Source organism: Brevundimonas sp. GW821-FHT02A10, assembly GCF_059422025.1.
The window spans coordinates 112,141-223,124 of the sequence record NZ_JBWKWC010000005.1 but is presented as its reverse complement, the minus strand read 5'-3'; the positions used below and the strand labels follow the sequence as shown (position 1 = coordinate 223,124).

Annotated in this window: 106 protein-coding genes and 1 pseudogene (1 of these 107 running past the window's edge); 53 read left to right on the top strand and 54 right to left on the bottom strand. The window is 66.6% G+C overall.

Annotated elements, in window-relative coordinates; all coding sequences use genetic code 11:
• Positions 1–297 carry the 5' portion of an SDR family oxidoreductase gene (locus AC07U0_RS14895; protein ID WP_494720773.1) on the bottom strand. 588 nt of this gene lie to the left of the window's left edge, so the window shows 297 of its 885 coding nt (coding positions 1–297); it begins with the start codon at positions 295–297; the stop codon falls past the left edge of the window.
• 129 nt (positions 298–426) lie between these two features.
• On the opposite strand from AC07U0_RS14895, the gene AC07U0_RS14890 reads away from it, so the two are divergent.
• Both AC07U0_RS14890 and AC07U0_RS14885 read left to right on the top strand, forming a co-directional pair.
• Positions 427–1,464 carry an alpha/beta hydrolase gene (locus AC07U0_RS14890; protein ID WP_494720772.1) on the top strand — a complete coding sequence of 346 codons (1,038 nt, stop codon included), beginning with the start codon at positions 427–429 and terminating at the stop codon, positions 1,462–1,464.
• Between the two features lie 77 nt (positions 1,465–1,541).
• Entirely contained in the window at positions 1,542–1,937 is a 396-nt protein-coding gene (locus tag AC07U0_RS14885) for a DUF3597 domain-containing protein (RefSeq protein WP_492947695.1), read from the top strand.
• Positions 1,938–2,008: 71 nt separating this feature from the next.
• On the opposite strand, the gene AC07U0_RS14880 is transcribed toward AC07U0_RS14885, so the two are convergent.
• On the bottom strand, positions 2,009–2,191 hold the full coding sequence (locus AC07U0_RS14880; protein ID WP_494720771.1) for a hypothetical protein: 183 nt from the start codon (positions 2,189–2,191) through the stop codon (positions 2,009–2,011).
• Positions 2,192–2,417: 226 nt separating this feature from the next.
• Between AC07U0_RS14880 and AC07U0_RS14875 the strand changes: the two genes are divergently transcribed.
• From AC07U0_RS14875 to AC07U0_RS14865, 3 genes are read left to right on the top strand one after another with little or no spacing between them, the layout of a single operon-like run.
• Positions 2,418–3,176 (top strand): ImuA family protein, encoded by a 759-nt coding sequence (locus AC07U0_RS14875; RefSeq protein WP_494720770.1) that lies wholly within the window; start codon positions 2,418–2,420, stop codon positions 3,174–3,176.
• Positions 3,091–4,614, top strand: a complete 1,524-nt coding sequence (locus tag AC07U0_RS14870) for a Y-family DNA polymerase (RefSeq protein ID WP_494720769.1) — start codon at positions 3,091–3,093, stop codon at positions 4,612–4,614. The genes AC07U0_RS14875 and AC07U0_RS14870 overlap by 86 nt, the downstream gene beginning before the upstream one ends.
• Positions 4,611–5,186, top strand: a complete 576-nt coding sequence (locus tag AC07U0_RS14865; protein WP_494720768.1) for an alpha-ketoglutarate-dependent dioxygenase AlkB — start codon at positions 4,611–4,613, stop codon at positions 5,184–5,186. The genes AC07U0_RS14870 and AC07U0_RS14865 overlap by 4 nt, the downstream gene beginning before the upstream one ends.
• 16 nt (positions 5,187–5,202) lie before the next feature.
• Here AC07U0_RS14865 and AC07U0_RS14860 read toward each other — a convergent pair whose 3' ends face one another.
• Positions 5,203–5,733 carry a DUF1543 domain-containing protein gene (locus AC07U0_RS14860; RefSeq protein ID WP_494720767.1) on the bottom strand — a complete coding sequence of 177 codons (531 nt, stop codon included), beginning with the start codon at positions 5,731–5,733 and terminating at the stop codon, positions 5,203–5,205.
• The gene (locus AC07U0_RS14855; RefSeq protein ID WP_494720766.1) at positions 5,730–7,379 is read right to left on the bottom strand and encodes an FAD/NAD(P)-binding protein; all 1,650 of its coding nucleotides are present in this window, start codon (positions 7,377–7,379) and stop codon (positions 5,730–5,732) included. Before AC07U0_RS14855 ends, AC07U0_RS14860 begins: the two co-directional genes overlap by 4 nt.
• A gap of 191 nt (positions 7,380–7,570) precedes the next feature.
• Here AC07U0_RS14855 and AC07U0_RS14850 point away from each other — a divergent pair, with 191 nt between their 5' ends.
• On the top strand, positions 7,571–10,945 hold the full coding sequence (locus AC07U0_RS14850) for an error-prone DNA polymerase (protein ID WP_494720765.1): 3,375 nt from the start codon (positions 7,571–7,573) through the stop codon (positions 10,943–10,945).
• A gap of 81 nt (positions 10,946–11,026) precedes the next feature.
• Here AC07U0_RS14850 and AC07U0_RS14845 read toward each other — a convergent pair whose 3' ends face one another.
• From AC07U0_RS14845 to AC07U0_RS14835, 3 genes are all read right to left on the bottom strand, one after another.
• A complete protein-coding gene (locus tag AC07U0_RS14845) occupies positions 11,027–11,533 on the bottom strand; it encodes a pyridoxamine 5'-phosphate oxidase family protein (protein WP_492947687.1) in 507 nt (168 codons plus the stop codon).
• 379 nt (positions 11,534–11,912) lie between these two features.
• Positions 11,913–12,398, bottom strand: a complete 486-nt coding sequence (locus tag AC07U0_RS14840; RefSeq protein ID WP_494720764.1) for a hypothetical protein — start codon at positions 12,396–12,398, stop codon at positions 11,913–11,915.
• A 66-nt stretch (positions 12,399–12,464) separates the two neighbouring features.
• Positions 12,465–15,755 (bottom strand): DEAD/DEAH box helicase, encoded by a 3,291-nt coding sequence (locus AC07U0_RS14835; RefSeq protein WP_494720763.1) that lies wholly within the window; start codon positions 15,753–15,755, stop codon positions 12,465–12,467.
• A 272-nt stretch (positions 15,756–16,027) separates the two neighbouring features.
• Between AC07U0_RS14835 and AC07U0_RS14830 the strand changes: the two genes are divergently transcribed.
• Complete coding sequence (locus AC07U0_RS14830) at positions 16,028–16,459, top strand: pyridoxamine 5'-phosphate oxidase family protein (protein WP_492947684.1); 432 nt, start codon at positions 16,028–16,030, stop codon at positions 16,457–16,459.
• A gap of 143 nt (positions 16,460–16,602) precedes the next feature.
• Here the strand turns inward: AC07U0_RS14830 and AC07U0_RS14825 are convergent, their stop codons facing one another.
• Together AC07U0_RS14825 and AC07U0_RS14820 are read right to left on the bottom strand one after the other, a co-directional pair.
• Positions 16,603–17,508 carry a DUF1206 domain-containing protein gene (locus AC07U0_RS14825; RefSeq protein WP_494720762.1) on the bottom strand — a complete coding sequence of 302 codons (906 nt, stop codon included), beginning with the start codon at positions 17,506–17,508 and terminating at the stop codon, positions 16,603–16,605.
• Between the two features lie 145 nt (positions 17,509–17,653).
• Complete coding sequence (locus AC07U0_RS14820; RefSeq protein WP_494720761.1) at positions 17,654–17,833, bottom strand: CsbD family protein; 180 nt, start codon at positions 17,831–17,833, stop codon at positions 17,654–17,656.
• A gap of 196 nt (positions 17,834–18,029) precedes the next feature.
• Here AC07U0_RS14820 and AC07U0_RS14815 point away from each other — a divergent pair, with 196 nt between their 5' ends.
• Entirely contained in the window at positions 18,030–18,800 is a 771-nt protein-coding gene (locus AC07U0_RS14815) for an exodeoxyribonuclease III (protein WP_494720760.1), read from the top strand.
• 44 nt (positions 18,801–18,844) lie between these two features.
• Here the strand turns inward: AC07U0_RS14815 and AC07U0_RS14810 are convergent, their stop codons facing one another.
• From AC07U0_RS14810 to AC07U0_RS14795, 4 genes are all read right to left on the bottom strand, one after another.
• The gene (locus tag AC07U0_RS14810) at positions 18,845–19,408 is read right to left on the bottom strand and encodes a peptidase S14 (RefSeq protein WP_492947680.1); all 564 of its coding nucleotides are present in this window, start codon (positions 19,406–19,408) and stop codon (positions 18,845–18,847) included.
• 325 nt (positions 19,409–19,733) lie between these two features.
• Positions 19,734–20,180 (bottom strand): NUDIX hydrolase, encoded by a 447-nt coding sequence (locus AC07U0_RS14805; protein ID WP_492947679.1) that lies wholly within the window; start codon positions 20,178–20,180, stop codon positions 19,734–19,736.
• 158 nt (positions 20,181–20,338) lie between these two features.
• Complete coding sequence (locus AC07U0_RS14800) at positions 20,339–20,776, bottom strand: DUF488 domain-containing protein (protein ID WP_492947678.1); 438 nt, start codon at positions 20,774–20,776, stop codon at positions 20,339–20,341.
• Entirely contained in the window at positions 20,773–20,970 is a 198-nt protein-coding gene (locus AC07U0_RS14795) for a hypothetical protein (protein WP_492947677.1), read from the bottom strand. The genes AC07U0_RS14800 and AC07U0_RS14795 overlap by 4 nt, the downstream gene beginning before the upstream one ends.
• Positions 20,971–21,117: 147 nt before the next feature.
• On the opposite strand from AC07U0_RS14795, the gene AC07U0_RS14790 reads away from it, so the two are divergent.
• Positions 21,118–21,351 carry a hypothetical protein gene (locus tag AC07U0_RS14790; protein ID WP_492947676.1) on the top strand — a complete coding sequence of 78 codons (234 nt, stop codon included), beginning with the start codon at positions 21,118–21,120 and terminating at the stop codon, positions 21,349–21,351.
• A gap of 31 nt (positions 21,352–21,382) precedes the next feature.
• Here AC07U0_RS14790 and AC07U0_RS14785 read toward each other — a convergent pair whose 3' ends face one another.
• Together AC07U0_RS14785 and AC07U0_RS14780 are read right to left on the bottom strand one after the other, a co-directional pair.
• Complete coding sequence (locus AC07U0_RS14785; protein ID WP_494720759.1) at positions 21,383–21,976, bottom strand: DNA-3-methyladenine glycosylase; 594 nt, start codon at positions 21,974–21,976, stop codon at positions 21,383–21,385.
• The gene (locus AC07U0_RS14780; protein WP_494720758.1) at positions 21,973–22,290 is read right to left on the bottom strand and encodes a hypothetical protein; all 318 of its coding nucleotides are present in this window, start codon (positions 22,288–22,290) and stop codon (positions 21,973–21,975) included. The genes AC07U0_RS14785 and AC07U0_RS14780 overlap by 4 nt, the downstream gene beginning before the upstream one ends.
• Before the next feature lie 291 nt (positions 22,291–22,581).
• Here AC07U0_RS14780 and AC07U0_RS14775 point away from each other — a divergent pair, with 291 nt between their 5' ends.
• The 5 genes from AC07U0_RS14775 (at position 22,582) to AC07U0_RS14755 (ending at position 27,151) form a co-directional block, all read left to right on the top strand.
• A complete protein-coding gene (locus AC07U0_RS14775; RefSeq protein ID WP_494720757.1) occupies positions 22,582–24,738 on the top strand; it encodes a catalase in 2,157 nt (718 codons plus the stop codon).
• A gap of 107 nt (positions 24,739–24,845) precedes the next feature.
• Positions 24,846–25,688: a TIGR02587 family membrane protein gene (locus AC07U0_RS14770; RefSeq protein ID WP_494720756.1), complete on the top strand. Its 843-nt coding sequence runs from the start codon at positions 24,846–24,848 to the stop codon at positions 25,686–25,688.
• A 6-nt stretch (positions 25,689–25,694) separates the two neighbouring features.
• Positions 25,695–26,108: a hypothetical protein gene (locus tag AC07U0_RS14765; RefSeq protein WP_494720755.1), complete on the top strand. Its 414-nt coding sequence runs from the start codon at positions 25,695–25,697 to the stop codon at positions 26,106–26,108.
• Entirely contained in the window at positions 26,105–26,461 is a 357-nt protein-coding gene (locus tag AC07U0_RS14760; RefSeq protein WP_494720754.1) for a hypothetical protein, read from the top strand. The genes AC07U0_RS14765 and AC07U0_RS14760 overlap by 4 nt, the downstream gene beginning before the upstream one ends.
• A 114-nt stretch (positions 26,462–26,575) precedes the next feature.
• Positions 26,576–27,151: a hemerythrin domain-containing protein gene (locus AC07U0_RS14755; protein WP_492947669.1), complete on the top strand. Its 576-nt coding sequence runs from the start codon at positions 26,576–26,578 to the stop codon at positions 27,149–27,151.
• 110 nt (positions 27,152–27,261) lie between these two features.
• Here AC07U0_RS14755 and trbB read toward each other — a convergent pair whose 3' ends face one another.
• The 3 genes from trbB to AC07U0_RS14740 are packed head-to-tail and all read right to left on the bottom strand — an operon-like array spanning position 27,262 to position 29,322.
• The gene (trbB, locus tag AC07U0_RS14750; protein WP_494720753.1) at positions 27,262–28,218 is read right to left on the bottom strand and encodes a P-type conjugative transfer ATPase TrbB; all 957 of its coding nucleotides are present in this window, start codon (positions 28,216–28,218) and stop codon (positions 27,262–27,264) included.
• Positions 28,218–28,730: a hypothetical protein gene (locus tag AC07U0_RS14745; RefSeq protein WP_494720752.1), complete on the bottom strand. Its 513-nt coding sequence runs from the start codon at positions 28,728–28,730 to the stop codon at positions 28,218–28,220. Before AC07U0_RS14745 ends, trbB begins: the two co-directional genes overlap by 1 nt.
• Positions 28,714–29,322: a type IV secretory system conjugative DNA transfer family protein gene (locus AC07U0_RS14740; RefSeq protein WP_494720751.1), complete on the bottom strand. Its 609-nt coding sequence runs from the start codon at positions 29,320–29,322 to the stop codon at positions 28,714–28,716. Before AC07U0_RS14740 ends, AC07U0_RS14745 begins: the two co-directional genes overlap by 17 nt.
• Positions 29,323–29,388: 66 nt before the next feature.
• Between AC07U0_RS14740 and AC07U0_RS14735 the strand changes: the two genes are divergently transcribed.
• The 3 genes from AC07U0_RS14735 (at position 29,389) to AC07U0_RS14725 (ending at position 32,777) form a co-directional block, all read left to right on the top strand.
• Complete coding sequence (locus AC07U0_RS14735; RefSeq protein WP_494720750.1) at positions 29,389–30,810, top strand: hypothetical protein; 1,422 nt, start codon at positions 29,389–29,391, stop codon at positions 30,808–30,810.
• A gap of 611 nt (positions 30,811–31,421) precedes the next feature.
• On the top strand, positions 31,422–31,964 hold the full coding sequence (locus AC07U0_RS14730) for a hypothetical protein (protein WP_494720749.1): 543 nt from the start codon (positions 31,422–31,424) through the stop codon (positions 31,962–31,964).
• Positions 31,965–32,198: 234 nt separating this feature from the next.
• Positions 32,199–32,777, top strand: a complete 579-nt coding sequence (locus tag AC07U0_RS14725; RefSeq protein WP_494720748.1) for a hypothetical protein — start codon at positions 32,199–32,201, stop codon at positions 32,775–32,777.
• Between the two features lie 227 nt (positions 32,778–33,004).
• On the opposite strand, the gene AC07U0_RS14720 is transcribed toward AC07U0_RS14725, so the two are convergent.
• From AC07U0_RS14720 to AC07U0_RS14710, 3 genes are all read right to left on the bottom strand, one after another.
• Complete coding sequence (locus tag AC07U0_RS14720) at positions 33,005–33,604, bottom strand: hypothetical protein (protein WP_494720747.1); 600 nt, start codon at positions 33,602–33,604, stop codon at positions 33,005–33,007.
• 603 nt (positions 33,605–34,207) lie between these two features.
• On the bottom strand, positions 34,208–34,426 hold the full coding sequence (locus AC07U0_RS14715) for a hypothetical protein (RefSeq protein WP_494720746.1): 219 nt from the start codon (positions 34,424–34,426) through the stop codon (positions 34,208–34,210).
• Between the two features lie 676 nt (positions 34,427–35,102).
• Complete coding sequence (locus AC07U0_RS14710) at positions 35,103–35,729, bottom strand: tyrosine-type recombinase/integrase (protein ID WP_492947642.1); 627 nt, start codon at positions 35,727–35,729, stop codon at positions 35,103–35,105.
• A gap of 305 nt (positions 35,730–36,034) precedes the next feature.
• Here AC07U0_RS14710 and AC07U0_RS14705 point away from each other — a divergent pair, with 305 nt between their 5' ends.
• The 5 genes from AC07U0_RS14705 to AC07U0_RS14685 all read left to right on the top strand — a co-directional run bounded on the left by AC07U0_RS14705 (position 36,035) and on the right by AC07U0_RS14685 (position 40,394).
• Complete coding sequence (locus tag AC07U0_RS14705) at positions 36,035–36,823, top strand: alpha/beta fold hydrolase (protein ID WP_494720745.1); 789 nt, start codon at positions 36,035–36,037, stop codon at positions 36,821–36,823.
• Positions 36,816–37,922, top strand: coding sequence for a PAS domain-containing sensor histidine kinase (locus tag AC07U0_RS14700; RefSeq protein WP_494720744.1), 1,107 nt, complete (start codon positions 36,816–36,818; stop codon positions 37,920–37,922). Before AC07U0_RS14705 ends, AC07U0_RS14700 begins: the two co-directional genes overlap by 8 nt.
• Before the next feature lie 103 nt (positions 37,923–38,025).
• A complete protein-coding gene (locus AC07U0_RS14695) occupies positions 38,026–38,406 on the top strand; it encodes a response regulator (protein WP_494720743.1) in 381 nt (126 codons plus the stop codon).
• A gap of 180 nt (positions 38,407–38,586) precedes the next feature.
• Positions 38,587–38,997 (top strand): ester cyclase, encoded by a 411-nt coding sequence (locus AC07U0_RS14690; RefSeq protein WP_494720742.1) that lies wholly within the window; start codon positions 38,587–38,589, stop codon positions 38,995–38,997.
• An 8-nt stretch (positions 38,998–39,005) separates the two neighbouring features.
• On the top strand, positions 39,006–40,394 hold the full coding sequence (locus AC07U0_RS14685) for a dihydrolipoyl dehydrogenase (protein ID WP_494720741.1): 1,389 nt from the start codon (positions 39,006–39,008) through the stop codon (positions 40,392–40,394).
• Between the two features lie 2 nt (positions 40,395–40,396).
• On the opposite strand, the gene AC07U0_RS14680 is transcribed toward AC07U0_RS14685, so the two are convergent.
• Positions 40,397–41,203 (bottom strand): glucose 1-dehydrogenase, encoded by an 807-nt coding sequence (locus tag AC07U0_RS14680; protein WP_494720740.1) that lies wholly within the window; start codon positions 41,201–41,203, stop codon positions 40,397–40,399.
• Complete coding sequence (locus AC07U0_RS14675; protein WP_494720739.1) at positions 41,200–43,287, bottom strand: amylo-alpha-1,6-glucosidase; 2,088 nt, start codon at positions 43,285–43,287, stop codon at positions 41,200–41,202. The genes AC07U0_RS14680 and AC07U0_RS14675 overlap by 4 nt, the downstream gene beginning before the upstream one ends.
• Before the next feature lie 154 nt (positions 43,288–43,441).
• Between AC07U0_RS14675 and AC07U0_RS14670 the strand changes: the two genes are divergently transcribed.
• Complete coding sequence (locus AC07U0_RS14670; RefSeq protein WP_494720738.1) at positions 43,442–44,335, top strand: SDR family oxidoreductase; 894 nt, start codon at positions 43,442–43,444, stop codon at positions 44,333–44,335.
• Positions 44,336–44,535: 200 nt separating this feature from the next.
• Positions 44,536–44,979: a VOC family protein gene (locus tag AC07U0_RS14665; protein ID WP_492947633.1), complete on the top strand. Its 444-nt coding sequence runs from the start codon at positions 44,536–44,538 to the stop codon at positions 44,977–44,979.
• Between the two features lie 4 nt (positions 44,980–44,983).
• Here the strand turns inward: AC07U0_RS14665 and AC07U0_RS14660 are convergent, their stop codons facing one another.
• Positions 44,984–45,256: a helix-turn-helix domain-containing protein gene (locus AC07U0_RS14660; RefSeq protein WP_492947750.1), complete on the bottom strand. Its 273-nt coding sequence runs from the start codon at positions 45,254–45,256 to the stop codon at positions 44,984–44,986.
• Positions 45,257–45,369: 113 nt separating this feature from the next.
• Here AC07U0_RS14660 and AC07U0_RS14655 point away from each other — a divergent pair, with 113 nt between their 5' ends.
• The 3 genes from AC07U0_RS14655 to AC07U0_RS14645 all read left to right on the top strand — a co-directional run bounded on the left by AC07U0_RS14655 (position 45,370) and on the right by AC07U0_RS14645 (position 50,200).
• Positions 45,370–45,729 (top strand): VOC family protein, encoded by a 360-nt coding sequence (locus AC07U0_RS14655; protein WP_494720737.1) that lies wholly within the window; start codon positions 45,370–45,372, stop codon positions 45,727–45,729.
• Positions 45,730–46,400: 671 nt separating this feature from the next.
• Positions 46,401–48,302, top strand: coding sequence for an ATP-dependent nuclease (locus tag AC07U0_RS14650; RefSeq protein ID WP_494720736.1), 1,902 nt, complete (start codon positions 46,401–46,403; stop codon positions 48,300–48,302).
• Positions 48,299–50,200, top strand: a complete 1,902-nt coding sequence (locus AC07U0_RS14645) for an ATP-dependent helicase (protein ID WP_494720735.1) — start codon at positions 48,299–48,301, stop codon at positions 50,198–50,200. The genes AC07U0_RS14650 and AC07U0_RS14645 overlap by 4 nt, the downstream gene beginning before the upstream one ends.
• Before the next feature lie 16 nt (positions 50,201–50,216).
• Here the strand turns inward: AC07U0_RS14645 and AC07U0_RS14640 are convergent, their stop codons facing one another.
• Complete coding sequence (locus AC07U0_RS14640) at positions 50,217–51,098, bottom strand: 3'-5' exonuclease (protein WP_494720734.1); 882 nt, start codon at positions 51,096–51,098, stop codon at positions 50,217–50,219.
• 232 nt (positions 51,099–51,330) lie between these two features.
• Here AC07U0_RS14640 and AC07U0_RS14635 point away from each other — a divergent pair, with 232 nt between their 5' ends.
• Both AC07U0_RS14635 and AC07U0_RS14630 read left to right on the top strand, forming a co-directional pair.
• Entirely contained in the window at positions 51,331–53,253 is a 1,923-nt protein-coding gene (locus AC07U0_RS14635) for a pentapeptide repeat-containing protein (protein WP_494720733.1), read from the top strand.
• Positions 53,254–53,719: 466 nt separating this feature from the next.
• A complete protein-coding gene (locus AC07U0_RS14630; RefSeq protein ID WP_494720732.1) occupies positions 53,720–54,958 on the top strand; it encodes a hypothetical protein in 1,239 nt (412 codons plus the stop codon).
• A gap of 159 nt (positions 54,959–55,117) precedes the next feature.
• Here AC07U0_RS14630 and AC07U0_RS14625 read toward each other — a convergent pair whose 3' ends face one another.
• From AC07U0_RS14625 to AC07U0_RS14615, 3 genes are read right to left on the bottom strand one after another with little or no spacing between them, the layout of a single operon-like run.
• Positions 55,118–55,303 (bottom strand): hypothetical protein, encoded by a 186-nt coding sequence (locus AC07U0_RS14625; protein WP_494720731.1) that lies wholly within the window; start codon positions 55,301–55,303, stop codon positions 55,118–55,120.
• 5 nt (positions 55,304–55,308) lie between these two features.
• Complete coding sequence (locus AC07U0_RS14620; RefSeq protein WP_494720730.1) at positions 55,309–57,858, bottom strand: S8 family peptidase; 2,550 nt, start codon at positions 57,856–57,858, stop codon at positions 55,309–55,311.
• Positions 57,859–57,918: 60 nt separating this feature from the next.
• Positions 57,919–58,917: an AAA family ATPase gene (locus tag AC07U0_RS14615; protein WP_494720729.1), complete on the bottom strand. Its 999-nt coding sequence runs from the start codon at positions 58,915–58,917 to the stop codon at positions 57,919–57,921.
• 513 nt (positions 58,918–59,430) lie between these two features.
• Between AC07U0_RS14615 and AC07U0_RS14610 the strand changes: the two genes are divergently transcribed.
• Entirely contained in the window at positions 59,431–65,508 is a 6,078-nt protein-coding gene (locus tag AC07U0_RS14610) for a hypothetical protein (protein ID WP_494720728.1), read from the top strand.
• A gap of 46 nt (positions 65,509–65,554) precedes the next feature.
• Here the strand turns inward: AC07U0_RS14610 and AC07U0_RS14605 are convergent, their stop codons facing one another.
• Positions 65,555–67,129, bottom strand: coding sequence for an LA2681 family HEPN domain-containing protein (locus AC07U0_RS14605; RefSeq protein ID WP_494720727.1), 1,575 nt, complete (start codon positions 67,127–67,129; stop codon positions 65,555–65,557).
• 191 nt (positions 67,130–67,320) lie between these two features.
• Between AC07U0_RS14605 and hxsB the strand changes: the two genes are divergently transcribed.
• From hxsB to AC07U0_RS14585, 4 genes are read left to right on the top strand one after another with little or no spacing between them, the layout of a single operon-like run.
• The gene (gene hxsB / locus AC07U0_RS14600) at positions 67,321–68,766 is read left to right on the top strand and encodes a His-Xaa-Ser system radical SAM maturase HxsB (RefSeq protein ID WP_494720726.1); all 1,446 of its coding nucleotides are present in this window, start codon (positions 67,321–67,323) and stop codon (positions 68,764–68,766) included.
• Entirely contained in the window at positions 68,763–69,914 is a 1,152-nt protein-coding gene (hxsC, locus tag AC07U0_RS14595) for a His-Xaa-Ser system radical SAM maturase HxsC (protein ID WP_494720725.1), read from the top strand. The genes hxsB and hxsC overlap by 4 nt, the downstream gene beginning before the upstream one ends.
• Positions 69,911–70,939 (top strand): His-Xaa-Ser repeat protein HxsA, encoded by a 1,029-nt coding sequence (hxsA, locus tag AC07U0_RS14590; protein ID WP_494720724.1) that lies wholly within the window; start codon positions 69,911–69,913, stop codon positions 70,937–70,939. The genes hxsC and hxsA overlap by 4 nt, the downstream gene beginning before the upstream one ends.
• A gap of 24 nt (positions 70,940–70,963) precedes the next feature.
• Positions 70,964–72,220: a lysozyme inhibitor LprI family protein gene (locus AC07U0_RS14585; protein ID WP_494720723.1), complete on the top strand. Its 1,257-nt coding sequence runs from the start codon at positions 70,964–70,966 to the stop codon at positions 72,218–72,220.
• Positions 72,221–72,520: 300 nt separating this feature from the next.
• Here AC07U0_RS14585 and AC07U0_RS14580 read toward each other — a convergent pair whose 3' ends face one another.
• Complete coding sequence (locus AC07U0_RS14580; RefSeq protein WP_494720722.1) at positions 72,521–73,732, bottom strand: hypothetical protein; 1,212 nt, start codon at positions 73,730–73,732, stop codon at positions 72,521–72,523.
• Positions 73,733–73,930: 198 nt separating this feature from the next.
• On the opposite strand from AC07U0_RS14580, the gene AC07U0_RS14575 reads away from it, so the two are divergent.
• Positions 73,931–74,314 (top strand): BlaI/MecI/CopY family transcriptional regulator, encoded by a 384-nt coding sequence (locus AC07U0_RS14575; protein ID WP_492947600.1) that lies wholly within the window; start codon positions 73,931–73,933, stop codon positions 74,312–74,314.
• A complete protein-coding gene (locus tag AC07U0_RS14570; RefSeq protein ID WP_494720721.1) occupies positions 74,311–75,585 on the top strand; it encodes a M56 family metallopeptidase in 1,275 nt (424 codons plus the stop codon). The genes AC07U0_RS14575 and AC07U0_RS14570 overlap by 4 nt, the downstream gene beginning before the upstream one ends.
• 263 nt (positions 75,586–75,848) lie before the next feature.
• Here AC07U0_RS14570 and AC07U0_RS14565 read toward each other — a convergent pair whose 3' ends face one another.
• The gene (locus AC07U0_RS14565; protein ID WP_494720720.1) at positions 75,849–76,571 is read right to left on the bottom strand and encodes an SDR family NAD(P)-dependent oxidoreductase; all 723 of its coding nucleotides are present in this window, start codon (positions 76,569–76,571) and stop codon (positions 75,849–75,851) included.
• Between the two features lie 91 nt (positions 76,572–76,662).
• On the opposite strand from AC07U0_RS14565, the gene AC07U0_RS14560 reads away from it, so the two are divergent.
• Positions 76,663–77,052: a winged helix-turn-helix transcriptional regulator gene (locus AC07U0_RS14560; protein WP_494720719.1), complete on the top strand. Its 390-nt coding sequence runs from the start codon at positions 76,663–76,665 to the stop codon at positions 77,050–77,052.
• Between the two features lie 446 nt (positions 77,053–77,498).
• Here the strand turns inward: AC07U0_RS14560 and AC07U0_RS14555 are convergent, their stop codons facing one another.
• On the bottom strand, positions 77,499–78,233 hold the full coding sequence (locus AC07U0_RS14555) for an SDR family NAD(P)-dependent oxidoreductase (protein ID WP_494720718.1): 735 nt from the start codon (positions 78,231–78,233) through the stop codon (positions 77,499–77,501).
• A 99-nt stretch (positions 78,234–78,332) separates the two neighbouring features.
• Here AC07U0_RS14555 and AC07U0_RS14550 point away from each other — a divergent pair, with 99 nt between their 5' ends.
• Positions 78,333–78,734, top strand: coding sequence for a winged helix-turn-helix transcriptional regulator (locus tag AC07U0_RS14550; protein ID WP_494720717.1), 402 nt, complete (start codon positions 78,333–78,335; stop codon positions 78,732–78,734).
• A 19-nt stretch (positions 78,735–78,753) separates the two neighbouring features.
• Here AC07U0_RS14550 and AC07U0_RS14545 read toward each other — a convergent pair whose 3' ends face one another.
• A complete protein-coding gene (locus AC07U0_RS14545) occupies positions 78,754–79,677 on the bottom strand; it encodes a LysR family transcriptional regulator (protein WP_494720716.1) in 924 nt (307 codons plus the stop codon).
• A gap of 72 nt (positions 79,678–79,749) precedes the next feature.
• On the opposite strand from AC07U0_RS14545, the gene AC07U0_RS14540 reads away from it, so the two are divergent.
• Positions 79,750–80,652, top strand: coding sequence for an SDR family oxidoreductase (locus tag AC07U0_RS14540; RefSeq protein ID WP_494720715.1), 903 nt, complete (start codon positions 79,750–79,752; stop codon positions 80,650–80,652).
• A 24-nt stretch (positions 80,653–80,676) separates the two neighbouring features.
• Positions 80,677–81,150, top strand: coding sequence for an SRPBCC family protein (locus AC07U0_RS14535; protein ID WP_494720714.1), 474 nt, complete (start codon positions 80,677–80,679; stop codon positions 81,148–81,150).
• Between the two features lie 171 nt (positions 81,151–81,321).
• On the opposite strand, the gene AC07U0_RS14530 is transcribed toward AC07U0_RS14535, so the two are convergent.
• The 3 genes from AC07U0_RS14530 to AC07U0_RS14520 all read right to left on the bottom strand — a co-directional run bounded on the left by AC07U0_RS14530 (position 81,322) and on the right by AC07U0_RS14520 (position 83,861).
• The gene (locus AC07U0_RS14530) at positions 81,322–81,507 is read right to left on the bottom strand and encodes a hypothetical protein (protein WP_494720713.1); all 186 of its coding nucleotides are present in this window, start codon (positions 81,505–81,507) and stop codon (positions 81,322–81,324) included.
• 37 nt (positions 81,508–81,544) lie between these two features.
• Positions 81,545–82,039, bottom strand: a complete 495-nt coding sequence (locus tag AC07U0_RS14525) for a hypothetical protein (protein WP_494720712.1) — start codon at positions 82,037–82,039, stop codon at positions 81,545–81,547.
• Positions 82,040–82,364: 325 nt separating this feature from the next.
• A complete protein-coding gene (locus AC07U0_RS14520; RefSeq protein ID WP_494720711.1) occupies positions 82,365–83,861 on the bottom strand; it encodes a serine hydrolase in 1,497 nt (498 codons plus the stop codon).
• 113 nt (positions 83,862–83,974) lie between these two features.
• Here AC07U0_RS14520 and AC07U0_RS14515 point away from each other — a divergent pair, with 113 nt between their 5' ends.
• Positions 83,975–84,517, top strand: a complete 543-nt coding sequence (locus AC07U0_RS14515; RefSeq protein WP_494720710.1) for a MarR family winged helix-turn-helix transcriptional regulator — start codon at positions 83,975–83,977, stop codon at positions 84,515–84,517.
• A 354-nt stretch (positions 84,518–84,871) separates the two neighbouring features.
• Here AC07U0_RS14515 and AC07U0_RS14510 read toward each other — a convergent pair whose 3' ends face one another.
• From AC07U0_RS14510 to AC07U0_RS14465, 10 genes are all read right to left on the bottom strand, one after another.
• Complete coding sequence (locus AC07U0_RS14510) at positions 84,872–85,471, bottom strand: hypothetical protein (protein ID WP_494720709.1); 600 nt, start codon at positions 85,469–85,471, stop codon at positions 84,872–84,874.
• A gap of 212 nt (positions 85,472–85,683) precedes the next feature.
• Positions 85,684–85,992: a hypothetical protein gene (locus AC07U0_RS14505; RefSeq protein ID WP_494720708.1), complete on the bottom strand. Its 309-nt coding sequence runs from the start codon at positions 85,990–85,992 to the stop codon at positions 85,684–85,686.
• 711 nt (positions 85,993–86,703) lie between these two features.
• Positions 86,704–87,309 (bottom strand): DUF4142 domain-containing protein, encoded by a 606-nt coding sequence (locus tag AC07U0_RS14500; protein WP_494720707.1) that lies wholly within the window; start codon positions 87,307–87,309, stop codon positions 86,704–86,706.
• A gap of 72 nt (positions 87,310–87,381) precedes the next feature.
• Positions 87,382–87,738 carry a hypothetical protein gene (locus AC07U0_RS14495; RefSeq protein ID WP_494720706.1) on the bottom strand — a complete coding sequence of 119 codons (357 nt, stop codon included), beginning with the start codon at positions 87,736–87,738 and terminating at the stop codon, positions 87,382–87,384.
• A 10-nt stretch (positions 87,739–87,748) separates the two neighbouring features.
• Positions 87,749–87,946, bottom strand: a complete 198-nt coding sequence (locus tag AC07U0_RS14490; protein WP_494720705.1) for a hypothetical protein — start codon at positions 87,944–87,946, stop codon at positions 87,749–87,751.
• Positions 87,947–88,211: 265 nt separating this feature from the next.
• Positions 88,212–88,604: an opioid growth factor receptor-related protein gene (locus AC07U0_RS14485; RefSeq protein WP_492947585.1), complete on the bottom strand. Its 393-nt coding sequence runs from the start codon at positions 88,602–88,604 to the stop codon at positions 88,212–88,214.
• Positions 88,605–88,712: 108 nt separating this feature from the next.
• Positions 88,713–89,312: a Crp/Fnr family transcriptional regulator gene (locus tag AC07U0_RS14480; RefSeq protein WP_494720704.1), complete on the bottom strand. Its 600-nt coding sequence runs from the start codon at positions 89,310–89,312 to the stop codon at positions 88,713–88,715.
• 17 nt (positions 89,313–89,329) lie between these two features.
• The gene (locus tag AC07U0_RS14475; protein ID WP_492947583.1) at positions 89,330–89,521 is read right to left on the bottom strand and encodes a hypothetical protein; all 192 of its coding nucleotides are present in this window, start codon (positions 89,519–89,521) and stop codon (positions 89,330–89,332) included.
• A 172-nt stretch (positions 89,522–89,693) separates the two neighbouring features.
• Positions 89,694–90,341 (bottom strand): Crp/Fnr family transcriptional regulator, encoded by a 648-nt coding sequence (locus AC07U0_RS14470; RefSeq protein ID WP_494720703.1) that lies wholly within the window; start codon positions 90,339–90,341, stop codon positions 89,694–89,696.
• 167 nt (positions 90,342–90,508) lie between these two features.
• Positions 90,509–91,285 (bottom strand): Crp/Fnr family transcriptional regulator, encoded by a 777-nt coding sequence (locus AC07U0_RS14465; RefSeq protein ID WP_494720702.1) that lies wholly within the window; start codon positions 91,283–91,285, stop codon positions 90,509–90,511.
• 497 nt (positions 91,286–91,782) lie between these two features.
• Here AC07U0_RS14465 and AC07U0_RS14460 point away from each other — a divergent pair, with 497 nt between their 5' ends.
• The 3 genes from AC07U0_RS14460 (at position 91,783) to AC07U0_RS14450 (ending at position 94,696) form a co-directional block, all read left to right on the top strand.
• Positions 91,783–93,882 (top strand): glycoside hydrolase family 65 protein, encoded by a 2,100-nt coding sequence (locus AC07U0_RS14460; protein ID WP_494720701.1) that lies wholly within the window; start codon positions 91,783–91,785, stop codon positions 93,880–93,882.
• Between the two features lie 340 nt (positions 93,883–94,222).
• The gene (locus tag AC07U0_RS14455; protein WP_494720700.1) at positions 94,223–94,525 is read left to right on the top strand and encodes a plasmid stabilization protein; all 303 of its coding nucleotides are present in this window, start codon (positions 94,223–94,225) and stop codon (positions 94,523–94,525) included.
• On the top strand, positions 94,526–94,696 hold the full coding sequence (locus AC07U0_RS14450) for a hypothetical protein (RefSeq protein ID WP_492947578.1): 171 nt from the start codon (positions 94,526–94,528) through the stop codon (positions 94,694–94,696).
• On the opposite strand, the gene AC07U0_RS14445 is transcribed toward AC07U0_RS14450, so the two are convergent.
• The gene (locus AC07U0_RS14445; RefSeq protein ID WP_492947577.1) at positions 94,693–95,499 is read right to left on the bottom strand and encodes an SDR family NAD(P)-dependent oxidoreductase; all 807 of its coding nucleotides are present in this window, start codon (positions 95,497–95,499) and stop codon (positions 94,693–94,695) included. The two genes, AC07U0_RS14450 and AC07U0_RS14445, sit on opposite strands and share 4 nt — an antisense overlap.
• Positions 95,500–95,618: 119 nt before the next feature.
• Between AC07U0_RS14445 and AC07U0_RS14440 the strand changes: the two genes are divergently transcribed.
• From AC07U0_RS14440 to AC07U0_RS14410, 7 genes and pseudogenes are all read left to right on the top strand, one after another.
• Positions 95,619–96,191 carry an SRPBCC family protein gene (locus tag AC07U0_RS14440; protein ID WP_494720699.1) on the top strand — a complete coding sequence of 191 codons (573 nt, stop codon included), beginning with the start codon at positions 95,619–95,621 and terminating at the stop codon, positions 96,189–96,191.
• Positions 96,192–96,234: 43 nt separating this feature from the next.
• A complete protein-coding gene (locus tag AC07U0_RS14435; RefSeq protein WP_494720698.1) occupies positions 96,235–97,410 on the top strand; it encodes a zinc-dependent alcohol dehydrogenase in 1,176 nt (391 codons plus the stop codon).
• Between the two features lie 81 nt (positions 97,411–97,491).
• A pseudogene (locus AC07U0_RS14430) lies at positions 97,492–97,671 on the top strand (con-10 family general stress protein); the annotation flags it as partial.
• 182 nt (positions 97,672–97,853) lie between these two features.
• Positions 97,854–98,459 carry a cysteine hydrolase family protein gene (locus AC07U0_RS14425; RefSeq protein WP_492947574.1) on the top strand — a complete coding sequence of 202 codons (606 nt, stop codon included), beginning with the start codon at positions 97,854–97,856 and terminating at the stop codon, positions 98,457–98,459.
• A gap of 566 nt (positions 98,460–99,025) precedes the next feature.
• Positions 99,026–99,349, top strand: a complete 324-nt coding sequence (locus tag AC07U0_RS14420) for a low affinity iron permease family protein (protein WP_494720697.1) — start codon at positions 99,026–99,028, stop codon at positions 99,347–99,349.
• 385 nt (positions 99,350–99,734) lie between these two features.
• Positions 99,735–100,604 carry an XdhC family protein gene (locus tag AC07U0_RS14415; protein WP_494720696.1) on the top strand — a complete coding sequence of 290 codons (870 nt, stop codon included), beginning with the start codon at positions 99,735–99,737 and terminating at the stop codon, positions 100,602–100,604.
• The gene (locus AC07U0_RS14410; RefSeq protein WP_494720695.1) at positions 100,601–101,194 is read left to right on the top strand and encodes a nucleotidyltransferase family protein; all 594 of its coding nucleotides are present in this window, start codon (positions 100,601–100,603) and stop codon (positions 101,192–101,194) included. The genes AC07U0_RS14415 and AC07U0_RS14410 overlap by 4 nt, the downstream gene beginning before the upstream one ends.
• Positions 101,195–101,218: 24 nt before the next feature.
• Here AC07U0_RS14410 and moaA read toward each other — a convergent pair whose 3' ends face one another.
• The 7 genes from moaA to AC07U0_RS14375 form a co-directional block, all read right to left on the bottom strand.
• Positions 101,219–102,265 carry a GTP 3',8-cyclase MoaA gene (gene moaA / locus AC07U0_RS14405; RefSeq protein WP_494720694.1) on the bottom strand — a complete coding sequence of 349 codons (1,047 nt, stop codon included), beginning with the start codon at positions 102,263–102,265 and terminating at the stop codon, positions 101,219–101,221.
• Between the two features lie 9 nt (positions 102,266–102,274).
• Entirely contained in the window at positions 102,275–104,467 is a 2,193-nt protein-coding gene (gene paoC / locus AC07U0_RS14400; protein ID WP_494720693.1) for an aldehyde oxidoreductase molybdenum-binding subunit PaoC, read from the bottom strand.
• Complete coding sequence (locus AC07U0_RS14395) at positions 104,464–105,414, bottom strand: FAD binding domain-containing protein (protein WP_494720692.1); 951 nt, start codon at positions 105,412–105,414, stop codon at positions 104,464–104,466. The genes paoC and AC07U0_RS14395 overlap by 4 nt, the downstream gene beginning before the upstream one ends.
• A complete protein-coding gene (gene paoA / locus AC07U0_RS14390) occupies positions 105,411–106,037 on the bottom strand; it encodes an aldehyde dehydrogenase iron-sulfur subunit PaoA (RefSeq protein ID WP_494720791.1) in 627 nt (208 codons plus the stop codon). Before paoA ends, AC07U0_RS14395 begins: the two co-directional genes overlap by 4 nt.
• A gap of 202 nt (positions 106,038–106,239) precedes the next feature.
• Positions 106,240–106,521, bottom strand: coding sequence for a hypothetical protein (locus tag AC07U0_RS14385; protein WP_492947568.1), 282 nt, complete (start codon positions 106,519–106,521; stop codon positions 106,240–106,242).
• A gap of 218 nt (positions 106,522–106,739) precedes the next feature.
• A complete protein-coding gene (locus tag AC07U0_RS14380) occupies positions 106,740–106,943 on the bottom strand; it encodes a hypothetical protein (protein ID WP_494720691.1) in 204 nt (67 codons plus the stop codon).
• A gap of 831 nt (positions 106,944–107,774) precedes the next feature.
• Entirely contained in the window at positions 107,775–108,992 is a 1,218-nt protein-coding gene (locus tag AC07U0_RS14375) for a DUF2252 family protein (protein WP_494720690.1), read from the bottom strand.
• A gap of 327 nt (positions 108,993–109,319) precedes the next feature.
• On the opposite strand from AC07U0_RS14375, the gene AC07U0_RS14370 reads away from it, so the two are divergent.
• Both AC07U0_RS14370 and AC07U0_RS14365 read left to right on the top strand, forming a co-directional pair.
• The gene (locus AC07U0_RS14370; protein ID WP_494720689.1) at positions 109,320–109,586 is read left to right on the top strand and encodes a hypothetical protein; all 267 of its coding nucleotides are present in this window, start codon (positions 109,320–109,322) and stop codon (positions 109,584–109,586) included.
• Positions 109,587–110,213: 627 nt separating this feature from the next.
• Positions 110,214–110,666: a response regulator gene (locus tag AC07U0_RS14365; RefSeq protein WP_494720688.1), complete on the top strand. Its 453-nt coding sequence runs from the start codon at positions 110,214–110,216 to the stop codon at positions 110,664–110,666.
• Positions 110,667–110,984: the final 318 nt, after the last annotated feature.

The window sequence follows — 110,984 nt, the reverse complement described above, 5'->3', positions numbered from 1 at the left end:
GCGGCCCTCGGCGGTGATCAGGTCGATGACCTCGCGCGCATCGGGTTCTTCTTCGGGGAGGTGATTGATGACGACGTCGGCGCCTTCGCGCGCGAAGGCGATGGCGGCGGCCCGGCCGATGCCGCTGTCGCCGCCCGTGATCAGGGCGCGCTTGCCGGCCAGCTTTCCGGAGCCCTTGTAGCTTTCTTCCCCATGGTCCGGCCGAGGCTCCATCTTCGATGCCAGTCCGGGCCAAGGCTGCTTCTGCTCCGGGAACGGCGGGGTCGGATAGCGGGGCGTGGGGTTGGAGGCGGCCATGGGATCACTCCGGTCTGGTCCGCTTCAACCGCCTCGCAGGAGGAGGGGTTCCGTCCGCTTTCGGACGCAGGAACGTTCCGACTCTGAAGGGCTTAGGTTTTGATCCCCCACCCAAGACGAGAAGTTCGAATGTCCATCCTCGACAAGATTCTGGGCCGCGACGAAGACGCGCGGCGCGACACCCCCGCCAAGCCCGACATGATGATGGGCAAGGTGCTCGACACCCTGGCCGGTCTGGGCGGCAAGCCGATCGAGACCCTGTCGCCGCAGGAGGCGCGCCTGCAGCCGACCCCGACCGATGCTGTGAAGCAGATCCTGCGTGAGACCATCAAGGACGAGGACCCGACGCTGGGCATCCAGACCCGCGACATCACCATCGACGGCGCCGCGGGTCCTTTGCAGGCCCGGATCTACAGCCCCAACCTCGACAGCGACGATCTCAAGCCCCTGGTCGTCTATTTCCACGGCGGCGGCTTCGTCATCGCGGACCTTGACGTCTACGACGGCGGCCCGCGCGGGATCAGCCGCTTCGCCGACGTCGTCGTCCTGTCGGTCCATTACCGCCAGGCGCCCGAGAACAAATTTCCCGCCGCTCACGATGACGCCATCGCGGCGTACAAATGGGCTCTGGCCAACGCCCAGACCATCGGCGGCGATCCGCGCAAGGTCGCGGTGATGGGCGAAAGCGCCGGCGGCAACCTGGCCATCAACGTCTCCATCGCCGCCCGCGATCAGGGTTTGCAGGCCCCGGCGCATCAGGTGCTGGTCTATCCGCTGGTCGGCAATGACATGACGACCGAAAGCTATGTCGAGAACGCCGCCGCCAAGCCGCTGAACAAGCCGATGATGGAATGGTTCGTGAAGCACACCTTCAACGACCAGAGCGAAACCGCCGACCCGCGCATCAATGTGGTCGGCGCCGCCGACCTGCGCGGCCTGCCCTCCTCCACCGTCATCACCGCCGAGATCGATCCCTTACGCACCGAGGGCGAGACCCTCGCCGAGAAGCTGGAGGCGGCCGGCGTCGACGTCCGGGCCAAGACCTTCAGCGGCTCGACCCACGAGTTCTTCGGCATGGGTCTGGTGGTGCCTGATGCAGCGGCCGCACAAACCTTCGCCGCTCACGACCTGAAAAAGGCGTTCGGCACCGCGATCCTGCCGATCTGATCGCGCGTTACCCGAGCATCGGAGGCGGGGCTCGCCCCGTCTCCGCTTCTTCGAAAAAGCCCCTACAGGACATCGCCATGAGCCTCTTTTCGAAAATCTGGGACAAGATCACCGGCCACAAGCCCAAGGCCGCGCCTACGGCGCCCCAGACGTCGCCCATCCCGCCCAGCGCGGGAACCGCGCCCCAGCCCGCCCCGACACCAGCGCCCGCCGCGCCGGTCGACGTCGAGGCCGTGCTGGAGGATCTGGCCGCGCAAAAGGACGGTGGCGGCAACTGGCGCACCTCTATCGTCGACCTGCTCAAACTGCTGGACCTCGATTCCAGCCTCGAGGCGCGCAAGGAACTGGCCGAAGAGCTGAACGTCCACGCCGGGGCGCACGGCTCGGCCGAGCAGAACATCGCCCTGTCCAGGGCCGTCTGGGCCAAGCTCGCCGAGAACGGCGGCCAGGTCCCCGCGTCGCTCCGCGACTGATCTGAAACTCTCCCGACAGCGAAACGGCCGGCCCCGCGAGGGACCGGCCGCTTTTGCATCTGACCTGAAGATCAGGTCCCGGTGCCGAAGCCGTCCGGCCCGCCGGCGCCGGCTGAGCCCTCGCCGCCGGTCGCGGCCTCGCCCGGCTCCTGGGCCGGCTGGTTCGTGCCGCCCTGATCAGGGCGCTTCGTGCCGGCGTCGCCGTCCTGGGGCATGTCCTTGCCGGCGGCGGGATCCTGTGTGACGTCTGTCATGAAAGCCTCCTGTTCCTTGCGCCGCAGCGACACCGCGGCTCTTCAAAGAAGATCGCGTTCCGGTGCCCGGTGGCGAACGCAGGCCCCCCACGCCGCTCGCCTGGTCGGCCTCGCCCTGGTCGTCCCCAGACCTGTCCCCAAGACAAGACCTGCGGCGCCTTGACATTCTCCCTCGCCAAACAGAACAAAAAGGGAACATGATCCCTGACTTACCGTTCCCGATCTTATGCCGCAAACCTCCCCTCGCATCCTGGCTGCGTTGCGCGAGGAGATTGCGCGGCTGGAAGCCGGAGCGCGTGGGGACCGGTCCCATCTGCCGTTCGGTATCGAGAGCGTGGACCGTCGGCTGCCTGGCGGAGGTCTCGCCCTGGGCGCCCTGCATGAGTTCGCCGGCGGAGGCGACGGCGCCCTGCACGGATGCGCCCCCGCCCTGTTCGCCGCAGGCATCGCCGCGCGCACCCACGGTCAGGTGCTCTGGTGCGTGACGCGAAGCGATCTGTTCGCCCCCGCGCTCGAGCAGGCCGGCCTGTCCTCCAACCGCGTCATCTACGTCGAGGCCGAGGACGAGGCCTCGGTTCTGGCCTGTATGGAAGAAGGCCTGCGCCACCGGGGCCTGGGCTGTGTGGTGGGCGAGGTGTCTCGCCTGTCCATGACGGCGTCGCGGCGCCTGCAGCTGGCGGCCGAGAGCGCCGGGGTCACGGGTCTGGTCGTCCGCCGCTGGCGCAGGCCGGCCGAGGTCGCGGACTTCGGACAACCCACCGCGGCCCTGACCCGCTGGCGGATCACTCCGCTCCCGTCCGCCGCCCTGCCCGTGGCCGGCGTCGGCCGCGCCCGGTGGGCGGTGGAGCTGATCCGATGCAAGGGCGGCGACAGCGCCGATTTCGAACTGGACGCCTGTGATGACCAGGGTCGTCTCGCTCTACCTGCCGAACTGGCCGATCGATCGCGCGCGCCGTCGACTGGGCGACGACGCGCCGCCGCCTGACCGGCCGTTTGTGGTGATCGGCCGTGTCGGGCGACGACGCAGTGTCGTGGCCGCCAATGTCGCGGCCATGCGCCAACGCGTCTACGCCGGTATGGCGGCGACACAGGCGCGCGCCCTGATCGCCGGTCTGATCGTGCACGACGCCGACCCCGGACGGGACCTCGCCGACCTGGAACGGCTCGCGCTCTGGGCCCTGCGTCGCTATTCGCCCGTCGTCGCGGCCGATCCGCCTGACGGTCTGGTGCTTGACGTGTCCGGCGCCGCCCATCGTCACGGCGGCGACCAGGGCCTGGTCGACGATCTCGTCTCCCACTGCGCCGCCGTCGGCCTGACGGCATGCGCCGCCATGGCCGACACCTGGGGCGCCGCCCACGCGCTCGCCCGCCATGCGGCCCGCCCGACGCTGGTTCTTCCATGCGGTCATGGCGGACGGGCCTATGCGGCCTTGCCGCCCCGGGCGCTGCGGATCACCGATGATGTCGGCGCCGCCCTGGCCCGGTTGGGTATCGACACCATCGGCGAGATCGAAGCCATGCCGCGCGCCGCCCTGACGCTGCGGTTCGGTCCCGCGCTGTTGCGTCGCCTCGATCAGGCCGCCGGCCGCGGCGCCGAGCCGATCGAACCGGTCGAGGCGCCCGAACTGGTTCAGGTCCGTCGGGTCTTCGCCGAGCCCATCGGCGCGCCGGAGACCCTGGCCCGCTATACGGTCAAACTGGTCGAGGCCCTGTGCGCGGCGCTGGAGACGGACGGTGTGGGCGCGCGAACCCTGGACCTGCGGTTTCACCGGGTGGATCGCCGCATTGAGGTGATCCGCACGCGCCAGGCCCGGCCGGTGCGCGACATCCGCCGTCTGTCACGATTGCTTTGCGACAAGCTGGAGACCCTCGATCCGGGCCTGGGCGTCGAGGCCATGGTTCTGGCCGCGCCCGAGGTGGAGCCCCTGGGCTGGAAAAGCGCGGGCGGCGACCTGACGGCGCCCCCCCCGTACGACGTCGGCGACCTCGTCGATATCCTGGCCAACCGGATCGGCGCCGGACGGCTCTACCGCCTCGCTCCGGCCCAGAGCGATGTGCCTGAGCGCGGCGTGCGCCGCATCGCGGCCACCGCCGCTCCCGTTGCAGAGACCTGGCCGATCCGCTGGCCGAGACCCGGTCGCCTCCTGCCCCGCCCCGAGCCCATCGCAGCGGTCGCGCTGCTGCCCGATCAGCCGCCAGTGGCCTTCACCTGGCGCGGCCGCCGGCGTCGGGTCAGATGCGCCGACGGACCCGAGCGCATTTTCGGCGAATGGTGGCGGCGTGACGGAGAACTGGACGCCGTGCGCGACTATTTCCAGCTCGAGGACGAGACCGGCGAACGCTTCTGGGTGTTTCGGCGGGGCGACGGCGAGCGACCGGCCACCGGGGACCTCACCTGGTTCGTTCACGGGATTTTCGGATGACCGTGCCGGCTGATCTGCCCTTGTTTCCGGGGCTGGCTCCAGTTGCTCCGGAGGGCTTCGATTACAGACCCCGATTGATCTCGCCGGAAATGGAGGGAGACCTGATCGACCGCTTCGACTCGCTCGACTTCGAGCCGTTCGACTTCCGCGGTTTCAAGGCCAACCGCAGGGTCGTCGCCTTCGGCTCCCGCGTCAGTGACGGGTCCGAGGGTCTGTCACACCCTGACGGGCTTCCACCGTGGCTGATCCCTTTGCGCGACGCGGCGGCCGGGTTCGCGGGCCTCACGCCCGACGCCCTGTCCCGGGCGCTGATCATCGACTATCCGCCCAGCGCCGGCATCGGATGGCATCGCGACCGTCCTCACTACGACCAGATCGTGGGCGTCTCCCTCGGATCGGCGGCGCCCCTGAGGTTCAGGCGACCGACGACGTCGGGCTGGGAGCGCAGGACGGTGCGTCTCGAACCCCGGTCCGTCTATCGGCTGGCCGGGCCGGTCCGGGACGACTGGGAGCACAGCATTCCACCGGGCGAGACCCGGCGCTACGCGGTGACCTTCCGCAGTCTGCGTTGAGCCCGCGGCGCGGGGTTCAGAGGTCCGACTTCGCCGCCGACCGGATGGGCGTATAGGCCGTCGTGAACGCAGGGTCCCCAGCTGAAGGATCCGGCGTCAGATGGATATGGAGCTTCGCCGCCTCCACCGAGGCCTCCAGACCAAAGGCCTGTTCAGCCTCATAGAGGTCGTCCCGGTGCGGCTCCATCCAATCCCGCGCCCGCTTGACGGCCTTGGCCTTGGCCTGGGCGACGGTTTCCGCCACGACGAAGACATTGCGGTGACGTTCGACGAAGTCGGTCGCGTCATAGCCGCCGAGATTGACATAGAAGAGTTTGAGCGGCCCCTCCGCCGGCTCCGGCCGAAGCGAAACACGATAGCCGTCGGCGCGGTCGATCTCCGCCCAGCCGTCGATGTGCAGGCTGCCCGGCCGTCCCCACCATTGCGCTCTCAAGTTCGGATAGGTGGCTTCCAGCGCGGCCGCCACGACGAAACGGATGTCGTGGACCTCGATATTCGCGCCCGGATGCTCACCGCCGATATAGATCGCGAACAGTCTGGGCGTCATGCGGTCAGGGCCTTTCGGGGGATGGAGCGGATCATCCTATCGTCCCGAAGCGAGGACGCCAGCGCCGCCGCGACGGTGCGGCCCATTTCCCAGGCGCTGGTCAGGCCCTGGGCGAACGGCCGGCGCGACATCAGGAACGGCAGGCTGATGCAGAACAGACGCCCCGCCGCAAGGCCCGGCGCGGTCACCTGAAAGGCGTCGTCGACGGCCACGCCCGGGCCATCGGCGCCGTCGCGCACCACCCCCTGTTCCAGCAGCGACAGGAAGGGGAACTGCAGGGCGCCGAGCGCCTGCTGGCCGCGCGCCTCGATCAGCACCGGAAACTCCAGTTGACGCCCGGCGATCGACAGGCGCGCGCCGCCGCCGGGACGGTCGAGCGACAGCTCATAATCTTCCCCCAGCGCCAGCACCTCCAGAACGCCTGCGTCGTGAAGCGCCAGAAGACGCGCGATGGCTTCGTGGGGCACGGCGCCGTAGTTGTCGACGAAGACCGGTTTCAGATGGCGCTCGAACCGGCCGCGCTGGTCCGGCGGCAGATGCGGGACGATGCGCCCGAAGACCTCATGCAGCCGCAGGATGGCGTCCCGCCACGGCACCGTGGTCCGGCTCAGATGGTTACGGCGCGCCTCCTCGAGGTTGGCGCGGGCCCAGACAAACGGATCCTGCATCATCCTCGGCGCGAAATAGGCCTTGCTGAAGTCCTCCGGCGTCGCCTCGGCCAGTCCCATCTCCTCGACGTAGTCAGGGTCGGCCAGGACGAGCTCGCGTCGGAACAGGGCGAAGGCGGCGTCGAGCAGATCGCCCTCCTCGCGCGCGATCAGGGCGTCGATCGCCTCGGCCGTACAGACCTTCAAGGGCGCATGCGGCAGCGGAAAATAGAAGTCCGCCTCCGGCAGCAGTCCCTTGCGCGACATCAGGGTCAGATGCAGCCCGTCGCCGCCCGGGCGCGGCCGGTATTCCAGCGCCCTCTCCTCGCCGACGAATTCGCCGTATCGCAGGGCCAGGGCGACCGCGACATCCATGGCGGTCAGGGACGATCCCCGCACCCCCACCCGGGTCGCGGGAACGGCGTCCAGGGTGGAGACCGGCCAGGGGCTGGGCAGATAGCCGGGCCGAGCCCGCCACTGCGACGGCCATTGATGCCCCGTCGCCAGAACGACGTGGTCGAAGCGTGCGCTGGCCGTCGGCGTGCCCGGTCCCTGGCTGGAAATCTGCACCCCGCCATCGACGATGCGGACATCGGTGACCTGCGCTCCGGTCCGCACCATAACCGGCCAGCCGCGGCTCCGGGCGCGCTCGACCAGTGCGTCGAATTGATCGGCGTAGTAGTGGCCCAGAACCAGCCGCGGATAGAAGCGGCGGTCGTCCAGATCTTGCGGCGCGAGGCCCATCACGGCCAACCGGTCGACGGGTTGACGTTCGAGCCAGGCGATCAGGGTCTCGGTCACCGGCGGGATCTCGACACTGGCGATATTGGACAGCATGGCCGGCGTGTTCCGCTCCGGCGAATAGGGCGCGCCGGGGCCGGCGCGGCCCTGCGCCTCGAAAATCTCAAGTCTGAGAGGCGTATCGGCGTCCTCCAGCAACGCCGCCAGGGCGTAGACCGTGGAAGGACCCGCGCCGACGAAGGCGACGGCGGGGCTCATGGGCGCCCACGGTCACGCGCATCCCGATCGGCGGGGCTCACCAAGGCCGCGATGTCGGACGCGCGTCCGACGATGAGAATACGCAACAAGACGGTCTCCATTCGGTCTTCAAAAGTCCCCGAAGCCGATGCGGTTCCTAAGCCCGACGCCGGACACTGGCGCGAGGCGAAAGAGAACATTACAGGAACAGAGTGCATGAGACCCCGCGCTATGTCGAACTTCAGACGACCTCGCATTTTTCCTTTTTGCGGGGCGCGTCCAGCTGCGAGGAGCTGTTCAGCCAGGCCGCCGTCTGCGGAACTGAGGCGATGGCGGTCGTCGACCGCAATTCCGTCGCCGGGATCGTGCGCGCCTGGGAGGCGTCCAGGATCACCGGCGTGCGCCTGATCGTCGGCTGCCGCCTGGATCTCGCCGAGGGGACGAGCCTGCTCGTCTATCCCACGGACCGTCCCGCCTATGCCCGGCTGTGCCGGTTGCTGTCGCTGGGCAAGCGGCGCGGCGGCAAGGGCCGGTGCGTCCTGCGATGGGCGGATGTCGCGGACCATGCCGAGGGGTTGCTCGCCGTCCTCGTCCCGGATGAGGCGGACGCGCGTTGCGCGGGGGACCTGGAAACCCTCGGCGCTCTGTTCCCGGGACGCGCCTATCTGGCCCTGACCCTGCGCCGCCGGCCGGGCGACGCGCTGCGTCTGCACCGGCTGTCCCGCCTGGCCGCGAGGGCCGGGGTTCCCACGGTCGCGACCAACGACGTCCTGTTTCATCACCCCGATCGCAGGCTGTTGCAGGATGTCGTCACCTGTATCCGCCATGGCTGCACCATCGACGAACTCGGTTTTCGGCGCGAGCGGCACGCCGACCGCTATCTGAAGCCCGCCGCGGAGATGCATCGGCTGTTCAGGGACTATCCGGAGGCTCTGGCCCGGACGCTGGAGATCGCCGACCGATGCCGCTTCTCGCTGGATGCGCTCCGGTATCAGTACCCCGATGAGGTCTCGACCCCGGGCATGACGCCGCAGCAGACCCTGGCGCAACTGACCTGGGAGGGCGCCGCGCGACGATATCCCGAGGGCGTGCCGGACAGGGTGAGCGCCGCCCTCAGGCACGAGCTCGGGCTGATCGAACGGCTCGACTACGCCCCCTATTTCCTGACGGTGAACTCCATCGTCCGGTTCGCCCGAAGCCGCGACATCCTCTGCCAGGGCCGCGGCTCGGCGGCCAACTCCGCCGTCTGCTTCGTTCTGGGCATCACCCCCATCGATCCGGCCCGCAACGACCTGCTGTTCGAAAGGTTCGTCTCCGAGGAGCGGCGCGAGCCCCCCGATATCGACGTGGATTTCGAGCATGAGCGCCGCGAGATCGTGATGCAGTGGGTGTTTGACACCTATGGCCGCGACCACTCAGCCCTGTGTTCGACCGTCATCCGCTACCGCGCCAAGGGGGCCATCCGCGATGTCGGCAAGGCGCTGGGGCTGCCCGAAGACCTGACCAAGGCCCTCTCCTCCCAGGTCTGGTCCTGGTCCGAGGACGGGGTCGAGGCCAGACACGCCCAGGCGCTCAACCTGAACCTGGAGGACCGTCGCCTTCGCCTGACGCTGGACCTGGCCCGCCAGCTCCACGGCGCCCCGCGTCACCTCTCCCAGCACCCCGGCGGCTTCGTCCTGACGCGCGACCGGCTCGACGAACTCGTCCCGATCGAGCCGGCGGCGATGAAGGACCGTCAGGTCATCGAATGGGACAAGGACGACATCGACGCGCTGAGATTCATGAAGGTCGACTGCCTGGCCCTGGGCATGATGAGCTGTATGAAGCGCGGCCTGGACCTGCTGAAGGTCCACAAGGCCATCGACCTCGACCTGGCGACCATACCGGCCGAGGACCCGCGCACCTACGCCATGATCCGCCGCGCCGACACCCTGGGGGTCTTCCAGATCGAAAGCCGGGCCCAGATGGCCATGTTGCCCCGGATCAAGCCGCGCACCTTCTACGACTTGGTCATCCAGGTCGCCATCGTTCGCCCGGGCCCGATCCAGGGCGATATGGTCCATCCCTATCTGCGCCGCCGCGAGGGCCGCGAGCCGATCGACTATCCCAGGCCCGAGCTGGAGGCGGTGCTGGGCAAGACCCTGGGCGTGCCACTGTTCCAGGAACAGGCCATGCGCGTCGCCATCGACTGCGCCGGCTTCACCCCGTCCGAGGCCGATCAGCTTCGCCGAGCCATGGCGACCTTCAAATTCACCGGCGGAGTCAGCCATTTCCGGGACAAGCTGGTCAACGGCATGGTCGCCAGGGGCTATACGGAGGACTTCGCCGTCCGGACCTTCGGTCAGCTCGAAGGCTTCGGCTCCTACGGCTTCCCGGAAAGCCATGCCGCCTCCTTCGCCCTGATCGCCTATGCCTCGTCCTGGCTGAAATGCTGGCACCCGGACGTCTTCTGCGCCGCCCTGCTCAATGCCCAGCCCATGGGCTTCTACGCGCCCGCCCAGATCGTCCGTGACGCCCGCGAACACGGCGTCGAGATCCGCCCGCCCTGCGTCAACGCCTCACGCTGGGACTGCACCCTGGAGCCAACTGGAGCGCCGGACACCTGGGCCGTCCGGCTGGGTCTGCGCCTGATCCGGGGCCTGGCCAACGGCGACGCCGCCCGGCTCGTCGGCGCCCGGGCCGACCGGCCCTTCGTCTCGGTCGACGATCTCTGGCGGCGAACCGGGGCGCCCGCTTCAAGCCTCGTCCGGATCGCCGAGGCCGACGGCTTTCGGCCTGCCCTGGGACTGGCGCGTCGGGACGCGCTCTGGGCCATCAAGGCCTTGCGCGACGCCCCCCTGCCCCTGTTCGCCGCCGCCTCGGCGCGCGAAGAGGAGATCATCGCCGAGGTCGGTGAAGATCCGGTCCGCCTCAAACCCCTGAGCGAGGGTCATGAGGTGGTCGAAGACTATGGCCATCTGGGCCTGACCCTGCGCGACCATCCCCTCGCCTTTCTGCGCGCCGGTCTCGCCGTCGAGCGCTATGAGAGCTGCGCCTGGGCCGCGCAGGCGCGGGACCTGGCCTATGCCCGCATCGCCGGCCTCGTTCTCGTCCGGCAGAAACCCGGCTCGGCCAAGGGGGTGATGTTCATCACCCTGGAGGACGAGACCGGGGTAGCCAATCTGGTCATCTGGCCCAAACTCTATGAGGAGAACCGGGGCGTCATCCTCAGCGCCTCCCTGCTCGGCGTGCACGGCCGCATCCAGCGCGAGGGCGAGGTGGTTCACATCGTCGTCTACAAGCTGTTCGATCTCTCGGCGCGACTGACCACGATCAGCGGCCGGGACACGGACTTCCGCCTGACCACGGGACGCGGGGACGAGTTCGCTCACGGCGGCTCGCCCGATCAGCGCGACCTGCCGCCCCGGTCCGCATCGATCCACGCCTCCTCCGCCGGTTCTCTCGCGCCCGGCCCGTCGCCCGCCAACCCGCCACCCGCGAGCAAGCCACCCGCCGGTCCCTCACCGGCGGGAATGGGCGCCCGCGACATCTACATCCCCGATCTGCACATCGACACGCTCAGGCTCAAGCCGCGCGACTTCCGATGAGGCCCAGGCGCCGTGGAACCCCTCCGGCCGGCGCCGGTGAAAGCCTGAGGCCTTTCGACACCCAGGCGTTCACCGCCTTGATCAGAGATCGACCTTGGCGTTGTCGCCCATCTGGGGCGCCGCGCCGGTGACCGCGGCCGCCACCATCTTGGCGAGGGCGACGGCCTTGCCGGGACTGTCCCACAGCTCGCCGTTTTCAGGCGTCAGGGTGAGAACCCGGATCGTGGGATCCTCGGCGTCTTCCCACCAAGCTTCATCCGCCTTGGTAAAGAGCTCTTTGATCTTGCCACGATCATTGCTCAGCGCCGCCTGGCCCGAGATCAGGACGTATTTGTAGTTGGCGTTGTCCGCCCAGGCGCATGAGACCGTCGGGAAGCGATCGATCTGGCTGTTCTTCTCTCCGGCCTCATCGACGAGGAAATAGATCCGGTGTTCGTCCTTGCGGACACGCGCGGAGAGAGGCCGGCTGCGCTGGTCGGCGCCGTCCCAGGTGGTCAACATGCAGATGTCGATCTTGTCCGCGAGCTCCCAGATGCGCTCGCGCACCTCCTCGGGGGATTTGGGGTTGTCGTCCTGCCGCTCTTTCACGGGCCTCTCCTGTGCTTTGAGCCGGATCAACGCCGCCGCTCGCCGGACGTTGCCGCCCGAAGCCCCCTCCTGACGCCCGGATCGGAGCCGTGACGTCACGCCCCGGAGAGGCTCCGGACGCGGACCGCATCAAAGAGGTTGAGGGATCGACCAGAAAAACGACCAGGCCGCCCCGGTCAGACACCGGACGAGGACCTCCGGCGTTCTTACCGTCCAGTGTGAACCCTGTCGGAGGTTATGAATTTCCCCATCATGGAGACCCCCGAGGACTGTCTGAGTCTCGCCGAGGCCCTGGAGGCGCTCGCTTCAGATGAACCTGAAGCGTTCAGGCGCTCGGCTTACCGCCAGATGGCGGCCTTCTGGAGAGCGGCGGCGCGGCTCAAACCGCCTCCGGATCTTCAGCGATGACCGTCTCCAGGCGATGGTCGCCCTTGAAGATGTGACCGGCCCGCGCCGAGGCGTGCAATCGCATGAGGTCGCGCGCTTCCTGGACCGCCTCGCTCAGGGTGAGGGAGACCATTCGCTCCATATGCGGCACGGCGGAGGTGCGGGTTTCGATAAAACAGACGTAGGTCACGCGTCCACCGCTGCGCCAGCCGAAACGCCCGGCCTCCGCTGGCGATGGCGTCCGGCCGCACTCGCCTTGCCCCAGGCGACGGGACAGTGTCCGCTTCCGGACCTCAAGACGCAAGCGCCCCGTCAAGAACAACGCCGGCTGACGGAAGTTGGGGCCCAAGCGGAACTTCACGCGCACAAAGGCCCGCCGCGACTGGAACCGCGACGGGCCTCCGCTTCTCCCCAGAAGCCTGGAGCGGCATCCCAGACGCTCCAGTTCCTCAACCGAACCCTGCTCTTTGAGTTCCATGACCCGTGGCCTTTGTAGACCGGGCCGACCGCGACGACGAACACGCTCGACCCGGGAGCGAAGCCCTCAGGCGGCGGCTAGGTCGCACAACAGCGCTTCAAGGAAGGCGGGATCGTGGGGACGATCGTTCGCCACGTCCACGATGAGCCGGTCGGTGGACCAGCGCATCCCGGCAGCGCCTGCCACCCAGGCCTGGAGCGCACCCCGGCGATCGTCGGCGAAGCGGAACGCCGTCGCCCTGGGGCCGGTCGTCACCTCGGTCACGCCCGCCGCCGCCGCCAGGGCCGAGACCCGGCAGGCGTCGAAGAGGGTGAGGACGGCTTCGGGCAATGGCCCGAACCGGTCCTCGATCTCGTCCTGCAGAGCATCGACATCCGCCGCTTCCGTCAGGCGCGCGAGGCGGTTGTAGAGGTTGATGCGCACCGTCGGATCCGGAACGAACTCGGAAGGAATATGGCCTGTCGCGCCCAGGCTGAGCCGGGGCGGCTCCGGCACCCTCTCGCCTTTCGCTGCGCGCAGGGCGCGCGCCATGACGTCCTGGTAGAGCGCCGCGCCGATCAGACGCATATGGCCCGCCTGCTCTTCCCCGATCAGGTCCCCGGCGCCGCGCAGATCCAGATCGCGCGCACTGAGCGCGAAACCTGCGCCCAGCCGGTCCAGAGCTTCGAGGGTCTGGAGCCTGGCCAGGGTGGTCCCGGACAGCGGCGCGTCCGGATCCGAGAGCAGGTAGGCGAAGCCTTGTCGCCGCCCGCGCCCCACCCGTCCTCTCAGCTGGTGAAGCTGGGCCAGGCCGAAGCGATCCGGTCGCCAGGTGAGCATGGTGTTGGCGCGCGGGATGTCCAGGCCGTTTTCGATGAGGCTGGTGGCGAGCAGGACATCGCCGTCGCCGTCGGCGAAGCGCGCCATCGCCTCCTCCAGTTCGGAGGGCTTCAGCTTGCCGTGGGCGACCACGAGCCGAAGCTCGGGGACCAGTTCGGCGAGCTGCTCGGTCAGGGGTCCGAGATCCTCGATGCGCGGGGCGACGAAGAAGCTCTGGCCGCCGCGCCCGTGCTCGCGCATCAGCGCCAGGCGAACAGACGCCGGATCGAACGATGTGATGAAGGTTCGGACCGGCCGCCGACGCGCGGGCGGGCTGGCGATGATGCTGACGTCCTGAAGGCCGACCAGCGCCCCCTGCAGGGTTCGCGGGATCGGGGTGGCGGACAGGCTCAGAAGATGCGGGGCCCTCGACGCGAGGTCGGATTTCAGACGGGCGCCGAAGCGATGCTCTTCATCGATGACGACCAGCGCCAGATCAGAGAAGACCACCTCCTCCGAAGCGAGGGCCTGGGTTCCTATGACGATCCTTATCGACCCGTCCGCCAGCCCGGCCCTGATGCGCGCCGCCTCCCCTGCATCGGTCGCTCTCGACAGGTGGCCGACCTGGACATCGATCGCGGCCATTCGCCTGCGAAACCCCTCGAAATGCTGCCGCGCCAGGATGGTCGTTGGCGCGACCACCATCACCTGCCGTCCGGTCGCGGCGACGGCGGCCGCCGCCCGCAGGGCCACCTCCGTCTTGCCGAAGCCGACATCGCCACACACCAGCCGGTTCATCGGCCGGCCCGCGGCCAGATCCGACAGCACCGCCGCGATGGCGCCGGCCTGATCCGCTGACTCCGGAAAGGCGAAGCCGGCTGCGAACCTCGCCATGACCGCCGAGGACGGCGCCACGGGGTCGGTCGTCTGACGGGCGCGCGCCTCCGCGAGGGCGGCCAACGCCTCGGCCGCGGCGTCGATCTCGCGACTGACGTCCGCCCGCCGCGTGCGCCACGCCGGCGTGTTCAACCGGTCCAGGGTCACAGCGGCGGCCTCGGAACCATAGCGCCAGATGCGCCCGAAATCCTCGATCGGCGCGAGGATGGAGGCGCCGCCGTGATACTCAAGGCGCAAGACATCGCGCTCGGCCTCGCCGGCCTGGACCCGTTCAAGCGCCGTCAGCACGCCCAGACCGTGGTCCTCATGAATGACCACATCCCCGAGGCGCAGCTCGGTCTCGCCGAACGCGTCCGGAACCTGGTCCGCCCGCTGGGCCAGACGTCCCCCGAGAATGTCGGCGCAGGTCAGCATCACAAGCCTGTCTGCGTCCGCGACGAAGCCGCTCTCGATATCGGCGACCAGCAGTGCACAAGCGTCAGCCTTGAGCCGATCCCGGTTCGCCCAGGCCTCCAGACGCTCGACGGGATCGACGCCCACGCGCTTCAGGGTGCGGCCGACCACCTTCAGCTCATGCGGCAACCCCGTGACGACGATGCGATATCCGGCCCCTCGCCGTTCAGCCAGAAAGCGCTTCAGGGCCTGGCCCGGAGATTTCGAGGCGGCGAACCGGGGCGCCGGCGCGATGTCGTCGAGGTCCAGACCGATCGCCTTCGTCAGGAGATCGGCGGTTTGCTCCCGTGGCGCATAGATCCGATCCTCGCTCCAGAGCCGTGATCCCTCCGTGAACTGCAGCCGGGTCTCGAAGGCGTCGGCGATCTGGCTCCGAAACGCCTGCATGTTCTCGTCCGCCCCGGGCTCGGCGAAGACGGTCAGGTGGGCCGGCAGATAGTCGGTCAGGGCCGCAACATCGGGGCTGTCCGTCGGGCCTTCGGCGTCCGTCATGGTGTTCGAGGCGGCGAGAGCGGTCTGAAGGGGCTCGGCGGCCGCGAAGATCACGACCCGCTCCAGCTCGTCATCGGTGCGCTGGCTGACCGGGTCGTAGCGCCGGATCTGGTCGATGCGTCCCTCGGGATCGAGACTGACCCGCACCGGTCGGGCGGCGTCCGCCGGAAAGATGTCGATCACGGCGCCGAGGATCGCGACCTCGCCGGCCTCGTCGACGCGTTCGTCGGCGATATAGCCGGCCTGCTGGAGGAAGGCCTCCAAGGCGTCCCGATCCAGATCATCGCCCCGTGCGATTTCGCGGCGAAGGCCCGCATCGTGCGGCGCCGGTGTCCGCTGAACGAGCGCTTCGGGAGAGGTGACGAGGATCCAGGCGCGGTCGGTCTGGTCCGTCAGCCGCGCGAGAACCGCCATCCGCCGCCCCATGCTCTCGCGGGAGGGCGGAGCGCGATCATAGGGAAGATTGTCCCACGGCGGCAGAACCAGCACCTCCCGATCATCGGCGAGGGCCGCCAGGGCGTGCGCAACCTCATCAGCGCGCCGCTCGGTCGCGGCGATGAAGAGCACGGGTTCGGCGGCCCGGGGCAGAGCGTCGATCAGTCTCGCCGCTAGGGCGGACGGCGGGATCCGCCTCGGGGCCACGGCCTCCAGGGCAGGCGCGCCGCCGGAACCCAGGTGGTGCTGGCCGACGGCGGCTGAAGGGGAAGCTGGTGTCATTGAGATCCTCGTCTGTGCCGAACTCGACCGCGACCGTCAGGTTCAGCTTCGCCGCAAGGATTTCTGTGACATCGACGACGGGATGGGAGGTGGAGCGCCCCCACAGGACAAACAGTCCAGGGCAGACCTGCCCCATGCCAGCTTCAGGTGCCCCGTCGTTGTAGCGCAAGGCGTCGCGCTCCGCCCCGGGGGCGCGAACCGCCCGGGCCTTCCCTCTTCGGGATCATCCGCCCGGCTGGGGGGTTCTATCGCCTCCGCAAGAAAGAACGATAATGAAACTGATCCTGAAAGAGCTGGCCAAGAAGATGCGCGACATCGACTTCACCATGCTGACGACGCGCAGCCAGAGCGGCGCCCTGGCGTCCCGCCCCATGAGCAACAATCGCGAAGTCGATTACGACGGCGACAGCTGGTTCTTCACGACCGAAGACACGGACATGGTTTCCGACATCCAAGCCGATCCTGTCGTGGGCCTGACCCTGTCGGGGGACAAGGGCCTTCTGGGCAAGCCGGGGATCTTCATCGCCGTCGAGGCGCGCGCGGAGCTGATCCGCGACAAGGCCCTGTTCGAGGTTCACTGGACCAAGGGTCTGGATCGCTGGTTCCCGCAGGGCGTGGACACCCCCGGCCTGGTCCTGATCAAGGCCCATGCCTCGCGCCTCTCCTATTGGGATGGCGAGGATCAGGGCGAACTGTCGTTGTAACCTGACGCCGCAGGCGAGCTCCGTGTCTCGCCTGCGGACAGGGGTTCAGCGCCCAGAGCCAGGCGCCCGGCCTTGGCCTCGGCCTCGGTCGTCGCGGTTCATCTGTCCCCATGCGAGCCTGTGCGCGCCGATGTTCACGCCCCTCACACTGGGCTGTAGTCGCGTGGCGGCCGGATGCGCCGGTACCGCGCCTCGACAAAGGCGAAAAGGCCGAAGGCGACCAGCCCCAAGGCGGTCAGCGCCAACATGATCCAGCCGCCGGGCTGGGCCTCCAGGGCGTCGAGAGAGGAGCCGAAGCTTCCCACCTCCGCCGCGCTCGCCCGCCAGCCCGCGAGCAAGACCAGCAGCGCCAGCGGCATATAGGCGAAGCCGCGCGCGATATAGCCGGCGCGGGCCACCATCGTCAGCGGACCGCAGAGCCGGTCCGAACAGACCAGGGCCTCGCCGAAGTCGGCGCTGAAGCCCTTGATGATGTTGCCCGCCCCGACCGAAAGGATCACGGCTCCCGCCCCCATCAACAGCAGATCGCCGAACGGCAGGGCCAGCAGGATCTCGGCCTTGCGCCGGTTTTCCTCCACATCCTCCAGCGCCATCTTCGGCCCCACCTCGTCGAGGAGTTCGAAGACACCCGCCGCGAGCAGACCGTAGAAGACACCGCTGGCCGCCTGGCCCGCCCGCAGCAGCAGCGCCTTGGGCGTCCGTCCCTCCCGATCGGCGTCGAACACGGACTGGAGCACCCTCCAGCCGACGAAGGCCCACAGCCCGAGGCCCAGGGCGATCAGCCAGACGCGACCGAACGGCTGTTCGGCGAGCCAGAAGACCGCGCCCCGGCTCCCCACCGCGTGGCCCGTCCGATCGAGCGCCGCCGCGAGTGTGAGAAGCCCCACCGAAACATAGACGAAGCCCCGGGCGCCATAGCCGAGACGGGCGGCATACTCGATGAGCGTGTCGAGGGAGAGCCCGCCCCGGGCGCGCTTCCAGCCCAGGAGACCGCGCCGCCGTCCCTTCAGACGATCAATGCCCTGGATCGCCCAGACTGTGATATCCATCCATTGTCCCCATTCCCGCTCGCCCGTCCGCGAGACCATCCGCCGTCGACCCCCTCGAGGCCGTTCGGGGCGACCGCCCCGCGGCCGAAGCCGCAAAGGGCCGCCCGCGAAACGGCGGACGGCCCTTCGATACGCGACCGATCGGTCAGTCGGTCGCCTTGTGCACCGCGTCCTTGGCCTTGCCGACGGTTTCCTTGGCCGCGCCGGCCGCGCGATCGCCCAGGCCCTCGGCGACCATCTTGTCGTTGCCGATGGCCTTGCCGATGCCTTCCTTGGCTTCGCCTACATGCTTCTGGGTCGCGCCCTCGATGCCTTCCTTGCTCATGATCCTGATCTCCTCTGCGCCATGCCGGCGCCGGCGACCGCCACGATCGGCGATCACAGGCGGAAAGCCCGCGCGCCCTCGAAGTTCCTGCCGACCCTGAGCGCCGACCGAACCGCCTTGAGGAACCGAAAGGGTCGCCGGCGATTGCCGGATCGGGGCGCCCGCGCCTGTTCACCCGCCGTACCCCGGGACCGCCTTGAGGATTGCGACCTTCAACATCAACGGCGTGAACGGGCGGCTCGCCAATCTCATCGCCTGGCTAAAGGCGGAGCAACCGGATATCGTCTGTCTGCAGGAACTGAAGGCGACCGACCGCCAGTTTCCGGACGCGGCGATCCGCGCCTGCGGCTACGACGCCGTGTGGCAGGGAGAGCCGCGCTGGAACGGGGTCGCCATCCTGTCGCGGATCGGCGCCCCGATCGTCACGCGCCGCAGGCTTCCCGGCGATCCTTCGGATGGCCAGAGCCGCTATCTGGAGGCCGCGGTCCAGGGCGTGCTCATCGGCGGCCTCTATCTGCCCAACGGCAATCCCTTTCCGGGCCCGAAGTTCGCCTACAAGCTCGCCTGGCTGGACAGACTGATCGATCATGCCGCAGGGCTCGTCGGCCTCGACGCCCCGGTGGTCCTGTGTGGCGACTACAATGTCGTCCCCACCGAAGCCGACATCTATGACAGCCGCTCCTGGAGGACCAACGCCCTCCTCCAGCCCGGGAGCCGCGCCGGCTTCGCACGGCTGCTCGAACAGGGATGGACGGACGGCCTGAGCGAACGGTTTCCAGAGACGCCGCCCTGGACCTTCTGGCCCTATCTCCGCCAGGCGTGGGCGCGCGACGCGGGTATGAGGGTCGATCATCTGCTGCTCAATCCCCCGGCGGCGGGCCGCTTGACCGACGCCGGCGTGGACGCCCGGGTTCGCGGAGAAGAGGGGGCGAGCGACCATGCCCCCGTCTGGATCGAACTGACCTGAGGAGACCTCGCCGGAGCCCTCTCTCGACGACCTCGACTCCGACGTCAGATCACGCCCTGGATCAGCCCGAGCGTCTTCGCCTCCTGGGCCTCCAGGTACCAGTTCTCCGGCGCTCGGCGGAGCACCTCGTCCATCGTCACCTGGGATCCGAAGATGAGGTTTTCGAAGCCTTCGTTCTGGATGGCGATGGAGTGTTCGATCTCGTGCAGGGTCGCCTTGACCGAGGCCACGCAGGTGGTGAGCGGCCCGTTGATCTCCAGGGTCTTGCACAGTTTGCGCTCGTGGATCATCAGCCGGGCGCCCCGCGTCAGATAGCGGTTCTGACGGGCGAAGAAGCTCATGAAGGTCGCTCCCGCCGAATAGATGGCGGCCTTGCCGAGAAACACCACGCGCCGGTCGGGCATGGCGTCACTGTGGAAACGGACATCCTCCCCCATCATGCGCGCCACCTCCGGATCGCCCCCGAGGGTGCAGAGTTCGATCACGACCAGTCCGGTGCTCGGAGCCCGGTCGAACTGCTCGCGGAACCGGTCGTACATGGCGTAGTCGACCGGTCCGGCCAGGGCGATGCGGGGCGTGAGAAAGTCTGTTGCGGTCAGTTCGGTCATGGCGTGAAATCAGCTCGGGCCCGGCGAAGCGCCGCACCGGCGGCAAGGTTCCAGAGAATCCGTCACTTCACAGATCCGGCCCCCGGCAGCCTTCAGCGCTTACAGGACAAGGCGGGAAGGCGGCGGTCCGGCCATAACGGAGGAAGCTCCCCGGACCGCCGATCACCCGGGCGGGGCACGCCAGACGACGGACCCCAAACCCCGTGCGGGTCCAGCGGTTCCCGTGTCGGCTTTCAGATGCCGCGAGATCGAATCTCGCAGCACAGACCCACCGACCGGCGGGCAGCGTCGATCCCGAAGGCGGAGCCCGATGCGGCTCAGGTCTTCAGAGGGCGTCAAGCTCGGCGGGCGAGAGTCTTTCGAAGCCGCGCAGCACGGCCTTCAGACCCTCTTCCCCGACCAGGGCGATGGCCTCCGGGAGGGTGACCCATCGACGCTCGCGCTGCTCCCGTTCGGGCCAGTCGCCCAGCTCGATGGAGACACGCAGTGCAAAGACCTCCATCCGCATCCGTCGGACCTGGCCCCCGCGCCCCGTCTTGACGGTGTCGAAGGCGCCGATCGGCGCCGGGTGGATCACGCCGTGGACACCGGCCTCCTCCACCGCTTCCTGGGCGGCGGCTTCCCAGTCCGTCTTGCCGGCCATTTGATGGCCCTTGGGCAGGATCCAGCGCCGCGTTTCGCGCGACGTCACCAACAGGATGAAGACACCCGCCTCGCGGCGCTGCCAGCAAAGTGCGGCGACCTGGGAGATCATGGAAAGAGCGGCGGCCATGACGTTCGCAAAAGCTTGATCCGCCCGGGCGAGACGGCAAACTGTGACAGTTGCTCAGCCAACTGACGAATTTAGCATAATGCGTCAAGCGTTCGCCTGGTGCGGCTTCACCGGCCTCTCCCGGTCGCCTTGCCCGCGGCGAGGATCGGGCGTCGCGTTTACAGCTTGACCACCTCCAGGGCGTCCGCCGCGGCCAGACGTTCAGCGAGCACCGCCCGGTGACACCCCGAATGGTCGGCCTCGAAGCACAACAGGGCGACGCGGCGCTCTGCCGCCAGGGCCCTCAGCCTTGCGAACTCCGCCTCGGCTTCCGGGTCCTGCAGATGCTCATGGAAGATGGCGCGCATGCCGGAGATGTCGCCGCGGCGCGCCGCCTCCCGTCCCGGCTTCGGCGTCCCCAGGCGCCTCAGATGGAGATAGGCGATCCCCTCCCCTTCGAGGCTTGCTGCCAGGAGCGTCTTGGAGAACCCGGCCCGCCGCGACGCCGCGACGGCGCGGACATCGACCAGCAGCTCAACCTGCGCCTCTTTGAGGCGCGCGATCACGTCCGCCTGGGTCGCGCCCTCATAGCCGATCGTGAAGACCTGCCGCGTCACGGTTTGATCTTCGCCTCCCCGGGCGGCGACTTGAAGGTCTTGCCCACCTCGCCCGCATCCGGACCGTCGGGACCGGCCCGACGCGCCGCCTCGCGCCCGGTCGCGATCACATCCTTTTCGGGTGTCGCGGGATCGGGCTTGCCGCCCGGCGCGGCGCCGTTCGCCTTGCGCCCCTCGGACTGTTTGTCATCCATCTCGGCCTCCTGGGTTGTGCTCTCCTAGCGAACCGCCGCCTCTCGGGTTCCGCCCCGCGCCGGCGTGGAGGAGCCCGAACCGGAACCGTTTCCGAGCGTCGCCGTTGTGGAGGCCCAAGTTCGGGGCCCAACGATCGGGAGCGTCGCGTGTCGCCATATTATTGCATCGTCAACCTGCCGGGCGTGCCCGCGCGGGAAATCGCGGTCCTCGCGGTTCGGGACGAGGCCTCGGCCGGGGAGGATCTCGTGCGTTTCGCCGAGCGCTGGCCGGGGTATGAGACGATCGCCCTCTACAGCGGCGAACGCGCGATCGCGGTGCTCGCCAATCCGGCCCTGGGTTTTCCGGCCGACCGGCTGTGCGACTTGCCGGAGGCGGCCTGAGGCCAGGCCCGAAGCCGGTTGAAACCGGGTCTCACCGCAGCGGTCGGCTGAGCCAGGCGGACCCCGCCTCGACGAACCGCCATGGCGTCTCGACGCCGACAGACACTCCGACCCGCCGCCCCGAGACCGTCAGGGGCTGCGCGACGGGCGCGAGGAGCTGGAACGGCAAGTCCCAAACGGGCGCGCCGGTAAAATCCCCGGTAATCGCCAGCGCCTGACAGAGCCGTCCCGGCCCGGCGCAGAGCGCGTGAACCGCGGGGGTCCCGCGCCGGCTCATCATCGCCTCCAGGCCCAGGGTCGGCTCGAGCGCCCGGATCAGCACGGCGCTGCCGGGCCGCCCGGCGTCACAGGTGATGTTGAAGCACCAGTGCAAACCGTAGATCCGATAGACATAGGCTCGCCCTGCAGGCCCGAACATCGCGGCGTTGCGCCGCGTGGGCCCTCGAAAACTGTGGGATGCGGGATCCTCGACATCATAGGCTTCGGTCTCCACGATCCGCCCCCCGACGCCCTCGACCGTCAGGGTGCAACCGATCAAGGCCGCAGCGAGCCGGGGCGACGGTTGATCGAAGACGGTCCGATCCAGGCTCACACCCTGACCCGCCCCCCCGGCGTCCGCCTTCATCCGGACGCCGCATCCGCGGACAGCGACGCGCGGCCGAGCGCCGAAACGACCCGATCGTAGAGATCAAGCGCTTCCCGGTCCGACTGTCCGTCAAGCCAGGCCGTGTTTGTCAGATCATGCAGCCGATCCATGACTGGCCCGCAGTCCCGACCGCCGATCAGCCGTTCGTCCCAGGTCCATCCGACGATGGCGGCAAGCGTGCGCAAGGTTTCCAGGGGCGACATCGGACTGCCCGGCAGCCGCGACGCGGCGACGATCTCGCGCATCTCCCGAAGCGCGCGCCGGCAGCCCTCCGCATCGCTTGCCGCAGTCATAGTCCCCCTCCAGACCCGCGGTCGGCCGCCCTCCGGCGCAGCGCCGTCGAGGCTTTCCCGAACCCGGAGACATCGCTTCCTCCGCGGCAAATGACGGCTGAATGACAGACCATGAAGACCTCCTGACCGGCGTCTTTACGTCTGCGCCTTCGACGCGGTTCCGGCGGATCGTCCGGCCGGCCCTCCCCTGTCCGATCTCGGACAGAGGAACCGCAGCGCGGACCGCAGGTTGAAGGGGGCGCACGGCTCCACGCCCCGCGCCCCCTTCCTCACGCCCGATCGGAACGTCTCATGGCCAAAGCCCCCTCCAAGCCCGCCGCCAAGGCCGCGGCCACGCCTGCTTCCCGGAAGGCCCCGGCGCGGACCAAGTCAGGATCCGCTTCCGCGGAGGCCCTGCCGGGCGCAGCCGGAGAGCTGCATCAGACCGCATCTGCGCCCGACCAGCGGCTGACCACGAACCACGGCGTCCCGATCAGCGATGACCAGAACACGCTCTCGGCCGGGCCGCGCGGTCCTCACCTGCTGGAAGACTTCATCCTGCGCGAGAAGATCCAGCATTTCGATCACGAACGGATCCCGGAGCGCATCGTCCACGCGCGCGGCTCCGCGGCCCACGGGTTCTTCGAACTGACCGAAAGCCTCGCCGACTATACGACCGCGAAAATCCTGACCGAGGTCGGCAAACAGACCGAGGTCTTCACCCGCTTCTCCACCGTCGCCGGTGGGGCCGGTTCGGTCGATACGCCACGCGACGTCCGCGGCTTCGCGGTGAAGATGTACACGGTGGAGGGCAACTGGGACCTCGTCGGCAACAACATCCCTGTCTTCTTCATCCAGGATGCGATCAAGTTTCCCGACCTGATCCATTCGGTGAAGATGGAGGCCGACCGGGGCTATCCGCAGGCGGCCTCGGCCCACGACACCTTCTGGGATTTCATCGGCCTGACGCCGGAGAGCACCCATATGATCATGTGGGCGATGTCGGACCGCGCCATCCCGCGCTCCTACAGGATGATCGAGGGCTTCGGCGTGCATACCTTCCGGCTCGTCAACGCCGACGGCCAGGCGACCCTGGTCAAGTTCCACTGGCGACCGAAGCTCGGAACCCAGTCGACCTGCTGGGACGAGGCCGTCAAGATCGCCGGCGCCGATCCCGACTATCACCGTCGCGATCTCTTCGACGCGATCGACAACGGCGACTTCCCCGAGTGGGAATTCGGCGTCCAGCTCCTGACGCAGGAAGAGGCTGATGCTCTGCCGTTCGACGTGCTGGATGCAACCAAGCTCATCCCGGAGGAGCTTCATCCGATCCGGGTCGTCGGCCGCATGGTCCTGAACCGCAATCCCGACAACTTCTTCGCCGAGACCGAACAGGTCGCCTTCCTGCCGACCAACATCCCGCCGGGCATCGACTTCTCGGAAGATCCCCTGCTCCAGGGCCGACTGTTCTCCTATCAGGACACCCAGCTGTCGCGGCTGGGCACCGTCAACTTCCATCAGATCCCGATCAATCAGCCGAAGGGCTGCCCGTTCCAGAACATGCAGCGTGACGGTCAGATGCAGATGGCCGTCCCCAAGGGCCGCGCCAACTACGAACCCAACAGCCTGGCCGAGGCCGGCGAGGACGGCGGGCCGCGCGAAGATCCCAAGGGCGGTTTCCGCAGCTTCCAGGCTCCGGTCGAGGGCGCCAAGGTCCGCATCCGGGCCGAGACCTTCGCCGATCACTACAGCCAGGCGCGGCTGTTCTTCCGCTCCCAGACGGAGATCGAACAGGCGCACCTGGCCAGCGCCATCGTCTTCGAACTCTCGAAGGTGACGCTGGAGCATGTCCGTCTGCGGGTTCTGGCGAACCTGCGCAATGTCGACGACAGCCTGGCCCAGCGGGTCGCCGACGGACTGGCCATGGACCTGCCCGAGCCGGCGAAGGCCGCCGCCGAGCCTTTCGAGATGGAGGCCAGCCCGGCGCTGCGGATCGTCGGCAAATATCCGGAGACCCTGAAAGGCCGTCTGGTGGGGGTGCTGGTGACCGACGGCGCCGACGGCGCCCAGGTCTCCCAGGTGACCACCGCCGTCGAAGCGGCCGGAGCCCAGGTCCATCTCATCGCCCCCAAGGTCGGCGGGGTCGTTCTCAAGGACGGATCGAAGCTGGCTGTCGACCGCCAGCTGGCGGGTTCGCCGTCGGTCCTCTTCGACGCCGTGGCCCTGGTCCTGTCCGAAGACGGTTGCGCGATGCTGCTGGGCGAGGGGGCGGCCGTCGATTTCGTGCGCGACGCCTTCGGTCATCTCAAGGCCATCGGTCATACGGCCAAGGCCCAGCCCCTGCTCGATAAGGCCGGTGTCACGCCGGACGACCGCATCGTCGCCCTGAAGGGTCCGGCCAAGGCCTTCACCGCGGCGGCCGCCGGCCGGCAATGGGACCGCGAGCCCTCCGTCCGCATCCTGGCCTGAGGCCGGGGCGGATCTGCCATGACCGCTCGCCACCCGCCGCGCGATGACCGCTCGCGCAAGAGGGCGGGCTCCAGGGAGCCGAACGCCATGATGGACGTTGGCGGCGGATGACCTCCGCCGCCTCCGCTCCCTCGATGTCCGCGCTTCGCCGCGAACAGGCTTATATGCGCGATCTCGGCCGCGCCTTCGCCGGCGCCCTGGTCTTCAACATTCCGCTCCTGATGACGATGGAGATGTGGGAGCAAGGGGTCGTGATGGACCGCTGGCGCCTGCTCGCCTTCGTCGCCGCGGGACTGCCGCTGCTCTATGGCCTGTCCTGGTATGCAGGCTTTTCGCGCACCCGGGGCGCGGTCAGCGACGGTCTGGACGCCGCCGTGGCCCTGGCCGTCGGCTTCATCACCGCCTCGGCGCTCCTGATCCTCTTCGGCGTCGTCAAATGGGACGTCTCGCCTCATGAAGCCGTGGGCATGGTGGCGCTCCAGGCCATACCGGGGGCGATGGGGGCCCTCCTCGCCCGCCGGCAGCTGAGCGGCGCCCGGGACGACGGGGCGGGCGACGAGGAAGAGGCGTCCTATGCGGGAGAGCTCTTTCTCATGGTGGCCGGCGCCCTGTTCTTCGCCCTCAATGTCGCCCCAACCGAGGAGATGATCCTGATCGCCTACAAGGCCACCCCGATTCACATCCTCGCCCTGATCGTCACCTCCGTCATCCTGCTTCACCTCATCGTCTTCAACGCCGGGTTCGCGGGCCAGGAGGAGGCCGACCGGCCGGTGACGGCCTTCTTCCACTTCACCCTGCCCGGCTATGCCCTGTCGCTGGGCGTCAGCCTGTTCGCCCTGTTCGTGTTCGGCCGGATCGAAGGCCATGGCCTCGAAGGCGTGATCCAGACCACGGTCGTCCTCGGGTTTCCCGCCTCCGTCGGCGCCGCCGCCGCCCGCCTGCTCGTCTGACCGCCGATGACCACGCCCCCCAAAGCCGCCTCCCGTAAATCCGCAAAGGCCGCTCACGACGCTTCGCCGGAAGGCCGCCCCTGGCTCCAGTGGACGATGGCGGTGCTCGGCGCCGTCATGACGGCCGGGGTGATCGCCATCGTCCTCCACGAGGCGGTCCAGCCGCCTGGCCCGCCCGTTCTGAGCGCCAGGCTGATCGAGGCCCGGCCCACCCCCGTCGGATGGATCGCCGAGATCCAGGTGGACAACGCCGGCGACGACACCGCCGCCGCCGTCGAGGTCGAAGGTGTGCTCGGGGACCAGACCGACCATGCCGCGCTCGACTATGTGCCGGGCCAGGGCCACGCCCGCGCCTCCCTGCGCTTCGACGGCGATCCCACGGCCGCACGCCTGCGTGTGGCGGGCTGGTCGGAGCCTTGAGCCCGGCCAAAACCTCTTCGCCGGCGCCGCTCAGAACGCCTGACGGGCGCTATATCGTGGTGCGCGGCCGGCTCTGGCGAACGTCCAATCCCGGGCTGGAGCCGGCCGAGCGCGATCTGCAGGTCAAGGCGCTGATGGCGGCGCGCCGCGCCGTCCGCGCCGCCCTCGCCACCGATGATCCGAAGGCGCTGAAGGCGGCGCGCGCCGGGGTTCAGGCCGCCAAGGTCGCGCTCGGCGAGCGCGGCCCCGTCTGGTGGACGGACGGCGCGCCCGATCTCAACCGCAAGATGGCGCGAAACACCGCCTACGCCGACTGGTTCGCCCTGACCACGGAACACCAGACCGCAAGCTAAGCATCTGATCCTTATGTCCTATTCCGGTCACAAGGCAGGAAACATTGCGAGTCGTTCTCCCGGAACGGAGAGCGACGTGCGCCGCTTATCCGACACGCCCCCAAGGAGGATGATATGGCCCAGACCTACGAAGAGATGGATGCGATCGCGATGCTGAAGGCGGACCACCGCAAGGTGGAGACGATCTTCGAGCAGTTCGAGAAGGCCACCACGCCGGCCAAGAAGCGCGAGCTGGCGCTGCAGGCCTGCCTGGAGCTCAAGGTGCACACCACCATTGAGGAAGAGATCTTCTATCCGGCCTGCCGCGGCAAGATCGAGGATGACCTCCTGAACGAGGCCTATGTCGAGCATGACGGCGCCAAGACCCTGATCAACGAGATCGAGGCGGCCTCGCCGGACGACGACTTCTACGACGCCAAGGTGAAGGTCCTTTCCGAAGAGATCGAGCACCATGTCGAGGAGGAGGAGAAGCGCTCCGAGGGCATGTTCGCCCAGGCCCGCGCCGCCGGTCTCGACATGGACGCGCTCGCCGACGCCATGCGGGCGCGCAAGGCGACCGCCATGGAAGAGTACCAGGCCGGCAAACCCGCCGAGACGCGCACCCTCTCTGGCGATGACACGGCCTCGGCCCTCGCCGAGCGCGACGACAGCGGCCCCGACGCCATGGAGGCCCCGGCCTCCCGGCGCTGAGCCACCCTGCCGAGACGAACCCCATCGCCCCGACGCCAGCGTCGGGGCGATGTCATTTGAGGTTATGGCTTCGCGCATCCTGACCCGTAGCGCACCAGATCGCCCGGCCGTCACCCGACCTGTCGGACCCGCCAGTCGGTCCCGTCGACGCCCTCGACGGCCAGCAAGGCCTCGACCCTGCGCCCGTCCGGGCGTCGGGCGATATGGACGATCAGGTCGATCGCCTGGCCGATCATGCGGCGCGACGGGCTGGCTGAGACCTCGGCCATCAGGTCTTCCAGCCGCGTCAGGGCCTCTTGCGCGGAGTTGGCGTGAACCGTGGTGAGCCCGCCCGGATGGCCGGTGTTCCAGCTCTTCAGGGTCTCCAGCGCCGCTGTTCCATCCCGAACTTCGCCGACGACGATCCGGTCGGGCCGGAGACGCAGGGCGTCGCGCACGAGGTCGCCGACGCCGATGGAAGGCGCGGCCCGGCGGGTCAGCACCGGCAGGAGATCCCAGGCGCTGCATTGCAGCTCGGGGGTGTCCTCGATGAGGATTACCCGATCCCCTGCGAAGCCGGGCTCGGCGAGAACCGCATTGGCCAGGGTGGTCTTGCCGGAGCCCGTCCCGCCCGAGATCAGGATATTGGCCCGGGCCTTGACGGCGTCGCGCAGCGCCTGCCCCTGCTCATCGTCGATCGTTCCATCGCGGACATAGTCATCGAGGGTCCAGATCACCGGTGGTCGCTTGCGGATCGAGAAGGCCGGCGCCGACACCAGCGGCGGCAGCAGACCCTGGAAGCGCTCGCCCGTCGCGGGCAGGACGCCTGACAAGCGCGGCGTCTCGCGGGCGACGCTTTCCCCGACATAGTCGGCGATCAGCTTGATGACTCTCTCCCGCGCTTCGGCGGAGAGGCGCTCGCCGGTGTCGGCGCGACCCCGCCCCGCCCGGTCAAGCACGATGCGCCCGTCCGGATTGGCGAGGATCTCGACCACGGCCGGCTCCTGCAGGGCGGCCAGGACAGTCTCGCCGAGCGCATGACGCAGGGCCTCAAGCTTGCGCTCGGCGACGATGGGATGGACCGCCATCAGCCCGGATCGAAGGAGCGGACCTCGCCCGGAACCCCGCCTGTCCGCTCACTTGGTCGCTCGCTGGGCCCCTCGCCCGCCCCACTTCCCGCCGCCTCGCCGGCGGCCTCGGCCTCGCGGGCCGTCCGGCCGGCCACAATCCGGGCGGCGGTGGCGTCCAGCAGACGTTCGATCCGCTGTTCGACGGCGGCCTGGACGGTCGGGTCCTGATCGACCAGGGCGTCGGGCAGTCGGAGGAAGAAGGCGCGCGCCACCTCGATCAGCAGCTCCTGGACAATCTGCATGTCGCGCGACGTGGCCCGCATATGATCCCGCAAGGACCGGTCCAGCGCCAGCATCCGGTCCTCGGGATCGGCGCGGGGCGAACTCAGCAGGCCCCGCGCGATGGCCCGGCCCGCGGCCTGGCTCAGAGGCATGCGCCCGTTGCGGGCCTCGCGGTCCAGCGCCTTGGCGATCTTGGGGTCGGACAGATAAACCTGCACCCGGCAGGAAGGGCTAGTCGTCCTTGGCATCGGTCAATCCTTGCAAATGGTCGAGGGCGGCATCCTGTGCGGCCATCTCCAGAGCGACCCGCCCGTAGATATCGGCCGCTCTGGCGGCGACCTTTTTGTCGTCCATGGCCGCCACCACCTCCTTGAACAGGGGCAGGGAGGCCTGGGCGTCGATCCCGAGGCCGCGTCGCCCGGCCCAGGGATGGGGTCGGGGCGGCGGCGCGTCGATGCGGCCGGCCTGATCAGGCGGCCCCTGACCGGCGCGCTTCCGAAACGGCGCACACCGGTCATACTGCAGCTTGCGGGCGCGGATCGGTCTCTGGCCGGCGACGAACATGAGCTGGTCTTCGTCCGGCAAGGCCCTGACCTCGCCTGGCTCGAGCAGCGGCCGTTCGATGTCCGAGCGTGACACAGAGCTTCGTCCCGCCCCCAGTCCCGCCGGCCCGCTCCGACTCTTGCGCGTCTCCGTCACGGAACCGGTCAGCTTCGAGACCTTGTCCTGGGTCACCGGATCGAGGGCCGAGAAGGCGGTGTAGACGGCGCAGTTGTCCAGAAGGGTGGACGGGCCTGCGGCGAGCAGGCTGACACTCAGAGCGCAAAACAGAAGTCTCATGAGAGCTGTCTAACCCGCCGCCAGGCCAAGGACGTCTCACCGTTCCTGACGACGGCGGATCTGAGGTTGGACGCCGCCGGCTGCGCCCCTCGTCAGGTTGCGGCAGTATACGACGACGCCGGGCCGGATCACCGTCCGGATATGAACCAGTCGCATCACGTCGCCCTCCTGCTCTCAGGGCTTCTGGCCAGCGCCCTCGGCGGCGCGAACCCCGCAATGGCGCAGATCCCCACGGCGGTCGCCGAGCCTGGCGACGGCGCGCGAGACGACATGTGGTGTCAGGCGATCGAACGACAGAGGGCGGGTCGCCCCGGCGAGGCGGCGGCCCTTCTGCGCAATCTGCTCGCCCTCGAACGCCGCGACCATCCCCTGACGCCGGGGACCTTCAGAATCCAGGCGCGGCTGATTTCCGTTCTGATGGACGTCGGCGCCACGGCGGAAGCCCTGCCCCTGGCGCAGGACGGCTACACACGCGCCCGCGCCGCTCTCGGCCCGGACGACGCTTTGACGGGTGATCTTCGCCTCGCCCTGTCCCGTCTGCTCGCCATCACCGGCGCTTACGAACAGGCGGAGCCGCTTCTGCGCGAGGATCTCGACGCCGAACTGGCTGCGGGTCGCCTCGGGGACGCGCGCTCGACCGGCTATATTCTGGCGCGGGTCTACGACGGCATGAACCGCGCCACGGACGCTGACGCCGTGCGCCTCAGGGTCGCCGGGGGTGACCTGGGCGATCCCGGGGAACTCGAGCGCCGCATCGACCTGTTGATCGCGAGCGATGACAAGGCGACGGCAGAGCCGCTCGCGCGACGGCTCGTCGCCCTCCGCCAGGCCGGCGGCGGGCGGCCGCTTGACCTGAGAATGGCGAGGGTCCGTCTGGCGCGCACGCTGTTCCACTCCACGGAAGACGTCGCCGGGGATCCTCGCATCGTCGAAGCCGAAGCGATCTACCGCAGCCTGTACGCCGAGGAACGCGTCTCCGGAGCCACGATGACGCCGGTCGTCACCGCAGAGCTGGGAGAACTCCTGATCAAGACGGCCGAAGCGGATACACCCCGTCAGGATGAGGGGCTCCGGATCAATGAGGAGGCGCTCGACCTGATGACCGCTACGCTCGGACCGGACCACCCGGAAACCCTCACCTGGTTGAGCCAGGTCGCCGTCTATCAGTTCGGCAGGATGCAGTTCGACCGCGCAGAAGCCAGCATGGCGCGGTTCCAGAGCGCGCGGGATAAAGGCACGGCGGTGTCGTTCACGGCGGCGGCCAACGCCCTGACCGTGAGTGCGGGCCTGGCGCTTCAGGGCGACGATCTGATGGCGGCGCACCGGATCCTGTCGCGAGAGAGTCGTCGGATCCACGCCGATCTGATCTCCGCCAGCCGCCGGGACAGCGCCCGCGCTCTCCAGGCGCAGACGGCCTGCATCGACCGGCTGAGCGTTGCGGTCGCATGGCGAGCGGAGCAGCAGCAGAAGTCGTCGCTGCCGGAGTGATCATCGCCCTTGGTCATGACCGTCACCCTGAGTGATCGGCAGTTGATTGTGGAAGTCTGCCGTGCGCCAACACCAGCTGTTCGTTGAGCGCCGGAAACACGACCTTCAGCCCTGGCGTCTAAGCTTAGGAACTTCTGCCCTTTGAGTTCTCCTCACACATTTCGGACATTTGGGCTCAGTCCGGCACTCTTGGTGCTCCAACAGATTGACCCGCATCTTCCTGCAGCCGCGCTGAAATGTCAGGAGATTTTACATTTCGCGGGCTGGCGAAGTAGGTAGTTTCCCTTATCATTCCGCCATGCGAGAACGTTTGACCTCGGAATCATGTCGAGCCAAAGCCGAAAAGTGCCGGAGGGCTGCGGAGCTGCCATCCGACCCCGGCATCAAGGCCGAACTTCTGCAACTGGCCGTTGATTTCGAGGTCAAGGCCCGTGCACTGACACTGTCGACCGATGTCGGCCTCGTACGTCAGCCGAGCGAGCCTGATCAGCGTCGCTCGAGCTGAGCTTGAAGGATGGAGCGTGGTAACCAGCACACAGTGAAACCCGGCGCCTGCCCCGTTGCGGACCTGTCGCAGAAATGAAAATCTCGGAAGGGAACAGGGGGAAACGGTGAGCGGCTTCGAATATCTCTTTACGTTTTACGGGCTCTTGCTGGGCCTGGCGGTCGCCAACGTCGCCACCGGCTTTGCGGATATGTGGCGAGGCCGCGACGACATCCGTCCGGGATGGACCACGCCCCTGCTCGGCCTTTTCATTCTGCTGGCGGCGGCGCAGCAGTGGGTGTCCTACTGGATGGCGCGGGAGGGGCTCACGATGGAGCCCTCGACCCTTCTGATCTCCATGGCCGTCGCCTTCCCCTACATCTTCGTCAGTACGGGCATGTTCCCGCGCCAGTCGGACAAATGGCGCTCGCTCGACGACTACTATGCGGCGCACAGCCGTGTGCTGATGGGGGCGCTGGCCCTGCCAGCCTTGGCGTCCCTCGTCTACAATGTGGTGATGCAAGGCGCACCAGACATCAGGGACGCCGTTACGGCCACGATCCGGATCGGCATACCCGTCGGACTGATGCTCACCCGTCGCCCCCTGCTGCATCGGGCCGGACTGTGCCTGCTGTGCGGCTTGATGATTTACAAGATTTTCGCGACCTGAATTGCGGCTGCCGCTGTCGGCTTGCCAGTTTCCTCCCCACGCCTAAGGCGGCGGAATATTGCTGCGCCCACAGAGTGGTTTAGGCAGCCGCAAACACGACGGTGGCGTCTGAGCCGGATACCCGCTTTCGGGCACGGGGCCGACTTCGAAAGCCGACCCGTTGCGGGCGCCTGCAGGCCGGTTAAGCTCAGTTCAAGCGAGGGCCGCCGCCGGTCGTGCTTAGGGGAAAACAGCGTGAGTCCTTTCGAGTTTTTCTTCAGCTTCTATGGGCTGCTCCTCGGACTCTCGGTGGCGGTGTTGATCACCGGGTTCACAAACGTGCTGAAGCAGCGGAAGCGGGTCCGCGTCGGTTGGCTCACCCCCCTTCTTTCAGCCTTCGTCCTTATCGACATTTCCAGTTTCTGGACTGGGGCCTGGTCATTGATGCAGGACGTGCCGATCCGTCTGTTGGTCCTGGTCATCGGATTGGTCGCAGCCGGAAGCTACTACGTTGCTGCATCCCTTACCGTCCCCGATGACGTGGAGGCTTGGCCTGACTTTGACGACTATTTTGACGCTCACAAACACTGGGTCATGGGTGGTGTGATCGTCGCAAACCTCGTCGCATTCGAGATCATGCCCTGGTTCACAGGCCAAACGGTCGCCGATCGTATGGCATATTACAGCGACCCCAGAGGCCTGCTCACCGTCGCCTATCTCGCCACTTGTCTGGCGGTGGCCTGGGTCAAAAGCCGACGACTCAACCTCATCTTCCTGCTCGCATTGCTCGTTTACTACGGCGTGGTCGCGTCCCGGGTGCTTGTGGCAGGCTGACGCTTCGGCGATGAGCGACAAGACGCCAGCCGCCTCTGAGGGTCAGTCGCTACGCCGTAAAACCACCGCTGGCTGAAGTTGGCGAGGCCTGCTTTTGAGACCGGACTCGATCTCTTTAGGGCCGAGGGGATCTGGCGGGCTGACCCATCAAGAATCATCGTGGGCTCCTTGGAGACTGCCTAACCTCGACAGAAAAATCCGGTTCGCGTCGTGTTCAACGCGGTGCGTCAGCCGTCACTGTCCCGACGCCTTTTCTCGAACCGCCATTTGCGGACTCCCTGCACGGCGATCAGCCCGAACAGAACCGAGCCCGCGACGATGCACAGACGGCCCCAGCCGTGCAGGATGTCCCACGCCCGCGACGCGTTCCACAGCATGAAGGGCACTGCCAGCAAGCCGATCGCCAGTGCGCCATAGTTGATCCTGGCAAACGCCAACCGCTTCCGTTCGGCCGTGGACGGGCCGTGGGCGACCGGAATCCGCTCTCTCAGCGCGCGATCCGGAGCCCTGCGGGCCCACAGGGCGAACAGCACGAAGGCCAGGACTAGAACGGCCATTCCGCCTACCCCCCAGAGCCTGCGATCAGTCCCGGAGGCCCCCTCGTAGAAACCCGTGGCGAACCCGCCGAGGATGACCGTCGCGACCATGGCCCAGCCGCTCAATTTCAGGGCGCGAGAATAGCCGGCGATGAAGTCGGCCTGCTCTTCCGCACTGATCCGGATCGCTGGCCCCGTCTCGTTCTTGCGGTACAGAAACCCTTGGCCTTCCTGATCGAACTGACGGGCAAACGAGGCCTTCAAACGCTCTGCGCTGCCGGTATGGATCATGGGGCGACGCTATCAGCCCCTTTCACGCCGCGAAACGGGCGGAACCTGACGCTCGCCAGGCGGCTTCCCCGCCACCAAGCCATCAGCCTATGCGAGACTGATTGGGCCTAAGAGGCTTACTTCGCCAACCAGCGCTTGAAACCTTCGGCGTCCGCGCAGCGCCGTGAGCAGGGCCATCAGCACATGGTCCACCAACCGGGCGAGACGCTCACGCGGAACCGACGCACCAGTTAGTCCGGCATCGGGCACCAGAATGGCGACAACGACCTCGCTCATGACGTCCAGGTCGAGGTCACCCGCTCCTTTTATTCCTGAGGCCTTCACGCCGGCGCGGGATGCGCATCGATTCTTGGGAGCTCCGACCCACCGCTGTATTTGTGTTTCGCACCGCGCCCCGATCATGCGCGCAAGGCAGCTGCGCGCCAGAAGCAGCCATTGGCTCGCGTCCGGAAACTGGACATGGCGCACCGATCCGTTACGTCGCTCCCGTTGGAAAGAAGGGTCGCCATGTCACACAGGCGATTGCTGGGGGCCGTCTGCGTGTCCTAGATCGCGCCACGCACGCCGCTTGAACCAGAGTCCGGTGTGTGCGGCACAACCGCGTCAGAGCGGCAGGATCACGACCCGTTCGTAGCCCGCCCGTCCGTCACCAGTCGGCAGCACTGCGAACTCATCATTGGGATAGTTGATCAGCTCCCGCACCAACCGGGCGAAGGCCTCGGCATGCTCGTCGTTGCGAATGAGCACAAGGCCACCTTCCCCGGTCGGCTCCACGGTGTACTCGGCTGAGCCCGCCATCAGGCGATCGAATAGACGTCCCATAACGTTGGCTATCAAAAGCGCGCAGGCCGCGGATTGTCCAGCGTCACAGTATCAGAGGTTGCGAACGCGAAAGCCGGTATTATTGCCGTCTGCGGATACACCTCCTGCTATCTGACTTTCGAGCGCTTCAGGCCCCGTTGCCGTTTTTTTCAGACCCCGCACGGGCGCCGACGATGCGGGCCTTCAAGGATCTTCGGATCGCCAAACCATTCAATGCCGCTGCTACCTCAGCGAAGCCATAGCCTTCGGCGACAAGCGCTGTGCGCAAGGTCTTGGTGGATGCGATTGTCCCACTGTCCGCAAGCTCGTAGGCCCGTTCAAGGATCGGAGCCCGCGAGGGTGACACCCTCGTCAAACACCGCCCTCCCCAAGGTAGGCGGAAGCCGCGACCAAGCCCGCTAACCCGATGGCTCCCAATAGCAACCATATCCAAAGCCACGTCGAGGGACGGAAGAGCTTGGGACGAGGCCGGCGGCGCATAGGATCCTCTGCGAGTTCAGCGGCGAACTGGGCGCGCTTTTAAACCTCCTCATGATTTCCGGACAAGATGCATCGCATGGTTAGAGGCGCGCTTCGGGCGGTCGACTAATCTATGGCGCTCGCCGTCCAAACCGGGCGAGCGCGACGGCCGCTTCCCCTTTCTCAGCCAGAGTGAACGCCCGGTCGAGGGCGGATGTCAGAGATCGATCTGCTCGGAAATCTCGAGCGCATCATCCACCTCGATGCCCAAGTACCGCACGGTGCTCTCGAGTTTTCCGTGCCCGAGCAGCAACTGACATGCGCGCAGATTTCCGGTCTTTTTGTAGATCAGGGCCACCTTGGTACGGCGCAGGCTGTGAGTTCCGTATCCTGCAGGATCCAACGATATGGCCTGAACCCATTGATCAACCAAACGCGCGTATTGCCGTGTTCCGATGTGGCTCCCGTCCCGGCTCCGGCTCGGGAACAGCCAATCATCGGAGCGAGGTCCGCGCTGTTCCAGCCAGGCCCGAAGCGCGTCCCGCGCCGGCTCTGTGATCTCGAAAGGGACTGGCCGGCCCGTTTTCTGTTGGACGACGACGGACCTTTGGCGGATTTCACCACCGTGAACGATGTCGGACAGACGCAGCTTTACGAGGTCGCAGCCGCGGAGCTTGGCATCCAGCGCGATGTTGAACATCGCCAGATCGCGTACCGCTCCACGCGTTTTCAGGTGATAGCGGATTGCCCAGATATGCTTGGGCTTGAGCGGCGCCTTCGCGCCAATCATACGGCCGACGTTCCAGGGCGTGCGGGGTGGACGAAAAAGATCGAGCTGGCTCATGGCCATCTCCTCAGGAAGCGCCCCTGCTCCATCATACGCCTATCCGGGCCCGAAGAGCGCCGGCAGCGAAGGTCTGGCCCCGACCTCAAGCGCGACATGGGCCGATCGGGACTGGCGAGCCTGATGGATCAAATGTATCCGGGATCATTCGCGATCGGGGGGCGCCCCTTCATTTTGATCTAAGTGCCTCAGAGATATGGTCATTGTGGATGACTGACCTATAACCAACAGGCCCATTGTCCCGGCGCCTTCTGTCGGCTACGCCACCTGCGGCTCAGCCGCCGTGCAGGGTCGGAGCGCGGCCCTTGTCATCGATCGAACGCAATAATGTCCGCATGCGCGGCTCTGGCGAGCGGGCCATGGTCTTCGCCCACGGCTTTGGCTGCGACCAGAACATGTGGCGTTTCGTAGCCCCGGCGTTCGAGCCAGACTTCAGAACCGTCCTGTTCGACAATATCGGGGCCGGCGGGTCGGACCTCACGGCCTATGATCCATCGAAATACGCCGGCCTGACGGGCTATGCCGACGACCTCATCGAGATCCTGCGCGAACTGGGGCTGAGCGACGTCGTCTTCGTCGGCCATTCGGTCAGCAGCATGATCGGCGTCCTCGCCTCGATCCGGGCGCCGGCCCTGTTCTCTAAACTGGTCCTGGTTGGGCCCTCGCCGCGCTACATCGACGACGGCGACTATGTCGGCGGGTTCGGATCGGACCAGATCGAAGAGCTGCTGACCTTCCTCGGCGAGAACCCCATGGCCTGGTCGGAGGCCATGGCGCCCGCCATCATGGGCAACCCCGACCGTCCCGAGCTCGGAGAGGAGCTGACCGCCAGCTTCTGCCGCGTCGATCCCGTCATCGCCGAGGCCTTTGCGCGCGCCACCTTCACCTCGGACAACCGCGCCGACCTGCCGCAGGTGACGGTGCCAACGCTGATCCTTCAGTGCAGCGACGACATTATCGCGGGCGAAGCCGTCGGCCAGTATGTCCATGATCACATCGCGGGCAGCCGGCTGATCCGCCTTGAGGCCACGGGACACTGCCCGAACCTCAGCGCGCCCGACGAGGTCATCGCCGCGATCAAAGCCTTTGTCTGAGTCGACAGTCGACGACACCGCCGCCACGCCCGGCTTCGAGGATCTCTTCGACAACGCGCCCTGCGGCTATCTGGTGATGGAGGCCGATGGACGGATCGTCAGGGTCAACGACACCTTCTCGCGCTGGATAGGATTTCCGTCCGAGGCCCTCGTCGGCAAACGCCTGCGCGACCTGCTGACCGTGCCGGGCCGCATCTTCTACGAAACCAATTTTGCGCCAGTCCTGCGGCTCCGGGGTGGTTTCGAGGAGGTGTCGCTCGATCTGGTGACGGCGAGCGGCGAACAGTTGCCGGTCCTGGTCAATGCCAACGAACGCCGCGACACCGTCGGCGACCTCACCGCCATTCGGGTCGCGGTGTTCCGCGCGACGGGGCGCAGAGGCTACGAGCGCGACCTGCGCGGACAGCTCAGCGACGAGCGTTCAACCTCGGAACTGCGCGAGCAGTTTATCGCCGTACTGGGCCACGACCTGCGCAACCCTCTCGCCTCGATCGTCGGTGCGGCGCGCCTTCTGAAGCGCGAGGCGATCAGCGAGAAAGCGAAAGGCGTCCTGACCCTGATGGAGACAAGCGTCGACCGGATGGCTGGTCTGATCGACGACGTCATGGATTTCGCGCGCAGCCGGCTCGGCAGCGGCATCGACCTGCAGCGCACCACCGCCCCGCTGGAGCCCGTGCTCAGGCAGGTTGTGTCGGAACTCGAAGTCAGCCAGCCCAGCCGGGTGATCGCCTGCGAATTCCACCTTCCGGACCCCATCAGTTTCGATCCCGGCCGGGTCGCCCAACTGGTGTCCAACCTCCTCGGCAACGCCCTCGTCCACGGCGACGCGAAACAGCCCGTGCGGCTTTCGGCTGGAACCGAGGACGGTCAGCTGGTCCTGTCGGTCGCCAATGCGGGCGAGCCGATCCCGCCGGCCACTCTCGATCGCCTGTTCCAGCCCTTCTTCCGGGGCGAAGTCCGACCGAACCAGCAGGGCCTGGGCCTTGGTCTGCACATCGCCTCGGAGATCGCCCGCGCCCACGACGGGATCTTGTCGGCCACGTCGGACGCGACCGAAACCCGGTTCACGTTCGTCATGCCGCTGCGGACAACAGACTGACGACCTCGCGAAGACGAACAAAAAGCGCGGCTGTTTCCTCGATCATCCAACATCTTATGAGATGCCTCACGGAACAACGGTGGCCGGGCCCGGTTCAGTGCCCATGGCCGACACACACATTTCCCAAGCGGTCGTCCTGGTCGTCGACGACGAGCCCCTGCTGCGGCTGAACGCGACCGAAGCCCTGAACGAAGCCGGCTGCCGGACCTATGAAGCCTGCGAGGCGAGCGAGGCGATGGCGATGATCGAGGATCACCCTGACATCTCGGTCCTGTTCACGGACATCAACATGCCGGGCGCCGAAGACGGCCTCGCGCTGGCGGGGCGCGTCCATGCCGAACGGCCGGACATCCAGCTAATCCTCACCTCAGGCAGGGAGCGGCCCGCGCCGGCCGACATCCCCGACGATGGGCAGTTCGTGCCCAAGCCCTACGACATGGAGGTGATCTCCGAGATCGTTCGGACACATAGAAAGCCCCTCTGAAGGAGACGCTCCTTTCCGAATATTCCATGCCGCCGGATACTTCACGCAGGCGATCACGTAGTGAAGGTTTGGCGGCGAGGTGAGCCGGCGGTCTGGCCCGCGGGGTGTTAACTCCAGCGGCGTCGCAACCGATAGGGCGGTCGAAGGTTAGGGCATTGAACTTCTTTCAGGAAAACGCTCATGTCCGACGCCGCCATCGCCGCCACCAAACGCTTCGGCGAGATCGTCAACACCGGCGCGCTCGACGCCTTTCCGGAAGTCGTCGCCGAAGGCTGCGTCGATAACGACCCAGCGCCAGGCCAGGGCGCCGGCCCGGAAGGCTTCAAGACCTTCTTCACCGGCATGCGCACCGCCTTCCCCGACATGAAGGTCGAACCGCAGACGATGGTCAGCGAAGGCGACAAGGTCGCCTTCGCCTATACCCTGACGGGCACGCACCAGGGTGACTTCCTCGGCGTGGCCGCGACCGGCAAGCCGATCGAGGTCCGGGGGATGCAGATCGGCCGCTTCGAGGACGGCAAGATGGTCGAGCGCTGGGGTTCTTCCGATGAGCTCGGCATTCTCAAACAGATCGGCGCGGCCCCGGTCTGATCCGGGCGGTGCTCAAGCCTGTTTCCTGCGATGTCGCCGTCATCGGCGCCGGTTCCGCCGGTCTTGCAGCCTACCATTCGGCGAAGGCCACCGGGGCCAGGGTCCTGCTGATCGAGGCCGGTCCCGGCGGCACGACCTGCACCCGATACGGCTGCATGCCGTCCAAGCTCCTGCTGGCGGCGGCCCGGGCCGCGCGTGACGCCCGGGCGGCGCAGACCTTCGGCGTCCACGCCGGAAATCTCGAGATCGACGGCAAGGCGGTCATGGCCCGGGTGCGGCGTGAGCGCGATCACTTCGTCCAGAGCGTACTGGAGGAGGTCGCGGCGATACCACCGTCCGACAGGCTGCACGGCCGGGCGCGCTTCGCCAGCCCTAACACCGTGACCGTCGATGATCATAGCCTCGTCTCGGCACGCGCCATCATAGTCGCCACCGGCGCGCGGCCGGTTGTCCCCGAGGATCTTGCCAAGGCTTGCGAAGAGCGGGTCGTCACCCATGAGACAGTCTTCGACCTGGAAACCCTGCCCCGCGCGCTGGCGGTCATCGGCGCCGGTCCCCTAGGTCTCGAACTGGCCCTGGCCTTCGTCCGGTTGGGGGTGAAGACGACGGTCTTCGACGAGGGAGATGCGATCGGAGGCGTGAAGGATCCGGTCGTCGGCGCGGCCGTGGCCGACCAGATGAACCGCGAGTTGACCTTCGAACTCGGCGTCAGGGTCGAGGCCAAGCGCAAGCCGGACGGCAACATCCTGCTCCACTGGACCGAAGCCGATGGCAAGGCGCGTCGCGGGACGTTCGACTATGTGCTCGACGCCGCCGGACGTAAGCCGGCACTGGACAGTCTCGACCTGAACCTGTCGGGTCTGGAGCTGGATGAGGACGGGGTCCCGATCTTCGATCCCGACACCCTGCGCTGCGGCAGCTCGAACATCTTTATCGTCGGTGACGCCAATGACGATCGGCCTGTTCTTCACGAGGCCTCGCTTCAGGGCGAACTGGCGGGTCGCAATGCGGCGCGCCTGCCGAAGCTGGAGAAACGGGTCCCGATGCCGAACATGGCGATCGTCTATTCCGATCCCGACATCGCCAGCGTCGGTTCAGGCTGGGACGAGGAGGCGGCCAAGAGCTGGATCATCGGCTGTAGTGACGACGTCGGACGCGCGCGTGTCGATGGCAGGCCGCCGGGCATGTTGCGGGTCTATGCCGAGGCCAAGAGCGGGGTCCTGCTCGGCGGCGAACTGTTTGGACCCGACGTCGAGCATCTGGCCCATCTGCTGGCCTGGGCCGTCCAGCTGAAAATGACGGCTAGGGATGTGTTGGAGATGCCCTTCTATCACCCGACGATGGAGGAGAGTTTCCGAACCGCCCTGCGCGATCTGGCGGGTCAGCGACACACCTGAGGTCAGCCGCCACCGCGGAAGTCTGGATAGAGGCTCATGCCGCCATCGACGAACAGGGTGGTCCCGACGACATAGTCCGCCGCATCCGATGTCAGCCAGACCGCGCTTTGCGCGACATCCTCGACCTCGCCGATCCGTCCATACGGGATCAGCTTCAGAAGCTTCCTCGCCGCCGCGGGCGTGTCCCAGGCGGCCTTGTTGATCGGGGTCTTGATGGCGCCCGGCGCGATGGCGTTGACCCGGATCTTCTGGTCCGCCAGCTCCTGGGCCATGGTCTCCATCAACATCTTCACCCCGCCCTTGGCCGCCGCATAGTTGGCGTGGCTGGCCCAGGGGATGCGCTGATGGACCGAAGTAACAAAGAGCACCTTGCCCAGAGCTTTTGACCGGTTCGGCTCAATTCCCTGACGCCGGAACCGTCTGGCGGCCTCTTGGGCGCAGAGGAAGGCGCCGGTCAGGTCGAGATCGATCACCTTGCGCCAGTCCTCCAGCGTCATCTCCAGAAAGGGCGCATCGGCCTGGGCGCCCGCATTGGCGACGAGAATGTCCACGCCGCCGAAATGGTCGTCGGCCGCATCGAACAGCTTCAGGATATCCCGGGGTCTGGATACGTCGCCGCCCACAGAGACGGCCCTGCCCTCCTTTCCGATGATCTCGGCAGTGACAGCCGTGCCGCCTTCCGCGTCGCTATGGTGATTGACCACGACGGCGGCGCCCGCCTCGGCGAAGGCCAGGGCGATGGCCTTGCCGATGCCGGAACTGGCGCCGGTGACGACGGCCCTCTGGCCGGCGAGCGGTTTCTGGCTCATGCGAGGTCCTCCGAGGCAGTGACGGTTCCCGATACGACGCCGCCGTCGTCCCGGATCACCCGAATGTCGAACCGAAGCGCTCCGACCCGGACGCCCTTGATGTCGAGCCCGTTCACGCCGGTGGGCAAAGCCGGCGAATGCAGTTCAGGTCCTCCCGGTCCGCCGCGCAGGCCGAGCAACTCGGTCAGCAAATAGGGGGCCGCCCCCGCCGACCACGCCTGCAGCGGCTCGGCGAACGGGCAGCGGGCGGGAAACAGGCCGGGCTCCCGATCGAAGCCGATATAGAACTCGGGCAGCCGCCCCATGGCGAAGGCGCTCGAGATCTCGATCACGGCGTCGAACAGGGCGACGGCTGGCGCTTCCAGGCCGTAGCCCTTCATCCCCGCCGCGATCAGGGCGTTGTCGAACGGCCAGACGCTGCCGAGATGGTAGTTCAGAGGATTGTAAGCTGCCGCCTCCGCCGAGAGGGTGCGCACGCCCCAGCCGCCGTTCATGTCCGGTCGCATCATCCGCTCGGCCGTACGCGCCGCCTTGTCGTCGTCGGCGATGCCCGACCACAGCACTTGGCCGGCGTTGGAGCTGACCACGTCGAGCTGCCGCCCGCCGGTTTCGAGTCCGAGAGCAAAACAGCCCTCATGTTCCATCCAGAAGTCGCGATTGAAGGCCTTGCGCAGCGCCGCCGCTTCCGTCTCCAGCGCTTCCGCTGCGACGGGCTCGTCCGCCAGACGCAGGAGGTCGGCCATCAACAATCTCGCGCGATACGCGTAGCCCTGCACCTCGCTCAGGGCGATCGGCCCTTCGGAGGGACTGCCGTCGGCGCGCGGCACGCCGGACATGGAATCCTTCCATCCCTGATGGATCACCCCGTCTTCGTTTTCCCGGTCGTAGGTCAGGTAACCGCGCGCGTCGGCGGCGTTGCGTCCCTTCATCCACCCCAGGGCCGCATCGACGGCCGGCCGGAGTTCGTGGAACAGGTCCAGCGATCCCGACCATTGCGCATGACGCCCGATCAGGATCAGGAACAGGGGCGTCGCATCAATCGACAGATAGCTGGGCCGGTGCGGAATCTCTTTCAGATTAGCCATCGCGCCGACGCGATGCTCGTGCGGAATCTTGCCGGGCTCCTCGCCGGTTTCTGCGACGGTCTCTCTACCCTGATGCCGGGCGAACAGGCGCAGAACCCCTTGGGCCGGTCGGGCGTCGAACGGCAGCGATTGTAGCGCCGCGAGAAGGCTGTCCCGACCGAAAGGGGCCATGAACCACGGCAGACCGCCGGCGATGAACGGCTCCTCCAGTTCGGTCAGCAGCATCGCCAGATCCGCGAACGACCGCTTGAGCAACCGGTCCAGACCGGGGTTGTCGCTATTGACCTTGACCCCGTCGTAGACGGGCGGCGAAGGCGGTCTGGCGCGCGGCGGTGCGCCGACCTCCTCTACCGTGAAGGTCAGGTCGAAGGTCTCGACCTGTTGCGGCTCCAGGACGAGATCGAAGGCGATCGTCCTGGCGCTGCCCCGCGCTGTGACCCGAGCCTCCCGATCTAGGACGACCGTCAGCACCCGCTCGACCTTATCAGCCCCGACGTAGCGGAAGACGAGGTTCTTCTCCGCCGTCTCGACCGTTCTCAAGGGTCCCCTCGCCTTCGCCTCCGATCCACGCAGTTCGAAGACGTCCTCGAACAGAGCGTCGATCGTTACGGCCAGTTCGAACCGGATCGGCTCCAGAGTGAAGTTGCGCACCGTGATCGTGTCGATGAGGGTCAGGGCCTGGCCCGACACGCGTCGGGCCAGGCGCAGCCCCAGACATTGCGCGTCGAGGGGGCGGCCGTCGGTCTGTTTGATTTCGTCGTTGGTCAGTTGATGGATGGCCTCGTCGCCGCGAGCGGCGCTGGACATCAGGACCAGCGGCGGACAGCCGCCGAGGGTCAGATCGTAACGGCTCAGATAGCGGGTGTCGCGATGGAACAGCCCGACCCCGGCGTCACTGCCGGCCGGGACGCCGGCATCCGGACAAGTCCCGAGAAACAACGGCCCGTCCTTGATCAGGATGGGCTGGGTGACCTCGGTCATGAAGGGGGCGTCGACCATGTCTGGCTCCATCGATACGCAAGCCAGGCCGGCGGAGACCTTCCAACGCACAAGACCTGAAGACGCTTCAAACCGTGGTCGGGTTACTGCGCGCCGCGTGAAACGCGACGGCGTCGCAGGCGTTGAGACGGCTTCCCGTCTTCAAGGAATATCCATGGCCGACCGTCTGACGATGCAGGATCCACGCGAGCAGTACCCGAAGCCGCCGTTTCCCAAACAGCCGCAGCCGGTTCCCGGCCTCGCCGCGAAGATGGATCCCGAGCCCGACCATGGCGAGACCAGCTATAAGGGTTCGGGCAAACTGGCCGGCCGCAAGGCGCTGATCACAGGCGGCGATTCCGGCATCGGTCGCGCCGCCGCCATCGCCTACGCCCGGGAAGGGGCCGATGTCGCCATCGCCTATCTGCCGAGCGAACGCACCGACGCCGACGATGTCATCGCCCTGATCGAGGCTGAGGGCCGAAACGCGGTAGCCCTGCCCGGCGACATCACCGACGAGGCCTGGTGTCGCGATCTCGTCTCAAAGGCCGTCGAAGGGCTGGGCGGGCTCGACATCCTAGTCATCAACGCCGGCCATCAGCAGGCGCGGGAGTCGATCGCCGAGGTTACCTCGAAGGACTTCGACGTGACGATGAAGACCAATCTCTACGCCATGTTCTGGATCACCCAGGCGGCGGTTCCGCATCTGAAGCCCGGCGCGACGGTCATCACCACGGCCTCGGTCCAGGCCTATGACCCGTCAGCCATCCTGCTCGACTACGCCACGACCAAGGCTGGCATTGTCGCCTACACCAAGGCGCTCGCCAAACAGCTGATCGAGAAGGGCGTGCGTGCGAATGTCGTCGCGCCCGGCCCCTTCTGGACCGCGCTACAGTCCTCGGGCGGCCAGCCGCCGGAAAAGGTCATGACCTTCGGCGAGCAAAGCGTCTTTGGCCGTCCGGGCCAGCCGGTCGAGATCGCTCCGGTCTACGTCCTGCTCGCGTCGCAGGAATCGAGCTTCACCACCGGCGAGGTCTACGGGGTGACGGGCGGCGCCGGCATCGCCTGAACCTTCAGCGCCCAAGGCCCTCAGAGAGATTGACGACGGCGCGGTGACATCCAGGGCGTTCGGCTTCGAAGCCGAACGCCCTGGCGGGCACAACAAATGCTATAGCAATCGTTGCGATTGTAGCCGCTCCGGGTTGGCCCCTCTATCACTTGGCCAAGGGCTTGGCCCGCAGTCTCAATCCGGATCGTTCGGGATGTATCATGTCTTTGTGGAAGCTCAGGGCGGCGGTGTTGATCGTCGCGCTCGCCTGTCAGGCGCCCGTCATGGCTGAAGCCCCCGGTCATGTGACAGGCATTGGCGGCGTCTTCGTGAAGAGCAAGGACCCTGCGGCGCTCGCGCGCTGGTATCGGGACGCATTGGGGGTCGATGTTGCGGCATGGGGCGGAGCCGCATTGGGCTACACCGACTCCAGCCATCCTCCGGCGGTCTCCTGGATGGCCTTTCCCGAGACCAGCGATCACATGGCGCCGTCGACGCGCGAGTTCATGGTCAACTTCACGGTCGATGATATGGACGCCATGATTGAAAGGCTTCAGTCGATGGGGGTGCCGATCCTCGACCGGAATGATGAGGATGCGTTCGGAAGGTTCGTGTGGATCCAGGATCCCGATGGGACGAAAATCGAGTTGTGGCAGCCCCGCTGAGTCTTCATCCTGCCTTTGAGGGGTCAACGAGATGTCCCTGCCAGGGGCTCAGAACTTCGTAGCGTGTCACCTCGGTGTGACCGGGTCGGGACGCTTGCAGGAGGTTTCTTGCAATAAGATGCCGCACGGCCTCCTGTGCGCTACGTTTGGACAGCCCCGTTCGCTCGGCGAGTTGCGCATGACTAAGTCGAGGAACCCCGTCTTCCGAGGCGGCCCACAAGGCGAGGTAAACCAGAAAAGCGGACGCTCTTCGGTCATGCCCCACCAAGTCTCGCATGAGCGTGTCGAGAACATATCGATCCAGGGCATATCGCTTGGTGCTCATGCCAAAGCCTCTAGCACAGCTCTCTTGGCCGGCAATTTCGACCGTAAGCGACAAGCCGTGCAGCCATGATCAGAAAACTCAACTACGTCGGCATCCCGACCCGCGATCAGAATCTCGCGCTGGCCTTTTGGACAGAGGTCATGGGCTTTATCATCGCGACTGATCGCCCCGTTGAAGAGAGGCGCTGGATCGAACTCACGATCCCGGGCGCGCAAACCGGGCTGCTACTGTTCACGCCCAGCGGTCAAGAAGACAGGGTGGGCACCTTCTTCAACGGCTCTTTCGGATGTGAGAACGTCCACCACGAATACGAGCGGCTTCGAGCGAGGGGCGTGAAGTTCCTCGGCCCACCGGTGTCGAAGCCATTTCCTCACGTCTACTTTCAGGACCCCGACGGGAACACGTTTTTCCTGTCCAGCCGGTGAGCCGCTGTCGATAAGTGGCGCGCATTTGGAGCATCAGTCCGGGCGCGCCCCGCGCTCTCTCCCGCGCCGCCTCCATCAGCGCTGAAATGTCAGGAGATTTTACATTTCGGAGAGTGGCGAAGTAGGTAGTTTCCCTTACTATTCGCCTATGCGCGACCGTGTGACTCCGGACTCATGCCGAGCCAAGGCCGAAAAGTGCCGCAAGGCCGCGGCACTGTCATCCAACCCCGTTATCAAGGCCGAACTCCTCAAGCTGGCAGAGGATTTCGAAATCAAAGCCCGTGCTCTGACATTGTCGAACGATACCAGCCTTCTCCGTAACGAAACTGATCAAGGTCACTCCACCTGAACATGAACAGCGAGCACCCGTTTGCCAGTGCAGGGTGCAAGCCCCCTTTCGACGCAGAGCGTTTGTCGATCCCGGACATCTGGGGAGCGCCATCACCGGACATTGACCGCAAGTCGCAAACACGACGTACGGCGAGCTAGTTTGTGTAGTACGCCGTGTTTGGTCTGGTAACGCGAGGTGATCGTCGGCTGAGCGTCGTTACGATCTTCGCCGGCAGACAAGCTATCGGCAGTTAAAGCGTCACCATTGCAACCTGCAATGGCCTGCCGTCTACTGGTGGTCGGCGACCGCACTCGCGCAGCCTCATCTTCGCAGGCCCGCCATGCATGTCACCCGTTTGCTGATTAAGAATTTCCGCAGCATCCGCGAACTCGATCTCGTCCTGTCCCCGACATCGGTCATCATCGGCGAAAACAACGCAGGAAAATCCGCGGTGCTCGATGCGCTGAAGGTCGCGCTCGGCCGCCGTTGGGGACGTTCCGGTCAGACCGGCTTTACGGAATACGACTTCCCCTTCCAGCGCGACGCCGGCGAGCCGCGCCCGGAAATCATGATCAAGGTCTGGCTGTCCGAGGCCAGCGCCGACGAATGGCCTCAGGCCCTGAAGGACGAACTGAACGACATCATTCGAACCAATCCTTACACCGGGACCAACTCGATCTGCATGCAGGTCACCTGCACCTTCGAAAGCGTCGCGAAATCCGTCGAGCCGGTGTGGCAGTTCCTGAACGACCAGGATGTTCCCTATTCCGGCGCGGGAGCCCGCAACCAGAATCTGTCCCGGTTCTTCGACTATATTCCCTGCTTTTCGATGTCCGCAATGCGCGACGCCGCCGTGGAATTTGGCGGTCGTTCCCGCTTCTGGGGGAGCTTGCTGAAAACCATCGATGTCGATGACGACACGGCCAGCGACCTGGAAGGCCGTTTCGCCGCCCTGAATGCCGAGCTTCTTCAAGCCGACCCAAAGCTGGACGCCATCAAGACCACCCTGCGGTCCATCAGTGCGGTCATCGCGAACGGCGCCGCAGGCGACGTGGACGTCCGGGCGATCCCCGTCAACCTCTGGGAGATTCTTTCCAAAGCCGAGGTGGTGGTCCAAGGCCAGGCCCAGGATCCTTGGCTTCCGATCGAGAAGCACGGTCACGGTGTTCAGAGCCTGGCGGTCATCTTCCTGTTTCGGGCCTTCGTCGAGAACGCCCTGTCGACGGCGCTTTATGAAGAAACCGAACCGGTCCTGACCTTGGAGGAACCCGAAGCCCACCTCCACCCGCAAGCCTGCCGGTCACTCTGGGACTCCATCAGGGCCCTGCCTGGCCAGAAGCTCGTAACGACCCACTCTCCGTTCTTTGTGCAGAATGTGCCGTTCAAGGACATCATCGTTCTCCGCCGCGCCCCTGCGGGTCCACGGGCGGCGACCATTCCCCGCATCGCCACGGCCGCAGTGCCCCACTCTGCGCAACTCGCTGGCGAGATCGCAAAGGCTCCGAACGCCCTTTCGTGGGACGCCGCTTCCCAACACCTGGTGTGCACTGCGACACTCAGCCAAAGCCAGTTTCGGGATCTTCTCATGTGCTACACGGGACCCGACAGAAACGATCACCATGCCGCTCTGAGAGCGATGTGGACGGCCAGCCAGAGCTTCATTTCCGACGAAGAAATTTCCAAGCTCGAAAGCTGGGCCAAGCGAATCCGCGGCGAAATCTTCTTCGCGTCGAAATGGCTGCTTTGCGAAGGTCAGGCCGAATACGCCGTCCTGGGCGCGATCGCCGACAAGCTGGGCTGCCCTCTCGACGCCCATGGGATCGCGGTCATCGACTACCAGAACAACGGCAGCCCCGGCGCCTTCGCCGCCTTGGCCCGCGCCCTCGACTATCCTTGGGCGATGATCTGCGATGGCGACGACGGAGGAAACGATCACCTCACCCAACTGCGCAATCATCACTTCAGCGACGCGGAGATCCAGGCTCACGTCAATCAGCTCCCCGCCGGCCTGGATCTAGAAAAATTCCTCGTCACGACCGCACTTCGCCCCTGCCTTCTGGCCGCCGTCCGGGATTTTGATTCCACGATCGCCGACACCGACGCCGCGATTCTGGAGTTTGCGGCGAAGAACAAGGAAGTTGTCGCCGTTCGGGTCGCCGGGCATATCCGGTCACATTCCGATCCGGCTCATATTCCTGAGCCGTTCCGGCAGCTTTTCGTCCGGATTGGAGCCTGCCAATGAATAGTCCGGAGACCGTCGATGGGGTCTTTCAAGGCCTCAATGAAGTCCAGCGTCAAGCCGCCAGCTGGAATGAGGGAGCCCTGATGTTGTTGGCGGGACCGGGGTCGGGGAAAACTCGAGTCCTGACGGCCCGCATTGCCCGCCTGTTCGAAGCCGATCCAGGCGCCCGGTGGCGTATCCTGGCGCTCACCTTCACCACGCGCGCCGCCGACGAAATGCGTGGGCGCATCGAGCATCTGGCGCCAGGCGCCGCCGAGCGCCTCTATGCCGGCACGTTTCACGCGTTCGCATGCGAGGTATTGCGGCAGTCAGGCTCTCATGTCGGGGTCAAGACCGACTTCAAGATCTACTCCAACCCTGGCGATCGAGAAATCCTGCTCCATGAGGCCTTGAAAGCGGAGGGGGTGACGCTGGATGAACCGGCCTCGCGCATTTTTCCGGTCCTGGACGGACTGCGGGAGCGGCTCGCCTCTCCTGACGACTGTCTGCGCTTCTTCTCCGATCCCGAACGCGGCGAGCGTTTCGCCGCCATCTACGCCGCGTATGCGCGTCATCTTCAGCGCGAGAATGTCCTCGACTTCCCGGCCATCCTCTACATGGCGCATAAGCTGTTCGTGGACTTTCCCGTGCTCGCGGATCGCTACCGCAAGACCTACCGCTACATCAGCCTGGACGAATTCCAGGATACGAATCAGGCTCAATACGCCTTCATTCGATCCCTGACCGGGGACAGCCATCATAATGTGTTCGTCGTGGCTGACGATGATCAGGTCATCTACCAATGGAACGGAGCCAGCCCCCAGCGGCTTCAGCAGTTCGCGCAGGACTTCCAGCCTCATCTCCTCCAGATGCCGACGAACTATCGCTGCCCGGGTGAAGTCGTCGAAATGGCCAACCGGCTGGTGGCGAACAACCGGTTCCGAACGCCTGGTAAACAGCCACTACAGACGGGAAAGGCCATGCCCGCGCTCGCCGAGCGGGTCAGGCTCCTGACGTATGCCAAGGACGCTGAAGAGGCCGCGGGGGTGGCGACCGATATTGTCAGTCGTCACCCGAACCCGGCGGACAATGTCGTGGTCATCGCCCGAACCAAGGCGATCCTCCAGTCCGTGCAGTCCGAATTGATCCGAAGAGGCCGGAACGCCCAGATCGCTCAGCGCCGGGACGAATTCGCGAGCGTGCCCTATCAGTGGCTGCAGGCCAGTCTCCAGATCGCCAATCGCCGATCGGACGAGCGGGAGTTCAGGTCGTTCGTGGAATCCGGAAACGCGCTCTGGGGGACCAGCCTCAACACCTCGGACCTCGTCGCCGTGGCGAGGTCCGGCAACGGAGACCTGCTTCGAACTTGGGCGAACGCCTTCCCGATCGGCGACGTGGGTCCGCTGGGTTTCGACGTGATCGCGGCGCTCCAAACCCATCTGGCGGAGCGATCTGATTTCCAGAAATACCTGCGCGTCGTCACGACGGCATTTGCCGGTCAGGCCGCCAACCCGGATGAAGACCCCTCCGTGGACGAAGACGCGCGCGCCTGGAAGGACCTGCAAAAGGAGATCAACGGCGCGATAGGCCGCAATGCGCCCCTGGAGACCTTTCTCCAGGAACTCGACCTGCGGTCCAAGGAACCCCCCCTCAAACCCGGCGTCATTCCCCTTCTCACCATCCACGGCTCCAAGGGCAACGAGTTCGATCACGTCTATCTTCTTGGGCTGGCCGAGGACATTCTTCCCTCTTTCCAGAGCAAGAAGGACGGCGACCACAGTCCCCAGCTCGAAGAAGAGCGCCGCAACTGCTTTGTGGCGATTACTCGCTGCATGGAGACACTGACCCTGTCCCGCGCCGATCAGTACCGTGGCTGGGGCAAGGCGCCGTCCCGCTTCCTTCGTGAAATGGGGCTATGATGTCGGGGTTTCGCATCTAGCCGCGCTCGGAGAAGCGATCGTAGGCGTCGATCCTGCGAACTAGGAGATCAATGTCTCCGCGATAGATCTCGGACTTCAGAAACGCCAGCTCCGCCTCGCGCGCGTCTTCATCGACATCAATGTACCAGGCGCGGGGTCCATTCACAGCATCCCCGTTCCAACGGTAACCCCGGGTGCGAAGCTGATCCTTCAGGTCGAACGGCGAGTTCTCCGCCCAAACACGCCAGGACGGCGTTCGAGCACGTGTCAGCAACTGGGCCAGGCCGGTCAAGCCCGTCCCCGGATGGGTCAAGGCCAACAGCTCGACTGTCGCCAGGCAGTCCTGCACTGCGCGGTGGCGATCGAAGAAGAAGCCGGCGGACGCCGCGAGATAGCCTAACTTCACTCCTTCGTAGCCCTCGGCCTGCCAATCGATCTGCGTCATGGAGCAGGCCCAGGGCTTGGTCGTGAAGACCTCGTTCAGGCGTTCGAGGAATTTCCGATCGAAAGAGGCGTTGTGGGCGATCACCAAGTCCACGGGGGCGGCGACCGCAACGACTTCGTCTGGATCGATGCGTTGGTCCTTCACCATCGCCTCATCGATCCCGGTCAAGGCGGTGATCTCAGCCGTAATGGGTCTGGAGGGCTCGCGCAGGTGGTCGAACGGTTCGCCGACCGAATAGACTTGGCCATCCAGACCATAGGCGAAGGGAACCATGGCCAGCTCGATAATCTCGTCGCGTGCCGGTTCCAGACCCGTGGTCTCCACATCGACAATCAGACCGCGGCGAAGCTGAACGCCGTCGGGAACGGTCCGAGCGGGCCGCACCTGTAGGCGGCGCAGAACGCGATAGTTTCCGCTGGCCTCAAGCGCAGACGCCATGTCTTCCAGCGCCATACCATCCAATACGGTTGTAGTCGGGTTCAGGGCCTCGCCTCCATATCGAACACCGTCCGATCCAAGCGTGGAGAGTGGCGGGTTTTGCGTCCATGTCGAGACCGTTGGTTACGTGTTCGCATTGACCGGCGTTTGTTGTGATCCGCACCTGCCTAGCGAGCGGCCTTTCGATGACCATTGATCCGGAATCGGCATAGTTCAGGAAAAAGGGGAAGCGTCCAAGGGACAGACAATGGCCGATCCAACGGCGAAGGAAGCCCGCGATGCGTGGTGGGCCATATGGCGAGAGCGAGGGTTTTCCTGGGATCAGCTCGCCAACAAGCGCGCCCCAAACTGGTTTGTTTTGCCGGACGGCCGATTGACACGGCGACGGCCCACGGGGCGATCCAAACCGGCGACCCTGCAGGACGTGTGGCGATCGGAAGAAGCCCGCCTCGTCGACGGACCTGACAAACGAAAATGGACCGTGGTCCATGTCCCGCCCGTTTGGGACGATGGATCACCCGCCAAGTCCACGTGGACGGAAGATAATCTTGCGGACGTCGATATGGCTTTGCTGGCGGCGGCCGCTCGACTGGCCCCTGGTCTCGCCGAAGACCCTGCGCAGGAGTCGCCCAGCAAGCAGCGAACCACCTCCTATATCCGCGCCGGCGGCATCCCGCTGGATGGCGCGGTCCTTTCGACCTTCCCCGACAGTCTAAAGAACATGCCCTTCATAAAGGGGGACCACGTCGCCTTCACTGGCGGAACTACTTTTGGGGCCGAGCTCAAGGGCCTGCACCTTCGATCGCCTCTGTTTGAAAAATTCCTTGCGCTTGAGGACATAGAGGCCACCGAAGACCTCCGGATTACCGACTCGCTGGTGCTCGGCGGGGTGTTCGGCGACCTGATCCAGGCGCCCCGACTGACGCTCCTCAGGCTGATCTGTTTTGGCGAAGCCAACTTCGAAGACCTCGACATTCGCGAAGTGATCGATCTTCAACGAAGCCGTTTCGAGGGGATCGTCACGTTCACGGACACCAAGACGCCCAAACTCCAGTTCGATCAGTCCCGCTTCCTGTATGACCTGAGCATCATCGATTTCGCGGGCGATTTGAGCCTGGACCGCTGTCGCATCGAAGAGGATTTTACCCTCTCCGGATTCTCTGGCGACCGCCTGTCCGGGGCACGACTGAGCATCGCCGGCGGCGCGTCCATGAAAGGGGTCGTTACCAGAACCGCGACCGATTTCGCTGAGTCGTCTTGGGCCCAGAGTTTGAATATCACCCGCTATACGTTCGCCAACGTCAATTTCGAGGATGCGGAGTTCGGCGGCAAGGTAACGCTCAAAGGCGGGAGCTTTTCGGAAGCCGCAGAATTCGCCCGCGCCCATTTCGCCAACGCCGCCTATTTCAGCGGCGCCAAATGGACGGGAACACTGGACCAGCTGCAGGGGGCCTTTCGAGAAACCCGCTTCGAAAGTTTTGTCGATTTCCGGGGCAGCAACTTCAGAGCCTTTTCCGCCTTCGATGGAGCCAACTTCAAGTCCGAGATCCGGTTCGACGACGCCGTGGCCGCCAACGACAAGATCGCCCGTGAAGTCCTTAAGGCCGCTAGGACCGACACCCAAAAGGCGGAGCTGGAGCATGGCTTCCGGGCGCTCAAACAGACCGCCGAAGCTGCCCGCAACCGCAACCTCGAACAGGCCTTCTTCCGGTACGAGCTTCTGGCGCGGCGCAGCCAGTCGACGACGCCGAAACTGGAACGAGTCCTGTCTTGGCTCTACGGAGTGTCCTCAGACTATGGCGCATCGTTCATCCGCCCAGTGATCTGCGCGTTCGTCCTGTGGATCACCTTCGTTCCCCTGTACCTCCTTCTCGGAAAGATCAGCGGCAATCCGCAGATGCAGGACTTCGCCTTGATCGGCCCCGCCCCTCACCCGGCCTTGCCCGACGCCATCGGCATGTCCGCGCGCGCCATGTTCAATCTGTTTGGCATCTGGGGCGTGCGTCCGCCGGAGACGGCGACTGGCCCTCTTCTGGAAATCGCGACCCTGAGGGACAGCCCGCTCGCCGCCCTGCTCACGCGCTGCGTGTCGTCCGTGGAGTCTCTATTCGCCGGCATTCTTCTCTTCCTTGCCGCACTGGCCGCACGGCGGCGTTTTCAGATCAACTAAATGCCAAGAAAACTTGCCTGCATGGAATGTTCGGCAAGCGCGGCCCATGACCGGTGTCAGAAGTTTGCGGTTGGGAGCAACCCAAAGCGGAACTACAGCACTTCCGCCATGAGCCCGGAACTGCCGTTGTCCGCAAACTTCCGCGAAGCGCCACTAGCGGACATGGACCGCAAGCCGGTTTCCCGACCTTCGGCCACCCGATCATGCCGACCAGACGTGCGATCGGAGACGCGCAGGCGGCGCAAAAAACGTGTTGGTCTGACTGGCTGCCAACGACAGACGGCCCCAGTCGCGGGCATGGCTTCAGGACTGCGTGACCGGCTTCAGAAGATCCGCAAGCGGAGAGGGATCGCCACGATCAGCAGACATCAGAGCGACGTAGTAGCCTGCACCTCTTTCCATAAGCGACATAGACTTCGCCGACCACCCCACTGACGTTCTCATCGCAATGGGGAATACTGGCGACATGGCCGACGAGATTCTGTTTCATAAACACCGCCTCTCCCAAACCATCGACAACCACCGGACCCTGCTGGCGAAGGAAATCGATGCGCTCACCGACGAGCGGCTGCTCAACACGCCACTGCGCGAGTTGCAGGACTATATGGTCCAAAAGTGGAAGCTCGACCTTCCCGTACTCGGCGACCCCGCGATTGACGAGGGCCGGACGAAGATGACGGTCGGCCGCTACGGCGGACGGGATTTCGATTTCGGCGACTATCATGAACCGCCCGTCCAGGTCGACGCTCACCGATACACCCTGGAAATCCCGTTCGACGGAGACCCGGACCTGATGTGGCATCAGGGCCAGACCTTCACGATGAACCCGCCAAGGGGCACGGTGCGGGGGAATGTCCTGACGATGACGGTCGTCGACCGAGACCCGACCGCCGAGGCCCTGAACGCGATCTTCGATCGCTATGTTTCCGAGGTCCAGCAGCACCTGAGTTGGCTGGCCCCGGATGTCGCGTCCTGGAACGCGGTGATCCCCTCCTTGACCGAGTCCCTCGTCGCGCAGCGGAAGGCGCGAGCCGAAAAGACCGGGTCTGTCGTCTCGAACCTCAAGTTCAACGTCAAACCCCGTCAGGGCCAGGCGGCCACCTATGCCGCCCCCGTCTCCGCCAGGAAGAAGGTCGTTCCCCAGCTTCCCGCGGCGCGGGCGGGCACAAAGCCGGAGCCGACCCTTTCGCCCGAGGCCTATCGCAGCATCCTCGACACCCTGACCCAGATGTCGCTGGTGATGGAGCGCAGCCCCCAAGCCTACGCCACGCTCGATGAGGAGGCGCTGCGCTTCCAGTTTCTCGTGCCCCTGAATGCCAACTTCGAGGGCGAGGCGCGCGCGGAGGTCTTCAACTTCGGCGGCAAGACCGACATTCTGATCACCGTCAACGGAAGAAACATCTTCGTCGCTGAGTGCAAATTCTGGCGTGGACCCAAATCGCTGACAGCGACGATCGATCAGATTCTCGGCTATCTCAGCTGGCGCGACAACAAATGCGCCATCCTCGTCTTCAACCGGAACAAGGGGTTTTCAGACGTCCTCGCCCAGTTGAAGGCGACGGCCTCGGCCCATCCTCATTGCGTATCGTTTGACGGGTCGCACGGCGAGACCGAGTTGTCCTTCACCTTCCGGCGTCCCGATGATGAAGACCGGCGACTGACCCTCACGATCCTGGCTTTCGATATTCCGGACCAGTCCGAGTAGCCTGGCCGGCTCGCACGCGAACCTATTGCGGTGCGTCCCCGGCGCCCCCCGATCCGGCGCTATCCCCCGTCCCAGGTCACCGGCCGTCCCGAGCGCGACCGCGTCGCCGGCCGAAACCACCGCGCATATCTGACGCCGTCGAGCTCCGTCTCGTCGCCGTTACGGGCTGACGGATGCACGCGTCCAGCCACTGTGATCAAGCGCGCGGAAGCGCCCCCAGTTGTCCAGCAGGGCGATGATCAGGGGCTCGTGCTTCCGCAGCCAGCGTCGCGCCTTCAGCGTCGCGAGTTTCAGGGCCCGGAACAGGGGCTCCAGATGCGCCGAGGGCGCCGGCGCCGTCGTCACCGGCTTCAAACGCCCGCCGCGACGGCCAGAAGCAGCTCGACGGCCTTGGCCTCGACCAGGGTCTCGACTTCGGTATGCATGTCCACCGCATGACCCGGCGCCGACAGGGACAGGACCAGGCTGTACCGCGCCCGGTCGGCCGCCCGCCCCTGCCCGAGATGGGACTTCCACCATCCGCCCACGGGGAAAATGGCGATGGCGTCATGTCCAGCCAGATCGATCGCCCTCCCCCGCCACAGATCGCAATGAAGCGAGCCCGCATTGACCGCCTTTGGTCCAAGCAACCAGTAGCTACCCTCCTTCTCCGCCGGCTCGCCTCTTTCCTGGGCCGCGTTGATCCGCCCCCGGAACGCGGGATCGGTCTCTCCCCGCTTCTTCATGGCGAAGCGCAGACCGAAGGACCGGTAGGTGTCGGGTCGGGTCGCGGCCCGCCCGTTCAGATTGGGCTCGACGAAATAGGACAGGGTCACCTTGAGGGTGACGATCGCATTCTCGAGCTCCTCCAGCGCCGTGCGCGGCCAGGGGAGGTCGTAGAAATGCATCTCATTATAGACCGCCGAGCGCCCCTCCCCCATGGCATAGGGCTGGATTTCGGCCTGGGCGGTCAGGGTAACGGCGTTGCGCGCCGACGCCACAGCCCGATCCAGTGACGGGACGCCGAACCCGACGGTCCTCAGGGCGGCCTGCATCTGGGCCTTCGTCGCCGTCTTCCAGTGTTCGCCGCGACCGATCAGCTGCTTACGGATGGGCCCCGGCCAGTCCGCCGACTGCACGGTGAGCGCGCGATAGGTCTCCGGCCACAAACCCGGCAGGGCCGCTTCGAGACCGCCGAGGAATTGACCGGCCACGCCCGTCGCCGCGCTCGTCGCCCAGATCGGCGCCAGCGGCTCGGCCACCACGTCCGCCCCCGCCGCAAGCAGGGACACTGACGGGCTCCAGCCGCAGAAATCGTGGCGGTCGACCAGCATGTTGCCGGCTTCGAACAGGACCTCGGGTTTCAGGGGCGTCAGGTCGTCCGGCAGGGTCGACGAGCCCCGACTGAACGGGCTCAGCGCGTTGGCGCCGACCACCGGGGTCTTGGCGCCGTCTTCAGGGGCGACTGTGGTCTTGGTGGTGTAACCCCCGACGGTCAGGGCGTTCCAGCTCTGGGCAGGATCGTCGATCGGCCAAGACCTCAGAACATCCGCCCGCATCCCGCCCGTCATATTCCCGGCGGCGACGACCATCAGCCGCTTGGGTCGGCGGTTGGCCGGACGCGGCGGATCGCCGGCGTCGGCCAGGGATCCCCCCGAGGCGATCTGATCCAGAGCCCCGCTCCAGCTGGACGGCCTGGCCGAAACGAATTCGTCTGTCGTGACCGCCAGCAGATAGGTGGAGACCGCCGAGTGGTCGATCTCGATCCGGGCCACCGCACCCTGGGTCACCAAGCCATAATGACGGGGTTCATGCGGGGCGAAGCCCGGCGGCGGCAGGAGCTTCATGGACACGACGCCATGGGTCAGGCTGATCTCGCGCAGATCCTGCATCGGACCATGCAGATCTCCGTAAAGCGCAAGGCTCGCGAGCCCCGTCCCGTGTCCTCCGTCGCCGGCGTGGTCGTCGGTTCCCCAAGCGTCGTCATAGGCCATCGCGGACACCAGCCCGGGGGCGACCAGAGGGTGCGCCGCCGAGACGCCGGTGTCGAGCACCGCGACGGCCGGTGCGTCCGCGGGCGGGGCGGTGATCCGAAGCACGAGGTCGGCGACGAAATCCCCCTGGCCGATCCGGACGCCCTCGCGCTCCAGGAAGGGTCGGATCGTGCCGGTGGCGCGACGCACTTCCGAGACCGCGCCCGGGATGGCTCCGGCCAAGGCCAGCAGGTCGGCCGAGCCGCCGTGAACCAGGACCACGGTCGTATCCGGGAACTGCAGCCGATCCGGGTGAACCTCGAGATTGCGTCCTGTCGCCTCCGCGACCACGGCGTCGGCGCGCCCCGGCGCCGCCCGGATCCACAGTTCCCACCAGGACGCAGGCACCGCGAAATCCGTGCCCGGGGCAAACAGCGCCCTTGCCTCGGCTCTCAGAAATCGCTCCACGACCTCGAACCGGTCCACGTCCGGCCGACGGCCGTTGCCCGGATCACGCCCATAGGCCGACACCCGCTCGCTCAAATAACCCCGCGCCGCATCGGGCACGAAGACAACGGCGGCTTCGGTACGGTCGTCGCGACGCTCGGTACGCAGGACCACGATATCCTGAACCGCGAAGTCGAAGCCCGCCGGGACCCTTGACGCCTTCGACCGCGACGCCTCGTCCGGCGCTAGGGTCTCCATGACCACAAGCGCGCCCTTTTCCAGGCCGGGCAAGGCGACACGGGGATCCGCGTCGCCAGCCGGCAGAGGCGGAAGCGCCTTCGCGAGCTGGGTCAGGAGGCTGTCAGCGTGCGCCTCATAGGACGTCCGCAGGGCCTTGCGGGTCTGGTCACGCGAAGGAACCGCATAGGCCGTGGTCTCGCGCCACAGGCCGATATCGATATGACGCAGGTCGCGGCGATCGTAGTCGACAGGCTCGGCCATAGTGCTCCGGAAGCCGAACGAATCGGCGCGCCGCAATCATGGGTGGCGAAGCGTCACCGCTCAAGCCCCGGTACGAAACCGCCCTCTAAAGGCCTGACGGTCCGCGAGCGCCGCAGCCAGAACCTCGGCCGAGACCGTCGGGGTGGCGTCGAGGATAGCTCGTTTGACGACCGTGTCGGCCGCCCGAACGAGCTCCGCCTGGCTCAGGCCTCGCGACTGAGCGCTGACCGAGGCCCAGGTTTTGGCGGGCAGCTTGAACTTGCCCAGCCGCCGCTGGACCACGGCGCGAGCCCCGTCGGCGTCGGGCAAGCCATAGGCGAGCACGTCGTCGAAACGCCGCGCCAAGGCGTTATCGAGGATCTCGACATGGTTGGTGGCCGCCACCACGACGCTGTCGGTCGCGTTCGGCTCTTCCATGAAGGCAAGGACCGAGTTCAGGATGCGGCGGATTTCACCGACGTCGTTGGTCTCGGCCCGGCTGGCGCCGATGGCGTCGAACTCATCCAGCAGATAGACGCCGCGCGTCTGGGCGATCTGGTCGAACAGCAACCGCAGCTTGCCCGCCGTCTCGCCGAAAAGCTTGCTGAAAAGGGAATCCAGACGCACCGTGAACAGCGGCAGCCTGAGTTCTCCGGCCAAGGCCGAGGCCGTCATGGTCTTGCCGGTGCCCGGCGGTCCCACGAGCAGCAAATGGGTCGAGGGCGTTTGGCCGTGGTCGCGAAGAACCGTGCGTTCGCGCTGTTCACGCACGAAATGATCCAGCCGCCCGCGGACGTCGGCGGACAGAACCATGCTGTCGAGCGTCGTTTTCGGATAGGCGCTCTCGACAAGCCCCTGAAGCTCGCTGCGCGGACGCGCGAGCGGAATGGGCGACAGGGCGCCGGAGGACGCGCGACGCCGGTCCCTCGCCTTCTGGACCAGGGTCTTCAGCCGATCGGCCTCGGCCTGGCGCCCGGCGCGCGCCTCGTCGGCGGCGGCCTGCAGGGCGATGGAGAAGAATTGCTCGTCATCCTGATCGATGTGAGAGTTCAGAAGCGCGACGATCTGCTTGGCGGACATGAAGCGCTCCTTTCTTCTCTCTGCGGCGACGGACCGTATCAGGGGTTGCGTCGATTAACGCCCCGTTGACGGCGACGGCAAGACGTCTGGGCCGCGATGGCGGCCCCATGAAGGCGGATTGCTGACAAATACCGGATCAGCGACCCACGATACTCCAGAATCAGGGTTCCCTGCCATCCGCCGCTTCGTCAGGCCGCCGACGGTGCCCATGAAGGCGGGGCGTTCGCGTACCCTCTCCTCGCCCAGGACGCGAAAAGAGGTCTGGATCAAGGACGCGTCAGATCATGACGCGGGATCAGCCCCACTGGCCCCGGCCTGACGAATGCCGGCATGCCTCGACTGTGAAATGTTGTCACCGGCTGCGAAAGCCGCTCCCCCATGCCCCCGCCTGCGAAAATCCGTCACCCGACCGCGGTCACAGGCAAAGGGCGTGAATTCGCAAATCTCCGCTTGCGTTTCGCCGCGTTGCGACCTCGCCGTGTGAACGCCGAATCTGTCTAGGTTGCCGTATCCATGTCCGTTACGCCCCCTTATCCGCCGCAGCCTCTCAGCTTGGACACCAGCCGGCCACCGCCGTTCCACGACTGGAGCGAACACCCCAAACGGTGGGAAAGGCTGTCGGCAAAGCTTCTTGATCGTGACGCCCGCTTCGCCGGGGTGGATCTTTTCGAGGTCGACGGCGTCAGGCAATACGGCATCGACGCGATCGGAGATTGTGCGGAGGGGTCCGGACAGGTCGTCCAGTCCGGGAAATGCTACGGGCGCACAACACCCGCCACGCTCGCCGCCTGGTCGGACGAATTCCTGAAGCATTGGGAGACCTATTGGTCAGAGCGCGGCGTCCGTCATTTCATCCTCAGCACGGCGGCGACCAACATTACTTCGGCGATCAATCGCGCTCAGATTGAAACCGAGAAGGCGCGCTTCGCGGTGTTGGGGGTCGCCTATGAGGTCTGGGGCCCGGAACAGACCTATGACCGCCTGCGGTTGGACGAAGATCTGGTCAACCGCTTTCTGGGCCCGCTCTGGAGCCAGACGATCTTCGGCCCCCCGGCCCGCGCCGAACCCTCACCCCTGGATGGCGCTCTGGTAGCCGCGCTGCACCAGGCTCACGGCGTGGTGTCGGCGCAGATCGAAAGCCGCCTTGAGCCGGGGCGCGAGGCGTTGAGGTGCGGAGACCTTGCCGCCGTGGACGCCCTGTTGTCTGACGTTCGCGCGCCCGGGGTCTGGCCGTTGCTGACCGAAGCCGCCAAAGCGGGCGTTCTCCGGCTTGCCGCCAGCCTCTCGCTTGAGCGCAAGGACTATGACGGAGCGGCGGTGTCGGCGGAGGCCGCGAACCAACTGAGCCCCGCCGAACCCGTCATTGAGGCGTGGTTGACCCACCACTACGAGGGCGCCGCGGCGGCCCTGGCGCGGTTCGGCGCTCCCGTGACCACCAAGGGGCGGCTGCACCGAATCGGGTTCCTGCTTGGCGCCGGAGATATCGAGACCGCCGACGCTGAACTGGCGGCGGTGGAAGACGAAGCCCGCGACAATGCCGATCTTCATCGACTGACCGCCCTCGTCCGGCTCATTCAGGGCAAGGGCAGCGAAGCACTCGCTGCGGCCGAGCGGGCCGACGCCCTGGCCCCCCGGCGGATCGTTACGATCCAGACCCTCGCCATCGCAAGATATGCGATCGGCATCAGTCCTCTAGCGCCCCTGCACTATCGCACCCATCCCAATCCTGCCCCTTCGGAGCTGGTCAGGATGGACGACCTGAGCGTAGCGCGTCGGAAGGCCGCGTTCGACTCCCTGTCGACGCTGCGCACGATCGCCCCCGAACTGGGGGGAACGGACTTGTGGCGACTGGCCTGTCTCTCCGCTCTGCCTGGCCGTGCGAACGAGGCCACGCAGCTCTGCGCAGAGATCCTGGCCCGGGATCCGATGCGTCTCGAAGCGGCGTTCTTCTCGCTGGCAAGGGCTGACGGGAATGACCTGTCCGCGACCCGGCAAGGCCTGATCGCTCGCATGGACGCCGGCCAGGCGGACCGAAACGACGTTCACTGCCTGACGCTGATCCTGCTGGAGGAAAGCACGTCCCCCCAGGTCGTTGAACGCCTTCAGGCCTGGGAGCCTGGTCTCTCCGGAGAGGGGGCCGCCGAGACGCAGCGTCGGATCAAGACCTTGAGCGGGGACTTCGACCCCGCCGCCGAGGACAGTCCTGACGACCTGGACACCGACGCAACACTGGTCCGCAAAGCGCGACGGCTCGCGCGCCAGGAAGACATGTCCCGGGTCGTCGCCATGCTCCCCGCGCTGTTCGCTGGACAGCGCCCGAGGGCGGCGGCTCTGGAAATCGCCGAGCTGATCGCTTCGGCCGAGCACTGGAGCGCTCTGGCGCCCTACGTCGATGCGATTGCGGCATTCGATACCGCCGAGGCCGTTAGCCTAGGCGCTCACGTGCTTCACTACACGGCGACCGCCAGGGCGGTGCTTGAATACATCGACGACCACCTTGATGCGTTCCCGGGACAAATCCCGCCTCTGATCGTCCGCCGGATCAAGGTTTCGGCCTTGGCCGAACTTCAGCCCATTGAGGCCCTGGCGCTGGCCCGGTCTCTCGTGGATGAAACCGAGGCCGCTATCGATCGCCGCTTCCTCGTCAGCATTCTGCTCGAGTCCGGCAATGTACAGGGCGCCGTGTCGCCAATCCGACGCCTGCTTTCTGAAGACGCTGTGTCCGCGAGCGACGCCGTTCGCTATTCCGTCGCTCTGACCGGCGAAGACCGGGACTTGTCGAGGGCCTTATGGCGCAAGGCCCTTCAGAAGGGCGTGCCCGACGGCTTCCTGCTTCACGCCATCAGCCAGGGCTACAAGCTCGGCCTGGATGCCGAACTCGGCGATCTGTTGGTCCGCATGGCCACACGGGCGGAGTCCGGGGCGACTGACGTTCGCACCGTCTCCATGGATGATCTTATTCAGGAAATCACCCGCCGCCGCGAGGCCATTGATGACGTCAGCGCAAAGCTGCTCTCAGGCATGGTCCCGATCCATCTGGTTCCCCGGGGCTTGATCGGGTCGCTCGCGGAAATCTACAGGCTCGACGGCGCCGCCGACCGACTGTCCCAGCAGCGCGTTGTACCGATCCGACACGGCGTCCGGTCCGCCCAGCTCATGCCGCCGGCCCCCTGGGCCCAATGGCAGGTAATTCTCGATCCGACAAGCCTGTTGATCGCAGACCAGCTGGACCTGCTCGACCTTCTGGAGAGCCTTGAGCGACCGGTTCTCATCAGCCGCAGGCTGCAGGACGCCCTGTACGGGTTTGAACAGGATGTCGTTCACAGTCAGAGCGCCCGCGTCGAGGCCGGGCAGGCCATCCTCGCCGCCCACAATCGCGGCGATCTCGGCGTGTCCGAGGCCCAGCCCGAGACCGAATGCGTCCGGCACGACCGGACCTCGGACGACATCGCTCCGAACGGACCCACACTGGCCACGATCCGCGCCGTTCTTCACCCAGCCCCGCAGCCAGCGCCAGGGACGAACGAGACCGCCGGCGCTTCCGGCGTCCGGGAGACGGTTCCCACCAGAGGTTCCCGGCTTGTCTTTCCTGACAACACGCTGGAGACGCTGGCCTGCGACGGCGAACTGGACGCCGCGTTGGCTGTATTCCGGTGCGAGGTCCCCCAGGATGTTCTGACCCGCATCGCCCTGGAGGTCGAGCAGGCGGCCGATGGGCACCAGTACGCGCGACGCCTAAGACAGCTGCGCGAACGCATCGCCATGGGATTGCAGGCGGGCCGCTATGCCTATTTGGCCAGCGCCACCGATGCCGCCGGGCCGGTGCTGTCCCCAACTGACGACACGGAAGACGAGGACGAGGACAAACAGGTCTCGCCCCTGGAAACCTGCCTGAAGGACGCCCTGACCGCTCCGTCTCTCGGCAATGGTTATGTCTGGTTCGATGATCGCTACCTGACCGGATACAACCAGACCAACGGCAATCTGATCGTCGGGGTTGTCGAGGTGCTGAACGCCCTGGTCCGGGACAGCGTCCTGACCGAGGACCAGCGCCGGCTCAAGCTTCTGAAGCTGCGCGCCGGCGGCGTCCTCTTCATCCCGCTGGACACCCATGAGGTCTTGCCTGAACTGCGGAGCGCGCCGATCGCCGATGGCCGGCTGGTCGAAACGCCGGCCCTGGCCACCCTCAGGCGCAACCTGGCCTCGGCGGTTCGGCTCGATCATCATCTCAAGCTGGGCGATGACGCGCCGGAGATCCTCAAGGATCGGCCGGACGAACTCTGGTTCATTCGGTCTACCCTGAAGATCGTCGAGAGGAGCCTGATCGAGATATGGTCGGACGAGGCCGCGAGCCCCGAACAACGGATTGCATGGTCTAACTGGCTCTGGGCCAATCTGAGGGTCGAGCGATGCGTGCGCCCCCTGCCGATCGATGAGCCGGGCCGCGGCAACGATCTTCTGGCGACCATGCTGATCGCGGGCCTTCTGGCGACCGCCGGAACCGTGAGCCTGAGCCATTACGAGCTCAGCAAGGCCCGACAGACAGAGTATGTCGACTGGATCTTCCGGGTGGCCATCGTCCCCAGACTCGGGGCACCCTGCGCCGCCTATCTGGACCGGGTCGCCAACCAGTTCCGGGTCCTCTACGGGGCGACGTTCAAACGTCCCGCCGACAGCCTCGACGAACAGGTGACGCGGATGCTGCGTCACGACCAGATTTCGATGCTGCCCGAGCCAATCAAGGACCGGGTGCTGACAAACCCGACCTTTGCAGCCGCCGTGGGGTGGTCGATCCATCAGATCAGCCTTGGAAGCCTTGCCTTCGACGGCGAGGTCTTCTGGTCGGCGGCCGCGCGGACCTTCCGCAACGGCCGGGCAAGGGCGCAGACCCGGGACGGTGCCCAGGTGAAGTTTTCCAGCGATGGCCTGGACCTGGTGGTGAATGCCTTGCCTCCCATGCGGGTCTTTGTCCCGTTCCGCGAGGTTCTAGCCGCCAGGGCGGCGGATCGACCTGCGGCGGCGGCCGTCTATCTCGAAGGCCTTGAACTGGACGCGGCGTCTCGCGAGCATTTCAAGGGGCGGATCAAAGGCGCGACGACCATCGCGGCGATTGCCCGCCTGATGGGCAAGGCCCACGATGCGATCGTCGCCACTCACTACGCCCAAACGGCCCAAAAGCTCGAGGACCGGGACACTACCGCCGCCGACTTCCTTCCACCGCCGGCCGGCCGTCTGCTTCATGCCCTGCGACTGGAGCCCTCCGCCGACCCGGTGGCCGACCGCATCGAGGCGGCTTGGGTCGAGCTCGAGACAGCCCACGGGTCACAGGAGGCCTTCCTGCGCCTCGGCGGCTTGCCGGTCGATCTGACGGCCCGCCTTGCGACGCCCGACGCTCTTGTGGCGGGCAGTCCGATCGCACGATCTCATCTGGCCGCCGCCCGACGCCTCGCCGGCGAGGATCCGACCGCCCTCGTGGCGAACTTGCTGGACGCCGCTCCCCAGGCCGAACAGGTTCTGCTGCTCCAGCTGACGCAATGGTCCTTTCAGGCCTTCCAGGGCGACGATCTCTGGCCGACACTCGGCGCCGCCGAACGCCTCATTCTGATCTGGACCCATGCGCACCGGATCCGGACGATCCTCAGTGATCACGACATCGATCCGGCCTCTGCAAGCGAAGTGTTTCGAAGCGCCCAGCCGGAGCAACGCATTCCGGAAACCATCCGGGGCGCGCCCGAGGTCCTTCTGGATTGCGCAGGCCCCGCCGCCATGCGCCAGACCCGGCTGTTCTATCATATGCTGGCCTATGTGTTCGGCGACACCGCCCCCTGGACCGATCTGGCGCTGGAGCACCAACGCGCCCTCGCCGAACAGTTCATGGTCGCCGGAGACGCAAACCTGCGGCTCAAGCCTCAGTTGTTGTTCGTCACCGGTCCGGGCTCGCCGAACGCTATGGGATCCTGGCTGGATCGTGAACCCCGAGGCCTTTTCAACGAAGTCGACAGTCCATCGCAGGCGCGGCGGGCGCAGATCACCAAACTGCTCGATGATGTCGAGAAGGACCCGTCAGACGCTGAGGCCTGGAACGTCCTGGCGAGCTTGTCGTTCGGCGGCTTTGAACCCGCCCAGCAGGCGCGTTTCGCCCAGGCTTTCATCGACCTTGATCTCTCGCGCTTCGTTCCGAATGCAGCCGCCCCGCCCGCGCCCTTCAGCATCGTCATGGCCGCAGGGTTGCGCATAGGCGGGCAGCCCGCGATCGCCTCCCGTTTCGCCAAACTCAACCAGCTCGCTGCACATTGTTCGCGGATATTCCGGGGCCAGGTTTCCGTACATGACCTCACGGCCGACGGCGGGCTGACCCCGGCCGCTGTGACCCTGGCCGCCGTTCTGGAGCTGACGCTGGAGGTCGCTCGCGGCGACGGCCCCGACAATGCACTGCAGGGGTTGCACGACGCCGTCGTGAGCCTGATCAACGGATGGCCGGCGGCGGCGCCGACCTTCAGGGAGTCCTTCGACCATCTGTTTCGGCAGACCGATCCAAACGAGGGCGGTTTGCTGTGGCGCACCCTTATGACGCTCCGCGCTTGGCCCTGACGCTCAGCTGCGGCGCCAGGGCGCCCAGCAGCCCGTCTGTGAGAAATCAGTACCAATCCCTTCGCTTCTCAGCGTCTCGAACAGTGAACATCGTCATCGGTATGGATAAACCACCGGGCTTACGCTCAGCCTGCCGTCGACGCTCCTCGGCATGGACGCCCAAAGAAAGGTAGATCAGCGCCGCACGAGAAAGTTTGAGCTGGCGAAGCGCGCGCGCCGTCAGGTCGCTGAAGTCGATATCGTAGAGACCCTTGCTGGGCTGAAATCTGGAGACGGCCATCTCCGTTAGAATATCGTCGTGTACGGCGACGAACTTGTGTTCGAGGTGATTTCGCAGTTCGTACAGCTCGTGGGCGTCAGGCCTCGTCACGGACCGAAAGGCGTCGTCGAACATATCTTTTGACAGCCAGAACAGCCCGCGAAGCGGCCAGTTCGCGGCGCCGTCAAAGTGCGGGTGCAAATCTTTTCCCTTTGGCCTGAACCACAAATTCCGAAACGAGACCTGCCGCTCGCCGTGACCGAGCTGAAGATAGTCATTGAGAAAGTAGGCGCTCTTGTCGAGCAGGGCATAGGCCGCCCGAAACGCCAATTTGGCGCGTTCGACTGCGAAACCGAAGGCTGGAAAATCCATCGTATCGTAGAGCAAGACGCCACGATCCGAAAAATGAACACCGCGCGCGGACATGGCCTCGTAGAGGGCATAGCGAGCTGTCGCATACTCCTGCTTCAGGACGTTGAAATGGCGGATCGCCGTCGGGGGTCTGAAGCCCTCCCCCAAGCCTTCCTCGACAAGGGTTGGAAGATTCAGAACGTCATTGGCCGCGATTGTATCGTTCCCAAGATCGTTGAGAGGGTTCAAAAACAGCCGGTGGTCCAGACACCATCGCCGATAGTCCCGCTCAGCCAAGGAGCGACCAAGCGAGAATTGCTCGCGGGATCGAAGATCTTCCTCCTTGAGATCGCCCAGCTGCTGGTCGATGGCTTCGGCATATCGCTGGAAGGAGGCAAAGGCGGCCTCAAGGCCTTCGCTCTCGATGATCGCGTCGTCCGCCAGAGCACACGCCAAAGCTCCGCGCGCCGCAAGCCCCATCATCGCGTTGTGGCCCGTGTCATAGAGCTGGCCCGCATAGTGGGTCAGGCCAATCCCTCGGTTGCCATTGGCCATACCCATCCTCGGGACGAGAGCGATAGCCTCGTCCCAGGCCTCCACCGCCTCGACGAACCGTCCGATATAGTTGAGCAGGTTTCCGAGGTTGGTATGGATTTGCGCCCGCTGAACCGTCCCTAGCTGTACGAATCCCGGGTGAGCGACCGCCCGACGAAGGGACAGCAGTTCGTTGTCGATCTCGTCCGAGACCCACCTCCATCCGGGCGGTTTGGAACGACGTTTTCCCGCCCAGGCGTTGGCTCGGAAATAATGCAGGCGAGCCGCCTCAGCGTCCGGGATCGGTCGCCGCTCAAGATCGTCGAGTATGGAAAGGGCGTGATTGAGCATGGCGAGATCGTTGGTGTCGTTTCCGAGATCGATCAGGGTGGCGGCGAGCGCGGATGCAGAGATGTCGTCCAGGCTCGTCACGTCGAGCGCAAGCAAAGCGGTCAAGTCCGGGGGCATGTCGGACATCAGGCGGGTCCTGCGAAAAGAGTTGGCCGCGGCCTCAGACACGCGGGCAACGCGGCCAAGGCTCGGAGCGGATATTCGGAACCGGCGCATTGATCCGATGCCCCGGCTTTCGGCATTCGATCATGAAACCGCTTGATATGACGCAAAAATAGCGCTTCCCTCAATCATCAACCGGCGCGAGAGGGGGCTCGATGCGACGTTCAATCGCGCTCGACCCCACCGGTCGGCGATATCTCGTCAGCAATGACTTCGGGGACTACGCGGTTCTGGACGCCGCAACCCACGAACAGCTCCTGCAAGGAACGCTGCGCCCGGAAGACAACCGCTATCCGGACCTGCAAGCGCGAAGCCTGCTGGCCGACGCTGGCGCTGCGGCCTGGCACGATCTTGAACGCGCCGCTCACCGCACGCGCAAAGCCTTTCTGCTGGAAGGACCCTCGCTCCATATCATCGTGGTCAGCCTTCGGTGCGACCACAGCTGCCAGTATTGCCAGGTCTCGCGCGCCGCCGTCGGCGCTCAGGGTTTCGATCTGTCGTTCGAGAATGCTGACCTCGCGGTCGACCGCATCTTTGAATCCCCCTCCCCCGATCTGACCATCGAGTTCCAGGGCGGTGAGCCGGCGCTGCGGTTCGACCTCGTCCGCCACATCGTCGCGCGCGCCGAAGCTCTGAACGTCGAAGCCGGCCGACGGCTCTCGTTCTCGATGGTGTCCACGCTGCATCATCTGTCTGACGACGACCTCGTCTTTTGCCGCGACCATCAGATCCGCCTGTCGACCTCGATCGACGGCCCTCAGCCCTTGCACGACGCCCAGCGACCGAACCCGGGTCGTGACAGCTGGGCGAGGACCATGGACGGTCTGCAGCGGGCACGCGACATCGTCGGCGTGGACAGCGTCAGCGCCCTGCCCACCCTGACGCGCAAAGCGCTCGAGGACCCGGCCCGCGTGGTCGATCACTACCGCGAACTCGGCTTCCCATCGATCTTCCTCAGACCGGTCAGCCCCTATGGATTTGCCCTCAAGACGCGGCGCGCCATCGGCTATGAGATGGCAGAGTTTCTGGCCTTCTACGAGAAGGCCCTCGACTACATCCTGACCCTGAACGCCCAGGGCGAAGCGTTTGAGGAGACCTACGCCTCGATCCTGCTGCGTCACATGTTGACGCCGTTCCATTCCGGTTATGTCGATCTGCGGTCGCCCGCTGGGGCAGGACTTGGCGTTCTGGTCTACAACTACGACGGAAAGGTCTACCCGGCCGACGAGGCGCGCATGGCCGCCGAGACCGGCGACGCCCGCTTCGCGCTCGGCCACGTCCGCGACGGGTTCGATGTCCTGATGAGTTCTCCGGCCATGCGCTGGCTGGCCACTGGCGCGGTCGCCGAAACCCTGCCCGGCTGCTCGACCTGCGCCTTCGTACCCTACTGTGGCAGCGACCCGGTCTATCACGCCACGGTGCAAGGCGATCCCATCGGCGACCGGGCGACGAGCGACTTCTGCCTCAAGCACAAGTCGCTGTTCACCCTGCTGTTCAATCGCCTCGCTGACGCGGACACAGAGACTCTCGCGACCTTCACCGCCTGGGCGTTCCGCAAGCCGCGGGAAGAGGTCCTTCAACCTGCCTGGATCGACCGATGAGCCTGGCGCTGCACACCCACGGCCGCGTCGAGGGCGTCGATCGCGTCGGCCTCTACAAGGTGCTGACGCTCGAAGAGGCGCAAACCGCTCCGTTCGATCCTGCGGACGTCCTGATCTGGAATGCCACGACCCCGGCTTATGCGGGGTCGGTTACGGCGGTCGCGCTCGAAGGCTCCGGCGTGCGCATTTCGGACTGCCGGGACGCCCGGGTCATCCAGCCCGGCGACGTCGTCCGCGTGCGCCCCGGATCCGGCATGGTCTCGGTGCTGTATCGGCGAGGATCCCGCGCCAACACCCTGTTCACGACCGAACAGTGCAACAGCCGCTGCCTGATGTGCTCGCAGCCGCCGCGCGACGAAGATGATCGGTGGCGCGTCGCCGAACTGCTTCAGCTGGTGCGCCTGATCGACCATGACGATCCCCAGCTCGGCGTGAGCGGCGGCGAACCGACCCTTCTCGGCGCGGACCTGGGACGGATCATCGATGCCTGCGCCGCCGAGGTCCCGGACACCCAGCTTCAAATCCTGACCAACGGACGGCTCTTCGCCGACGCCGCACTGGCCGAAGCGCTCATCCCGCGTCATCGCGAAAAAGTGGTCTGGGCGGTGCCGCTTTACGGCGACGTCCAGTCCATCCACGACGCGGTCGTCGATGCGCCGGGAGCTTTCGCCGAAACCCTGCAGGGCCTGTACGAACTCGGCCGGCTCGGCGCCCGTATTGAGATCCGCGTCGTACTCCACGCCATGACGGTCGATCGTCTCCCAGAGCTGGCGTCCTTCATCTACCGCAGACTGCCCTTCATCGAACATGTCGCCGTGATGGGGCTGGAGCCAATGGGGTTCGCCAAGGCCAACCGCGACCGACTCTGGATCGATCCGGTGGACTACGTCGGCCAGCTGGGTCTGGCGGCTCAGTACCTTCATTATCGCGGGCTGCCAGTCTCCATCTACAACCTGCCCCTTTGCGTCCTGCCTGAGCCGCTCTGGCCTTTCGCCCGCCAATCGATTTCGGATTGGAAAAACGCTTTCGCTCCCGAATGTGAGGGGTGCGAGGTTCGCGAAAGCTGCAGTGGCTTCTTCCAGTCCGCCGGTCCCGCCTGGCGTAGCCGCGCCGTCCGTCCTCTCAAAGCCCTGGAGACCGCCGCATGAAATGGCGCGACCACCTCGTACTGCTCCTCGGAGCCGCCTCTCCCTTCGCCGGCGCCGACGCAGCCGTCGCCGCCCCCAACGACGCGACGCCCCAGGCCGACAAGAACGCCGATGCGCCGATCGCCCGCAGCGCGACCTTCTGGCGAGACCCGGCCCAGCTGAAACGTCTGCTGCAGCTGGCCCAGCACCGAAGCCATTCAAGCCATCGCAGCCATAGCTCGCACAGCTCCCACTATTCGGGCAGCGGCGGTTACCGGGCCCCGGTCTATACGCCGCCGGCGCCGCGATATACCCCACCCGCCCCGGCTCCGACCTATACCCCGCCACCGGCTCCACGCGTCTACTCGCCCCCGGCGCCCTCCACCTCCTCTTCGTCCGCGTCTGTGCGCCCCTTCGCTTCGTCATCGACAGCGACGCCGACCAACCAGATTTCCGGACGCGCCTTTAGCCAGAGCGAAATCCGCGTCATCGTCCGCCGCGTCCAGACCGCCCTGATGGTGCGCGGCTACAATCCGGACGGGATCGACGGGGTTCTGGGACAAAACACGCAGACCGCCTTGCGAAGGTTCCAGGCCGCAGAGCGTCTGCCCGTCACCGGCTATCTCGACGTGGTGACGCTCGATGCGCTGGGCATCACGACCGCGACACCTTCGCTCGGCGCGACCTCGACCCCCGCGACGACCCTGCCGGATGTGACCTCCGTGCCGGCTCCCGCAGCCGTCGAGACCACACCGGCTCCCCTGCCGGAGCCGGTGTGGCTCGATCAACCAAGTGCGGTGGACCTTGAACGGCTTCGCCCACGCGGCGCGGATCGCCGCGTCGAAAGCGGCGCCATGATCCGGTGTCGCGTGTTGGACGACGGCACTCTGACCGATTGCTTCGCCCTGTCGGAAACGCCGCCCGGGCGACGCTACGGCCAAGCCGCTGTCCGGGCAGCCGCCCTCTACAGGATGCAGATTGACGGCACCTACGCCATCTTTATCGGACGCGAGATCGAACTGCCGGTGCGCTGGGCGACCCGATGACGTCGACCTCAAGCCGCTAGCCCCATGGAACCGGAAAAGGCCCCGAAAACCATTCCGTCAGCCGGCCGCCCGTTGATTATCGGCATGGTTATCCTGGCTGCGGTCGTCGCGATCGGATCGGCGCTCGCCCGCGGCAACCGGCCGACATCCAGCCCGACGCGGCCCGCTATCCATCAGCTGAGCGCAGAAGCCGAGCCCGCCGGCCCCCAAGCGCCGGAAAACCAGTGGATTGAATGGAAGGCTGGAGAAGGCGCCAAACATTGGCAGGCCGGCCCGTTCGGGATTGAGGTGGCCCCTACCCTGAACGGCGAATTCAACGCGGCCAAAGTGACGGTGACGGACGCCGGAGGCGCCAAGGCGGAGTGGACCGGCGACGGCACGCCTTGGGAAGGCGCGGCTAGTATCGCGCTCGTACGCTTGACCTCGACCGACCCAACGCCGGACATCCTGCTCTCCAGCTTTTCGGGCGGCGCACACTGCTGCTCGTCCCTGACCCTGATGCGCCTGGACGGCTCCCGCTGGCGTGAGATCGATCTCGGATCATGGGATGGGGACACGCCGAAACTGCCGCAAGACCTCGACGGGGATGGCGCCAAGGAGTTCGTCTTCGTCGATCAGGCCTTCCTCTACGCCTTCGCCTCCTATGCCGAGAGCTGGGCCCCGCCCGTGATCAAGAGCGTGGTCGCGAACGAAGTCCAGGATGTCTCAGACCAGCGCCGGTTCCAGCAGGCATTCACCGCCGACGCCGCCCGCGCCAAGGCCGCTTGCGCTCAAAAGGCCAACGGCACCTGTGCGGCCTATGTTGCATCCGCCGCCCGCGCCGGCGCGCTCGACGAGGCCTGGGTGGTCATGCTGCAAGCCTACGACCAAGCGTCCGACTGGACGCTTCCCACCGCATGTCGCCTTCGAACCGCGGGCGAGTGCCCGCCAGATGCTCAGTTGACCTTCGGCAGTTTCCCCGAGGCGCTGCAATGGTTCCTTGGCGAGCATGGCTATACAGCCCCCGTCTACATCGAACCGTTGCGGGCCGCCGGCCCGAGTTTCGATTGCGGCGGTGCCACGACAACCGGCGAGATCGCGGTCTGCGCGGACAGCGCTTTGGCGACACTAGATCGCGCGCTTGCGGTCGTCTTTACCCGCGCTCTCGCCCTCTCGCGGGACCGGTCAGCCCTCCGCTCGGCGCAACGCGCCTTTCTGGCTGCACGGAACACGACGGGCGAACAAACTGCCCTACGCAGCCTTTACGAAGCCCGCGTCAACCAGCTGCTTGCCATCGACTGACAGTCGTTGATCGGTGATGCAGCCAGCACATCCCTAAAGCGGACTTTCCGAACCGCCGCTAAGAGCCCAAGTCAGACACTCAAGATCACGCGGAAGCGGATCAAACGCCTCATCATGGAGTAACGCAGCCGGGCGGCCGTCACGACTGGGTTCGATCCACGACGTCCAGACTGGTGACCGTTCTCCTAGGTCGAGCTTGATCCCGTCCAAAGGCACCGAAAGGTGACGCGCTGCCGCGTGTCGCCCACCCTCCCCGCCGTCGCGCAAACGGTTCAGGAAGCGTCAGGATACGCCGCCGGCTCAGTCACCGCATTCTCCCGCGCACACCACTTGATAATCGCCCTGGCGATCCCCGGGCGCGACCGCCCATCCCTTGGCCAGTGTGAGACGCCATCCCTCGCCCGACGATCCTGTCGCGTCGGCGGGAGCAATGACCGTCGCTCGCCTTCCCTCGGTCCAGACCAGGGCCCCGCCGTGCTCGACCTCCAGAGACCCCCAGTCGTCGGTCAACCGCATCGTCGGATAGACGACGCCATAGCCGGCCAGAGGCACAAGGGTTTGCGGATTGAACTGATAGTTGCTGTGCCGAAGCGGGAGCACCAACACTGGCCCGTCCACCAGAGCGTCCTTCATCGCAGAAAGTCGCGCACGCCGCTCCTCATCGCGGCGGACCTCGGCGAGACGCAGGGCGCCGTCGTCATAGAGCCGGGCGCGATCCTCCAGGCGTCTGGCCACGCCTGTCGGTTGGGGCAAGGCCGCCCTGACCAGGGCGTCGAAGCTGTGCTCCCCGATCTTGCTCTTCCAGTCGGGATCCAGCTCGTCCAGGAGCAGCCCGTAAGCCGGACCCGTCGCATAGGCGAACGAACGCACGAAGCTCGGCGAAGTCACAAAGGCCGACAGATCATGCACGGCGAAGGCGCGGCGCGCCTCGGCCGAGGACAGGCCCAGCCGCACCCCGGTGTATTCGGGCACGCCTTCGTTGATCTCGAGCGCATGCTCCTCAGCCGCGGCCAACGGGAACAGGTCGTATCGCGCCTGACGAAACGCCAAGGCGTCCTCAAGGGCCGAGCGTCGGACGAGAGCCGTCCGGGCCTCCAGGGCGGCGGTCAGCGCGCGCCACTCAAGTTGCAGCCAGTAGCGGCCTTCGAGTTCATCCAGATGCGCATTGCCGACTTCGTTGCGCGTCAAACCCAGCGCCGGCTGGATGCGGTGAAACAGCTCGTGAGCGACGAGCACGGCTCTCGCCGCCGGATCGTCGGAGACCGGCGCAACGATCTGGGTCCACCTTTCGCCGTCCCAGTCCGTCGGGGTGTTGGCGACGATCACCGCCTCCGGCAGCACGCCGTGGAAGATGGGACCCTCTTGTCGCAGCGTCCCGGACGGCGCCTGCCGGTTGGCGATGAAGCGCCTGTCGGTGTAATCGACGACGATCATCGGGCCGCAGATCGAACGCCCCCAGAGCGCGCCGTCGTCGCGCCGACAGATGTGGTCGGCCTCGGAAAACAGCTGCAAGGCCTCCGCCCGGTCAGGCTCTGCCCGCGCACCGGCCGGGACTCCCAGAGACAGCGCCGCCGCAGCCAAGACCGCCCCTCGAAATCCCTGCATAACACCACCCTACGACAGTTATCGTAGCAACTTACGATGGCCATCGTAGGTGTCAAGATGTAGGATTGTTCCGACTTTGCTGTTTCCGGCGACGGACCCGTGATCATGACCACCCCTGCTCCCACCGCCGCCGAACTGGCGCTCCTTCGGGTGCTGTGGGCGCGTGGGCCTGCGACCGTGCGGGCGATCTACGAACACGCCTACGGGGGCACGGAGACGGGCTATACGACGGCGCTAAAGCTGTTGCAGAACATGCTCGCCAAGGGGTTGGTGACGCGGATGTCCGAGGGCCAACGCCACATCTACGCCGCGGCCGTTGCCGAACGACCGACCCTGAACGGGCTGGTGCGCGGATGGATCGACGTCGCCTTTCGGGGGTCCTCGACGGCGCTGGCCATGCAGGCGCTCGACGCACGCCCTGTCCCGCCCGAAGAGCTCGCCGAGCTCAAGGCGTTGATCGAACGACTGGAGCGCGACAGCCCCGCATGACCGGCCATACCTTCGCCTATGCTTTGCAACTGTTGGCCTGGGCTGTCGCCGGAGCCGCGGCCCAGGGGGTGGTGCTGGGCGCCCTCTGGCGCCGGAGGCCGCAGGCGTCGGCGCAGAATCCGGGCACCGATCATCGCCAGGCCTGTCGGCGCCTCGTGATCCTCGGCCTCGCCCCGGCCGCAACCGTGGCTGTCGCCCAAATAATGATGCTCTCTGTGGGGACGCAGACGCGGGGCGCAAGTTCGCCGGATCTTCCTGAACTGCTGCTCACCCACGGCGGGCTGCCGAGCCTGACGGCGGTGATCGCCGCCGTCTGGAGCGCCGGGGTCGCGTTCATGCTCGGCCGGCTGGCGTTCGAGGCCCTCGGTCTCGTCTCGACGCCGAAGTCGCCGGCTCCGACGTCTGTGCGCCACGCGGTCGCCCGGCTCGCGCCGGACCTGGCCATCGTGATCAGGGCGGCGCCGATTGCATCGCCTCAGGTGGCGGGCGTCTTCCAACCCGTGATGCTGGTCCCGCTCCGGTGGGGCGAAGACCTGGCAGCCCCCGAGCGCGATGCGATCCTGCTTCACGAGATTGCGCACATCCGCCGTGGGGACTTCGCCGCCAACCTCCTGCAGCGCGTGCTGATGGCGGTCCTGTGGTTCCAGCCTGTGGCCTGGTTCGCCTATCGGCGGATCTGTTACAGCCGTGAAGCCTGTTGCGATGCGATGGCCGTCCGCGCCGGCGCCGATCCCGCCGCGCTCGCCCGCGCGCTTGTCGGGCTTGCCGCTCAGGCCGGTTTCACTCGCGCTTCCAGCGCCATGGCCCTGGACGGGCCAGGCTTGTCGCAGAGCGATGTTGCGCGACGGGTCCGCCGGCTTGTCGCGGCGCGTGAGACGCGCCCGGAGCGGATCGTGGCGACCCGCCCGCCGTGTGTCGTGGCTAGGACCCTCCGCTACGGAGCCGTCGCCCTGGCGCTCATCCTTCCCGGCTATGCGGTTTCGCGCGACGCCATCGTCAACGGCCTGTTCGTCGCGAGCGCCTTCGGCCCGACGGTCTCTATCGAGGCGCGAGATGCGGCCGGAGATTTCACGGTGCGGATCCGCCGCGGTCGTGTCCTCTCCGCCTCGATCGAGGGCCGCCGCCTGACCGCCGGACAGGTGCGTCAGACGGGACGGAATGTGGAGCTTCTGTCCTCAGAGAGCGAACCGCTCCGGCTCACAGTGTCTCCTCACGCCACGATCACGTGGAGCGGCCGCCGGGCCGGGCCTGCGCCTCCGCAGCGCATCTAGGGAATGGCCCGCCAGCCGTCGGCGAGGGCGCCTTTCATCTGTATCCGCCTGCCGGGGCAGACGTTCTCAAGAACCGCTTCGCTCCGGCAGCTGACGCTTGTCCGGGCGTGGAAGCGCACATGACGCACCCGCGTCGTCCGATCCGGGACGGTCGTCAACGACGTCTGCCAGGCCCCGGGGCACTGCGATCAAGCGTTTGCGGCCGCGGCTTGAAAATCCCCGGCCAAGCCTCCTCCCGGCGCGTCAGCTTGACCGCCCATCGGTCAGACCTGTCCCATCCCGCCGTCGACGTGCAGCTCCGACCCGGCGATGAAGCACGCCTCGTCGCTCAGCAGGAAGACCGTCGCCGCGGCGACCTCTTCGGGGCGCGCCATGCGCCCGAGCGGGATCGGCGCAATCAACGCGGCCCGGACGTCTGCAGGCACGGCCGCCATCATTGCGGTGTCGGTCGGCCCGGGCGCCACGACATTGACCCGGATCCCGCGCGGAGCCAGCTCCACCGTCCAGCTGCGCGCGTAGGATCGCAACGCGGCCTTGGTGGCGGCGTAGGTCCCGTAGCCGGCGACGCCCAATGAACCGGCTACGGATCCGATCAGCACGATCGAACCGCCCTGCCCCATCGCGCCCAGGGCGCTCTGCAGGCCGAGGACTGTCGCGCGCACATTGACCGAGAAGAGCCGGTCGAAATGGTCCGCCGTCACCTCGCCGACCGACCCGGGCTCGGAGATCCCGGCATTGAGGACGAGGGCGTCGATCCGGCCCTCGGCCTCAACCACTGTTTCGACCACGCGGTCGAGGTCGTCCTGTCTGGCCGAGTCCGCGACCAGACCCCGAGCGCCGCGGCCGACCAGGGCTGCGGCGGCTTCGACTTCTGACCGGTCGCGCCCGGTCAGAAACACTGACGCGCCCTCGTTCGCGAGCGCCTGGGCCGTGGCCAGTCCGATGCCTTTCGCGCCTCCGACCACCAACGCGATCTTGCCTGTCATTCGAGCCATCATGATGTCCTTCGTCCGGTGATGGCAGACCAGATATACTTCGTGTATCTGCTAGCAAGAACGCACCTGGGATAGCCTAGATATGCCCCACGATACCGAGCTCGACTGTCTGTCCGAGACCGCCTTCGCCAACATGGACGTGGTCCGCCCCGTGCTGGACCGGATCGCCGACAAATGGACGATCCTGATCCTGACGGTTCTCTGTCCTCGACCGGCCCGGTTCAACGCGATCAAGCGGCGCCTTGACGGCATCACCCACAAGGCCCTGGCGGACGCTCTCAAGCGCCTGGAGCGTAATGGTCTGGTCACGCGCACGGTCCTGCCGACCGCACCCATTGGAGTGGAATACACCATCACCCCCCTGGGCCATTCCCTGCGCCAGCCCTTTGAAGCCCTCTGCGCCTGGGCGCTGGAGAATGCCGAAACCGTGGAAGGCGCCAGCGCCGAATACGATCGGCAAAGAGCGGCCTGATCGCCGCGCATCGCGACGCCACGAGACTTTCGCCGGCAGCGGGACCAGGACGGCAAGACGGGCGCCGCCCGCCCTGCCCCGGACAGCGGCTTAACGGGCCAGAGCCCGCCCCGCTCCAGACACGGCGCTCAGCCCGCCGGAGGCGAGACAGCCGGCGCGCCGGTCCGCCCCGCCCCCTCGCGGCAAAACCAGCCCCTGTCTTGCTAAGGCCGGCGCCGGCGCATGCGCCGGGCGTCCCGGCGTGTATGGGGGGCAAGCTGTCAGCCGCCGACCGGATCCCTGCTGTCAGTGTCCGGTCGACCTCGGCGCGTTGACGGGATCTCGACACGACATCGGGACAATCCGCCGCCCGCATGGCGGGCGTCCCGTCCGGCAAGAGCCACGACCTCTGTCACACCCAAACACGACGACAGGAGGGGCCGGCGGCCGCCGGCGCCTCCGAGGTCTCAGACCTGCGCCAGACCGCCGTCCACGAAGACCTCTCCGCCGGTCATGAAGCTCGAATCCGCAGACGCCAGGAAGGCCGCGACCGCGCCGGTCTCTGCGGGATCGCCCATGCGGCCCAGAACTGTCGAGGCGCCGATCGCGGCGAGCCCGTCTTCGCCCAGGACGTCGCGGGCCAGCTCGGTCGTCGTCGGGCCGGGCGAGAGGACATTGACCCGAATGCCCGTGCCCTTGAGGTCGAGCGCCCAGGTCCGGGCGAGATTGCGAATGGCCGCCTTGGTCGCGCTGTAGATGCTGAAGGCCGGCGTGCCCATCACCCCCGTGCTCGAGCCGGTCAGGATGATGGAGCCGCCGTCGGACATCAGCGGCAGGGCCTTCTGCACCGTGAAGACCGTGCCTTTCACATTGACGTCGAAGATCTGGTCGTAGTGCTCCGGCGTGATCTCGCCGAGTTTGGCGAAATCGCCCGTGCCGGCATTGGCGAACAGGATGTCGAGCCCGCCGCGTTCGGCCTTCACCGTCTCGTAGAGGTGGTCCAGATCGGCCGCTTCGGTAATCGATCCCACCACCGCGCGCGCGTTTCCGCCCAGTTCGTCCGCGGCAGCCTGGAGCTGCGCTTTCCTTCGTCCGAAGAGGTAGACGAATGCGCCTTCCTCGACGAAGCGTCGCGCAGCCCCCAGGCCGATGCCGCTGCCGCCTCCAGTGATGACGGCCGTCTTGCCCTGAAGTCTGGTCATTCTCGTGCTCCTTGCTTGAGTTGCAGGAAGCTGGCGAGACGCCTACCTTTCGACAAGTATGCACCTTTTGGTAAGTGCCTAAAATTTGTAAGACCTGAAATGACCTCGAACTCTGACGACCTTCCCGCCAGCCCCGCCTGCACCTCCGCCCTGCCCGGGTTCACCTGCGGCCTGGACGCGACGCTGCGAGTCATCTCCGGCAAATGGAAGCCATTGATCCTCTACTTCCTCGCCCAGGACGGGCCGACGCGGTACGGCGAGCTGAGGCGCGCGATCCGCGACGTCAGCGACAAGGTCCTGATCCAGCAGCTCAAGGAGCTGGAAGGCGACGGGCTGGTGAAGCGGACGGACTACAAGGAAATCCCGCCGCGAGTGGACTACAGCCTGACGCCGCTGGGCCTGAGCCTGTCGCTGGCGCTCGTGCCGCTTTGCACCTGGGGGACGGAGAATATGGACGCCGTCCAGCAGGTCTTCGCGCAGCGGGCGGCTTGGGCGCGCTGACCGATCCGCAAGCCCTCGGCTAGGCGGCGAATGCGGCCAGCTCTTCCGGGGCGCCGGTGGGGAAGGCTCGCTTCAGATGATCCAGGAAGGCGGTCACTCTGGCGCTGAGAAGCCGGCGCGAGGGATACAGGGCCCACAGGGCGATCTCCGGCGCGTCGGCGTCGCCCCAGGACACCAGCCGTCCGGACGACAGGTCTCCACTGACCAGGGAGACGGGCAAGCGCGCAACGCCGGCGCCCCCCAGGGCCGCATCCCGGACCATGATCATCGACGACAGGCTCAGCGTCGGCGTGATCGGAACGACCGATCGCTCGCCCGAAGGCGCAAGGGTCGTCCAGGATAGTGACGGCTCTAAGGGGCCCCGAACGACGGCCGGCGCGGGCCGGCCCTCATGCGGGCGCGCAAGCCCCGGCGCCGCGACCACGACCAGACGGTCCCGCAGGAAGACCCGCCCGACCAGCGCCGCGTCCGGATCCGGATTGACGCGGATGACGAGGTCGTAACCTTCCTCGACCATGTCCACCGGCCGATCCTCGGTCGTGACCTCCAGCCGGACCTCCGGATAGCGCGCCGCGAAATCGGCGGCGAGCCGGCCCATGGCGATCTGGGAGAAGAGCAGAGGCGCGCTGATCCTCATCCGACCGCGGGGCGCCTCCCCGCCCGAGGCCACGGCGGCGGTCGTCTCCTCCAGCTCGGTCAGCAGGGCGGAGGTCCGTTTGAATAATAGCTCCCCATCCTGGGTGAGCTTGAGCGAGCGCCCGCCCCGCTCGAACAACCGCAGGCCCAGGCTCGCCTCCAGGTCCGAGACCCGGCGAGACAGGGTCGCCTTGGGGCGGGACGCGGCGCGCGCCGCCCGGCCAAAGCCGCCGCTGCGGGCGACGAGGGTGAAGTCCGCCAGAGCCAGTAAATCCATCTGTTCCACCTGCGAGACGGTGCGTTCCAAATTGTCGCCTATCGGATCAGTTTTGGATCACCGATCTTCCGGCCTGTCCACCACCCAAACCGGAGATTACTCATGACCATCCTCGTCACCGGCGCCACCGGCCGTGTCGGCCGCCACGTCGTCCAGAACCTGATCGATCGCGGCGCCGCCGTGCGCGTCTTCGTGCGCGACGCCGCCCGGGCCGACTTTCCGGCCCAGGTCGAGGTCGCCCAGGGCGATCTGCTCGATCTCGACGCCCTGCGCGCCGCCATGAGCGGTGTGCGCACCCTCTTCCTGCTGAACGCCGTCGCCGCCGACGAATTCACCCAGGCCATCATCGCCCTCAACATCGCCCGCGAAGCCAGCGTCGAGCGGGTCGTCTATCTATCGGTGTTCGGAGCCGATCGCTCCGTCAATGTTCCGCATTTCGCGGTCAAGGCGGGCGGCGAGCGCATGCTGGAGCAGATGGGCTTCAGCGCCACCGTTCTTCGACCCGCCTATTTCATCGACAACGAGGTCATGATCCAGGATGTGATCCTGAACCACGGCGTCTACCCGATGCCGATTGGCGCCAAGGGCGTCGCCATGATCGACGCCCGCGACATCGCTGAGGTCGCCGCGATCGAGCTCATCCGCCGCGACGCGAGCGACGTCCTGCTGCCCCTCACCACCTTGAACCTCGTCGGTCCCGACACTCTTACGGGCTTGGGGCTTGCCAAAATCTGGTCCGAGGTTCTCGACCGTCCCGTCGTCTACGGCGGCGATGATCCCACCGCCTTCGAACAGAACCTGGCGAACCTGATGCCGGACTGGATGGCCTATGAGATGCGGCTCATGGCCGAACGCTATGTCGGCGACGGCATGATCCCCGAGCCGGGCGACGTGGAACGACTGACGGCCCTGCTCGGCCGGCCGCTTCACACCTATCGCGACTTCGCCGCCCGCCTCGCCGCCTCCACCGTCTCCCTCACCGCATCCAGCCCCACCGCCCGCTGACCCCTTTCGACCGGAGAAGCGACCATGATCTATTCAACCGCCACCGTGCCGGTGAATCCCGCCGACGAAACGCCCCTCACCCGCGCCCAGGTCTGGGCCGGGCTAGAGCTGAAGGCGCGTGACGCCCGCCTCTTTCTCCCGGAGGGTCTGTGCACCCGCTGCGAGGTGACCGAGGAGAGCGCAACCCACTTCGTGCGCGAGGTCACTATCGGCGGCGCTGACCTTCGCGAGATCATCACCCTGGAGCCCGCACACAAGGTCACCTTCTTCCAAGCCACGGGGCCGCGCGAAGGCGCCATCGTCAACGAGATTTTCGAGGACAAGACCGGCGCGTTGCAGCTACGCTTCTATTGCTTTCTCGGTTTGCGTGACGGCGCGCCGGGCGGCGCCGAGGAACAGGCGGAGCAGGCCAGGTTCGACAGCGAGCAAGGCTACAAGGCGGCCTTGCTGTCGACCCTGACACGAACGCGCGATCTCCTCGCGGCAGGTCGGCTCTGAGCCGTCGCGCGATCCTCGGGCTACCGACGTGGGCGGTTCCAAGCGCCACCCGCGTCGCACTCGCCCGGCTCACCCGCCGCACGCTGAAAGAGTGTCGCCTGATGGGGCGATTGGCTTCGCGTGGCCAATGTCCCGCTCTTGCCTCTGGCAGAACTCGTCCGGTTCTTCTGCTCAGGTCTGGGAGCCTCGGCGCGTGACCCGCACGCCGCTGAAATGGGCCAGCGTGCCGGGGCCGATCCAGAGTGCGACAGCCCCTCTGGCGTCGCCGCCGTGTTTCAGGTCGCCGACAATCAAGGTCGGCTGCTCCGCGCCATCGACATGGAGACGGGCCGCAGCGCCGGCCACCTCGATCCGCACGTGAGTCCACCGCCCGGGTTCAAGATCGACATAGGTCTCATATTTGGCCGGCGCCTCGGCGCGCAGCCGCTCCCAAGGGATAGTCGGGATGCGAGATGTACTGAACGGCGTGGTTGCGGCGCAGCTGATCCTCGGCGCGGCCGTTCGTCGGGCGCAGATAGATCGCCTCCAGTTTCGCATCGTCCTGAACCCGGAAGGCGATCCCGACAAAACCCCGGGCCGTGGCGCTGGCCGTAGCGCTCGGAGCGCCGCTGATCCAGGCCTCGATGACGCCGTCGCCGAAGGCGGGCGTATCCAGAACGATCAGCCGGTCGAGCCCCGGCGCGTTTTCCAGGGCCGTGGCCTGCAGGGCGCGTCGCCCCTGATAGTCCACCCACGCCGTCTCAACACCTGTGGTCCTGAGCGGAGCGGCTTCCAATCCGGCCCCTTCAGGGTCGCGTCGCGAGGCGAACGCCGCGAAGGGGCTGGCCCACCCTATCGTGAGCGCGGCGCCGGTGAGTGCGGCGCGACGGGTGTGTTTGTTGCCAAGCATGAGGGCCTACGAATGGCGAAGCTGTAGTCGTTTCATCACGGCATGGCTGGATCAAGACCCGGCATGGATTGACACCTGAGCCGCGACATATGGCGGCGCCGCTCGGGAAGGCGCCTTCAGTCCGGACGGCGTCAGCGCCCCTTACTGCCGGTCATCTGGCCGACGGTCCAGGGCGGAAGGTGAATGTAAAGGATCGAGCCGGCCCCAAGACACTCTCCCGCGGCCACCGCCTCTTCACCCATTCCACGCCTTCGGCATCCCGGGCGCGTCAGAAGCTGAGGCTTGTCGCGCCACCGAGCCGATCGATCCAGCGCCGCCTTCCACTTCAGGGCGACGCAAGCGCCCGGACACGCTTCAGGCCGTCGATCGCATAGTCATTGGAAGGATCGAGACGCAACGACGCTTCGAACTCCGAGATGGCGGTCGCGTAGTCGCCCTCCGACGCCGCGACATCCGCCAGGCCGTCGTGGCTGTACGCCGACTGCGGGAACTCCTTGAGGGCGAACTCAAACAACGCCCGCGCCTGGTCCATGGACGGCAGCTCATGCAGGGCGTAGCCCGCCGCGACCAGCAGTTCGTCCGTCGCGAACGCCTCGCTCGACGGCTGCGCGGCCTTCAGCTCGCGGTAGCGCGCGATGCCGGCGTCGACGCCCCCGGCCATGACGGCGTCCAGGAAGAGGGTCTTTGGCTGAACTTCGGGCGGCTTGGGTGTCACCCCGAAGTAGATGCCCGCCAGGGCGCGCGCCGTCCCCCCGCCACTGGCTTCGTCGCTGTTACTCAGAACGATCACCGTCAGGTCGTCGTCGGGGAAGCGCGCGACCATATTGGAGAAGCCGGCCCCGCTCCCGGCATGGCCGATTTCGCGGTGGCCGAACCAGGTCCCCATTTCCCAGCCATAGCCATAGTTGTTCGTCGTATGGGCGATCATCTGCTCCCATGACGCCGGAGAGATCAGGGTGTTGGTCCTGAGCGCCCTGTCCCAGATCAGCAGGTCGTCGACCGTGCTGGTCAAACCCGCCTCGCCATAGGAGCCGCTGCGGCTTTGCGGCGTGGACTCGATGAAGGTCGAACCGATGGAATAATAGCCGGTCGCCAGATTGGGGGTCACGCGACGCGAGGTGTCGAAATCCGTGTGGGTCATACCCAGCGGCGTCAGGATCCGCTCGCGGTAAAGGTCTGGAAGGCGCTTGCCCGAGACGCGTTCCAGGATCGCGCCAAGCAGGTTGTAGCCCGAGTTGCTGTAGCGAAAGCCTTCGCCCGGGGCGAACTCGAGCGGAAGGTCGCGCACGAGGGAGACGACGCCGTTGCGCCAATAGGTTCGGCTGTCCAAGCTTTCATCCCAGTCGGGCAGCCGGGAATAGTTGGGGATGCCGGAGGTATGGGTCAGAAGCTGTTCGATGGTGATCGTACGCCACGCCGCCGGACAGTCGTCCAGGTAGTCGCAGGCGAGATCACCCATCTTCAGACGCCCCTCCTCCTGCATCATCATGATCAGGATGGCGGTGAAAGGCTTGGTGACGGACTGGAGCTGATAGACCGTCCCGGCGGTGTTCGGCACATTGAACGACCGGTTCGCCAGTCCGTAGCTCTTGCGGAAGATCGGAACCCCGCCCCGCGCAACGAGGACGTCGCCGGTGAAGGCGGCGTTGCGCACCGCAGCCTGCATATAGGTCTCGAAGGCGGCGTCCATGGCTTCGGCGGCCGGCCGGGCCTGTGTCTGCTCTTGCAGTGGAGCCGACGCGGCGACGGGGGCCGCCGTCACAAGGCTGCCAAGGAAGATCGCCCCGGCCAGAGCCGCCGAGTTCCCAAGCCTGTTCTTCATGACGTCCGCCCTCACCTGAAAATACGGGATTTATCTTTTCATCAAAATATATGACGTCAAGATACTTTTCGGTAAGGTTTGTCGTGGGGTCTGGAGTTGGCTAGCTTGTGGGGATGAAGAGCGCGCCCCCGCCCCCCGACCTCGTTGACAGTGTGCTCTCGGACTGGGCGCGCGCGCGTCCGCAGACCAAGGCCGGCGCCCTCAACATCGTCGGCCGTATTCTGTGGTTGGGGCGACAGTACGAGGACACCGTCACCCGCATGCTCGCGGAGCATGGTCTGTCCTATTCGGACTATGATGTGATCGCGACCCTGCGTCGGGCCGGCGAGCCCTTCGAACTCACGCCCACAGAACTCGCCAGGCGCGTTCTTCTGACCTCCGGCGGGCTGACCGCGTGCCTGCGGCGACTGGAGGCTTCCGAACTGGTTTCGCGGCGCGGGGTGCCCGAGGATCGGCGACGCCTCCTGGCCCGGTTGACGCCGAAGGGCTTCGACCTTGTGGAGTCCTTCATCGACGACCGCTTCGCTCTGGCGGATGAGGCGCTCGCCGATCTCGACGCCCGGCAGCGCCTGGAAGCGGAGACCCTCCTCCGCCGCTTGATGGCTCCCATGGACGTCAGACCCGAGCGACGCCAGGCGCGGGCGCGGTCCGAGTGAAGCGCGCAACAAACGTAAGCGCACCGCGACAGTGAGCCGATCACCTCGCTTCGCCAGACGGAGAGCCTATCGTAAGGCGCCCGTCGGACGCGGCAGGCTCACGGGACCTATCTTAAACGGCCCGCGGCTTTGCGGGGTGGCGGCCCGTCCCTGAGCCAGTGAAGGTTCGGGGCGGGCCGCCGGTCATCGGAGCTTGGCTTAACCGACGACCTCAACAGAATGCTGCAATGCGGCAAAAGGCTGCAACGGACGGACGCTGTCACGGTCCGGCGCGACACGGACCGCCCCCGCATGTCGGTTGCGCAGGCGGAAGGAAGCGCCGAGCGTCGGGGTCCGACGCCTGGGCGATCGATCCTATTGCGGGGCCGGCGCCGCCTCTACGGCCGCGCGGACGGCGTCGAGTTTCGCCTGTTGTTCGGCGAGGGTCGGAACCCCCATGGCCGTGCGCAGACTGTCGGGAACGAGGTCGCGATTGTAGGGATCGGCGGTCGGCGCCTCTCCGGACCGTGCGATGGTCTGTGTGCCGTAAATCTGGGGCTCGCCCTTCATCTGCAGATAGCGGTCCAGACTGGCGGCCGCGATCCAGGCGGCGCCGTCGGCTCCCCGGGAGGCCGCGACCACGGCCAGACTGTGGGCCAGAAGGTAATCATCCGGCTGGGAGCCGTGCTGGAAGACGAAGGCGGCCTTTCGGAAGTCCTCGGCGCTCCGGATCTCACCCTGGTCAAGAAGGGTGCGGACCTCGGCGCGTCGGGCCGCATCCTCGGCGTGCATGCGCTCGACGAAGGCGCGATCCGGCCGTCGGGCCGCCGAAATCCCCTCGCGGATCGCCTGGTCGTCCTGGAAAATCTGCGCCATGCGGGGATTATCCGATGGCGGGACCGGTTCCTGAGCCACGGCCGAGGTGGCCAGCGCCACGGTGAAGGACAGGAGCGCGGCAAGCAGCGGGCGGGTCATGATGGTCTCTCCAGGGACCGTCCACACCTGCCGATCACGACCCGACGGCTCAAATGAATTCGGGGACATGTTCGCGGCCGCAGGCGGCAAGCAGGGTGGAGGCTTCCCCCCATGCAGGCTGGCGACGGGACCGCGGCGGCAGCGCGTGGCCTGGTCGGTAATCCGGATTCCACATCCACAGCATCTTTCAGAAGCGGCAGGCGGTTGGGATCCTAGTTCATCGCTTCGCTCGAAGCGGCGGTCGCCGCCAAATCCATCCGGGCTTCGGCGAACATCTGGTCCAGCATGGCCTCAATCCGGTGCTGAGGGATCTGGGGGTAGATCGCCGGTGCGGCCTGCCGGACAGCGCTGTAGAACATGTCGAGCATCTCCTCATCCGACAGCGCGTCGAGCCCCCTGGCGTCCGCTTGAAGACGACTGGCCATAACCTCGCCCGCTGCGCGCATCAGCAGGCCGAGCGGCCCTTGAAGCTCATCCCAATGCTCTTCGGAGTCCTCAGCGGTGGGCGCAGGCTTCGACATCTCCATACGCTGACACGAAGAGCACTACACGACCATCCAAAATCCGCGGGAACCTTTGTTCCGGTTCAGCTTTTCTGGACCGAAGCCGAACGCTTCGAGTTGCGTACCCATCTGCATAAGCCCGCCGCCTTTTTTGCCCCCCTGCTGGCGGCGGGCTTATCATCAAATGGATTCCTCGCTCGAGACGACGCCTTGCCGGACTACTCTATCCATCTGCACGACCCGGATCGGGTCCCGCCCAGATCTACACACATCAGCGCGACAGATGACGAAGCCGCAAAGGCCTGGGCGTTACAGTGGCTAAGGGCCGCCCCGGAGTATGGCGCCGTCACCGTGGTCGAAGGCCTCAGGCTGGTCGGCAAATATCTTCGCTCCCAATTTCCCTGAGCCCGGCCAGAGGCGCATTCCGGTGATCGGCCAGGCGGTGGCCAGACCAGAGGCGGACTGGTGAAAGCCTGGTGACGGACGCCGGTGCGCCGATACTCGCCCTGACGCCCGTCGCCGGCGCCACGATCGTGATCGCGAGCTTGAAGCGTAGATTTCGGGTCGAGGGGACGCACCTCCGGTAACCTGCCCGCCCCGTTTTGGGGACACCACCACTGCCCTGTCGAACCCGTTCCACCATGGCGTCGAACCACAGGGCCCGCCGCAGGGCGGCAGGCCCTCTCAAACGTCGCCTTCAGGGCACCGCGGACGTCAGACGTCAGCCTCTCAGTGCGAGGCGTCGGCGTCAGCCTCGTCGAGTTCATCGACCATATGCTGGTGCATCTGGACCACCGGCAGGGTCTTGGCGGCCCATCCCTTCAGATCTGCCTGATCGCTGACACGTCCATAATCGGTGAGCAGCATGGCGGTCTCATTGTGGGCGGCCTCCTGCTGCTGCAGATAGACCCGGTCGAAATCCTGATCCGTGGCGCCCCGGAGATTATCGATGAGGCCCCGGTGGCGCTCATCCAGCGTGGCGGGGACGGCCAGATTGAGCCGACCTGCGATCGCCTTCAACTCGTCGCCGGCCTTGCCGTGATCGGCCACCATCTTCGACCCCAGCGCCTTGATCCGGGGATTGGTCGAACGGGAGGCCGCGATCTTGCCCGCCTCGACCTCATACAGGCCGCCGATGGCCGCGCTCGAAACGAAGCCTTCATTGGTGGCTGCCCCCGCCGGGGCGGCGACGGTTCCGACCACACCCGCGGCATGGTCCTGAACTGCGTTCACGGCCTGGTTCTGCTGATCGGGCGCGCCGCCCGTCTCCTTCTGACAGGCCGACGCCGCCAGCGTCAGGGCGATCGCCGCCGTCGTCATCATCATGGTTCTCATAGTCTGTGCCTCCAGCGCCCGTTTCACCCGGAGAGAGCGGCGCGCCTTCCCTCCGAAACCCGTCAAAGTCGATCAACCGGGCGCGCGCGTCGCCATCGGCTTGCGGCGCGGCCGCGCCCGCCCGACAAGCGGCGCCGCGGTCTCGAACGCCGGGACGGCGGTCGGCTCGGTCAGGGCCACCGAAGCGGGGACGGCGGCCGCGTCAGCCGAGATCGGGTCGGTATTGTTGGTTCCGACAAAGCCGAAGGCCGGGGCCTCCGCCGTACCCACGAACATATCGCCGTCGAAGACGTGAGCCGCCCTTGCGCCGGGGTGCGACCGCAGGACATCCTGCGCTTCGGCAAGGCTCGCCTCCGGCCCGGTCGCCGAGAGCAAACTCATGCCGACGGCGGCGTCCGGTCCGTGATCGATGAAGCAGAAAAGGATCATGGCCCGCGGCTCAGGACCGACTGTCGAGAAGCGCATGCACCTGCGGGTGCATGGACGCCGGAAACCGCTCGAGCGCCGCCGCGACCAGGGACTTCGCTTCGTCTTCGGTCATTTCCGCCTTGGCGACCCGCGCCTGGAGGTCCTCCAGAACGATGGCCAGGGCCAGTTCTCCATTGGCGTTATCCGGTGCAGTCGTTTCGGCGGTCATGTCGATCTCCCTTGTCGGACGGCTAATCCGTCCGGGCGGGATTGGTTTCTCCGTCCGAAATCGGACTCAGGGCTCACCCTCTGCAGCATAACGAGCCGGCAGAAGGGCCAGGACTCCCGGCAAGCCTTTCGGATAACCGATCAGACCGGACCCGGATCGGGCTTCGACCCTGGGCGGCGCATCACGCCGTCCGGTCGCGTTCGACGCCGGATAGGGTTCAGGTCGGATGCCAACGTCGCCCTACGCAGGAGGCGGCCGCCCCCTCTCAGGCTGCGGCCCAGTAGGCGCGGCTCGCCGAACTTATCGGAGCGCCCGTGGCTGCGACGCGGTCATGGATAGCCTTTGCGAAGGTGTCGGCCGCAGCGTCGTCCACCAGAACGCGCAGGCTCCGGACGATACGCGTGATGCGCAGGTGGTTGTGGTCGGTCTCGCGGAGCCAATGATCGGTCTCCGCGTAAAAGCCCGACATCAGCGCCGAGGCTTCGGCGAGGTTTCGCTGCGCAGGTTCCGACCGATGGATCAGGGCGATGTCATCGATCGAGAGGATGGGCGATCCGGGGACCGCCGCACTGGGTTCCGGCAAGGGGAAAAGCCACTGAATGAAGTCGTGGAAGCGCTCCAGATCGGCAGGCGGGAGCCGAAGCACCTCGTCGATCATTCGCCCCGCCGCGTCCGGTCCGACGCCTTGAAGGAAGTCCGTAAGCTTGCTCATAATCGCGACAACGCGCTGAAGGGACGGCGGCTCCGTCCCGGGCCGGAACCAGGCTCACAGCCGACGCAGGACCCTGAAGCGCGCCCGCGTGTGGGTGATGCGCTTCTCACGCTTGAGCCCGACCACGATACCGCAGACTGTCGTCCGCTGGATGCCCGTCAGTCGCGCCATCTCGGCCTGGCTCATGGGAAAGTCCAGGCCATGCCCATGCAGGCGATCAAGGGTCTCGATCAGGTTGGTGACCCGATCTCGAGCATTGCCGCAGGCATTGAAGGCCGCCGCCTGTCGGGCCTCGGCGAGACTTTCGGCCAGCCACCTCACGACCGCGTCGGTGAAGGACGACGACTGGGACAGAAGCTCCGTCACAGAGGCGCGGGACACTGCCCAGGCCTCGCCGCCGACCTCCACGATGGCGCGACGGTTGGAGTGGTCGCCTTCCAGACCCTCAGCCAATCCCACTGCGCCCTCGTCGCCGATCCACCCGCCAAGCACGAGAGGATCGCCGACCTCCATGCGAACCACCGCCGTCAAGGGAAACCAGATGATGTCGCCTGCGAGATCGAGACCTTGCCCTGCAGCGAGACGCACCCGCCGACCCGGCGACGCCTCTGAACCCAAGGCCGACAGCAGGACATTCTCGCTCCGGAAAGCCACCTTTTGGCTTTCCGGGGTCATGCGGAATCGTCGCGCCGCAGCATGTCCACCTCCGCGGCGTCGAGGAAAATGCGCGCGCGTGAAGCGCTGGCGTGCTGGGCCATCAGACGACGGGCCTCGATGCGGGCGTCGTCGAGAGACGCCGCGTCGAGCGGTTCCATATGCGGCGTGTCGCTGCGGTCGGTATCCAGAAAGCAGAAGAAGGTCATGAGGCGCTCACGAGCCTGACAGGCGGGAGTGTGCGGCGTGCGATACTGATGTTTTCCAGCAGCGTGCGCGAGAAATCCGCGGCACGCGATGCCTTGTCATAGGCGGGGGTCCGGGGCAGCGCCTTATCATATGTTAGGACCTGCGTCGTTTTTCGACACAGCTCTTGCGGCGTCACGGCAGGAGGACCCAGTCGGGATCACGCTGGTACGTGTGAGACGGCAGATTGGCCATGACACGGAGCCGGTCGATATCGGACAGCCGTATCATCCGGGCGGTCCGTTCGATGATTCCGGCATTGTCCATCTCGCGCAGCTTGCGGTTCACATGGACCGGCGACAGCCCCACCAAGTCGCCGATCTGATCCTGGGTCAGCGGCAGCTGGAACGCCCCATCAGTGACCAGACCCAGGGCTGCCAGCCGGTCGTGAAGATCGGTCAGCATGCCCGCAATCCGGGCCCCGCCCTCGCTCTGGCGGATGGCCAGGCTGTCCATCAGGGCGACCCGCTCCTTCTGGGCGCTCAGGAACAGAGAGCTGGCGATCCGGGGATAGCGGACGAACAGGGACATCAGATCGGCGCGCGAGATTTTCCGGACAGCGACAGGCGTCACCGCCGTCAGGCAATCGGCGGCGCGGATGACACAGAGGCTGGCCGCGCCGACGAGATCGCGCGGCAGGTGGATCTTGATGATCTGCTGCTTGCCGGAGGTCAGGGGAATGGAGGCGGCGACCCAGCCTTCCACCAGAAGATAAAGATGGGTCGGCTCGGCGCCGTCGCGCCGCAGCACATGATCGCGCGGAAACTGCTGAATGGGTCCCAAGGCGCCCGAGAGCGCCTCTTCCTCCTCGGCCGTCAGACGGAAAAACTCCCGGAATCGGTCCCCGAGAAGGTCTCCCGGAGGCACGTCGTACGCTGGCGATTCACCCATGGCATCGGGTTCGCCAATAACGGCGGCGCTTGCATTATCGTATGTTAAGCCGCGCCGGATTAGTTGCGGGAAACGCCTTGGATCAGGTCGCCTGCCCGGCTCGAGACATCGCTTTCACGCTCGCTGCGGATCAGATGCAGATAATCGGCTTCGAAGCCGGCCGCCTGTTTGAGTCCCGGCGCGTCCAGAACGGACACGACGCCGCGCTCGAAGGTGGCAAGGCCCTCGGACCTCATCTGCTGAAGGCTGCGATCGGCGTGGACGGGAGACATGCCGGCCGCGTCCGCGAGACCTTCCTGCGTCAGCGGAAGCGGATAGGCATTGTCGGCAGCCATACCGATGACGCGGTACCGGATCAGCAGTTCGTAAAAGAGATGCGCCAGCCGCTCAGGGGCCTCGCGCCGGCCCTGATCGACGATCCGGCTACGAAGCACGGCGGAATCCGTCATGGTGCTCCACCACAGGGCCATGGTCAGGGTGGACATCTCCGACAGCAGCTCGACGATGTCCGGAACCGCGATAAGCACGCACGTCGTGTCGGTCATGGCGACGATGTCGTGATCCATGCCCTCAAGGACGAAGACCTCCAGGTCGCAGAGATCCCCCGGGATCATGAAGGCGACGATCTGCCGCGTGCCGTCGCGCAAGGTCTTGGATCGCGTCGCAAACCCCTGGGTGATGAGATGAATCTGGCCCACCTTCTCACCCTCCGAGAGGATCATCTCCCCTGCGGCAAAGACTTCAGAGGGGTATCGCGACAGGGCGTCCACCCGAGGACATTCCGCGGCGCTGAACGCCGTGTACTGTTCCAGCTTCATTCTGAGGGAAGTCGTCATCCAGGAGATCCTGACGGCGCCAGTCGCCGTGACGTCTGGCCGATGGCGGAAGACCCTCAGCGGCGTCGACCCTACCAGTCTTCGGCCCTGCGCAGGAAAAATCTTCGGCGGCGGCAGCCCTGCCCCTCCCGGGTCCGTCGGTTTTCCGACACTGGAACGCCGCGGGCCGACGCGCCTTAAATCGGGGAGAAAACCTGTGCGACAGCAGGTCAGGACCTTCACGCCGTGAGCTGGAAACCCCATCAAACTCTCATCCATGGCGCAGATAAAGATCGCCGGGTCCCCGGGCCGCGTCACGCGGCTCCCGTGACGCCATGCCGGACGGCTTCACGGGGCCCACTCGCCACAAAGAGGCTGCTTCGGACGCATCTCGACGCGACGCGCCGCAGAGTCGGTTGGAAAGACCAGACGGCCTTGATCGCGCAAATCGACCTCACTTTCGAACTCGCCGGCCACCACACCCCGCTTCGTGACGCCCTGCTGTTGGAGCGCCGCGATTGAGCCGACCTGTCAATCCGCCTGAGGAGATCGGCCCGCGTGACGGAGCCCTTCCCGCCTATGTGGGGAACGGACTGATTGGACTGCGGGTGCGCGAGCAACCGCTGCAGCCCGGGATGGCGCTGGTCTCGGGCTTTGCGGGCGAACACCCAGAGCGCCGGATCGAGGCGGCGGCCTTCGCACCCTATCCGCTCGCCGCCGATATCGCCCTGAACGGCGTGTGGCTGAATGATCAGCCTTCCAGCGTATCCGACCTGCGCCAGGCCTATGATTTCGGCGCTGCGGAGCTGACCAGCCGCTTCCGCTACGCGGGAGGCGGGGTCACCGCGGAAGTCACCGTCGTGACCTTCGCCAGCCGTACCGCGCCCTCGATCGTCCTGCAGGAGGTCATGGTCCAGCCGGACCGGGCCTGCGATATCGGGTTGCGGGCGATCGTCGAGACCGCCGGGCTGCGGGGCCGGGTGCTGCGTCACCGCACCGATACACCAGGCGAAGCGGCGCCTGTCGGCGATGGCTCTCTGCTGTTTGAATCGGACGGCGGCCTGAGCCAGTGCGGCCTGGCCCTGGCCAGCGAGGTCCGGAGCGCACAACAGGTCGGGCGCGGCGTGTCGACCTGGGATGCGACGGGCCCTCTGCGCACGGACTATGTCACGCGCGGGCGCGCGGACCGGCCGACGCGTCTTCGTCAGATCGTCGCCCTGGTCCCCTCCGTTCTGCACGCCCGGCCCGATGAAGAGGCTGTACGCCGGCTGGCGCGCGCGCAGGAAACCGGATTCGACGTCTTGCGCGCCCGCAATCGTGAGACCTGGACCGACCTGTGGAACGGCCGCATCGTGGCACGCGGCGCGCCCGACCGCCATCAGGCCCTGATCGACGCCGCCTTCTATTATCTGAACAGTTCGGCGCATCCCGCGTCGCCGGCGGCCACCTCCATGTTTGGCCTCGCGACCTGGCACGACTACAACTACTACTTCGGTCACGTCATGTGGGACGTGGACGCCTTCTGCGTGCCGCCGCTGGTCCTGCTCCAGCCCGACGGGGCGCGGGCGATGCTGGATTTCCGTCGGCGGGGCGTCGAGGCGGCGCGGTCGAACGCGCGATTGTCCGGACGAAGAGGACTGCAGTTCCCGTGGGAAGCCGCGCCCTTGTCCGGCCAGGAGGCGGCGCCCGGCGGCGGCGCCTCAGCCGCACATGAGGACCACGGCACGCTTCATACCGCCCGAGCCTTCGCCCTCTTTGCCGACGCCACGGGAGACGCCGCGTGGCTGGAGCAGGAGGCCTGGCCGATCCTGGAAGGCGCCGCCGACTGGATTGTCAGCCGGGTCACGCGAACGGACCGGGGCCTGGAGATCAAACGGTCGACGGGACCTGCAGAGGTCCCGCAACCGCCGGACAATGACGCCTTCACCCTGATGGCGGCCGACCAGATCCTGAAACGCGCCATACGCGCAGCGGAGCAGCTCGCACGCCCTGCCCCTCCTGAATGGCTGAAGGCTTCTAAAGACCTGTATCTCCCGAGACGAACCGACGGGATCATCGCCTCTCACGACGGCTTCCGCATCACCGAGGACAAGGGCGCAACCCCCTCTCCGCTCGCGGGCCTGTTTCCCTATGACTACCCCGCTTCCGAAAGCGAGCGGCGGCAGACGCTGGAGTTCTACCTTAAACGCTGGCCGGACTACGTCGGCGCCCCGATGTTCCCCGCCCTCTACACCACCTGGGCGGCCATGACCGGCGACCGTGACCTGGCGTTGAAGCTGTTCGAAGAGGGCTATGCCGCCTACGACAGCGGCCGCTTTCATCAGTGTCTGGAGTATCGGCCCGATCACCCCGATAGCCAGGTCGCCGCCGGGCCTTTCTTCGCCAATCTGGGCGGGATGTTGATGGGACTGATGCTCGGCCTCACCGGCCTTGTCATTGACGACGGCGATCCTCGCCAGTGGCCTCGCCGGCCCGTCGTTCTGCCAAAGGGCTGGACGGCCCTTGAGATCGAACGCCTGTGGATCCGGGGCGAACCCTGGTCTCTCCAGGCGACCCACGGCGCGGATCAGGCGAGCCTTGCGCCTGTCTGGTCCGACGTACGCGCCTGTCAGAGGTGACCGGCCCGAGAAGCTTCCAGCCTTGCTGACGACGCCCGAGGGGCCGCCTGGCCCAACTTTTACACCAGCGCCGTCCGGCGCTGTCTCTTGGGACAGCCTGAGGCCGGGACAGGGTTCGTCCAGCGGCGGCGTCCGGACGTCATGTGTGGAAATCGATTCCATTCTCCCCCACCGTAGGCTCGGGCCGGCCCAATCCTCTGGACGGAGACGCGCCCCCTTGAGCGTGCGACGCCGGGCGTCTCGCACCTGATGGGCGCTGAGGGTCGCGGATCCATTGTCGCCTTTTGAACAGAGGAACGCCGTCTCCGCTTGCCGCATTGATCCGGAAAGGAGACGCACCATGCCGAGAGGCGACAAGTCGACCTATACCGACAAACAGGAGCGCAAGGCGGACCATATCGCCGAGGGCTACGAAAAGCGGGGGGTCTCTGAAAAGGAGGCCGAGCGCCGCGCGTGGGCTACCGTCAACAAGGACGACGGCGGTGGCAAGAAGAGCGGCTCCGGCCGGGGCAGGTCCACCGGCCATCCGGCCGCCCATAAGGGCGGCCGCAAAGGCGGCGCCGCCTCCGCCTCACGTCCGAAGGCGGATCGGTCGGCGGCAGCCAAAAAGGGTTGGGAAACCCGACGCAAGAAGGCCGGCTGAATGACCGCCGCACCCTCGACCTCCGGCAAGACAGAAGCGCCCCGGTCCGACACCCCGGACGCTTTGGACGTCCAGGAAGAAGCCCGGGAACAGGCGCGTGTCGGCCGAGCCGTCAGAGGCGGAGCCTCGCCGACGCCGTCTGAGGACGCCGACGAGGCCCAGGAGAGCTAGCCCTCGCCCGAGCCGGGCTCGGCCTGTTTGCGGTGCATTTCAGCGAGCGCGCTCTGAGGCGTGACAGCGGCCATGGCCGCCTGGACCTTATTCATGACACCGGCAACGACGTCCCCGTCACCGCGCTGCATGGCGCGATAGCCGATCTCGGCGACCTTGGCGGGGTCCATCTTCTTGCCTTCGCCCACCGCAGTGTCTTCCATCCCCGCGCGGGCGAAGAACTCGGTGTCGGTCGGTCCGGGCATCAGGACCGTGACGCTGACGCCTGTGTCCTTAAGCTCATTGCGCAGGGCGAACGCGAAACTGTCCACATAGGCCTTTGAGGCGTTGTAGACGGCTTGGAAGCTGCCCGGCATCAGACCGGCAATCGAGCCGGTCAACAGGATCTGGCCCTTGCCCCGCGCCCGCATGTCGCGGCCGATCAGATACAGCAGCCGGGTCGTGCCGGTGATGTTCGTGTTGATGACATGCAGGATGTCCTCGAAGTCCTGATCGAGGAAGCCCTCCCCCAGGCCGTGACCGGCATTGGCCGCCAGGGCGTCGATCGGGCGGCCAGCGGTCAGGCCGTAGAGGGCCTGGACGCCCTCCGGCGTCGACAGGTCCGTCTGCAGGGTCTCGACCCGCGCGCCCAAGCCTTCGAAAGCCTGTTGCGCCTCGGCCAGCGGGGTGTCCGCCGCGACGATCAGATCGAAGCCGTCGGAGGCGAAAAGTCGGGCCAGCTCATAGCCGATCCCCGACGAGGCGCCTGTAACCAGGGCGAGCGGGCGCGCGGCTTGCGCCGACGTAAGTCCATAATCCGACATAAGAAATCTCCAGCGGGTTCGAAGCGGCGGTAATAGCCCGGACGACCGCAAGTTCCGTATGGCGGCGCTGGAACGGGCAGGACGCGGAGGGATTGGAGAGCCAGTAGACGGAGAACGCCATGCCTTCCGAAGACCCGATTTCGACCGACGCCGAGGTCGCCTCCCCCGCCTTCATCGACAAGGACAATGTCGAGGGCGACCACGCGGCGACCAGCATCCGGGCGGCCATGATCAACCGCCCCCGGCGCGAGCTCTATGACTATTGGAGCGACATCACCAACCTGCCGAGTTTCATGGAGAACGTGAAGTCGGTCGAAATCCTGGAGGCCGGCCGGTCGCAATGGACGGTCGCGGGTCCGGGCGGGATGGACGTCGAACTGGTCTCCGAGATCACCGAGGACATTCCGGGCGAGCGGATCGCCTGGACCTCCAGCGAGGGTTCCGACGTCGACCACGAGGGCTGGATCGAGTTCCGCGACAACGCCTTCGGGCGCGGCACCGAGGTGCGGCTGTTCATCAGCTACGATCCACCCGCCGGCGCCATCGGCAAGGTCGTCGCCAAGGTCCTGCAGCGCGAGCCGCGCGTGCAGGCCCGGCGTGAGCTGCGCCGCTTCAAACAGCTGATGGAGACGGGCGAGGTCTCAACCTCAAGGGCGCCCGACGCCGCCCCCCGCGCCCACCGTCACCTCTGATCTCCGGCTCCGGCCGCCTCCCTCATTCCCCGAAGGATCTCGCATGCGCGCACTGACCTGGCACGGCAAACACAACGTCAAGGTGGACACGGTCCCCGACCCCAAGATCATCAATCCCCGCGACGCCATCATCAAGGTCACGGCCACCGCCATCTGCGGCTCGGACCTGCACCTCTACGACAGCTACATCCCCGGCATGTCGAACGGCGACATCCTGGGCCATGAGTTCATGGGGATCGTCGAGGAAGTCGGGAAGGAAAACACGACGCTCAAGGTCGGCGACCGGGTCGTGGTGCCGTTCGTCATCGCCTGCGGCAAATGCTTCTTCTGCGACCACAAGATGCCGGCCGCCTGCGACAACTCCAATCCGGCCGAGAAGGCCGACGCTTCGGAGATCGCCTACGGCTACGCCATGACCGGCGCCTTTGGCTATTCGCACCTGACTGGCGGTTACGCCGGTGGCCAGGCCGAGTATGCGCGCGTCCCCTACTCCGACTATGGGCCGATCAGGATTCCGGACGGGATCTCCGACGAGCGGGTGCTGTTTCTCTCCGACATCTTCCCCACCGGCTGGCAGGCCGCCGAGAACGCCCAAATCAAGCCCGGCGACACCGTGGCCATCTGGGGCTGTGGTCCGGTCGGCCTGTTCGCGATCAAATCGGCCCTGCTACAGGGCGCGGGTCGGGTCATCGCCATCGACCACCATCCGCGCCGACTGGAGCTGGCCAGGGCCAATGGCGCCGAGGTGCTCAACTATCATGAGGTCAAGGTGCGCGAGGCCCTGACCGAGATGACGGCCGGCATCGGCCCCGACAGCTGTATCGACGCCGTCGGCTTGGAGGCGCACGGCTTCTCGCCCGACAATATACTCGACGCGATCAAGACCAGCGTCCGTTTGGGCACCGACCGCGCCCACGTCCTGCGCGAGACGATCATGGCCGTGCGCAAGGGCGGGACCGTTTCGATCCCCGGCGTCTATGGCGGCTTCGCCGACAAGATCCCCGTCGGCGCCCTCATGGAGAAGGGGCTGACCATCAAGACCGGCCAGACCCATGTGCAGAACTATCTGCCCCAGCTGCTGCAGCTGATCCTCGATGGCAAGATCGACACCACCGACCTGATTTCGCACCGGCTGCCGCTGGAACAGGCCGCCGAGGGCTACAAGAACTTCAAGGAAAACCAGAACGAGTGGACCAAGGTCGTTCTGCTTCCGCACTGATCCCGGCGCGTCTGAGACCGGTTCCAGACACAGGAACCGTCTTGCGAGGACAAGGCTTCCCTTCCCACCAAGGAGCACGTCATGGATATTCCCGCGACACCCGACAACAGCCCGCGCCGGCGCGGCTTCGCCACCTTGACCCCGGAGAAACGACGTGAAATCGCCCGCCTGGGCGGAGCCGCTGTTCCAGACGAAAAGCGCGCCTTCGCCCAGAACCGCGACCTGGCCCGCGACGCGGGCCGCAAGGGGGGACAAAGGTCGGTTGAGGCCCGCAGACCGACGCCCGATCCGCTCGACGGCTCCCGCAAGCCCGCCGGTCCCGGGTCGGACGCCTGGCTGCGCGACCCCGACCATCCGGACAATCCCGCAGCGCGCAGTATCACGCCCCCGGGCGCGCCGGGGACCGACGAAGGCACGCGGTAGGGCGCATCCCGGAGACCGCCTTGGGTCAGACTCTGAAGTGGGGGCCGGTGGCGTCTAACGCGGTGCATCTTTGTATCGACATGCAACGGATGTTCGCCGAGACGACGCCCTGGCAAACGCCTTGGATGGAGCGGGTCCTGCCGGTGATCGTGCGCCTCTGCGAGGCGAAGGCGGACCGCACCTGCTTCACCCGCTTTGTGCCCGCCAGATCCGCAGAGGCGGCGCCTGGCGCGTGGGCGCGATACTGGGCGCGCTGGCCGGAGATGACGCTGGACCGGCTGGACCCGGACTTCGTCGAATTGGTCCCCGCTCTGGCCGCCTTCGTCCCGCCGGCCCGGGTCCTCGACAAGCGCATCTATTCGCCCTGGATCGAAACCGGCCTTGACGCCGCCTTGCGGGCGGGCGGCGTCGACACCGTGGTGGTGACCGGAGCAGAGACCGATGTCTGCGTGCTGGCCGCCGTCCTCGGCGCCATCGACCGCGGCTATCGCACTCTCGTGGTCACCGACGCCCTGTGCAGTTCGGCGGATTCCTCCCATGACGCCCTGATCGACCTCTACCACCAGCGTTATGGCGAGCAGATCGAAACTGTCGAGTGCGCGCAACTGCTCGAGGTCTGGACCTAGAAGGGGCCGATCTTCAGAGCGGCGCCAGAGCCCGCCGGCCGAGCCGCCCGGGTGGTCGGCTTGTCGCTCACCAAGGATGCGGCGCCGACCCGACAGACCCCGCCGCCTGCTGCCGGCGCCCGGGTCGTCCGCGACAGAGGCCGCGCCCCGAGGCGCGATCGGATGGCGGGCTTCGGGACTGTGGCCCCGGGGGCGTTCTTTGGGGCCGTCTTCAGTGTGCGCCCTTGGGAGGCAGGACGACGGTCCCGCGGCCTGAAGCGCTGTGCAAAGCCGTCGTGGCGCTGCCTCCCTTCCGCAGAGTGTGCGTGAAAGAGCGATGCGCCCGCGCCTCTCCTCACGCGTGGGCCCGACCGATGGCCATCCCTTCCGGCTCCCGTCCGAATATCCCTCGCCCGATCGGCGGCGGAAACACATCGGCACCCCGGGCAAAGCCTCGCTTATGCGGCCAACGCTGGAGCTGAACCGGGATCGACGGCGGCGAATGTCTGACAAGGCTCATCCGGGGGCGGGCCCTTTTGTCGCGGCCCCGTCAAGGAACAGCGACATCCCCGCTTCGCTTGGACGGGATGCGAGAAAACCTCCACAAGATCATGGTCTCCGCGGTCAACGCCCTGGGCCACCCCGCCAGCCTGATCGCCCTCGTCGTCAGCGCCCTCGTCTGGCGGCAGGTCGAACCGGAAAGCTTCGACCTCCATGCGGTGGCGACCCTGGTCGCCATCGCCATGACCCTGATCATTCAGAGGGGACAGAACCGCGACACCGCCGCCCTGCAGGCCAAGCTGGACGAACTGATCCATGCGACAGAGGGCGCCCGCGATGAAGTCGCAAACCTGGATGATGAGACCACCGACGCAATCAACGACATCCGCGAGGTCGGCCGACGGAGGTAAGTCGCCGCGCCATGCGTCCGGGAATGAGGCCGTCTCCTCCTGCGGCGTTGCGATATCCCTTGCCACCCCCCGCCGGTCAGGCCGTGAAAGTCGCCGCTTACTCGCCAATATGAGCCTGGATCAGAGTGTCTGGGCTCAAGCGCTCCCCGCGCGCCGGTTCGCCGCGTCGGTCCGCCATAGGCGAGCCGGCCCGTCTTCCGCGTGCTGCTCCGCCTTGCCGATCGACAGGCGCCGGTCCCCACGTTCGCACCTGCAGACGGCCTGGTGTTTTTCCGCCCCCGGCGTTCCAGACGGCGAGCGGGGTTTAAATGCGCGTCAGGAGGCTTATGACCAAGGAATGGACGACTGGTACATGGCAGGCCTGGACGATGATCTGCGTCCACGGATGTTTGACCTCCATTCAAGGGCCGAGCCGTTCGCCCTGGTCACCATCGTCGCCGCCGAAGGGGGTGGCCCTCGTGGGTTGGGCGCCCAGATGGTGGTCACCGCTTCCGACATGGCGGGCTTCCTGTCGGGCGGCTGTATCGAGGCCGATGTGGCCCTGCATGCCAGGGAAACCCTGACCGACGGCGCGCCGAAACGCCTCGTCTACGGCCGCGGCAGCCCCTTCGTCGACGCCCGCCTGCCCTGCGGAGGCCGGCTGGAACTCCTCGTCGAGCGGATCATGCCGGACGATCCTGCGATCGCGGCCCTGGGACGGGCAGAGACCGAGCGCCGGGTCGTGACCCTGACCTCGGACGGCCGATCGCGCGGGGTGATTGAGGGGGACGTTTCCGCCGCCGATCGCCTGCGCGCCTATCTGCCTTCGCAGAGGCTCGTCGTGGTCGGCACCGACCCCTTCGCCCTGGCCATCGCCCAGCAAGGTCTTGTGCAGGGCTGGCGCGTGACCCTCCTGCGCCCGAACGGACCCGAGACCCCTCCCCCGCTGCCGGTCGACTATCGCCGTGACGCCGACGCCGCAGCTGCGCTGGGGGCTCTTGGATTGGATCCTTGGACAGCCGTGGCGCTCGCGACCCACGATTCCGATCTCGATGATCTGGCCCTCCCCGCCGCCTTGGCCAGCCCGGCCGGATATGTCGGCCTGCTCGGATCACGACGCCGACTGGCCGCCCGGCTCACGAAGCTGTCCGAGGCCGGGTTGGACGACGCGATCATCGACCGATTGCACGCCCCCATCGGCCTGAAGATCGCAGCCCGGTCGCCCCAGGAGATCGCGACCGCAGTGATTGGCGAAATCATCGCGAGCCGCGTGTGACGGGCCGTCACGCGATCGTCCTCGCGGCCGGCGCGGGCACGCGGTTCGGCGGCGGCAAACTGCTGGCGGACTGGCGCGGTCGCCCCCTGATCCTGTGGGCTGTCGATGCGGCGCTCACAGCCCGCGTCGACCGGGTGACGGTCGTGCTCGGGTCGGACGCCGAAGCCGTGAAAGCGGCGCTGGCGCCTCTGCCGGACAACCGGCTGACGATCGTCGTCGCCCAAGACTGGCGCGACGGCCTGTCAGCCTCGCTCAGGGCGGGCGTCGATGCCTTGTCTTCGGACGCCTCAGCCATGGCGATCTTCCTCGGCGATATGCCGCTGGTCTCTGCTGCGGAGGCGGACGCCTTGCTTGACGCCGTGCAAGCCGGAGCGCCAGCCGCGCGGCTATCGCACCCCGACGGCCCGGCGCATCCTGCGGCCTTCGGCCGGTCGGTCTTTCCGCGCCTGAAGGCGATCACCGGCGACAAGGGCGCCAAGGGCGTGCTGGCCGACCTTGGGGACGCCGTGATCGTGATCCCCTCGGACAATCCCGGCGCCGTCCTCGACGTGGATATGCCGTCGGACCTGAACCGCTCTACCGCCTCCTGATACTCTGGCTGCGCCCGCCCCCGGTCAGCCTCCGGTCATCGACATCGGGCGCGCCACCGCCGGCGCGGCGCCAGGTCGGTCGATGCGGAAGTCGTGGCCCTTGGGTTTGCGATCCACGGCGGCGCGAATGGTCTCGATCAGAGGCGCATCGTCGTCGAGAGAGTCGCGAAGGACGGCACGGAGATCGGCCTCGTCCTCCTGACCCAGGCACTGGAACAACTGGCCGGTGCAGGTGACCCGGACACGGTTGCAGCTTTCGCAGAAGCTGTGGCTCAACGGGGTGATGAAGCCCAGTACGCCGCCGGTCTCCTCGACCCTCGCATAGCGGGCCGGGCCGCCGGTGCGTCTGGCCAGGGGCGTCAGGGTCCAGCGCGCCTCGAGATCTTCGCGCACGCCGCGCAGGGACAGATACTGGTCCGTCCGGTCCTGTTCGACCTCACCCAGCGGCATGGTCTCGATCAGGGTAAGCCCCATGCCCAGGCCGTGGGCCCAGGCGATCATGTGGGGCAGGTCGGCGGCGTTGTCGGCCTTCAGGGCGACCGTGTTGATCTTGACCTCGAGACCCGCCGTACGCGCGGCGGCCAGACCGTCCATCACCCCGCCGAGGTCGCCGCCGCGGGTGATGCGGCGGTAGGCGTCGGGATCCAGCGTATCCAGCGAGACATTGATCCGCCGCACGCCGTGGCGCGCGAGGGCCTCGGCGTGCCGGGCCAGCTGCGTCCCGTTGGTGGTCAGGGTCAGTTCCTCGAGCGCCCCCGATCTCAGGTGGCGCGACAATCCCTCGACCAGATCGATGAAACCCTTTCGCACCAAGGGCTCGCCTCCGGTCAGGCGAATCCGGCGCGTGCCCAGACCGATGAAGGCGGTGCACAGCCGGTCCAATTCCTCAAGGCTCAGCACCTCGGCGCGCGGCAGGAATGTCTGGCGCTCGGCCATGCAATAGACGCAACGCAGATCGCACCGGTCGGTCACCGACACACGCACATAGTCGATCCGCCGCCCGAACGGATCGATCAGGGAGGCGACGGCGTCCGGGGACCGGAAATGGTCGGCGGCATAGACCGTGGTCATGCGCCAGCCTCACACAAGGGCGGGCAACCGGTCCAGATGCTTGTCCAGGGTGACGGGATACTGGCGGACCCGCACGCCGGTGGCGTTGTAGACCGCGTTGGCCACCGCCGCCCCGACGCCGCACAGCCCCAGTTCCCCCACGCCCTTGGCCTTCATCGGCGAGGTCTTGTCGTCAGCCTCCTCGAGAAAGACGACCTCCTGGTGCGGGATGTCCGCGTGGACCGGCACCTCGTATCCGGCCAGATCGTGATTGACGAAGAAGCCCAGACGCTTGTCGACCGCGAGCTCCTCCATCAAGGCGCCCCCCACGCCCATGGTCATGGCGCCGATCACCTGACTGCGCGCGGTCACGGGATTGAGAATGCGGCCCGCGGCGCAGACGGCCAGCATCCGGCGCACCCTGGTCTGGCCTGTGTAGCTGTCCACGGCGGCCTCGACGAAATGGGCGGCGAAGGTCGACTGCTGATATTTCTTGGCCAGATCGCCGTATTCCATCGTGTCCTCGGCGACGATCTCGCCCGCCCGCGCGGCCTCGCCCAGGCGGGCGGACCGCCGTCCATCCCGGACCCGGCCGTTCTCGAACATAGCGGTCTCCGGATTGTAGCCGAGACGTTCAGCGACCGTGCGGCGCAGCTTCATCGCCGCCGCATAGACCCCGGCCGTGGAACTGTTGGCGCCCCACTGCCCTCCGGAGCCGGCGGCGGCGGGGAACGCGGAATCGCCCAGGGTGACCGTCACCCGGTCGAGGTCCACGCCGAGCATCTCGGCCGCGGTCTGGGCCATGATGGTGTAGGTGCCGGTGCCGATGTCGGTCATGTCGGTCTCGACCGTCACCCGTCCGTCCGCGGCCAGCCTGATCCGCGCCGCGGACTTCATGTTCATGTTGTTGCGGAAGCCCGCCGCCACGCCCATGCCCACCAACCAGCGCCCATCGCGCGTAACGCCCGGCGCAGCGTTGCGGCGGTCCCAGCCGAAACGGTCCGCGCCCTCCTCCAGACACCGGACCAGCTGCCGCTGTGAATAGGGCCGCTCCGGATGCATCGGATCGACCTGGGTGTCGTTGAGGATGCGGAAGCGCACCGGGTCCATACCGAGCTTCTCGGCCATCTCGTCCATGGCGATCTCAAGCGCCATGAGGCCCGGCGCCTCGCCCGGCGCACGCATCGCATTGCCTTCAGGCAGGTCCAGCTCCGCCAGCCGCAGCCGGGTGATGATCGCCGGGCTGGCGTACATGAGATTGGTCTGGGCTGTCGCCGTTTCCGGTCCGCCGCCGGGCAGGTCGCCGCTCAGGCTCTCGTGGGACAGGGCGACGATGCTGCCGTCGCGCCCTGCGCCGATGCGGATGTGCTGGTGGGTCGCCGGACGGTGGGTGGTGTTGTTGGCCATCAAGGGTCGCTGAAGCGCGATCTTGACCGGCCGCCCGACCTGTCTGGCCGCCAGCGCCGCAAGGATGATGTCCGCGCGCAGGAACAGCTTTCCGCCGAAGCCGCCGCCGATATAGGGCGAGGAGATCCGTATCTTCTCCGGCGGGATCTTGAGCGTCTTCGCCAGATCGCCCTTGCCCCAGGCGATCATCTGGTTGGACGTCCAGACGAACAGCTGATCGCCGTCCCAGCGCGCAATGGAGGCATGCGGCTCCATCATGGCGTGGCTCTGGTCCGGCGTTTCGTACTGTTCGTCGAGCGTCACCGGCGCGCCAGCGAAGGCGGTCGCGAAGTCGCCGTGGCTCTTGTCGGCATTGTCGCCGTCCGGCTCTTTCGCACCGGCGCGCCGCGCCTCCAGATCGAAACGGCCCTGCTCGCGGGCATAGCTGACCTTCACCAGTCCGGCGGCGGCGCGGGCCTGTTCGAAGGTGTCCGCCACCACGACTGCGATGGCCTGGTGGTAGTGCTGGATGTCAGGGCCGCCCAGAAGTTTGGCGGTGTTGTTGTCGCCCTTGCCGAGCGCCCCTGCATTCTCCGCGGTCACAATGCCCCGCACGCCCGGCGCGGCGCGCGCGGCGGCGAGATACATCGACCGGATACGGCCCTTGGCGATGCCGGAGCCCACGACATAGCCGTAGGCGACATTGTCCTCGCGATGCTCATAGGCGTAGGGCGCGCGGCCGGTCGTCTTCAGAGGGCCATCAATGCGGGGCGTGGCCCGGCCCACCACCCGCATCCGGTCGATCGGGTTGGGGCCGGCGGGTTGATCGAACTTCATGCCCGGGCCTCCGCCAGAATCCCGGCCAGGGTCCGCTGAGCCAGAGTCACCTTGAAGGCATTGTCCTCGCGGGTGCGCGCGCCGGCGAAGGCGGCGGTCGCGACGGCCCCGGCGCCGCCCGGCATCGCCGCATCCGCCGCTTCGACCCGCCAGGGCCTGGGCGCCACGCCGCCGAACGCCACCCGTCCGGAGCCGTCCGGCTGGATCACCGCCGCCACCGAAACCAGGGCGAAGGCGTAGGACTGGCGGTCCCGGACCTTGTGGTAGACCTGCTTGCCGCCGATGGGCCGGGGCAGGATCACCGCCGTGATCATCTCGCCCGGCTCCAGATTGGTCTCGCGGTGGGGCGTATCACCCGGCAGCCGGTGCAGATCGGCGACCGGCAGGCTGCGGGTCTGGCCGGCGGGGGCGACCGTCTCGACCGAGGCGCCCAGCAGGCGCATGGCCACGGCCATATCGCTGGGGTGGGTGGCGATGCAGCTGTCGCTGATGCCGATGACACCGAGTTGCCGGGTCACCCCGCCGATGGCCGAACAGCCCGAGCCGGGATCGCGCTTGTTGCAGGCCTGGTTGGGGTCGTAGAAATAGGGGCACCGGGTCCGTTGCAGCAGATTGCCCCCGGTCGTCGCCTTGTTGCGCAACTGGCCGGAGGCGCCCGCCACGATGGCGCGGGTCAGGACCGCATAGTCCCGGCGCACCCGGCGATCGCTGGCCAGGGCGGTGTTCGAGACCAGGGTCCCGATGCGCAGGCCGCCCTCCGGCGTCTCCTCGATTCTGTCCAGACCCGTGTCCTGGACGTCGACCAGATGGGTCGGCGCCTCGATCTCCAGCTTCATCAGATCGAGCAGATTGGTGCCGCCGGCGATGAATTTCGCGCCGGGCCGCCCCGCGACCACGGCGGCGGCCTCGGCCGGCGTCCGCGCGCGCTCATAGGTGAAGGCCTTCATGCCCGCGCTCCCGCTACCTCGGCCATGGCCTCGGCGATGTTGGAGTAGGCGCCGCAACGACAGATGTTGCCGCTCATCCGCTCACGCATCTCCTCGGCCGACATCTCAGGGCGGCCTGAAACGTCGTCCTGGACGTGGCTCGGAATGCCGGCGCGGATTTCATCCAGAACGGCCACCGCCGAGCAGATCTGGCCCGGCGTGCAGTAGCCGCACTGATAGCCGTCGTGTTTGACGAAGGCGGCCTGCATCGGATGCATCCGCTCGGGCGAGCCCAGTCCCTCGATGGTGGTGACCTTGTCCCCGGTGTGCATCACCGCCAGCGACAGGCAGGAATTGATCCTCTGGCCATTCACCAGAACGGTGCAGGCGCCGCACTGCCCGTGATCACAGCCCTTCTTCGTCCCCGTGAGGTGCAGGTGCTCCCGCAGCAGGTCGAGAAGGGTCGTGCGGGTATCGAGGTCCTGCGCCACCTCTCGACCGTTGACGGTAAGCCTCACAGGCGCGGTGCTCGGCGCGGGTTCGGGCGCAGGGGTTTCGGCGCCTTGCGCCGGTAGAGCCATCAAGGCCGCCCCTCCTGCGCTTCCCAGCAACAGCCCGCGCCGCGATGGGCTCGTCTCAATCACGTCGATCACCACGCGCTCCGTTCCCGATCGGCGAGCGCAAGCCTGCGATCCCTCGCCGATCGACGGAACCGCCCTGAGAGAACCCGCAGCGACGCTTGATGTTCCTGGAGCCGAGGGTGACCGAACGGGTCACGGTGAACCGCCGCCAACGCGGGGAGGCGCCGGGCGTATTCCGGCGCCCCCCTGCCGATCCAGCGTCTGGCTAGGCGTGCTCGAAATCCGGCGTGCGCGCGTCGGGAATCGGCAAGAGGTTCGGCGGGGCGTCGGGATCCACCGGCGGCAGGCAGATGAAGCGCGCTTCGGTCGCGCTGTTGCGTAGCCTGAGATGGAGTTTGACGGGCTCTCCGAGCCTGGCCAGCCTCAAAGCGAGGGTTCTGGCGGCGTCCTCGGCGGCGCTCCCGCTCCTGAACACCATTGCATTGTCCATGATGTCGCTGCGCACGGCCCAGCCGCCTGACAGGGGTTCAACGACGATCTTTTCCATAAGGTCCTCCGCTGAAGAGCCGGCGGGGGGGGTCTGCCCGCCGGACAGTCGCGATTTTGGAAATGCCGGCGGGGTCGTCAAGATGTTCGTCTCATCGCCGAGGGGCCGTCTCTTCCGGTCCGACCTGCGACCGCGCGCACGCCGAGCGCCGTCAGCGTCGGGGAGCCTCGCGACCCGCTGTCAGGCCCATGCGGCCGGAACGGGCCTCGCAGGGCCGGTCAGGATCCCGGCGCCAGATCACGATAGGGTTCGCCGCGTTCGCCGGCTTCAGCACGGGTCAGGACGCCGGTCGTCAAGGTCGCCCCGATCGCGACCTTGATGTCCCGGATACGGATGCCGTCGACGAGCGTCTTCGGCCGCGTTGCGCCCTCGTGAAGGCTTGTGATCCAGTCATCGGTCTGGACAGTGATCAGCCCAGGCATGGCTTCCGGATCACCGCCAGCCTTCAAGCGCTGGTCTTCCAGACGTTGATCGAGTTCTGCCGGCGTCACCGGGCGACGTCTAACTGAGTCGCTCAGCTCCGTCCGCCGTAGACCTGAGAGCCCACCGGCGACTACGCCTGTGCAGGGTCCCAACAGGGCGGCTTGAGCAGACGGTCCAGCAACGCCAAAAGGACGATCTTGTGAGGCGCCTGAATAGTCGACCCAGGCCCGGGCCGGCGTGATCGAAAATCACCCGGCCGCGACGCGCGCCGCTGGGCGGGCGACCGCCCGCAGCCGTTTTTCGCCAGGTTTCTGAGGTGACCATGCACCGGCGTCGTCATCTCGGCGGGTGGCTCACACCGCCCGAGCGGCCGATCTCGGGGGAGACGGCCGGATCTGCATGGATCGACGGCTCGGCGTGGGGCGCCGGGCCGTTTCTGCCTCCTGAGGCTCCACCGTTCCGTACCGCTCCGAAAGACCCCATGGCGCTCAGGTCGAAAAGCCTGAGGGTGGTGTCGCGGTCTAAGCCCCACGACGATCCGCCGCGGCCCGCGCCGAACCTTCCCTTGCTCCGGTGCGGGCCGCTTCTATCCGGGGCCCACAGATCTTAGAAAAGCCGCCGCAAGGATCTGCCGCCAGGTTCGCTAACGACAGAACGGGATTGTCCTCGCCGAAATCAAGGCGCCCGGCCTATCGGGCAGCGTCGTCGCCTTCGAGCCGGGCTGCCCGTCCAGCGGTCAAAGGAACCCCATGGACACGCCAGCACGTCATCCCTGTGGCGGTGCAGCCCCAAACGCGCCCGATGCTGATAAAGGTCAGTCACCAGAAGTGTCAGGCCGCCTCTTCCAGCGCATAGAGGCGACAGTGTTCCAGATAGGCGGCCTCATGGAGGCCTATCAACTCGACGACGCTGGACCAGAGCCATGACGGCGCATCCAGCGTCGCCGTCTGATCCCGCACCAGACGCCGACCCCACGCCCTGCGATCTCCAGCCTCCATCTGCCGCCCATGCGCGCGTCCCACCACTCCGCCGAGGTAGCGCGCCAGGGCCGCGGCCTCCGCGGGTCGGGTGCGGGTCATCTCGATCTTGAGATCCTGCGGCGCGAGCTCTCGCAACACCACCGCCGTGCCAGCCATCCGACCCGCGACCATTCTTTCGCCGAGGTGAGGCGACAAAGCCTTCGCTCCAGCAAGGACCCGCTCGGCATTGTCGCGCGGCATGGTCGCCCCCGGCGCGCGCGGCGCGGCCGCAGCCGCTGCTTCCTTGATGTCGACCAGGGCGAATGAGGGATGGTGAGATCCGACCCGGACCAGGGCGGCGTAGCGGAGTCGGCCGAGAGAGCTGCACCCCTTCATCCAGTAGGCCGCGTCTGCAAGCGCCACCTTGCGATTGGGCTTTTCCTTGCCGGAGCGCTGCTCAAGCCGGATGAGCATCGCGCGCGCATCCGCCGTCCCAATAAGACCCTCAAGGTCGCGGCGTTCGCTGTCCGCCAACCGCCAGAAACGTTTGCCCAGCGGGATTTCGGGGTGATCGCCCGAGAGGCGTTCTTGGGAGAGTTGCGGCCACCGCCGCCGGAGGGACTGCTTGAGCAGGGTCTGGATCGCCTTGGGCCGGCTGGAAGCGTCTTCGGCATCGAAGTCGTCTGTCAGGCCATCCTGATAGCCCAGCATGAGATGCTCCAGCATACGGGCAGTTGCGACCCCGGGAAGGTCGGAGCTTCGAGCGGCGGAAGCGAGCGACAGCCCCAGCCGGATGATGTCATGGGCGGGATTGCCGATCACCGTCTGGTCCAGATCCCGGATCTGGATTTCGACACGTCCCTTGACGTCGGCCAGCGGCCCCAGGTTGCCGAGATGGCAATCGCCGCAGATCCAGACCGGCGGCGCATCCGGAACCGACGCCGGCGAAGCCTCCAACCATGCGTAGAACTGACGCGTACTGCCCCGCACATAGGCGTGGGCGGAGCGGGCCATCTTGAGACGACGCGTGAGGTTTAGAACGGCAGACCGGTCCGAGTGGGTCGGCGAACGCTGGGGACGTTGCGGCATGGAGCTCCCGATCGCCGCCCCTTTCTCAGGTTCGGCCAGAATAGGTGTCAACAGATCGAGGTCAGCCTCGCCTGCATCGCAGACTGTCGCGCCCCCCTGCGCCTTGCAGTAGGGCGGCTAACGCATCATGCGACGGAAGGTCGCAATATTCCTGCGTAGCGCGGCTTATGATCGTCAAACAGGATTGGAGACCTCGCCGGCCGGAATGCCTCGGCAGGCAACCCGGCTGCAGCGGTCGCGGCAAGCGGGGACAGCTGAGCGGCGTCGCGGCCCTGTGAACCCGAATCGCACTCGCGGCGTTGGAGAGGCCCATCAGGAGGAAAACCCATGCGTAAACTGATCATCGCTTCGGCCACCGCCGCCCTTTTCGCCGGTCTGGCGGCCTGCGGCGAGAGCTCGGCCGACAAGGCGGCCGAGGTGAAGGCGGACCAGCTTGAAGCCCAGGCGTCGGCGACCCCCAACGAGCAACAGGAAAAGAATCTGAACGCCCAGGCCGACCACATCGAGCAGCAGGCCGGCAACGCGGATGGCGGCATGACGACCTCCAATACGCCGAGCACGTCGCCGACCGCCGGCGAACAGCCCGGCCACTGAGGGCTCAGGCCGCCATCCATCAGAAGCCCCGCCTCAGTGGCGGGGCTTTTTTGTTGTCTGTCGTTCCCGGACGAGAACCCCGGCACGTCGAGCGCTTCCAACGGCACGGGAGCCGAGCCATCGGTGTCGCACCCCGCTCGCCCTAAACCTCGAGGCTGGCACGCCCCCTACAGACGTACCCACCGCTCGTTCGACGCCCCAGGTCGGGAACATACCTTCCCTCGTGACGCTTAGAGAACAGACCCAAAGGAGACGCCGGTGTTCGCCATATTCATCGTCGGAGCGCTGTCCATCCTGGTGCTCTCTGCTTGGGCCACCGTCATCCATTGGGTTTCGCGGCACTCCGAACACAAGCCTCCGAGCCTGACGGTGATCGAGAGCGGTCGCGCGTTCAGATCCTAGGAGACGTCCGCACCAGTAGCGGTCGCCCCTCCTATGCTGACCCGGCGCAAGGAGCGTCTCATCCGCGCAGGAGCTCTGCGATGGTGTTCGCTGCTCCCATCAGACAACGCTTGCGGGCGCTCGGCGCCAACAGACCTGACATCCAGGACGCCGTGTGGCGCAGTGGTTCCCAGATGGGAAGCGACCGGGCGGTGAACCTTGTTCGATTTTCGACATTTGACGCGCATGGCCATCGCTACATCACTTTCCGCATTGGTCGTCGAAGACGAAGCCGTCATTCGAATGCATGCCGGCGCCCTTCTCGCGGACGCAGGGCTCTCGCCGATCGAGGCCGCGACCGCCGACGAGGCGCGACGGGTGCTGGATGAGCTCGACGGAGATGTCGCCCTTGTCGTCGCGGACATTGACCTGCCAGGCGAGATGGACGGCCTGGCTCTCGCACTCTACGTGCGTGACCGATGGCCGGGCGTTGAGGTCGTGCTGGCCAGTTGTCGCCTTGGGCCTGCCTCGAGCCCGCCATTCAACGCCCTGAAGGCCTTTCCGAAGCCGTTCGATGAGACCGCGATGCGAGACCATTTCGTCGGAGTGCTCGCCCGCCGGCTGGCGCGCGATCCACCGGCGGATTCCCTGACGGCTTTCCCCTCATTCCAGCCGGGCGCCCCCGGGTCGCTGCCGTGATGTCGACCAGACCCGCTATGATGCCGCGACGCTCGGCCTTCTTCAGCTCTGCGATGTGACCATTTCGACCGACCGGGATGGGGGGCCGGTATCTCCCGATGCCCAAGTCCGGACCCCTTCGGCTGCTGTCGCCGACCAACCGCCTGGACTGCTCGCCAGCGCTGAACCCATCGCCTGCCCAGCCGGACCACAAGCGTCTCCGCGCCAAAGGCGAAGGCCGCCGCCTGAATCTCAACCTGCGGTAACGCGCCGGGGAAGATGGTTCGAGCCGGGTAAAGCAGCCGCCCAAGGCTAAGTCCGCCGCGGGTGAACCAGACG

Bases quoted from the DNA above. Each gene is read 5' to 3' on its own strand.
- AC07U0_RS14795 (WP_492947677.1), bottom strand. From the start codon at position 20,970: ATGGATGACAAACAGTCCGAGGGGCGCAAGGCGAACGGCGCCGCGCCG.
- AC07U0_RS14780 (WP_494720758.1), bottom strand. From the start codon at position 22,290: ATGACTGCGGCAAGCGATGCGGAGGGCTGCCGGCGCGCGCTTCGGGAG.
- AC07U0_RS14710 (WP_492947642.1), bottom strand. From the start codon at position 35,729: ATGAGCCAGCTCGATCTTTTTCGTCCACCCCGCACGCCCTGGAACGTC.
- AC07U0_RS14565 (WP_494720720.1), bottom strand. From the start codon at position 76,571: ATGACAGGCAAGATCGCGTTGGTGGTCGGAGGCGCGAAAGGCATCGGA.
- AC07U0_RS14365 (WP_494720688.1), top strand. From the start codon at position 110,214: ATGGCCATCGCTACATCACTTTCCGCATTGGTCGTCGAAGACGAAGCC.
- AC07U0_RS14520 (WP_494720711.1), bottom strand. From the start codon at position 83,861: ATGAAGAACAGGCTTGGGAACTCGGCGGCTCTGGCCGGGGCGATCTTC.
- hxsC (WP_494720725.1), top strand. From the start codon at position 68,763: ATGAGCCTGGCGCTGCACACCCACGGCCGCGTCGAGGGCGTCGATCGC.
- AC07U0_RS14785 (WP_494720759.1), bottom strand. From the start codon at position 21,976: ATGAAGGCGGACGCCGGGGGGGCGGGTCAGGGTGTGAGCCTGGATCGG.
- AC07U0_RS14880 (WP_494720771.1), bottom strand. From the start codon at position 2,191: ATGACAGACGTCACACAGGATCCCGCCGCCGGCAAGGACATGCCCCAG.
- AC07U0_RS14765 (WP_494720755.1), top strand. From the start codon at position 25,695: ATGACCACGCCCCCCAAAGCCGCCTCCCGTAAATCCGCAAAGGCCGCT.
- AC07U0_RS14755 (WP_492947669.1), top strand. From the start codon at position 26,576: ATGGCCCAGACCTACGAAGAGATGGATGCGATCGCGATGCTGAAGGCG.
- AC07U0_RS14455 (WP_494720700.1), top strand. From the start codon at position 94,223: ATGCCGAGAGGCGACAAGTCGACCTATACCGACAAACAGGAGCGCAAG.
- AC07U0_RS14840 (WP_494720764.1), bottom strand. From the start codon at position 12,398: ATGGAACTCAAAGAGCAGGGTTCGGTTGAGGAACTGGAGCGTCTGGGA.
- AC07U0_RS14500 (WP_494720707.1), bottom strand. From the start codon at position 87,309: ATGAGAACCATGATGATGACGACGGCGGCGATCGCCCTGACGCTGGCG.
- AC07U0_RS14555 (WP_494720718.1), bottom strand. From the start codon at position 78,233: ATGACCAGACTTCAGGGCAAGACGGCCGTCATCACTGGAGGCGGCAGC.
- AC07U0_RS14395 (WP_494720692.1), bottom strand. From the start codon at position 105,414: ATGAAGGCCTTCACCTATGAGCGCGCGCGGACGCCGGCCGAGGCCGCC.
- AC07U0_RS14675 (WP_494720739.1), bottom strand. From the start codon at position 43,287: ATGGTCGACGCCCCCTTCATGACCGAGGTCACCCAGCCCATCCTGATC.
- AC07U0_RS14770 (WP_494720756.1), top strand. From the start codon at position 24,846: ATGACCTCCGCCGCCTCCGCTCCCTCGATGTCCGCGCTTCGCCGCGAA.
- AC07U0_RS14620 (WP_494720730.1), bottom strand. From the start codon at position 57,858: ATGGCCGAGCCTGTCGACTACGATCGCCGCGACCTGCGTCATATCGAT.
- AC07U0_RS14635 (WP_494720733.1), top strand. From the start codon at position 51,331: ATGGCCGATCCAACGGCGAAGGAAGCCCGCGATGCGTGGTGGGCCATA.
- AC07U0_RS14865 (WP_494720768.1), top strand. From the start codon at position 4,611: ATGACCGTGCCGGCTGATCTGCCCTTGTTTCCGGGGCTGGCTCCAGTT.
- AC07U0_RS14510 (WP_494720709.1), bottom strand. From the start codon at position 85,471: ATGACCCGCCCGCTGCTTGCCGCGCTCCTGTCCTTCACCGTGGCGCTG.
- AC07U0_RS14490 (WP_494720705.1), bottom strand. From the start codon at position 87,946: ATGACCGCCGAAACGACTGCACCGGATAACGCCAATGGAGAACTGGCC.
- AC07U0_RS14825 (WP_494720762.1), bottom strand. From the start codon at position 17,508: ATGGATATCACAGTCTGGGCGATCCAGGGCATTGATCGTCTGAAGGGA.
- AC07U0_RS14610 (WP_494720728.1), top strand. From the start codon at position 59,431: ATGTCCGTTACGCCCCCTTATCCGCCGCAGCCTCTCAGCTTGGACACC.
- hxsB (WP_494720726.1), top strand. From the start codon at position 67,321: ATGCGACGTTCAATCGCGCTCGACCCCACCGGTCGGCGATATCTCGTC.
- AC07U0_RS14445 (WP_492947577.1), bottom strand. From the start codon at position 95,499: ATGTCGGATTATGGACTTACGTCGGCGCAAGCCGCGCGCCCGCTCGCC.
- AC07U0_RS14890 (WP_494720772.1), top strand. From the start codon at position 427: ATGTCCATCCTCGACAAGATTCTGGGCCGCGACGAAGACGCGCGGCGC.
- AC07U0_RS14435 (WP_494720698.1), top strand. From the start codon at position 96,235: ATGCGCGCACTGACCTGGCACGGCAAACACAACGTCAAGGTGGACACG.
- AC07U0_RS14440 (WP_494720699.1), top strand. From the start codon at position 95,619: ATGCCTTCCGAAGACCCGATTTCGACCGACGCCGAGGTCGCCTCCCCC.
- AC07U0_RS14855 (WP_494720766.1), bottom strand. From the start codon at position 7,379: ATGAGCCCCGCCGTCGCCTTCGTCGGCGCGGGTCCTTCCACGGTCTAC.
- AC07U0_RS14745 (WP_494720752.1), bottom strand. From the start codon at position 28,730: ATGCCAAGGACGACTAGCCCTTCCTGCCGGGTGCAGGTTTATCTGTCC.
- AC07U0_RS14660 (WP_492947750.1), bottom strand. From the start codon at position 45,256: ATGCGAGACTTGGTGGGGCATGACCGAAGAGCGTCCGCTTTTCTGGTT.
- AC07U0_RS14715 (WP_494720746.1), bottom strand. From the start codon at position 34,426: ATGGGACGTCTATTCGATCGCCTGATGGCGGGCTCAGCCGAGTACACC.
- AC07U0_RS14835 (WP_494720763.1), bottom strand. From the start codon at position 15,755: ATGACACCAGCTTCCCCTTCAGCCGCCGTCGGCCAGCACCACCTGGGT.
- AC07U0_RS14630 (WP_494720732.1), top strand. From the start codon at position 53,720: ATGGCCGACGAGATTCTGTTTCATAAACACCGCCTCTCCCAAACCATC.
- AC07U0_RS14695 (WP_494720743.1), top strand. From the start codon at position 38,026: ATGGCCGACACACACATTTCCCAAGCGGTCGTCCTGGTCGTCGACGAC.
- AC07U0_RS14640 (WP_494720734.1), bottom strand. From the start codon at position 51,098: ATGGCGCTGGAAGACATGGCGTCTGCGCTTGAGGCCAGCGGAAACTAT.
- AC07U0_RS14830 (WP_492947684.1), top strand. From the start codon at position 16,028: ATGAAACTGATCCTGAAAGAGCTGGCCAAGAAGATGCGCGACATCGAC.
- AC07U0_RS14540 (WP_494720715.1), top strand. From the start codon at position 79,750: ATGACCATCCTCGTCACCGGCGCCACCGGCCGTGTCGGCCGCCACGTC.
- AC07U0_RS14820 (WP_494720761.1), bottom strand. From the start codon at position 17,833: ATGAGCAAGGAAGGCATCGAGGGCGCGACCCAGAAGCATGTAGGCGAA.
- AC07U0_RS14550 (WP_494720717.1), top strand. From the start codon at position 78,333: ATGACCTCGAACTCTGACGACCTTCCCGCCAGCCCCGCCTGCACCTCC.
- AC07U0_RS14810 (WP_492947680.1), bottom strand. From the start codon at position 19,408: ATGACCGAACTGACCGCAACAGACTTTCTCACGCCCCGCATCGCCCTG.
- AC07U0_RS14570 (WP_494720721.1), top strand. From the start codon at position 74,311: ATGACCGGCCATACCTTCGCCTATGCTTTGCAACTGTTGGCCTGGGCT.
- trbB (WP_494720753.1), bottom strand. From the start codon at position 28,218: ATGGCGGTCCATCCCATCGTCGCCGAGCGCAAGCTTGAGGCCCTGCGT.
- AC07U0_RS14690 (WP_494720742.1), top strand. From the start codon at position 38,587: ATGTCCGACGCCGCCATCGCCGCCACCAAACGCTTCGGCGAGATCGTC.
- AC07U0_RS14385 (WP_492947568.1), bottom strand. From the start codon at position 106,521: ATGGAAAAGATCGTCGTTGAACCCCTGTCAGGCGGCTGGGCCGTGCGC.
- AC07U0_RS14475 (WP_492947583.1), bottom strand. From the start codon at position 89,521: ATGACCTTCTTCTGCTTTCTGGATACCGACCGCAGCGACACGCCGCAT.
- AC07U0_RS14615 (WP_494720729.1), bottom strand. From the start codon at position 58,917: ATGTCCGCCAAGCAGATCGTCGCGCTTCTGAACTCTCACATCGATCAG.
- AC07U0_RS14680 (WP_494720740.1), bottom strand. From the start codon at position 41,203: ATGAGCCAGAAACCGCTCGCCGGCCAGAGGGCCGTCGTCACCGGCGCC.
- AC07U0_RS14720 (WP_494720747.1), bottom strand. From the start codon at position 33,604: ATGATCCATACCGGCAGCGCAGAGCGTTTGAAGGCCTCGTTTGCCCGT.
- AC07U0_RS14535 (WP_494720714.1), top strand. From the start codon at position 80,677: ATGATCTATTCAACCGCCACCGTGCCGGTGAATCCCGCCGACGAAACG.
- AC07U0_RS14775 (WP_494720757.1), top strand. From the start codon at position 22,582: ATGGCCAAAGCCCCCTCCAAGCCCGCCGCCAAGGCCGCGGCCACGCCT.
- AC07U0_RS14650 (WP_494720736.1), top strand. From the start codon at position 46,401: ATGCATGTCACCCGTTTGCTGATTAAGAATTTCCGCAGCATCCGCGAA.
- AC07U0_RS14370 (WP_494720689.1), top strand. From the start codon at position 109,320: ATGCGTAAACTGATCATCGCTTCGGCCACCGCCGCCCTTTTCGCCGGT.
- AC07U0_RS14420 (WP_494720697.1), top strand. From the start codon at position 99,026: ATGCGAGAAAACCTCCACAAGATCATGGTCTCCGCGGTCAACGCCCTG.
- AC07U0_RS14645 (WP_494720735.1), top strand. From the start codon at position 48,299: ATGAATAGTCCGGAGACCGTCGATGGGGTCTTTCAAGGCCTCAATGAA.
- hxsA (WP_494720724.1), top strand. From the start codon at position 69,911: ATGAAATGGCGCGACCACCTCGTACTGCTCCTCGGAGCCGCCTCTCCC.
- AC07U0_RS14515 (WP_494720710.1), top strand. From the start codon at position 83,975: ATGAAGAGCGCGCCCCCGCCCCCCGACCTCGTTGACAGTGTGCTCTCG.
- AC07U0_RS14495 (WP_494720706.1), bottom strand. From the start codon at position 87,738: ATGATCCTTTTCTGCTTCATCGATCACGGACCGGACGCCGCCGTCGGC.
- AC07U0_RS14585 (WP_494720723.1), top strand. From the start codon at position 70,964: ATGGAACCGGAAAAGGCCCCGAAAACCATTCCGTCAGCCGGCCGCCCG.
- AC07U0_RS14875 (WP_494720770.1), top strand. From the start codon at position 2,418: ATGCCGCAAACCTCCCCTCGCATCCTGGCTGCGTTGCGCGAGGAGATT.
- AC07U0_RS14885 (WP_492947695.1), top strand. From the start codon at position 1,542: ATGAGCCTCTTTTCGAAAATCTGGGACAAGATCACCGGCCACAAGCCC.
- AC07U0_RS14415 (WP_494720696.1), top strand. From the start codon at position 99,735: ATGTTTGACCTCCATTCAAGGGCCGAGCCGTTCGCCCTGGTCACCATC.
- AC07U0_RS14670 (WP_494720738.1), top strand. From the start codon at position 43,442: ATGGCCGACCGTCTGACGATGCAGGATCCACGCGAGCAGTACCCGAAG.
- AC07U0_RS14740 (WP_494720751.1), bottom strand. From the start codon at position 29,322: ATGAGACTTCTGTTTTGCGCTCTGAGTGTCAGCCTGCTCGCCGCAGGC.
- AC07U0_RS14575 (WP_492947600.1), top strand. From the start codon at position 73,931: ATGACCACCCCTGCTCCCACCGCCGCCGAACTGGCGCTCCTTCGGGTG.
- AC07U0_RS14375 (WP_494720690.1), bottom strand. From the start codon at position 108,992: ATGCCGCAACGTCCCCAGCGTTCGCCGACCCACTCGGACCGGTCTGCC.
- AC07U0_RS14655 (WP_494720737.1), top strand. From the start codon at position 45,370: ATGATCAGAAAACTCAACTACGTCGGCATCCCGACCCGCGATCAGAAT.
- paoC (WP_494720693.1), bottom strand. From the start codon at position 104,467: ATGAAGTTCGATCAACCCGCCGGCCCCAACCCGATCGACCGGATGCGG.
- AC07U0_RS14450 (WP_492947578.1), top strand. From the start codon at position 94,526: ATGACCGCCGCACCCTCGACCTCCGGCAAGACAGAAGCGCCCCGGTCC.
- AC07U0_RS14560 (WP_494720719.1), top strand. From the start codon at position 76,663: ATGCCCCACGATACCGAGCTCGACTGTCTGTCCGAGACCGCCTTCGCC.
- AC07U0_RS14665 (WP_492947633.1), top strand. From the start codon at position 44,536: ATGTCTTTGTGGAAGCTCAGGGCGGCGGTGTTGATCGTCGCGCTCGCC.
- AC07U0_RS14605 (WP_494720727.1), bottom strand. From the start codon at position 67,129: ATGTCCGACATGCCCCCGGACTTGACCGCTTTGCTTGCGCTCGACGTG.
- AC07U0_RS14380 (WP_494720691.1), bottom strand. From the start codon at position 106,943: ATGCCTGGGCTGATCACTGTCCAGACCGATGACTGGATCACAAGCCTT.
- AC07U0_RS14465 (WP_494720702.1), bottom strand. From the start codon at position 91,285: ATGACGACTTCCCTCAGAATGAAGCTGGAACAGTACACGGCGTTCAGC.
- moaA (WP_494720694.1), bottom strand. From the start codon at position 102,265: ATGACCACGGTCTATGCCGCCGACCATTTCCGGTCCCCGGACGCCGTC.
- AC07U0_RS14505 (WP_494720708.1), bottom strand. From the start codon at position 85,992: ATGTCGAAGCCTGCGCCCACCGCTGAGGACTCCGAAGAGCATTGGGAT.
- AC07U0_RS14525 (WP_494720712.1), bottom strand. From the start codon at position 82,039: ATGCTTGGCAACAAACACACCCGTCGCGCCGCACTCACCGGCGCCGCG.
- AC07U0_RS14860 (WP_494720767.1), bottom strand. From the start codon at position 5,733: ATGACGCCCAGACTGTTCGCGATCTATATCGGCGGTGAGCATCCGGGC.
- AC07U0_RS14805 (WP_492947679.1), bottom strand. From the start codon at position 20,180: ATGGCCGCCGCTCTTTCCATGATCTCCCAGGTCGCCGCACTTTGCTGG.
- AC07U0_RS14870 (WP_494720769.1), top strand. From the start codon at position 3,091: ATGACCAGGGTCGTCTCGCTCTACCTGCCGAACTGGCCGATCGATCGC.
- AC07U0_RS14485 (WP_492947585.1), bottom strand. From the start codon at position 88,604: ATGATCGACGAGGTGCTTCGGCTCCCGCCTGCCGATCTGGAGCGCTTC.